The organism is uncultured Pseudokineococcus sp., assembly GCF_947495735.1.
GTDB lineage: Bacteria > Actinomycetota > Actinomycetes > Actinomycetales > Quadrisphaeraceae > Pseudokineococcus.
In genome coordinates, this window is sequence record NZ_CANMAA010000003.1 from 228,652 (window position 1) to 343,994 (window position 115,343).

The window sequence follows — 115,343 nt, forward strand, 5'->3', positions numbered from 1 at the left end:
CGAGACCCGCCTGCGGGCCGCCGGCGAGCATCCAGGTCAGCCAGTCGTGCGGCAGCGCCACGGCCGCCGTCCGCGCGGCGTTCTCGGGCTCGGAGTCGGCCAGCCAGCGCAGCTTGGTGACGGTGAAGCTCGCGACGGGCACGATGCCGACCTGCTCGGCCCAGGCCCGGCGCCCGGCCTCCTCGTCGCCGTCGCCGAGCTCGAGGATGAGGTCCTGCGCCGCCTGCGCGGAGCGGGTGTCGTTCCACAGCAGCGCCGGGCGCACGACCTCGCCGGCGGCGTCCAGGCAGACCATGCCGTGCTGCTGGGCCCCCACCGCGACGGCCTCGACGTCGGCGAGCCCGCCGGCGTCCTCGACGGCCTCCTGCAGGGCCGCCCACCAGGCGGCGGGGTCGACCTCGGTGCCGTCGGGGTGCGACGCCCGGCCGGAGCGCACGAGGGCGCCGGTCTCGGCGTCGCGGACGACGACCTTGCAGGACTGGGTGGACGAGTCGATCCCGGCGACGAGCATGGCGGTGGAGCCTCCTGGACGGGTGTCCGCGCGCGACGCGCGCAGCGGGGGCGCCGGCCGCAGCGCCGCGCGCCAGCCTGCCACGCCCCGCCCCCTCCCCCGGCGGGCGGACCCGGAGGAGGTGGCGGGCACGCGTCAGCGGACGACGAGCGGGTCGGCCACGAGCGCCGTCGCCCGGCCCTGCGGCGACACCCGGAGGCTGACAGGCAGCGCGTGTCGTCGTCGACGGGTCGACGCGGGCGACGGCGACGTCGTGCCCCGGCCCGGAGCACGGGCGGCGCTCGCCGGGCCGAGGCGGCTCAGAGCAGCTCGACCCGGTCCGCCTGCGGCCCGCGGTCGCTCTGCCGCACGCCGTAGCGCACGCGGTCGCCCTCGCCGGGGACGTCCGTGCCGCGGACCACCGAGACGTGGACGAAGAGGTCGTCCCCGCCGGCGTCCGGCCTGATGAAGCCGAAGCCCCGGTCGGCGTCGAAGCGCACGACGACGCCCTCGCCACCACGTGCCGGCGCGGCGCCCCGCGGGGAGGCACCACCCCGCGGGGCGGAGGTGCCGCCGCGGGGACCACCGCGGGCGTCGGCGGCGCCCCGCGGCTCCCGGTCACGGCCCGCCTCGCTGCGGTGCGGCGCACCGCCGACCACGCGCACGTCCTGCGCCTGGGGGCCGCGGTCGCCCTGGACGACGTCGTACGCGACGCGGTCGCCCTCGGCGAGGGACGTCAGCCCCTCGGCGAGCGCGCGGGCGTGGACGAACACGTCCCCACGGCCGCTGTCGGGCGCGACGAAGCCGAAGCCCTTGTCCTCGTCGAAGAACTGCACCGTCCCGTCGGCCCCGTCCGCGGCCGCCGCGACCGGCTCCGCGGTGTCCTCGAGCGGCAGGACGTGCTCCGCCTGCGGGCCCTTCTCGCCCTCCCCGAGGAGGAAGGCGACCCGCTGCCCCTCGCCGAGGACCGCTCCGCCCACCACCGCGGACCCGTGCACGAAGACCTGCGGACCGCCGCCGTCGCGGATGAGGAAGCCGTAGCCCTTGGTCGGCTCGAACCAGGCGACGCTGCCGAGCACGCCGAGGGCGACGTCGGGCGCGGTGTCGCCGGTCACGCGGACCCGCAGGGCCTGCGGGCCGCGCGGCCCCTCCCCCTCCTCGAAGTCGACGACCTGGCCCTCGCGCAGCGCCCGCACGCCGTCGCCGCCGAGCACCTCGGAGGCGTGCACGAAGACGTCGTCGGAGCCGTCCTCGGGCGCGAGGAAGCCGAAGCCCCGCTCGGTGTCGAACCAGCGGACGGTGGCAGCAGGCACGGGGGAGCTCCTCGGGAGGACGGGCGGTCGGCCCTCCAGTGTCACGGACGTCGCGCGGTCGGCGAACCGCGGGCGGGGCGCCGTCCGACCGGTCGGACGGCCACCCCGCCGCGACCCAGCGCGCGCTCGCGCGAGGGTGGAGGTGCGGAGGGCGTGGGATTCGAACCCACGGGACGGTCGCCCGCCCAGCGGTTTTCAAGACCGCCGCCTTCGGCCGCTCGGCCAGCCCTCCTCGCCCCGCCGAGGGGCGCCCGCTCAGTCTGCCGGACGGCGTGCGGCGGCGGCTCGCCCGACCGGCGCGAGGGCCCTCGGACGCGACGACGGCCGCCACCCGGGTGGGTGGCGGCCGTCGTGGGGTGGCGCAGCGGTCAGGCGGCGCGCGCCGACGACGCGGGGGCGGCGAGCACCTTGGGCTGGACCACGAGCATGAGGATCACCAGGGCGACCAGCGCCGCGCCGACCATGACCGAGGCCATGCCGAGGGAGCCGCCGCCGACGAGGCCGACCATGGGCGCCGCGAGGGCGCCCACGCCGAACTGGGCGCACCCGAGCAGGGCGGCCGCCGTGCCGGCGGAGCGGCCGTGCCGCGTCAGCGCCAGCGCCGGCCCGTTCGGGAGGATGAAGCCGACGGCGCCGAGGGTGAACCAGACGGGCACGAGCAGGCCGAGGACGCCGCCGGTGCCGGTGCCCACGAGGACGAGCAGGGCCGTCGTGAACGCGACCGCCGCGACGAGCGCGCCCTGCATGACCCGGACGGGGTGGAAGCGCTCGACGAGCACCGGGTTGAGCTGCGTGGCCCCGATGAGGGAGATCGCCCCGGCGCCGAAGGCGAAGGCGTACTGCTGCTGGCTCAGGCCGAACTCCTCCTGCAGGACGAAGGACGACCCGGAGACGTAGGAGAAGAGGATCGAGAACGCGAAGCCGGCCACGAGCACGAGACCGACGTACCGGCGGTCGCGGAGCAGGCCGCGGTAGGTGCGCAGCACCTCGCCGGCACCGCCCGTGCGACGGCGCTCGACGGGCAGCGTCTCGGGGAGCAGCTTCGCCGCGACGACGACGAGGACGACGGCGAGCCCGGCGAGCGTGACGAACACGCCGCGCCAGCTGGTGTGCGAGAGGAGGAATCCGCCGAGGGCCGGCGCGATGATCGGCGCGGCGCCCATGACGAGCGTGAGCCGCGAGAGCGTGCGGGCGGCGGCGACGCCGCTGAAGAGGTCGCGGACGACGGCGAGCGCGACGACGGCGCTGGCTGCGGCGGCGACGCCCTGCAGCACGCGGGCGGCCGTGAGCAGCTCCACCGTGGGGGCCAGCGCGCAGAGCACCGACGCGAGCCCGTGGACCGCGACGCCCGTGATGAGCACCGGACGCCGTCCGAGCCGGTCGCTGAGGGGGCCGAGGACGAGCTGGCCGAGCGCGAGGCCCGCGAGCAGCCCGGTCAGCGTCAGCTGCACCTGGGCCTCGGTGGCGAGCAGCTGCTCCGAGATGGCCGGGAGCGCGGGCAGGTAGAGGTCGATCGTCAGCGGGCCGAGCGCGACGAGGACGCCCAGCACGAGGATGAGCCGGACCCGCTGGCCCGTGGACCACGAGGCGCCGACGTCGGGCCCCTGGTCGTCGTCGTGCCGGGGCGGCGGGAGGTCCTCCACCGGCCGGCCCTGCGGCGGGGCCTCGCGGGTGTGCGGGACGGCGGCGTGGTGCACCGGGGCGGATCGGGGTGTGGCAGTCACAGGGTCTGTCTGCTTCCTGGACGGGGCGCAGTACGCCGGCGGTCGGTCGGACGGCGGCTGCACTGCGCACCTGTGAGACCAGAAGCCCGTGCCTGCGGCATCTGTTCCCGCTCCCAGGATGTCACTGCCCGGCTCGTCCGTCACGTGGCTTCTGCGCCGCGACCGCCGACGACGTGCCCGCGCCCCCGGGGACGCGGGGCGAGGACGCCCCGCCGGCGGGTCGGTCAGACGCGGGTGCGGTGGAAGCTCGCCGCGGAGCGGCTGGCCGTGGGGCCGCGCTGGCCCTGGTACCGGGAGCCGTGCCGCTCGCTGCCGTAGGGGTGCTCGGCGGCCGAGGAGAGCCGGAAGAAGCAGAGCTGGCCGATCTTCATGCCCGGCCACAGCATGATCGGCAGCGTCGCCACGTTCGAGAGCTCGAGCGTCACGTGACCCGAGAAGCCGGGGTCGATGAACCCGGCGGTCGAGTGCGTGAGCAGCCCCAGACGGCCCAGCGAGGACTTGCCCTCCAGGCGCGCCGCGACGTCGTCGGGGAGCGTGACGACCTCGAAGGTGGAGGCGAGCACGAACTCGCCGGGGTGCAGCACGAAGGGCTCGTCGGGGCCGACCTCGACCAGGCGCGTGAGGTCGGGCTGCTCCTGCGCCGGGTCGATGACCGCGTACTTGTGGTTGTCGAACAGCCGGAAGAAGCGGTCCAGGCGGACGTCGACGCTGGAGGGCTGCACCATCGCCTCGTCCAGCGGGTCCAGGACGACGCGGCCGGAGGACAGCTCGGCGCGGATGTCCCGGTCGGAGAGCAGCACGCCCGCACCGTAGCGGCCAGCGCCTCGGCCACGGGCGCTCGCCCGCCGACCGGACCCGCCGCGACGCCGCCGCCCGGTGGCCCGTGGCACGGCCGGGGTCCGGGTAGGGTGGCACCCGCTCGTCCACGGCGAGGGCGCGCGGGTGTAGTTCAGTGGCAGAACTTCAGCTTCCCAAGCTGATAGCGCGGGTTCGATTCCCGTCACCCGCTCCAGCGCGAAGGGCCCCGACCGCACGGTCGGGGCCCTTCGTCGTCCGCGGCGCGGGACGACTACGCCGGCACCAGCGCCTGGCCGCCCACGAGCCGCTCGCGGTAGTCCGCGGCGGCCTCGCGGAAGGCCTTGAGCGCGTAGCCCGGCACGGCCATCCCCTTGTCGTGCGCCCAGAGCAGCTGCGACTCGAGCCGCGAGATGTCGCGGACGCTGCGCTCGAGGTCCTCGTCGAGGCCCAGCTCGACGATGACGCCGCCGAAGTCGGTGCGCTGCTCCTCCGACTTGGCGCCCACGAGGCTGTAGGCGCGCGAGCGCAGCAGCCGGGCCAGGTGCATCTGCCAGGGGGCGAGGGCGCCGGTCTCCACCATCTCCTGCGCGCTGAGGCGGTAGAAGGCGAAGTGGCCGGGCTCCTGCACCTTGATCGCGTCGACGACGGTGCGCTGGATCGCCGTCTCCCCCATCTCGGCGAGGCCCTCGCTCATGGAGGCGTAGGCCATCATCGCGGCCTTCTCCGTCGCCGCACCCGTCAGGTAGTACAGGAGCCGGATGACCTCGTGGACGGGCGTCAGGTGCGAGAGCAGGCCGAGCATGCGGACGCTGCGGGGCACGTCCTCGGTGTTCGCCGCCACCGGCGGCATGCCCAGGTAGTGGGCCAGGGTGTCGAGCAGGACGCCGTGCCGCTCCTCCTGCGGGCTCCACACGTCGGCGTAGAAGCGGCGGTCGCTCTCGCTGACCTCGGGCAGCAGGACGGCGAGCTCGAGGACGTTGCGCTCGACCTCCATCTCCACGCGCGCCATGTAGTCGAGCGCGAGGCCGAAGCGCTCGCGGACCGCCCGGGGGTCGCGGACGGCGTAGTCGGCGGTCGCCAGGTCGATGGGGGGATGGCGCTCGGCGAGTCGGTCGACGTGCTCGGCGATGCGCGCGGCGTCGGCGCGGGGTGCGGACATGGTGGCGTGGTGCTCCCTGTGGGCGGGCTGGCGGTGGTGCTCCTACGCCCCTCCTTCGGCAGAGCCGGCGCGGAGGTTCACTCGCGCGGCCGGAACCGCTCTCTCGGGGGAGGGCGACCCTCACCGGCCGGCGCCGGCGCCCGCGGTGTCGGCGGCCTCTCCTAGCCTTCGCACCGTCGCCGGTCCTCGGCGCACGGCCCGGCCGGGCCGCCGGACGCCGCAGGAGGCCCCGTGCTCGTCGTGCACCGCAGCGAGAGCGCCGACGCGCTCGTGCGCGGGCTCGCCGACGTGCTCGCCGTGCCTCCCGAGGACCCGTTCGCGCGCGACGTCGTCGCCGTGCCCGCGCAGGGGGTCGAGCGCTGGATCGCCCAGCGGCTCTCCCACGCCCTGGGCGCCTCGCCCGGGGGCGCGCCCGACGGCGTCTGCGCGCGGGTCGACATGCCGCGCCCGGGGCGCGTGCTGGACGAGGCCGTGGCCGCCGTCTCCGTGCAGCACGCCGCGGCCGTGGAGGCCTGGTCGGCCGGGCGGTCCGCGTGGCCGCTGCTCGCGGTGCTCGAGGAGGGCGGCACGCCGCTGGACCGCGCGCTCGCCGAGGACGGCCGGCGCATGGCCGCCGTGCAGCAGCTCGCCCAGCGCCTCGCCGCCTACGGGCGCGCGCGGCCGGCGATGCTCGTCGACTGGGCCGCCGGAGGCTGCTCCGACGGCGCCGACGGCGAGGTCCCCGAGGACCTGCGCTGGCAGGTCGACGTCTGGCGGGCGCTGCGCGAGCGCCTGGGCCCATCCCCCGCCGAGCTGCTCGAGGGCGCCTGCGCCCGGCTTCTCGCCGAGCCCGACCGGGTCGACCTCCCCGACCGCCTCTCGGTCTACGGCCCGACGCGGCTGTCCCCCGCCCGCCTCGCCGTCCTCGGGGCCCTGGCCGGCCACCGCGAGGTGCACCTGTGGCTGCACCACGCGAGCCCCGCGCTGTGGGACGCCGTCGCCGGCGCCCCGGCGCCCCGGCGGCGGCGCGACGACGTCGTCCGCCGAGCGCTGCGCGAGCCCCTGCTCGGCTCGCTGGGCCGGGACCTGCTCGAGCTCCAGCAGCTGCTGCGCCTGCACGGGCTGGCCGGGCCGGCCCCGGACGGCGCGGCCTCCGTCGCGCCGGCGCCGGTCGAGCACCGCGACGAGCACCTGCCGTCCGACCGGGCCCGGGGCGGTGGCGACGACGGCGAGGGCGACCCGTCGGCCGAGCGCACGCTGCTGCAGCGCCTGCAGCGCGCCCTCGCCCGCGACGAGGTGTCGGTGGACCCGCCGTCGGTGCTCCCTGGCGACCGGAGCGTCCGCCTGCACTCCTGCCACGGGCGGGTGCGGCAGGTCGAGGTGCTGCGCGAGGCGGTGCTCGGGCTGCTGGCCGACGACCCGACCCTCGAGCCGCGCGACGTGCTCGTGCTGTGCCCCGACGTCGAGGCCTTCGCGCCGCTCGTGGCCGCAGCTTTCGGCGCCGGGTCGGTCGAGGAGGGCGAGGAGGGCGCGCCCGGGCCCGTGGTCGCCGCCGCGGGGCACCCCGTCCGGTACCTGCGGGTGCGCGTGGCCGACCGCGCCCCGCGCCGGGAGAACCCGCTGCTGCAGGTGCTCGCGCAGGTGCTCGACCTCGTGGGCTCGCGCGTGTCCGCCACCGCGGTGCTGGACCTGGCGGGCCACCCGGCCGTGCGCCGTCGCTTCCGCCTTGACGACGACGCGCTCGAGCGCCTGCGCGGGTGGGTCGTCGCCGCCGGCGTCCGCTGGGGCCTCGACGCCGACCACCGCGCCGGGTGGGGGCTCAGCGGGCTGCGGCAGGGCACGTGGCGCGCCGGCATCGACCGGCTGCTGCTCGGGGTGGCCGTCGAGGGCCTGCCAGCGGCCGCCGACCCGGCCGCCACCGCGGACGTCGGCGGCAGCGGCGGTGCCGACCTCGTGCTGGGCGGCGCCGTCCCTCTCGACGACGTCGACAGCTCCGACGTGGCGCTCGCGGGGTCGCTGGCCGAGCTCGTCGACCGGCTCGACGCCGTCGTGCACCTGCTCGCGGGACGGTGCGACGCCTCCTCCTGGGCCGCCGCGCTGGAGGACGCGGTGCTCGGCCTCGCGGCGCCCGACCCGGACAGCCCGTGGCAGACCGCCCAGCTGCACCGCGAGCTGGCCGGCGCGGCCGAGGGCTCCTCCGAGGCGCCGCTGGGGGCCGCCGACGTCCGCGTCCTCCTGGCCGACCTGCTCGTCGGGCGCCCCACGCGCGCCGGCTTCCGCACGGGGGCGATGACGGTCTGCACGCTCGTGCCGATGCGCTCGGTCCCCAGCCGGGTGGTCTGCCTCCTGGGGCTCGACGACGGAGCCTTCCCGCGGCGCAGCGCCGTCGACGGGGACGACCTGCTCGTGCGCGACCCGTGGACGGGCGAGCACGACCCGCGCAGCGAGGACCGCCAGCTGCTCCTCGACGCCGTCGCCGCGGCCGGCGACCACCTCCTCGTCCTCGTCACGGGCGCCGACGAGCGCACCGGCGCGCACGTCCCCCCGGCCGTGCCGGTCGACGAGCTGCTCGACGCGCTCGACCGCACCGCCACCGTCCCGGGCGGCCGCGTGCGCGACGTCGTCACGACGACCCACCCCCTGCAGCCCTTCGACGCCCGGGCCTTCCGGACCCCGGCCGCGGACGTCTCCGCCGGGGACGACCCGGCCGGGGCCCCGACACCGCGTCCCTTCAGCTTCGACACCGGCGCGCTGGCGGCGGCCCGCGCCGCGGCCGGGCTGCGCCGGCCGCCGCGTCCCGTGCTGGCCGCGCCGTTGCCCGCGCGCCCGCCCGCCGCCGAGGTGTCGCTGGCCGACCTGCGCTCCTTCCTGCTGCACCCCGTGCGGGCGTTCTGGCGCCAGCGGCTCGAGGTCTCCGTCGTCCGCCCCGGCGAGGAGCCCGACGACGCCCTGCCGCTGGACCCCGACGGCCTCGAGCGGTGGGCGCTCGCGCAGCGGCTGCTCGACCGGCGGGTCGCGGGTGAGGACGTCGCCGACCTCCTCGCCGTGGAGCTGCACCGCGGCGACCTCCCCCCGGGCCCGCTCGGCGAGCGGTACCTGCGCGGCGTGGGCAGCGAGGTCGAGGCGGTCGTCCGGGCGTCCGAGGCGGAGCGCTCGATCCCCCCGGGCGCGGTCGACGTCGACGCCGACCTCGGCCCGCTCCCGGGCGGTGGCCCGCCGGTGCGCGTGGTCGGCACGGTGGGCGGGGTGCGGGGCGACGTGGCGATGCACCTCACCGCCTCGCGGCTCGGGCCCAAGCACCGGCTCCTCGCGTGGCTCGACCTCCTCGCGCTCACCGCGGGGGGGCCCGCCGGCGGGGCCGGGGACGGCGGCGCGTCACCGTGGCGGGCCGTCGCCGTCGGGCGCGCGGGCGGTGACGGCGGGGCCGCCCGCAGCGTCCTCGGCCCCCTGGGCGTGGAGGACGCGCGGACGGCCCTCGCCGAGCTCGTCGCCCTGCACCGCGCGGGCCTCGACGAGCCGCTGCCGCTGCCGCTCAAGACCGCCGAGGCCTATGCGACGCGCCGCCGCGGTGGCGGCAGCGTGCTCGCCGCCCAGGACGCCGCGGCCCGGCGGTGGGACTCCGACCGCTTCCCGGGGGAGGCGGCCGAGCCCGAGCACCTGCTCCTCCACGGTCGCGAGCTGCCGTCGGCCGACCTGTGGGGCCCGCCCACGGACGCCGAGCGCGGCCCGGGCTGGGCGCCCGACGAGCCGACGCGCCTCGGCGCGCTGGCGCGCCGCGTGTGGGACCGGCTGCTCGACGCCGAGGCCGGCGGTCGGGGGGCCGCGGCGTGAGCGCCGTGACGGGGGCGGACGAGCCCTCCGTCGACGAGCCCTCCGTCGACGAGCCGCAGGCCTTCCGGCTCGCGGACCCCCTGCCGCGGGGCACCACGCTGCTGGAGGCGAGCGCGGGCACGGGGAAGACGTGGACCATCGCGGCGCTCGTCGCCCGCTACGTCGCCGAGGCGGGCCTGCCGGTCGACCAGCTCCTCGTCATGACCTTCAGCCGCGAGTCCACCCGCGAGCTGCGCGAGCGAGTGCGCGCCCGCCTCGTCGAAGCGCGCGACGCGCTCTCCCGCGACGTCCCGCCGGAGGAGGAGCCCGACGAGCTGCTCGCACTGCTGCGCGGCGGCGGCGCCGCCGACGTGGCGCTCCGGCGCCGCCGGCTGGCCGACGCCCTGGCCTCCTTCGACGCGGCCACGGTGACGACGACGCACGGCTTCTGCCAGCGCGTCCTCCTCACGCTCGGCGCGGGCGCCGACCACGATGCGCGCACCGAGCTCGTGGAGGACGTGCGTGACGTCGTCGACGAGGTGGCTCACGACCTCTACCTGCGCCGGTGGGCCGTGGCGGGCGCCGAGGAGCCGACCCTCTCCCCGGCGGACTTCCGCGAACTCGCCCGCGTGGCCGCGCTCGACCCGGCCACCGACCTGCTGCCGCGGGACGGCGAGCCCGACGTCCCGGTGCTGCCCGCGCTGCGCGCCCGCGTGGGCCGCGCCGTCCGCGCGGAGGTGCAGCGTCGGCTCCGGGCGGCCGGTCAGATGGGCTACGACGACCTGCTGCTGCGCCTCGTGCACGTCCTCGGGGACCCGGGCAGCGGCCCGCGCGCCCGCGAGCGCCTGCGGGCGCTGCACCGCGTCGTCCTCGTCGACGAGTTCCAGGACACCGACCCCGTGCAGTGGCGGGTGCTCCGGTCGGCCTTCCACGATCCCGCACCCGCCTCCGGGCCGGTCACGGCGCCCGCGGCCGAGGCCGGCGTCGCCCGGGCCCTCGTCCTCGTCGGGGACCCGAAGCAGGCGGTCTACGGCTTCCGCGGGGCGGACGTGCGCGCCTACCTCGAGGCGCGCGACACGGCCTCGGACCTGCGGACCCTCACCACCAACCAGCGCAGCGACGAGCCGGTGCTGCGGGGCCTCGACGCCGTCCTCGCCGGTGCCGCCCTCGGTGACGCCCGCATCCAGGTGCGCCCGCTCGCGGCGCGCTTCACCGGTCGCCGCGTCGAGGGAGTGCCGCCGGTGCGGCTGCGCGTCGTCCCGCGGGACGCGCTGCCGCTGACGCGCGACGGGCTCGCGCGCGTGCCAGGCATGCGGCAGCGGGTGGTCGACGACGTCGCCGCGCAGGTCGTCGCGCTCGTCGGCGGCGCCGTGACGACCACCACGCCCGAGCGGCGCCGCCGGGCGGACCACGCTTCGGCCGCTCCCGACGGGCCCGCTCCCGCGGGCGACGTCGGCGAGGAGCGGCCGTTCGCGCCGGGCGACGTCGCGGTGCTCGTGCGGACCAACGCGCAGGCCCAGATGGTCCGGGAGGCGCTGGAGCGGGTCCGCGTGCCCGTCGTCGTCGGCGGGCGCACGAGCGTCTTCACGACGCCGGCCGCCCACGACTGGACCGTGCTCCTGGAGGCGCTCGAGCAGCCGCAGCGCGGCGCCAGGGTGCGGCTGCTCGCGCTCGGCGCCTTCGGCGGCCACGACGCCCTGTCCCTCGACGAGGGGGGCGACGCGCTCGTCGACGACCTCGGGCTGCGCGTGCGCGCGTGGGCCCGGCTCCTCGACGCCCGCGGGGTCGGCGCGCTGCTCGAGGCCGTGCAGCGGCCGCGGCCCGACGCCGCCGGCCTCGCCGAGCGGCTGCTCGGGACCGTGGGCGGCGAGCGCCGGCTCACCGACCTGCGGCACGTCGGGCAGGTGCTGCACGAGGCCGCCGTGCGCGACGGGCTCGGCGTCTCGGCCCTACTGGCGTGGTTGCGCGAGCAGGTGGAGGAGGCCGGGCGCGACGGGGTCGTCGAGCGCAGCCGCCGGCTGGAGTCCGACGCCGCCGCGGTGCAGGTCCTCACCGTGCACACGAGCAAGGGCCTCGAGTTCCCCGCCGTGCTCGTGCCCTTCGCGTGGGACATGTGGCAGAACACCAAGCCGTCGACCGCCCTCGTCCACGACGCCGACGGCCGCCGGTGCCGCGACGTCGGGGGCCCCGGCGCACCGGGCTGGGCCGACCACGTCCGCGAGCACCACCGCTCGGAGTCCGACGAGGAGCTGCGCCTCGCGTACGTAGCCCTGACCAGGGCCGCGAGCCACCTCACCGCCTGGTGGGCGGGGACGACCAACACCGGCCGCGGCGCGCTGCACCGGCTGCTGCTGCACCGGCCTCTCGCCGCTCCGAGCGCCGCAGGTGCGCTCGACGACGGTGTCCCCCCGGCCGTCGTGCCGGTCCCCTCCGACGACGACGCCGTCGCCGCCCTGGCGGCCCGGGCCGCCACGAGCGGTGGCTGCCTCGTCGTCGAGCGCGTCGCCGGCCCGCCCGACGGCCGGCCGTGGCGCGCGCCCGACCGGGTGGTCGACGGCCTCGCAGCGGCGCGCTGGCACCGCGCGCTCGACGCGTCGTGGCGCCGGACCTCCTACAGCGCCCTCACCGCCGCCGCGCACGACGCCGGCCCAGCGCCCGCGGGCGGGGCCCTCGTCGAGCCGGAGGCGGCGGTCGAGGACGACGAGCGCCTGCCCGCGGACGGCGCTCCCGCCCGCGCCGGGGAGTCCGGCGGGGCCGGCCCGGTGCCCGCGGCGGTGCCCTCGGCGTGGGACGCCCTCGCCGGCAGCGCGCGCTTCGGCGTGCTCGTCCACGCGGTCCTCGAGGAGCTCGACCCCTCGGCCCTCGCCGCTCCCGACGGCGCCCCCGACCGGGTGCTGCGGGACCTCGTCGCCGAGCACGCCGCGGCGCAGGGGCTCGCCCTCGACGTCGACGTGCTCACCGGAGCCCTCGACCTCGCCCTGAGGACACCCCTCGGACCGCTCGCGGGCGGGCGCCGCCTCGTCGACGTCCCCGCGCGCGACCGCCTGCCGGAGTTGGACTTCGAGCTGCCCCTCGCCGGGGGCGACGACGCCGGGGCCGCCGCGCTGCAGCCCTCCCTGGCCGGGCTCGTGCCGCTGTGGCGGCGGCACTGCCCCGACGGACCGCTGGCCTCCTACGCCGACGCGCTCGAGCACCTCACCGCGGACGGCGGGCACGACGACGGGGCGGGGCAGGACGGCGGGCTGCGCGGCTACCTCACCGGCAGCGTCGACGCGGTGCTGCGGCTGCCCTCTCCCGACGGGGGCGACGCGCGCTACGTCGTCGTGGACTACAAGACGAACCGCCTCGGCGTCCCCGAGCGGCCGCTGACGTCCTGGGACTACCGCCCGGCGGCGATGGAGGAGGCCATGGTGGCCGCGCACTACCCGCTGCAGGCGCTGCTGTACCAGGTGGCCCTGCACCGCTTCCTGCGCTGGCGGCTGCCCGCGTACGCGCCGGAGCGCCATCTCGGCGGAGCGCTGTACCTCTTCGTGCGCGGGATGGTCGGGCCGTCGGTGGCGCCCGCGGAGGACGGCGCGGTGCCCGGCGTCATGGCGTGGGCGACGCCGCCCGCGCTCGTGGTCGCGGCGTCCGACCACCTCGCCGGCCGCGGGACGGCGCCGTGAGCGGCGACCCCCGCGCCGGGGACCTGGCGCTGCGCGCCACCGGGCTGCTGCGCGACTTCAACCGGGCCGGCCTGCTGCACGCCGCGGACGTCCACGTCGCCCGCCGCCTGGGCGCGCTCGCCGGGGAGGAGGACGAGGCCGTCCTGCTCGCCGCGGCGCTCGTGGTCCGCTCCACCCGGCAGGGCTCGGTCGTCGTCGACCTCGCGACGGCCCGGGACACGACCGCCGCGGACGACGTCGACGACGAGGCGGACGACGGCACCCGGTCCACGGCGGAGGGGACGGCTGACGAGGGAGCGGCAGCAGGCGGCACGGTCGACACCGTGGTGTGGCCGGGCGAGGACTGGGCCGCCCGCGTGGCGGCCAGCCCCCTCGCCGGCGGCCCCCTGCGCGTCGAGGGCGGTCGCGTCTGGCTCGGCCGCTACCGCGACCAGGAGGAGCTCGTCGCGCGCGAGCTCGCGACCCGCGCCGCCGACGTGCCCGACGACCTCGACGCGGGCGTCCTGCGGCGCGCCCTCGACCGTCTCTTCGACCCGACGGACGCAGACCAGCGGGAGGCCGCCGCGGGGTGTGCGCTCGCCCGCGTCTCCGTCCTCGCCGGGGGCCCCGGCACGGGCAAGACGACCACGGTGTCGAAGGTCGTCGCTCTGCTGCGCGAGCAGCACCCGACGTGGCGGGTGGCGCTGGCCGCCCCCACCGGCCGGGCGGCCGCGCGGCTCGCCGAGGCCGTCCGCGACTCCTCGGCGCACCTGCCGGAGGAGGACCGCGAGCGGCTCGGCGACCTGCCGGCGACGACGCTGCACCGCCTCCTCGGCTGGCGGCCGGACGCGCGGCACCGCTTCCGCCACGACCGCTCCGACCGGCTGGCCCTCGAGGTCCTCGTCGTCGACGAGAGCTCGATGGTCTCGCTCACCCTCATGGCGCGGCTGCTCGAGGCGCTGCGCCCGCACACGCGGCTCGTGCTCGTCGGGGACCCCGACCAGCTGGCCTCGGTCGAGGCGGGCACGGTGCTGGGCGACCTCGTCGACGCACGAGCCGGCGGTGGGCGCCACCCCCGCCTCGCCGACGCCCTCGCGGAGGTGGGCGCCCTCCCCGCCGACGAGCCCGGTCGTCGCGAGCCGTCGGACGCCGACGCCCGGGCGTCGAGGCCGGTCACTGTGCGCGACGGGGTCAGCCTGCTGCGCACCACCCGCCGCTACGCCGGCGGCGGGGTGGTGGACCGCCTCGCGGCCGCCGTCCGCGACGGGCGCGGCGAGGACGCCCTCGCCGTCCTGCTCGCCGGCGACCCGGGCGCCGTCCTGCTGCCGACCACGGCCGACGCGGTGCCGGAGGCCGACCTCGACGACGTCCGCGACGACGTCGTCGACGCCGCGACGGCGCTGGGGGCGGCGGCGCGGGCCGGGGACGCCGCGGGCGCCCTCGCCGCGCTCGACCGGCACCGCCTGCTCACGGCGCACCGCGCGGGCCCCCGCGGGCTGCGCCGCTGGGGCGAGCTGGCCGAGCGCTGGACGCGGGCGGCCGAGGCGGCCGCGGGCGTCCCCCGCGTGCGCCGCGCGGACGGCCACCACGTCGGCGAGCCCTTGCTCGTCACCGTCAACGACCCGGCCACCGGGCTGTCCAACGGGGACGTCGCCGTCCTCGTCGACGACGGCGCGGGCGGCCTCTCCGCCGCCGTGGGTGACCGTCGAGACCCGCGGCTCCTGCCACTGGGGCGACTGCCGAGCACGCGGGCGCTGCACGCGATGACCGTGCACCGCAGCCAGGGCAGCCAGTTCGACGCCGTGACGCTCGTGCTGCCGCCCGCCGGCTCCCCGCTGCTGACGCGGGAGACGCTCTACACGGCACTCACCCGCGCACGCGAGCGCGTGCGGGTCGTCGGCGACGCCGAGGCGCTGCTGGCCGCCGTCGCGCGCCCGGCCGCCCGCGCGTCGGGGCTGCGTGAGCGGCTGCGGCCTCCCGTGCGGTCGACTGACGACGGCGTCCACGGCGCTTGAGACGGGAGGACGTACCGCCGACCGTGGTGGGGATCGGCCCGAGCGCGTCGTGACAGCTGTGAGGCGGGTCAGTCGCGCCCCTGCCGGGGCGCCTCGCGCACTGGCCGGCCGTCACTGACCACCCAGCGCCCGCGCGCAGACCCACGCCCTTCCTTTCGGTCCTTGATCCGCTCCTGAGAGCGGTCGAGGACCTTCTGCACGCGCTTGCGCAGCTCAGGATCCGTCACACCGTTCCAACCGACCTGTGTGCTGCCGCTGCCGGCGCCGTCACTCATGGCCCCTCCTGGGTCGCCTCGTCGGTCGGCGTGAGCCGCTCGCTCAGGACAACCAAGAAGCTGTCCTGCTCATCAGTGTGCGCCCGGCGGTCCAGGGCTTCCAAGGCGAGGGTCACCCCGTTCTGGCCGAGTCCGGCAGCGTCCTCGTAGACCATCCGGTACATCGTCCACCAGCGGTCGTCCTCTCGGTCCTCGAGGGCGTTGAGGCGATCAGCGGCCGCCTGCGCCCGGTCGTGGTCACGACTCAGGAGGGCCTGGCGCTCCGTCTGGCGCCGGCCCTCGGCAGCCGCCCGGTACGCCACCCCGGCTGCCACGACAGCAGCGAGACCACCGAAGCCAGGTGAGACGACGAAGGTCCCGAGCACGCCGAAGAGGTGAGAGGCAGACGCCCCGGCCAGGGCCTCGTCCGGTGTCGCGAGGTCGACGATCACGACGGAGGCGACGAAGCCGATCACCAGGCCTCCGACCGCCCAGGGCCATCGGCGGATGGGCCGCTCGATCCCGTCCGCCTCGCCGTCAGTGGTCGTCTCGCGCTGCACGGCGATCGCTCGTCGGGCGGCTCAGGGGCGGGGCGGCGGGTAGTCGCGCGGGCGGCGCTCGTCGACGTACTCGACGCGGTCCGTCCGGTGCTGGCGCTGCGTGCTCTGCACGATGCCGAGCAGCAGCGCCAGGGCGCCGGCCGCGAGGCAGACGAAGCCGACGACGTTGAGGTTGACGCCGCTCACGGCGTCCGCGTCGACGGCGAAGCCGAGGATGCCGCCGACGACGAGCAGGAAGATGCCCAGTCCGATGCCCATGCCCAGCTCCGTCCGGCCGCCGGGGCGGCGCTGTCGGGAGCCCGCCGGTCAGCGGGCTCGCTGGTGGCCGATGATCGTCGCGGCGTCCGGGGCGCGCCACCCGGCCGTCGCCCGTCCGGGCGGCGCGGGAGCCCGACGGGCCCGCGCGCCACCCGGACGGGTGGCCGGAGCGGCGTCAGGGGCCGTCGTCCCCCGCGACGCGCACCCACGCGGACGTGCCGGGCGGCAGCGCACCGCCGGCGACGACGGCTGCGTCGCTCGCGAGCAGCAGCTCGCCCGCCGGCAGGGCCACGTCGACCTCGGAGAGGTTGGTGACCGACCGCCAGCCGCCCGGCCGCTCGAGGTGGAGCACGCCGGGCGCGTCGTCCGCCCACGTCAGGGCGTCGTCGTCCGTCGTCAGCTCTCGCCGCCGGCGCAGGGCCGCGCGGTAGAGCTCGAGCGTCGAGCCCGGCACGCCGTCCTGGGCGGCCACGGAGACGGCGCCGAACCAGTCCGGCTGGCGCATGCCGGGCAGCGCCCCGCCCTCGGGACCGAAGCCGAGCGTCGTGCCGTGGGGCGTCCACGGCAGGGCGACGCGGCAGCCGTCCCGTCCCTTCTCGGCGCCGCCGGAGCGGACGGCGATGGGGTCCTCGAGGGCGTCCCAGGGGATGTCGGCGACCTCGTGGAGGCCGAGCTCCTCGCCCTGGTAGAGGTAGACGGCACCGGGCAGCGCGAGCTCGAGCAGCAGGGCCGCGCGGGCGCGCCGCAGGCCCAGGTCGAGGTCGACGGGGTCGCGGCCGTCCGTCGTCACCCACGCCTTGGCGGCCTCCTGGGAGCCGGCGCCCCCGCGGGTCGGCACCCCGAAGCGGGTGGTGTGGCGCACGGAGTCGTGGTTGGACAGGGTCCACGTGGCCGAGGAGCCCGCCGCCATCTGCGCCAGGCCGCCGTCGATCGCCGTCCGCATCTCGTCGGCGTCCCAGCCGCAGGCGAAGAGGTCGAAGTTGAAGGCCTGGCCGAGCCCCAGCGGGTCGGCGTAGCGCGCCCTCCGCCCCGGGTGGACCGAGGCCTCCGCGACGGCGGAGCGCGGCGGGTCGTAGGCGTCGAGGACGTCGCGGCGCCAGGAGGCGTAGACCTCCTGCACCTCGTCGCGGTCCCACAGCGGGTGGTTGCCGCCCTCGCGGCCCGTCTCGAGGATCTCGACGTGGACGTCGAGGTGGCCGTCGACGTCCTTGACGAGCCCGTGCGCGACGTCGACCCGGAAGCCGTCGACGCCGCGGTCGGCCCAGAAGCGCAGCGTCTCGAGCATGTCCTCGCGCACCTCCTCCTCGGACCAGTCCAGGTCCGGCTGCTCGGGCGCGAAGATGTGGAGGAACCACTGGCCGGGGGTGCCGTCGGCCTCGGTGACGCGCTCCCAGGCCGGGCCGCCGAAGATCGACTGCCAGCTGCTGGGCGGCTCGTCGCCGCCGGGGCCCCGCCCGTCGCGGAAGACGTAGCGCGAGCGGGCCCTCGAGCCGGGCGGGGACGCGAGCGCCTCGCGGAACCAGGCGTGCCGGTCGGAGGTGTGGTTCGGCACGACGTCGACGACGACGCGGATGCCGGCGGCGTGCAGCGCGCGCACCATCGCGTCGAAGTCCTCGAGGGTGCCCAGGCGGGGGTCGACGGCGCGGTGGTCGTCGACGTCGTAGCCGCCGTCGGCGAGCGCCGAGGGGTAGAAGGGGCTGAGCCACACCGCGTCCACGCCGAGCGAGGCCAGGTGCCCCACGCGCGAGGTGACGCCGCGCAGGTCGCCGAGGCCGTCGCCGTCCGCGTCGGCGAAGCTGCGCGGGTAGACCTGGTAGACGACGGCGCGGCGCCACCAGTCGCGGGCGTCGGGCGAGGCGGGCGTGGGGGACGCCAGCGGCGCGCTCGCGGGGGTGCGGCGGGCCGGGGCGGTGGTGCTCGTCACGGGAGGGCTCCAGGCGGTCGGGGCGTGCGGGTCGTCGGTGGTGCGGTCGTCGTGGTGCGGTCGTCGGGCCGTGCGGTCGTCGGGCCGTGCGGGTGCCGGGGCGCTGCCTCCCCCCGGGGCGGCGCCGCGCGGGGGTCAGCCCTCGAGGGCCCAGGCGGACGCCGAGGGCCCGTGCGAGGGCAGCTCGACGACGCCGTCGCGCTCCACGGGGAGCGCCTCGCCGACCAGGGGCACGAGCTGGGCGGCCGAGCGCAGGCCGAGCGCGGCCAGCGGGAGGCGCACCGCGGCGTGGTCCGCGCGGGCGGTGTGCACGAGCACCCGCTGGTCGGCGTGCTCGCGCAGGTGCACGAGGACGTCGTCGCGGGCGGCGACCCACCGCAGGCCGCCGCGGCGCAGCGCGACGCAGTCCCGGCGCAGCCGCCCCCAGGTGCGGACGGCGTCGAGGGTCGGCGCGTCCCACGCCCCGGGGCGGTCCCAGGGCATGGGCGTCCGGGAGTGCTCGCCGTCGAGGCCCGTGAACCCCGCCTCGTCGCCGGCGAAGAGCGTCGGCACCCCGGGCAGGGTCATCTGCAGCGCGACCCCGACGACGGCGCGGTCGCGCCCGCGGCCCGCGAGGTCGGCCAGCCCGGTGCGCCCCCCACCGGTCACCGTGCGGAAGCGGGGCGTGTCGTGGGTGTCGAGGTGCGAGGTCGACGCCGCCCACGACCGCCAGGGCATCGCCGCGTGGACCGCGCGCATCGTCGCCACCACGTCGCCGCCGGGCTGCACCGGCACGGGGACCGGCCAGCCGAGGAAGGACAGCCCGTGCTCCTCCCCCGGCCCGCCGGGGTAGCCGCCGTTGAGCCAGGCCCACACCGGCCGGGTGAAGCCGGCGTAGTCCATCGCGCCGTGCCAGCCGTCGCCCACGAGGTCGGCCGAGGCGTCGTGGCAGTGCTCGGCGAGCATCCAGGCGCCGGGGCTCACCGCGTGCGCCGTGGCGCGGGCGAGGCGCGCCACCTCGACGGCGAGGTCGTCCGCGCCGAGGCGGCCCGTCATGTTGGCGACGTCGATGCGCCACCCGTCGAGGCCGCGGCGCAGGTGCTCGGCGACCACGGAGCCCGGCCCGTCCACCAGGCGCGCCCGCAGGGCCGCCGACGTGTGGTCGAGCTTGGGCAGCGTGTCGACGCCCAGCCAGGTCTCGTAGCCGATGGGGTCGTCGTCGAGGAAGCGGTAGTAGCCCGCCTCCTCCGACGACCGGTCGGCCGCCGCGGCGCGGAACCAGGGGTGCTCGACACCCGTGTGGTTGGTCGTGAGGTCGCCCATGACGCGCATCCCGCGGGCGTGCGCGGCGGCGACGAGCCGGCCCATCGCCTCGTCGCCGCCGAGCACCGGGTCCACGCGGTCGAAGGTCACCGCGTCGTAGCGGTGGTTGGAGCGGGCCTCGAAGAACGGGGTCAGGTACAGCAGCGAGGCGCCCAGCGACTGCACGTGGTCCAGGTGCGCGGCGACCCCGTCGAGGTCGCCTCCGAACCACTGGCGCGGCGTGCCCGGGCCCCGGTGCACCACGGCGTCGTCCCACGCGGCGGCGTCCGCCCAGGACGGCGTCGCCCGCGGCGTCCCGGAGCGGGCGAAGCGGTCGGGGAAGACCTGGTAGGCCACCTGGTCCGCGACCCACTCGGCCGGACCGGGCGAGGCGAGGAGGCGGAAGTCGGCGGCGTCGGTGACGTCGCGCGCGCTGGTGCCCTCCCCCGTGAGCCAGCGGTGCGCGGGGCGCCCGGCGGCGTCGCGCCCGGAGAGGAGGAAGCGGTAGCTCGTGACGGGGTTGCGCGCCTCGACCTCGACGCGGAACCACGTGCCCCCGGGCCCGCGGCCGTCGGGCTCCGCCGCCCGCAGCGCCGGCTCGCCGTCGCGCAGCTGGCGCACGTGCACCTGCCCGCCCCACGCCGAGCCGTCGGCCGCGTCGGGCACGAGCACCCGCACGGGCACGCGCTCTCCGAGCTCGGGCGCCGACGTGCCCGTCATCAGCGCCGAGCCGTCGTGGTGCGGCTCGCCGAGCAGGTGCCCCGAGGTGCCGCTCACCCCTTGACCCCCCCGGCCGTGATGCCGCCGACGATGAAGCGCTGCAGGTACTGGAAGAGCAGGACGACGGGGACCGCGGTCAGCAGCGCACCGGCCGCGAACAGGCCGAGGTTGTTGGAGCGGTCGTTCTCGATGACCGACCACAGGCCGACGGCGACCGTCCGCACGCCCGCCTCGCGCAGGAAGATCGAGGCGATGAGGAACTCGCTGATGACGCCGACGAAGGCCAGCAGGCCGGTGACGGCGAGGATCGGCTGCAGCAGCGGCAGCAGGATGCGGAAGAAGATCGTCGCGTGCCCGGCGCCGTCGACCGTGGCGGCCTCGTCGAGGGACTGCGGGATCGAGTCGAAGAAGCCCTTGATGAGCCACACCTGCGCGAAGGCGTTGCCGCACATGACGAGGACGTACCCGAGCAGCGTGTTGAGGCCGATGGCCGGGATGACGGTGCCGAGCTCGGTGAAGAGCAGGAACAGCGCGATCGTCGCGAGGATCTGCGGGAACATCTGGATGAGCAGCAGCGCCAGCAGGCCGCCGCGGCGCCCGCGGAAGCGGAACCGGCTGAAGGCGTAGGCGGCGAGGGCGCTGCACGTCACCTGGATGACGGTGACCGAGGTGCACACCGCGAGGGTGTTGAGCATCCACCGGCCGAAGGGCCGTGACGGTTCGCTGAACAGCGCCTGGAAGTTGACGAGGCTCAGCTCGCGGGGGACCAGGCTCGTCGAGACGACGCTGCCCAGCGGGTTGAAGGCCGCCGAGACGATGTAGAGCACGGGGAAGACGGCGAAGGCGACCGCCGCCAGGCCGACGGCGTGGCGCCAGCCCACCTCGCGCCACCAGCGGCCACGGCTCATCCGGTTCGCCGCCGGGGGCGTCGAGGGCGCGGAGGGGCCCGCGCCGCCCGGCGCCGCGAGGTGGCCGGGGCCGACGGGCGCACCCGTGCGGAGCTCCTGGCTGGTCATGTCAGATCACGTCCTCGAGGCGTCGGGTCAGGCGGAACTGCAGGGCGGCGACGACGCCCGTGATGACGAAGAGGAGCACCGCGATGGCGGAGGCGAAGCCGAACTGGGCGCCGCTGGCGCCGAAGGCGAGGCGGATCGTGTAGCTGATGAGCAGGTCGGTGCCGCCCGCGGTCGGGTTGTCCGGCGTGAAGGGCCCGCCGCCGGTCAGCAGGAAGATGGTGTTGAAGTTGTTGAAGTTGAAGGCGAAGGACGCCACGAGCAGCGGGGCGGTCGGGATGAGCAGCAGCGGGAAGATGATCGTCCGGAACCCGGTGAACCCGCTGGCCCCGTCGATGCCGGCGGCCTCCTTCAGGTCCTCCGGGATGGCCTGCAGCGCGCCGGTGACGACGAGGAACATGTAGGGGAAGCCCAGCCACAGGTTGGTGATGAGCACCGCGGCCTTCGCCGTGGTCTCGCCGCCGAACCAGTTGACGCCCAGACCCGTCAGGTCGTTGACGAGGCCGAAGTCGGTGTTCCAGAAGCCCGACCACAGCAGCAGCGAGATGAAGCTGGGGATGGCGTAGGGCAGCAGCAGGACCGAGCGGTAGACCTTCTGGCCGCGCACGCGCCGGTCGTTGAGCACGACGGCGAGGACGGTGCCCAGCGCGAACGTCGAGGCCACCGAGAGGGTGGCGAAGACGAGCGTCCACCCGAAGATGCCGACGAAGTCGGACAGGATGCGGGCGTCGGTGAAGGCGCGGACGTAGTTGTCGAAGCCGACGTCCGCGGCCCAGGACTGGTCGGACAGCCGCTGCCCGTCGGGGTCGACGTAGAACTCGCGGTCGCCCTGCAGCTCCGGGGCGTAGGTGACGCCCGTCTGCGTGTTCGTGATGGTCTCCGCGTCCTCGTCGTAGACGAGCGGCGTCGAGCCCTCGAAGGCCTGCCGGATGCCGAGCTGGCGGATGGCTCCGCCCTCGGTGGGGACCGTGAGCTCGGCCAGCGCCGCGCTGGCGTCGTTGACCTCCACCGGCGTGAGCAGCTCGTACCCGTCGGCGGCCGTGACGAAGCCGTCGGTGACGGTCGCGCCGGGCAGGGGCTCGAGCCCGTCCTCCGTGCCGACGGAGGCCTCCCCCGAGGCCGGGTCGACGAGGAGGAAGGCGAAGGGGCCCGCCGTCGGCGAGCCGGCCGTCCCGACCGTGAGGTTGTACCGGGGGGCGTCGGGCGTCTGCACCACGGAGGACCCGATGATCTGCGCGGTCGCCTCCTCCCGCGTGGCCCGGGTGCCGTCCCCGAGGTTCGTCAGCGAGACCTGGAACGTCGAGATGACCGGGTAGACGACGAAGCTGAGCAGGAGCACCGCACCGGGGAGCAGGTACTTGAGCGGGATGGCGCGCCGGGTCGCGTACACGGCGACGACGAGGACGACGAGCACCCAGAAGAAGACGAGGAAGCCCCAGCGCTCAGCGGCGACGAGCGCGGGCGTCAGCGAGACGACGGTGCTGAGGAGGACCGCGAGGACCGCGACCTTCAGCAGGAGGACGGGGACCGAGCGCGAGCCGACGGGCGGCGGGTGCGCCGCCGGGCTCTCCTGGGGAGCGGTGCTGAGCTGCTGCTGGACCACGTCGCCTCCTGGGCGGGGTCGGGCGGGACGGCGGAGGGCGCGACCGTGCTCCGCGCCGCCCGGGAAGGGGGCGCGGGGACGGGCGGCGGGGCACGGGGGGGGCGCCGGGGCGGCGGCGTCACCGCCCCGGCGCCGTCGGCTCAGCTGATGGCGGTGCGGATCGTCTCGCCGGTCGCGACCATCGTCTCGGCGCCGTCGGCGCCGCCGATGATCGCCGAGTACGCCTGGCCCAGGGGCTCGAAGACCGAGCCCATCTGCGGGATCGACGGCATGGGCTGACCGGCGCTGGCCGCGTCGAGGTAGGCCTGCAGCTGCGGGTCCGCCGCGACCTCCGACTCCTGCAGGGAGACGAGGCTCGGGGGGATGTCGGCCCCGTCGTACATCGTCTTCATGGCCTCCTCGGTGTTCACCGCGCCGCCGACGAACTCCTGGGCGAAGGCCTTGTTGGCGCCGTTCGAGGCCACGTAGAAGGCCTGGACGCCGGTGAAGGGCTGCGCCGGCTCGGCGCCCTCGAAGCCGGGGACCGCCTGGACGTCCCAGCCGAAGCCCGCGGCCTCGACGTCGGCGCGCGCCCACGGGCCGGAGAGCAGGTAGGGGGCCTGCCCGTCGGCGAAGAGGGCGATGGAGTTGTCGCCGCTGACCGAGCGGGTGAGCACGCCGGAGCCGCCCTCGCCGAGCTCCTCGATGCGCTCGCCCGCGGCCTGCGAGGCCTCGTCGCCCACCCCGAGGTCGGTCGGGTCGTAGCCGCCGGCGGGGTCCTGCCCGAAGACGTAGCCCCCGAGCGAGGTGTACAGGGGCTGCATGTGGTAGGCGTCACCCAGCTCGCCGACGGGCAGGTTGAAGGCCGACTCGACGGTCCCGGCCTCCTTGAGCTCGAGGCCGGTGGCGAAGGCCTCGTCCAGCGTGGCCGGGGCCTCCGGCACCAGGTCGGTGTTGCGGTACAGCACGAGCGCCTCGACGCCGTAGGGCAGGCCGTAGAGCTGCTCGTCGTAGGTGACGGCGTCCACGGCCACCTCCGAGTACTGGCCCAGCTGGTCGGCCGTGATCTGCAGGGGGTCGATCGCCCCGTTCTGAACCATGTTGCCGATCCAGTCGTGGGCGCCGACGACGACGTCGGGCCCGTTCGTCGCCGCGTTAGCGGTGACGAAGTTCGCCTGCAGGTCGGTGACCGCCTGGACGGCGACGGAGATGCCGTTGTCCTCGCCGAACTGCTCGGCGATCTCGGTGACGGCGCCGATCTTCAGCTCGTCGGTCCAGACGACGAGGTCGGCGTCGTCGCGAGCGGGGGCTCCGGTGGTCGCCGCCGCGTCCGGCTCGGCGGGGGCGGCGTCGGTCTCGGCGGGGGCGCTGCTGCCCCCGCCGCAGCCGGCGGTCAGGGCGGCGATGCCGACGGCCGCGACGGCCGCCCTCAGGGAGATGCGCATGGTGCTCCTCGGGATGTCCGGGTCGGCGCAGCGCGCTCCGATGGCTCCGTCGCCAGGGGGTCGGGGACCGTCACCGGTCAGCCGACGAGCGCCGCGCTGCGTGCAAGGACCATAGCAAGGAAGTTGCAGCCCACGTAAGAGGCTTGCGTGACGACGTCATCCCGCTTGCGGGAGGCCCTAGGGTCGAGGCCGTGAGGGTGAGGCTCGCGGACGTCGCCGTCCGCGCAGGGGTGAGCGAGGCGACGGTCAGCCGCGTCCTCAACGACAAGCCCGGGGTCTCCCAGGCGACGCGCGACAAGATCCGGTCGGTCCTCGACGTCCTCGGCTACGACGACCGCTTCCTGCCGGCGCCGGCGGCCGGCCTGGTGGGCATCGTCGTGCCGGAGCTGACGAACCCCGTCTTCCCCGCGCTCTCCCTCGTCGTCCAGACGCACCTGGCGCGGGCGGGCTACACGCCCGTCGTCTGCTCGCTCGTCCCGGGCGGCGTCCACGAGGCCGACTTCGTCCGGGTCCTGCTGCAGCAGAAGGCGTCCGGCGTCGTCTTCCTCTCCGGCGTGCACGCCAACACCGACGCCGACGCGCGGCCGTACGAGGACCTGCTCCGGCGCGGGATGCCGGCCGTGTTCGTCAACGGGTGGATGGACGGGGTGGACGCGCCCTTCGTCTCCACCGACGACGCCGCCGCCGTCGAGCAGGCGGTGGCCCACCTCGTCGGCCTCGGGCACGAGCGCGTCGGCCTCGCCATGGGCCCGCCCCGCTACGTGCCGTCCATCCGCAAGACGGCCGCCTTCCACGACGCCGTGCGACGCCACCTGGCCGGCGTGGTGCGACCCGGCGAGGTGGACTCCCTGGTCGTCCACACGCAGTTCCGCCTCGAGGGCGGCGAGGCCGCGGCCCGCGCCCTCCTGGACCGGGGGGCCACCGGCATCGTCTGCGGCTCCGACCTCATGGCCCTCGGCGCCGTGCGCGCCGTCCGGGCCCGGGGCCTCTCGGTGCCCCGCGACGTCTCCGTCGTGGGCTGCGACGACGGCCCGCTGCTCGACTTCACGGACCCGCCGCTGACGACCGTCCACCAGGACGTCGAGGCCGTCGGCACCGCGGCCGCCCGGGCGCTGCTCCAGGAGGTGCGGGGGGAGGGTGCCGTCCGCGGCGAGCTGCTCGTGCGCCCGCGCCTGGTCGTCCGCGGCTCGACCGCGGCACCGGCCGGCGCACCGGCCGCGGCACCGGCCGGGACGCCGGCGCAGGTGGCGCGGCCGCGACGGGCGCGCCGGCCCGGCTGACCGCGCAACCGGTCGGGCGGCGGGACGGACCGACGTCGGGGACGGGACGGGGACGGGGACGGGGACGGGGCCGATCGTTGCTCGGAGGGCCACCGCCGGACGCGCCGCGCTGCTAGACCTGCCCCATGGGAGAGCGCAACGTACTCGTGGCCGGGGTCGACGTCGGGGGCACCAACATCCAGGTCGGGCTCGTCAGCGGCGACCACGAGGTGCACGCCCGGGCGAAGGCCCTGACGCCGACGGCAGGGCCGGACGCCGTCTTCGACACCATCGCCGAGCTCGTCGCCTCGCTGGGCGGGGACCCCGTGGCGGTGGGCGTCGGCATCCCGGGCGTCGTCCACGCGGGCCAGGTGCTCACCGTGCCGAACCTGGTGGGCTGGGGCGGCGACGTCGACCTCGTCGGCGGCCTCACCTCACGGCTGCCCGCACCCGTCACCCTCGGCAACGACGCGAACGTCGGCCTCCTCGGCGAGTGGGTCGCGGGAGCGGCGCGGGGCGCGCGCGACGTCCTGGGCCTCTGGATGGGCACGGGCATCGGCGGCGGCCTCGTGCTCGACGGACGGCCGTACGAGGGCGCCCGCGGGTCGGCCGGCGAGATCGGGCACGTCCTCGTCCAGCCGGACGGGGCCCTGTGCGGCTGTGGGCGGCGGGGCTGCGTCGAGGCGTACGCGGGCCGACGGTCCATGGGCAGCAGCGTCGCGGCGATGGTCGAGGCCGGCTGGAAGACCGACCTCTTCGACATCCAGGACGAGGAGGAGAAGACCGGGCTCACCTCGAAGGTGTGGGCCCGGGCGCTCGCCGAGGACGACGAGCTCGCCCAGCGGATGCTGGCGTCGGCGGTCCAGCACCTCGGCGTCGCCGTCGGCTCGGTGGTCAACCTCCTCGACGTCGAGCTCGTGGTCGTCGGCGGCGGCATGCCGGAGAAGCTCGGGCAGGACCTCGCCGACCGGATCGAGGCCGCGGCCCGCCCGTGGATGCTGCGCCCCAGCCCCGACCTGCGCTTCGTCGTCTCCTCGCTGGAGGACGACGCGGGCGTGGTGGGCGCTGCGGCCCTGGCCCGCTCCGCCGTCATCGCGGGCTGAGGCGCGCGCCCTCACGCCTCCCCGGCGCCTCCTGCCCGCGGCAGCCGGCCCTGCCGCCACGCGGGCAGGTACAGCGGCGCGGCGAGCGCGAGGACGACGGCGCCGACCACCATGGCCGCGCTGAGGGACGTCCGGTCGGCGAGGGCGCCCAGGACCAGGGCGCCGACCGCGAAGCTGGGCTGGCTGACCATCGAGTTCAGGGACAGGACGACGGCGCGGTTGCTGCGGTCGGCCTGCCGGTGGAGCAGGCCGTTGTGCACGGGGTTGGAAGCGCCGTGGGCGGCGTAGCACGCGACGTAGGCGGCGACGAGCCCGACGGGGCCGGCGAGCAGCCCCATGCCGACCACGGTGCCGCCCTGGACGAGCCGCAGGCCGGCCGCGACGGGCGCCGGGCCGAGGCGTCGGGACAGCAGGGGCACGAGGGCGGCGCCCACGGCCGCGGCGGCCCACCCGGCGGAGGTGAGCGGTCCCATCCAGGTCCCGGCCCGCTCGACGCCGCCCAGGACCTCCGCCGCCCGGGGCGGCACGAGCGTCTCGAACGCCACCATCCCGAAGCCCCAGAACAGCTCGACGGCGACGAGCGCGAGCAGCACGCGCGAGGTGGTCAGCAGCCGCAGGCCCCGACCGACGCCGGCGGGGACCTCGCCCAGCGCCGCCCTCCACCGGTGGCGCCGGGCCCCGCCCGACGGGCGGTCCTCGCGGACGAGGAGGGCCACGGCGAGGCTGCTCACGACGGTCATGGCGAGGGCCGCGACGACGGGCAGCACGAGCGGCGCCCCGCCCAGCGCCCGGCCCGCCGCGACGAGGCCCCCCGACGCCAGTGCGCCGGCTCCCATCGCGAGGTTGAGCGCGGTCGCCCCGGCGCCGAGCCCGGCGGTGATGTCGGCCCGGGGGTCGTCGGCCTGCGCGGTGTCGACGTACCAGGCCTCGAGCGGCCCCGAGTCCAGCGCCCGCCACAGGCCCTGGACGGCCAGGGCGACGGCGAAGCCGGTCGCCGTCTCGGCGAGGGCGAGGAGCGCGAGCGAGGCGACGGCGACGCCACCGGCGAGCAGGAGCACGGGGCGCCGTCCGGCGGCGTCCGCCAGCCCGCCGAGGGGCAGCTCGGCGCCGAGGACGACGAAGCCCTGGACGGCGACGACCGCGCCGACCTGGCTGAGGCTGAGCCCTCGCTCCTGCGCCAGGAGGACCGTCACCGGGGCCACCAGCCCGGTGGGCAGCCACCGCAGCGCGACGAGGAGCACGTACCGCCGTCGGGCAGCGGCGGCGGTCACCGCCGGAACGCGTGGTAGACGAACATCACGCCTTCGGCGTCCGGGTCCTCGCGGTCGCTGAGCCGCGCGTACCTGCTCGCCAACGCGTGCAGGTCCTCGCGCAGCTGGGCGAGCTGGTCGGCCCGCAGGTGCAGGAGCTCGTCGCCGCTCGCCGCGGCCGCGACCCACTCCCGGGGCAGATGCGCCTCCCGCGCGAGGTAGTCCTCGAGCACCTGCGCGTAGCGGCGGTGGACGGTGGCGCGCAGGACGTCGAGCGCCGCCCTCGCCTCGGGGTCGTCGACGACGTCGAGGACGTCCCAGCGGCTCCTCTCGTGCGTAGCCCGGTACCACCGCTCGCGGCGGCTGCGGGCGAGCTCGGGCGCCTCGGCGACGAAGCCGTGCTCGGCCAGGACGCCGAGGTGGTAGCTGACCGACCCGGGCGCCTCGTCGACGACGCCGGCCAGGCCCCCCACGCTCCTCGGCCCCTCGGCGCGCAGCTCGCCGAGCAGGCGCAGCCTCGTGGGGTGCGCCAGGGCTCGCATCGACCCCGCGTCGCGGACGTGCTGGGACCCGCCGGGCTCCGCCATGCGCGCACGCTAACGAACAAGAGGCCTCGTACAACGTCTCTTGCGATCGATCGACGTCCCGCTCGACCGCCTCGTCGTCGTGGCGGACGGGCTCCGGGACGGGGTCGGCGCCCTAGGTTCGAGGGCGACCCCCGCCCGCCCCCCAGGACCGGAGCCCCGCATGGTCGACGTCGTCCTCTTCCACCACGTCCAGGGCCTCACGTCGGGGGTGCGCGCCCTCGCCGCCGAGCTGGCCGGGTCCGAGCACACCGTCACGACGCCCGACCTGTACGCCGGACGCACGTTCGACAGCATCGAGGAGGGCTTCGCCCACCTGGGGACCCTCGACCCCGCGGCCGTCGAGCGCCAGGTCGACGACGTCGTGGCGGCCCGCCCGGGGCCGGTGGTCCTCGCGGGGATCTCCTGGGGCGTCACCCACGCCCAGCGCCTCGCGCAGACCCACCCGCAGGCGCGCGCCGCCCTCCTCCTCGAGGCGTGCTTCCCCGTGGGCGAGGACGGCTTCGGCCCGTGGCCGGAGGGGCTGCCCGTCCAGGTCCACGGCATGGACCGGGACCCCTTCTTCGCCGCCGAGGGCGACCTCGACGCCGCGCGCGAGCTCGTCGCCCTGGCGGGCCCGCAGCACGGGGAGGTCTTCACCTACCCCGGCGACCGGCACCTCTTCGTCGACAGCTCCCTCCCGTCGTACGACCCGGCGGCGGCCGCCCTGGCCGTCGGACGGGCCCGGGGCCTGCTCGCCCGCCTCTGACGGCCGGGGTCGGCGGCGCCGCTCGGCCCCCCGCGGCCCCCCGCGGCCCCCCGCGGCCCTACCGTTCCGGGCGTGGAGGACGTGCTCGTGGCAGCCAGGGCCGGCTACGACGCCGTCGCCGCCGACTACGCGCGGCTGGTGACCGGCCTCGGCGGGGAGTCCGAGCTCGAGCGGGCGATGCTCGCCGTCTTCGCCGACCTCCTGCAGCGCGAGGACGCACCCGCCGGCCCCGTCGCCGACCTCGGCTGCGGCACAGGACGGCTGACCGCCCACCTGCACGACCTCGGCCTCGACGCCCTCGGCGTCGACCCCTCCCCCGGCATGCTCGCCCAGGCCCGCGCAGCGCACCCGCACCTGCCCTTCAGCACCGGCACGCTGACCGCGCTCGACCTGCCCGACGCCTCCTGCGCCGGCGCGCTGTCCTGGTACTCCCTGCTCCACCTGCCCCCCGAGCACCTGCCGACGGCCTTCGCCGAGCTGGCCCGCGTGCTGCGGCCGGGCGGGCTCCTGCTCCTCGGCTTCCACGTCGGCAGCGGGCACCGCGTGATCTCCGGGGCCTACGGGCCGCCGGTCGACCTCGACGCCTGGGACATCACGCTCGAGACGGCCGTCGAGCTCGCCGTCGGCGCCGGCCTGCAGGTCCACACCCGGCTCCAGCGCCGACCGCTCGGTCGCGAGAAGCGCGACCAGGCGAGCCTCCTGTGCCACAAGCCGCGCCGGGGCTGAGACGCGACCCGCGCCCGGGAGCGCCGGCCCGCTGACAGACGAGGGCCCCGCAGCGGCTGCTGCGGGGCCCTCGACGCGGGGGTGCGGGAGGTCAGCCGACCGTGATCTCCACGACGGCCTCCTGGCCCGAGACGGCGCCGGTGGCGACCATCTCGTAGGTGCCGGCGGCGGCGCGGCGCGGGATGCGCACCACGGTGCTGCCGGCGCCGTCGGCGCCCGTGCGGACGCGGGCGACGCGGTCGCCGTCCAGCGTCACGGTGACGGCCTCACGGGCCTCGAAGCCCGTCACCTCGACGGCGACGCGGTCGCCCGCGGCCACCTCGGTGCCGGCGAGCACCAGCTGCGGGCCCTCCACCGGCGCCTCGCCGACCGTGGCGCGGCCGGTGTAGTCCTCCGGCGACAGCGGGCTGCGCTCCCGCAGGTAGGCGGAGAAGGCCTCGAAGTCGATCAGCCCGGTCAGCTCGGTCTCCCCCTCGGCGAAGGCGGTGAAGTTGTCGCCGCCCGAGGCGAGGAAGCTGTTCGTCGCCACGCGGTACGTGGCGCCGAGGTCGATCGGCTCACCCGAGACGCGGATGCTGCTGACGATGATCCGGCTGCCCTCGGGGGCCTCCGGGTCGTAGGACCAGGTGAGCTCCTCGGACGCGCCGAGCGCGAGGAACGGCCGCGACGACCCGGCGGGCTGCCACTGCTGCTCCAGCACCCGCACGAGCTGGGCGCCCGTCAGCGGCACGACGACGAGGTCGTTGGCGAAGGGCGTCACCGCGTTGGCCTCGGCCAGGGTGACCACGCCGTCCGCGCCGTAGAGCAGGTCGGCGCGCAGGCCGCCCGGGTTCACGAGCCCCAGGTCGGCGTCCTCGACGGGGTTGAGCGTCGTGCCGTAGACGTAGGAGTCGGCCACGAGCCCGCCGAGGGCGGAGTAGCTGCCGCGGTCCTCGGCACCGGCCGCGGTCCGGGCGCGCGTGATGTCGGCCGTGACCGAGCCGAGCACCTCGCTGCCGACCTCGTCGGCGTAGGCCTGCGCGGCGGCGACGGTCTCGGCGACCTCGGCGACGCGCGGGTAGGTGGCGACGAGCTGGTCGGCGGGCGTCTCGGTCAGGGGCAGGTTCTCCCCCGTCGACGCCGTGACGTCGCCGGTGGCGCGGTCGACCTCGAGGACGACGCGGCCGAGGTTCTCGGCGTAGGAGCCGGTCTGGACGACCGGACGGGTGCCCTCGCCCCCGGGGAGCGGCGCGTCCCACACGTACTGCTGGTGGGTGTGGCCCGTGAAGATCACGTCGACGTCCGCGCTGACCCCGGTGACGATGCGCGCGAAGGCGGTGTCCTGGGCCAGCTGCTCCTCGGGGGTGCTGGTGCCGGCGCCCTCGGGCGCGCCCTCGTGGGCCGACAGGACGAGGACGTCCGCCTCGTCGCCGGCGCCGTCGGTGAGCGTCTCGACCACGCGGTTCGTCGCCGCGACCGGGTCGCCGAAGGTGATGCCCTCGATGCCCGAGGGGGACACCAGCGAGCGGGTCTGCTCGGTGACGACGCCGATGACGCCGATCGTCACGCCGTCGACCTCGTGCAGGGAGTACTCGGGCAGGGCGGGCTCGCCGTCCGCGCCGTAGACGTTGGCGCCGAGGATCGGGAAGTCTGCCAGGCCGGACTCCCCGTCCACGCCGACCCGCTCGAGCAGGTCGTCGAGGCCGCGGTCGAACTCGTGGTTGCCGACGGCGCTGGTGTCCAGCCCCATCTCGTCGAGCACCTCGATCGTCGGCTCGTCCTGCTGGACGGAGGAGACGAAGGGCGAGGCGCCGATGTTGTCGCCGGCCGACAGGAACAAGGAGCCGTCGACGTCCTCGCGCGCCCGCTGCTCCTCGACCGTGCCCGCGAGGGCGACGGCGTCGCCGAGACGGCCGTGGAAGTCGTTGATGCCGAGCAGCTGCAGCGTGCTCGTGCCCTCCGCACCGCCGCCGTCGCCGCCACCGGTGTCGAGGCCGACGACCGTCGGGTCGTGGTCGGAGGAGCGGTAGGCGTCCGGGGCGTACCAGGGCAGGTAGCCGTCGTACTGGTAGGCGTAGGACTCGTCGGCGTTGATGTCCCAGACGTCGGCGCCGGTGACGCGCCCGGCCAGCGCCGGGGAGGCGAAGACGTGGTCGAGGCTGCCGGTGCGGCCGCTGAAGACGTAAGTGTCGCCGGCGTCGTAGGCGCTGCCGAGGTCGACGTACCCGGCCTCGCGCAGGACCTGCAGCGGGTCCTCCTGCGTGTAGGAGTTGAAGTCGCCCAGCAGGACGACCTCCTCCGGGGAGCCCTCGAGCCCGTCGACGAACTCGACGAGGCGCTGCGCCTCGGCGACGCGGGTGGCGTTGCCGTTGCCCTGGCCGTCGCCGGTGTCCTGGTCGCCCTCGCGGGGCGGCTGCGGCACGGAGCCCTTGGACTTGAAGTGGTTGACGACGGCGGTGAACTGGACGTCGCCGGCGCGGAAGGCCTGCGCGAGGGGCTGGCGGGCGCGGCCCACCCACTCCTCGTCGTCGTCCACGACCGACTCGCCGACCGGGGTCACCGCGGCGGGCTGGTAGATGAAGGCGTTGCGGATGACGTCCTGGTCCTCCACGGGCGGCAGCTCCGCCGGGGAGGGCACGTACGCCCAGGTGCCGGCGCCGGCCGCCTCGTTGAGGGCTTCCACCAGCGTGGCGAGCGCCTCGTCGCGGTCCTCGCCGAGGGCCGCGCCGTTCTCGATCTCCTGGAGGGCGACGACCTCCGCGCCGAGCGCGCCGATCGCGGAGACGATCTTCGCCTCCTGGCGCTCGAGGCCCTCGGGCGTGTCAGCCCCGCGGGCCTGACCGCCGAAGGTGGTGAAGTAGTTGAGGACGTTGAAGGCCGCGACCCGGACGTCGCCGCCGACCTCTGCGGGGGCCGCGGTGCGCGGGTTGGCGTCGTCGAAGGAGGCCTTCCCCGTCGTGGCCGCGGTGACCGGCGTCGTCGGCTGCAGCCGCCAGAAGTCGTAGCGGTAGTCGAGGACGTAGGAGGCCTCGCCGAAGCCGCTGACGCGGTCGCCGACCCGGATCGGGTCGTCGGCGCCGCCGTAGCTGGGCTCCTCGCCGGCGTTCGCCAGGTTCGTGCTCCGGCCGTCGTCGAGCAGGACCTGCTGCGCGGCGTTCTCGGCCTCGTAGGCGCGCGCCGCCTCGCCGGGCTCGACCACGTCGGTGGCCTGGCGCAGGACCTCCTCGCCCGCGGCGAGGGCGACCTCGCCGAAGCGGTTGAGGTTGTATACCTCGGTGACCGTCCAGTCACCGGTGGCCTCCACGAGCATGCCCTCGTAGCGCTCGCGGTCGAGGTCGGCCAGCTCGGCGCTGTCGAGGACGACCGGGTCGGGCAGGTCGACGTCCAGGGCGCAGACGGCCACCTCGTCGGCCACGACCTGGGTGAGGCCGGAGAACTCGGCGACCTGGCCGCCGATCTGCACGCGCTCGCCGATCGACAGGCCGCGCACGGGCGAGCCCTGGGGCCCGAAGACGTTGACGGCCGTGGACGCCTCGCCCGGCGCGGCGGCCGGGTCCTGGACGAAGAGGCTGCCGAAGCCGTCGGGCGAGGACGTCACGACGCCCTCGACGACGACGTCCTGGCCGACGAGCGGGCTCTCGTCTCCGGTCCCCTGGACCTCGGTGATGGGGGTGAGGCCGTCGGTGACGCACTCGACCGGCTCGGGCTCCGGCTCTGGCTCGACCTCGGCGTCGTTGCGCACGCCGAAGGTGCTCGTGTCCGTGGCGACCCACGTGCCGCGCAGCCTCTGGAGCGAGGCCCCGACCGGCGTGGTGCCCGTCTGCTCGACGCCGACGTCGGTCGACGTGACGGTCGCGCCGGCGAGGGCGGCGCTGAACACGCCCTCGTAGGAGAGGAACTCGACGAGGGCGCCGCTCGCGTCGAGCAGCGCGATGCCGTCGGGCGAGCCGTTCTGCAGACCGGGGAAGTCGACGACCACGACCCCGGACTCGCCGACCACGCCCGGCAGGGGCACGGACCCGTAGACCTGGCCGTTGGCGCCGTTGACGCCCACCACGGTCCAGCCGGTGAGGTCGGTGCCGGGCTCGGCCTGCACCTCCACGCGCTCGCCGACGTCGGCGCCCGCGTTGTCGTAGTGGAACTCGCTGATGAAGGGGCTGCCCGGCGGGGCGGGGACGGCGACCGCGGGTGCGGCCAGCAGGGCGCCACCCACCAGTGCGGCGGTGGCGGCGGCAGCAGCGCGGGCTGCCGGTCGTGGTGCTCGTGGCACGGAGGTCCTCCGGTGTCGACGGCGTGGGGCTGCCCGCCGGTCGGCGGGCGTCGGGTCCGCCGCGCCCGGGCGGCACGAGCCGTCCGAGGTGTGGCGGGAGCACGGGGCGCGGTGGAGACTGCCCCGTCCGGGTGAACAGCATGTGACCGCGGCGCCGGATCCGGAAGGCTTCGCCCCGACTCCGATGGAGCGGTCGGCGTCCGAGGAGTCCCGGCGGCGACAGGTCGTGACGGCGAGCACTCACCGTGCTCGGCCGCCGAGAGGAGCGTCCATGGCCGGCAAGGCCCCCGCCGAGGAGCTCGACGTCGACGGCGTCACCGTGCGGCTCACGAGCCCCGACCGCGTGCTCTTCCCGGCGCTGGGCGAGGACGGCGGGACGAAGCGCTCCCTCGTCGACTACTACCTCGCCGTCGCGTCGTCCTCGGCCGACGGCGCCGTCGATGGCCTCGGCCCGCTCGTCCGCGCTCTGCGCGACCGGCCCACCTACCTCCAGCGATTCCCCGACGGCGTCGAGGGCGAGGAGGTGTACCAGAAGCGGGTGCCGGAGCGGGCGCCCGACTACCTGCGGCGGGTGCGCGTGACCTTCCCCTCCGGGCGGCACGCAGACGCGCTGCGCGTCGACGCCGCCGCCCCCCTGCTCTGGGCCGCGCAGATGTCCACCGTGACGTTCCACCCGTGGCCCACGCGCGCCGACCACGTCGAGATGCCCGACGAGCTGCGGGTGGACCTGGACCCCCAGCCCGGCACCGGCTTCGAGGAGGCCCGCCGGGTCGCCCTCGACGTCCTGCACCCGCTGCTCGACGAGCTCGGCCTGGTCGGCTACCCCAAGACCTCCGGCGGGCGCGGCGTCCACGTCTACGTCCGGATCGAGCCCCGCTGGGAGATCCGCGAGGTCCGCCGCGCCGCCATCGCCCTGGCCCGCGAGGTCGAGCGCCGCGCCCCCGACCTGGTCACGACCGCCTGGTGGAAGGAGCAACGCACCTCCGCGATCTTCGTCGACTACAACCAGAACGCCCGCGACCACACCATCGCCAGCGCCTACTCCGCCCGCCGCACCCCCCGGGCCACCGTCTCCACCCCCGTGACGTGGGCCGAGCTCGCCGACGTGCAGCCCGACGACTGCACCATCGCCACGGTCCCCGGCCTGCTCGCCGAGCGCGGGGACCCCATGGCCGCCCTCGACGACGTCGCCCACTCCCTCGAGGGCCTGCTCGAGATGGCCGACCGCGACGAGACCGCCGGCGCCGGCGACATGCCCTACCCGCCCAACCACCCCAAGATGCCCGGCGAGCCCAAGCGCGTGCAGCCCAGCCGCGACCGCGACCGGCCCGGGGCCGGCTGAGGGGCCGAGGGGCGCCCGCCGCACCACCGCTGCACGATCGGTCCATGGCAGCGAAGACCACGACCCACGACTTCACCGGCAGCGTCGTCCTCGTCACCGGGGGCGGCTCCGGCATCGGCGCGGCGATCACCCGCGCCTTCCTGGACGCCGGGGCCACCGTCGCGGTCACCGGACGGCGCCGCGAGAAGCTCGAGGAGGTGCTCGCCGGGCACCCCGCGGAGCGCACGGCGGCGATGCCCGCCGACGTCTCCGACGGCGCGCAGGTGCGCGACCTCGTGGCCGGCGTCGTCGAACGGTTCGGGCACCTCGACGTCGTCGTGAGCAACGCCGCCGGGTACGCCGGCGGGGAGATCACCGACGTCGCCGACGAGGACTGGGAGTCGATGCGCGCCACCAACGTCGACGGCTTCTTCCACCTCGCCAAGGCCGCGCTGCCCCACCTCGCCGACTCCCGGGGCACGCTCGTGGCGGTGTCCTCGGTCTCGGGCGACCGCGGCGACTGGGGCCAGGCCGCCTACAACGCCACCAAGGCCGCCATCACCAACTTCGTCCGCTCCCTCGCGCTCGACTGGGGCTCCCGGGGCGTGCGGCTCAACGCCGTCGCGCCGGCCTTCACGCTCACCGAGCTGACCGAGGGCATGGGCCGCGACGAGGAGTCGCTGGCGCCCTTCGTCGACCGCATCGCGCTCGGCCGACCCGGCGAGCCCGAGGACGTCGCCCCGGCCGTCCTCTGGCTCGCCAGCGACGCCGCCCGCTACGTCACGGGCGCCGTCCTGGCCGTCGACGGCGGCACCAGCGCCTCCACGGGCCAGCCGCACGGCTGAGACCGGCGTCGACGCCAGGCCCGGGTCCGAGCGCCGGCCGGGCAGCACCGGGGTCCACCAGCCAGGTCGGCGGGTGCGGCCGACCAAGCCGTCTCGCGGGCGCACCAGCCAGGGCTGAGGATCACCGGGTGGACCGGCTGCCCTCCTCCTCCCCTCCGAAGAGGCTCCACGAGGTGGCGGCGCGACTGGGGGTCCCTCTGGCCGCGGAGGCACCGGACGCGCTGGTCGACGGGCTGCACCACGACTCGCGCCGCGTCGGCCCCGGGCAGCTGTGGCTGGCGCTGCCCGGTGGGCGCCATCACGGTGCGGAGTTCAGCGCGGGCGCTGCGGCCCGCGGTGCTGTCGCGGCGATCAGCGACCGGCCGTGCCCGGGCCTCACGACGCTCCTGGTGCCCGACCCGCGGCGCTGCGCCGGCCCCCTGGCGGACTGGCTCCACGGCAGTCCCTCGGCGCACCTGGAGGTGCTCGGGGTGACCGGGACCAACGGGAAGACGAGCACGACGCACCTGCTGGAGGCGGGCATGGCCGGCGCCGGGGCGTGCACTGGCCTGATCAGCGGAGTGGTGGTGCGAGGGCCCGGGGAGCAGCGCGTCCCGGCGCTGACCACCTCGGAGGCGGCGGACCTGCAGCGCGACCTCGCCCTCCTGCGAGCGACGGGCGTCGAGCGGGTGGCGCTGGAGGTCTCCAGCCACGCGCTCGCCCTGCACCGGGTCGACGGCACCCGCTTCCGCGCGGCCGTCTTCACCAACCTCGCGGCCGACCACCTCGACCTCCACCACGACATGGAGGGCTACCTGGCGGCGAAGGCGCGCCTGTTCGAGCCCGAGCGCTGCGCTCTGGCCGTGGTCGGCGTCGACGACGTGTGGGGCCGGCGCCTGGCCCGCGACCTGGGCGCCGTCGCCGCCGTCCCGGTGGTCACCACCTCCGCGCACGGCCAGCGGGCGGACTGGACGGCGACCGACGTCCACGCCGACGCCTCGGGCACCCGCTTCCGCCTGCGCGGGCCGGGCACCGACCGAACGGTGCGGCTGCGGCTGCTCGGCGCCCACCAGGCGGACAACGCCCTGTCGGCGCTGGCAGCCCTGCTGTCGACGGGGACGGACCCTGACGCCGCCGTCCGTGGCGTGGGAGCGCTCGGGCTCGTGCCCGGACGGATGGAGGTCGTCGACGTCGGGCAGCCCTTCCGGGCGCTCGTCGACTTCGCCCACAACGCCCACGGGGTCGAGCGGGCTCTGGAGCACCTGCGATCCACGACCCGCGGCCGCCTGCACGTCGTCCTGGGCCAGCGGGGCGGTCGCGACCCGAGCAAGGCCTTCCCCCTCGGTGAGGCCGCCGGCCGTCTGGCCGACGTCGTCGTGGTCACCGACGAAGGAGCCCACGACGAGGACCCCGCGCACCTGCGCGCCCTGGTGGTGGCCGGTGCCCGCAGCGCCGGACGCGCCCGCGTCTCGGAGGTGCCCGACCGGGACGCGGCGATGGCCGCCGCCGCCGCCGCCGCAGGCCCGGACGACGTGCTGGTCGTCCTGGGTCGCGGCACCGACCAGCGCATGACGGCAGCAGGGGTGAGCACCCCCTTCGACGACCGACTCGCGCTGGGGCTCGCGATCGCGGCCACCAGCGGCGCACCGCTCCCGGTCTGCCGCCAGGGCTGACGACGACCCTCGCCGGGCCCAGAGCACCGCGGTGCTCTGGGCCTCGCGCGCTCGCGGGCGCCGACGTCAGCTGGCGGGGACGGCCTCGGCGAAGAGGGGCACGGCGTTCTCGACGGCGTAGTCGATGCCGAGCGCGCTGCCGCTGGAGAAGGCGTTGAGCAGCGTCTGGTCCTCCAGGACGACCGAGCGGCCCTCCTGCACCGACGGGAGCGCCTGGAACAGCGGGTCGTCGGTGATGGTCGAGGCCTCGACGAAGATCGGGAAGACGACCGTCAGGTCGGCGTCGAGGATCTCGAGCTGCTCGCTGGAGACCGGCACGTAGAAGGTGTCCGTCGCCAGCTCCTCCACCTGCGAGGACTGCTCGAGGCCCAGCGCCTGCATGAGCTGCACGCGGCTGTCGCCGCTGGTGTAGGCGCCCCACTCCTCGGCCGTGCGGGCGCCGACGGCGACCGTGGTGCCCTCGAGCTGCGGGTTGGCCTCCGCGGCGTCGGCGAGCGCCTGCTGGACGTCGGCCACGATCTGGTCGGCCTCCTCGCCGCGGCCCAGCGCCTCGCCGACCAGGTCGAGCTGCTCCTGCCACGTCGTCGCGTACGACTCCCCGCCCTCGGGGATGCCGACCGTGGGGGCGATCTGGCTCAGCGCCTCGTACCGCTCCTGCGTGCCGTCCGAGCGGGTGTCGAGGATGAGGTCGGGCTCGAGCGCCGCGATGGCCTCCAGCTCCGGCTCGAGCGTGCTGATGATCTCCGGGGACTGCGCGTACAGGTCCTCGGCCCACGGGCCGACCCCGTCGCCGCCGAAGCCGAGCCAGTCGCTCGCGCCCACGGGCTCCACGCCGAGGGCGAGCGCCGTCTCCGCGTCGGACCAGCCGAGGGCGACCACGCGCTGCGGCTCCTCCTCGACCTCGACCGGGCCGAAGGCGGTGTCGACCGTGACGGGGAAGGCGCCTTCGCTGCTCGCGGCGCCGCCCCCGCTGGTGCCCTCGGCGCCGCCGGCCGGCTCCTCGGGGGTGTCGGAGCCGCACGCCGCGGCCAGCAGCGCGACGGACAGGACGGCGGTGACCCGCACGGGGCGGGAGGCGAGACGCAGGGACGTGCGCACGGGAGACCTCGTGTTCGCTGGGGTACAGGTGAGGGCAGCCTAACCTCGACCGGGCGGCGCACCGTCGGCCGCCCGCGTCCGCAGCGCCGAGGGGGCGCCGGGGCCCCGCCGTCGGGCCCTCGCGCCGCGCTCCCGGGCCGAGGGGTGCGCGGCGTCGTAGCGTCGGCGCATGAGTGCTGACGCGGGGACCGTGGTGCCGGACGTGCCGAGCCCGCTCGGGTGGTGCTCGCCGTGCCTGGCCGGGCGCACGAGGACGCCCGCGGCCGTGCTGCTGGAGGGCACCGGGGTGTGCGAGCAGCACCATGAGCGCCTCGTCGCCGGCCGCGCCGAGCAGGGCGACCAGATGGCCGCCATGGCCGCGCAGGCCCAGGAGCAGCTGCGCGGGCTCATGGGCGGCATGGGGGGTCTGGGCGGCCCGGGCTCGGGCGACCCCCGGCGCGCCGGCTTCTGAGCGCCGGGAGCGACGCGCAGGTCGTCCGAGGCCGGTGACCCGCGGCGCGTCGTCGTCGGCGGCCCCCGGGGCTCAGACGCCGCGCAGGTCGAGCACGAGCTCGGTGGGGGCGTCGCCGTCCAGCACGACGGGGATGCCCCAGTCCTGCTGGTAGAGGTGGCAGGCGGCGTGCTCGGGCACCTCGCCGCCCTCCCCCGCGTCGCACGCGGCCGCCTGCGCCGAGACGTGCAGCACCCCGCGGGTCCCCGGCTCGCCGCGGAGCACGAGACGGCGCTCGAGCTGCTGGTCGGCGCCCTCCCCCTCGGCGAGCAGCTCCGCCGGCGTCGCCGAGACGACGACGCGCACCGGCGAGCCGTAGCGGTCGTCCAGGTGCTGCCCGCTCGGCGGGGCGAAGCGCACATGCAGGTCCACCGCCCCGGGCGCGAGCGGCGTCGGCGGGCGCTCGACGCGGCCCGCGGCGCTGCCCACCGCTCGCCCGGCGCTCAGCGGCAGCCGGAGCACGCGGTGCGCCCGGGACTCGACGACCAGGAGCTGGGCGTCCTCGCCCTCGCCGACGACCGCGACGCCGGTCGGCTCGGCGAGGTCGGCCGCCAGCGTCGTGACGGCGCCGTCGGCGGCCGCGGGGTCGTACCGGCGCAGCGCGCCGTTGTAGGTGTCGGCGACGGCGACCGAGCCGTCGGGCAGCACCGCCGCCCCGAGGGGGTGCTGCAGCAGGGCCCCGCCGGCGTCGCCGTCGCGGTCGCCGAAGTCGAAGAGCCCTGAGCCGACGACCGTCTCGACCCGGTAGCCCGGGGCGGCGACGGGCGCGGCGTTGGCCAGGCGGGCGTCGGTGACCACGGGCACGGACTGGTCGCCGGCGGCCTCCGACGCCCGCACGAGACGCCGCAGCGCGGACGTCTCGGAATCCACGACCCACAGGACCTCGCCGTCCGCGGAGGGCGCGAGGCGGGACGTCTGCGCGAACCACGCCAGCTCGGCGTCGCCGTCGCGCAGGCCCTCGGCGCTCGTGCCGGCGACGACCCGCACGACGCCCTCGCGCGGGTCGGCCGCCGGCGCCAGCGCCCACAGCTGGTGCAGGCCCGCCATGGCGACGACGAGCTGGTCGTCCCACCACGCGACGTCCCACGGCGTCGAGAGGTCTTGCGCCAGCGCCGGTCCCCCGCCTTCGCGGCGGCGCAGCTGCCGGCCGGTGCCGGCGAGCGTGACCACCTCGGCGTCGTCGCCGGTCAGCCGGACGCCGCGGACGGCGTGGTTCGCGCTGTCGGCGACCACGACGTCGACCCCGAGGCGGGCGGCGACGTCCTCGGGCAGCAGGCACAGGCCCTGCGGCTCGGCGAAGCGGGCCGAGCCGGCGTCGCCGTCGGCCAGACCGCGCACGCCCTCGCCGACGGTGCGCACGACGCGCAGGTCCTCGTCGAGGACGGCGAGGCGGTGGTGGCCGGTGTCGGTGACGAGCACCCCGCCGCCCAGGCGCTCCGGCAGCACGAGCGCGCTGCTGGGGAACCGGAGGCCGTCCGTGCTCGCCTCCTCGGCCAGCGGGGCGAAGAGCCGCTCGCCGCGCACCAGCGTGCCGCGCTCGTCGTGGTCGGGGACGAGCTCGCCGAGCAGGCGGTCCAGGCCGTCGGCGTGCCCCTCCCCCGACAGCGACGCGACGACGTACCCGGTGGGGTCGACCAGCACCAGCGTCGGCCACGCGCGCGCGGCGAAGGCCCGCCACGTCGTCATGTCGGCGTCGTCGAGCACGGGGTGGTGCACCCCGTAGCGGCGCACGGCGTCGTCGAGGACGTCGGGCTCGGCCTCGTGCGGGAACTTCGGCGAGTGGACGCCGACGACGACGAGCTCGGCCGCCCATCGCTCCTCGAGCTCGCGCAGCTCGTCCAGGACGTGCAGGCAGTTGACGCAGCAGCTCGTCCAGAAGTCGAGCAGGACGAAGCGGCCCCTCAGGTCGGCCAGGCGCAGCGCGCGCCCGTCCGTGCCGACCCAGCGGCGGCCGACGAGCTCGGGGGCGCGGGTGCGGGGGGTGCGCGGAGAGGTGCTGGCAGGGCGCGTGCTCACGCGGACGATCGTCGCACCGCCGCCGAGCGGGCTCTGACGGCCCGGTCTACGGGCGGGACGGCGACGGTCAGCGGAGGTAGCCGGCCCGGCGGAGCACCGGGATCGCGCGGTCCCGGACCCGCCGGGAGCGCTCGAGCGTCTCGTCGATGCGCTCCTGCTCGAGGCGGGCGCTCTCGATGGCTCTGCGGCCGCTGGCGACCTGCTGGCGGATCCGCTCGCGCTGCTCGTCGTTCATCGTCGTCACCGCCGCACCTCCTCGTCCGGGGTCCTGCTCCTCGTCGGAGTATCAGCCATCTCGTCGAGGAGGTCCATCGCGGCGGTCAGCTCGCCCGTCAACCTGGTCACCTCCGCCTTCGCCCTGTCGAGCTCGGTCCTCAGACGGTCGGAGTCCGAGGCGACCTCGACGACCTCCGTGCTCGCGTCCACGGGGCCCACCCGGCGGACCCAGGAGCCGCTCGCCGCCCGGGCGACGGCTGACGCGACGAGGAAGAGCGCGAGCACGACGACCACCGTGCGGAGGGCTCCGACGACGACGGGGTGGCCGACGACGAGGCTGACGGCCGACCCGTCGGTCGCCACCTCCGCCGGGGAGAGGAGCGCGGCGCCGAGGGCGAGGACGCCGGTCGCCGCCAGGACGACGACGAGCGGACGGCCGCTCGCTCCCGTGCGCGCTCGTGCTGCCGCGGTCTCGCCCTCCATCACGACGACACCGTGGCACGCCGCCGGAGCAGCGCGGGCGCCCCGTCCCCAGCGCCCTCACCCCACGTGGTCGGGCTGGACCCACGCCCTCCCGAGCACGTGCTGGTCGAGGAAGCCGAGGACGGTCTGGTACCAGACCACCGCGCCGCCCGGGGAGAGCACCCAGTGGTTCTCGTCGGGGAAGTACAGGAACCGGTGCGGGGTCGAGCCGTCCTCGGCGGTGCTGCGGGAGACGAGGTCCCACCACAGCCGCAGCCCCTCGCCGACCGGCACGCGGTAGTCCTTGTCGCCGTGGACGACCAGGGTCGGCGTCGTGATGGCGTCGGCCGAGTGGTGGGGGCTGTTCTCCCGCGCCATCTCCGGCGTCATCTCGCGGTTCCAGAAGTAGGCGGCGTCGGTCGTCGGGCCGAACTGGTCGAGCGCCCACAGGCTCGCGTGCGTGACCACGGCGTCGAAGCGGTCGGTGTGCCCGGCGACCCAGTTGGCCATGTAGCCGCCGAAGGAGCCGCCCATCACCGCGGTGCGGGTCGCATCCACGTCGTCGCGGGCCTCGGCGGCGTCGGTCGCCGCCATCAGGTCGGTGAACGGCGCCGCGCCCCAGCTGCCCCACCCGCGCTGGACGAAGTCCTGGCCGTAGCCGGTGGACAGCGCGGGGTCGGGCAGCAGGACGGCGTAGCCGCGGGAGACCGCCAGCCACGGGTTCCACCGCCAGGACCAGGCGTTCCAGGAGCTGAGCGGCCCGCCGTGGACCCACAGCAGCAGCGGGGCGGCCTGCTCGGCGCTCGCCCCCTCGGGCAGGCACAGCCAGCTGCGCACGGGCGTGCCGTCCTCCGCCGTGGCGTGCACCTCCTCGAGCCGGCCGGGCAGCGCGAGCGGCGCGACGGGCGAGGCCAGGTGCTCGACGTCACCCGCCGCGCCCGTCGGTCCGCCCTCCAGGCGCACCCGGACGGGCGCGGGCGCGGCGTCGTAGGCGGAGCGCAGCGCGTACGCCCAGCCGTCCGGCGACACCTGCACGCCGGTGTAGGCCCCGTGGTCTCCCGTCAGCCGGCGCACGTCCCCGGAGGCGGCGTCGACGAGGAACAGCGGCCCGGCGCCGGCCTCGTCGGCCTCCACGACGAGCGAGCGGCCGTCCCGGCCCCACGCGACGGCGTGCGGCCAGCGGTCCCAGCCCTCGGTGAGGTCGCGGCGACCGCCGGCTCCGACGACCGCGCCCGCGGCGTCCCACTCCAGGTCGACGAGGGCCAGCCAGGAGCGCGGAGCCCGGTCGGGGGTGCTGACCCGGGTGGCCACGAACGCCGCCGTCCGGCCGTCCGGGGACAGGACGGCGCCCTCGTGCTCGACCTCCGGGTCGTCCAGCAGCACCGCGCGCCGCCCCGTGGCGACGTCGACGGCGACGAGCTGGAGCGACTGCTCGCCGCGGGCGCGCGGCACCGTCCACGTGCCGACGGCGGTGCGGCCGTCCTCGGCGAGGTCCCAGGCGGCCTCCTGCAGCGCGGGGCCGACGTGGCCGGTGAGGTCGCGCAGGGCGTAGCGGGGGTCCGGCGCGCCCGCCTCGCCGGCGGGGGCCGCCAGCGGGTCCGCGGCGAGCAGGCGGTCGCGGTCGGGCCCCAGGTCGTGGTCCCAGAAGCGCACCGGGTACCCGGTGTGCAGGACGGCCGTGACACCGGCCTCGGTGCGGGCGGTGCGGGCCGCTGCGTCGTCGCCGTCCTGCGGGGCGGTCGGCAGGGTCGGGGACGTCACGAGCAGCGCGCCGCTGGTGCGCGCCACCGCGGCCACCGAGAGGCCCCCGGGCCGGGAGGCGACCGGCCGGGGCTCGCCCGTGCCGCCCGGCAGGCACCACAGGGCCGCCGGGGCGTCGTCACCGGTGCGGCCGCCGCCGCCCGGCTGCCCGGGCTCGCCGGAGGGCCCGGGCTGGGCGTCCGGCTGGAGCTTCGCGCCCGCCGGTCGCCCGGGCGGGGACGGCTCGGGGCGCTTCGCCGTGAAGAGGAGGTCGCCCTGCGGCGTCCACACCGGGGCGGCCTCGCCCGCGGCGCCCCGGGTCAGCCGGCGGCACGTCCCGCCCTCGAGCGGCGACTCCCACAGGCTCGTGACGTAGCCGGTCCCGTCGCCGTCCAGCCCCGCGACGGCGAGCGCGAGCCGGCGCCCGTCCGGGCTCAGCGCCAGGCCGGTCACGCGCGGCTGGGCGACGTAGGCGTGCAGGTCGGCCAGCGAGTCCGCGGCGGTGCGGGGGCTGGCGGGGGTGCTCGGGTCGGTCACGGCCCGTTGCTACCACGCGACCGGGCTCGACGGGCCCCGGAGAGCACGCCCGGACGGCAGGGCGGCGTCGGCGCACTCCCACCGCGGGACGGCAACAAGACGTCGAAGTGCCGTGAGACGGCGCCCTCACGAGGCAAGAAGACGACGAAGTGCCGGGGAGAGGGCGCCCACGAGGCAAGGAGTCGACAGAGTGCGGCGAGACGCGGCCCCCGGGCGCCGAGGTGCGCGGCGAGGGCGCGCGTCAGCGGCGCTGCTGCGTCCCGCGCTCGGCGAGCATCGCGTTGTACGCGGAGAGCTCGGCCTCGCCGGTGCGGTCGGCGGTGCGGTCGCCGCGGCGCTGGTCGCGCTCGTCGCTGCGGGCCCACTGGATCGCCACGGCGACGACGAGCAGCAGCGTCGGGAACTCCCCGATGCCCCAGGCGATGCCGCCGCCGGTGCGCTGGTCGTCGAGCGCGTCGATGCCCCAGCCCGTCGAGGAGAACCAGCTGCCGGCGAGGAGGGTCTCGCTCGAGATGATCGCGATGCCGAAGAAGGCGTGGAAGGCCATCGTCGCGAACAGCAGCACGATGCGGAGCGGGTAGCTGGGCCGGTTCGGCCCCGGGTCGATGCCGACGAGGGCGTTGGCGAACAGGTACCCGACCCCGAGGAAGTGCACCATCATCAGCTCGTGGCCCACGTGGGTCGACAGCGCGAGCTCGAACAGCGGCGTGTAGTAGAAGACGATCAGGCTGCCCGCGAAGAGCACGGCCGCCACCACCGGGTGGGACACCAGACGCAGGTAGCGCGACTCGGTGAGGACGACGAGCCACTCCCGGACGCCGCGCGAGCCGTCACGACGACGGGCGATCGCCCGCAGCGCGAGCGTCATCGGCGCCCCGAGGACCAGGAGCACGGGGATCAGCATGCTCAGCACCATGTGCTGGACCATGTGGGCGCTGAAGACCGTCCGGCCGTACGCGGACGGCGCCCCGCTCGTCATGTAGGCGAGCACGAGCAGGCCCAGGGCGAAGGCGACGACCCGGCCCACCGGCCACCGGTCGCCGCGGCGGCGCAGGCGCGCCACGCCCGCCCCGTACGCGAGGGCCAGCCCGAGGGTGATGAGGAGCCACAGCAGGTCGGGCTGCCACTGCGTCAGCAGGCTCGAGGGCCGGAACGGCTCGGGCAGCGCCTCGCCGGTGAGGATCTCGGCCGGGGTGGGGGCCGGCGGCAGCTCCTGCGGCACCGGGGGCGGGGTCAGCGACAGCGCCGCGGCGACGCCGGAGACCGCGCCCAGCAGCACCACCTCGCCGCCCACGAGCCGCCAGAACGGCCCCCGGGCGCTCGCACCGGCCGCGGTGCGCGACTCGATGCCCGCGAGCAGCCGGCGCCGGTGCACCCAGCCCGCCAGGCCGAGCAGGACGCTCGCCGCGGCCTTGGCGAGGACCAGCAGGCCGTACCCCGAGCCGAAGAGGTCCCCGAGGCCGGCGACGCGCAGCGAGGCGTTCGCGACGCCCGAGACCACGACGAGCGCGAAGCCGACGAGCGCCAGGGAGGAGTACCGCGAGGCCACCACGGGGAGCTCCGGGCCGGTCCGGCGCGCGATGGCCACGAGCGCGAGGAGCCCGCCGAACCACAGGGCCACGCCCAGCACGTGCAGCCCCCAGGAGCTGACGGCCGTCTCGTGGCCGCTCGTGCCGGTCGAGTGGGCGTTCAGCGCGAGCGGGACGATGGCGAGGCAGGACAGCAGCGCCGTCCAGCCGGCCCCGGCGGGGGTGCGCACGCCCACGGCGGCCGTGGCGACCAGCGCGGCGACGACCGTCGAGACGAGCAGCGCCTGGCCCTGGGTGATCTGGGTCGCGACGATCGCCAGCTGGGACCCGAAGGCGGGGTCGGCCAGCGGCGTCCCGGAGAGGTTGGACGCCGTCAGCACGAGCACGGCGAGGCTGGCGACGGTCCAGACCCCCGAGCCCACGGCCGCGACGCGCGCGGCCGCCGCCCAGGACGGCGCCCGCGCCGGCACGACGCCGGCGGCGAGCACGAGCGCTCCCAGGGTCAGGGCCAGGCCCAGGTCGCGCAGGACCACGGCCACCGGGAGCCCGTACCGGACGAGCGCGCCCGGGTCGCGGACCAGGTCGGGGGCGGCGGCCCCGCCCGTGGCGAGCGCCCACCCGAGCCCGAGCGCGGTGGCGACCGGGGTCAGGAGGACGACCGCGAGCCACCACCGGGGGGCCGGGGAGGAGGGCCGACCGGGTGCGTCCGCCGGCCGCGGCGCGCGTGCGCCGTCGCCGTCCCGCTGCGCCGTCGGCGCCGTCCGTGCGCTCACCCCCTGAGGGTAGGCGCCCCCGGCGCGGCACCCGTCGGCGCTCCCCCCGCCGTCCGCACCACCCGCCGTCCGCGCCACCCGAGTGCGCCCCGCCACAGGGCGAGCAGGCGACAAGACGCCCCCGTGCGACCCAGCACAGGGCGAAGAGGCGACAAGACGCCCCCGTGCGACCCACCACAGGGCGAACAGGCGACAAGACGCCCCCGTGCGACCTGCGTCAGAGGCGGCGGTCGGCCAGGACCGGGAAGTCCTCGCGCGCCCGCCGGACGACGCCCGGGTCGACGTCGACGACGAGGACTTCCTCGTCCTCCCCGGCCTCCGCGAGGACGCCGCCGTCGGGGCCCACGACGGCGCTGGCACCGGCCATGAGCGTGCGCGCGTGCGCACCGGCGGTGCCGCAGGCGGCCACGAGCAGCTGGTCCTCCAGCGCCCGGGCGCGCACGAGCAGGCGCCAGTGCTCGCGCCGGGCCGCGGGCCACGCCGCCGGCAGGAGCACGAGCCGCGCCCCGCCGTCGAGCAGCGCGCGGAACATCTCGGGGAAGCGCAGGTCGTAGCAGGTGGCCAGGCCCACCGGCAGGCTCGAGCCGTCGCGCAGCGGCACCGGCGCGACGACGACCTCGTCGCCGGGCGTCATCAGCTCGGACTCCCCGCGGCCGTGGCCGAAGCGGTGCACCTTGCGGTAGCGCGCCAGCAGGGCGCCGTCCGGGCCGAGCAGCAGGGAGGTGTTGAAGAGGCGGTCGCCGTCGCGCTCGACGACCGACCCGGCGTGCACCACGGCGCCGCACGCCCGGGCCGCGTCGGCCATCGCCCGCGCCGTGGGCCCGTCCAGCGGCTCGGCCCGCTCGGACCACCGGGCGCTCGCGAAGCCGCCGTGCGCCCACAGCTCCGGCAGGACGACGACGTCGGCGCCCTCCTGGGCGGCCACGAGCGCGGCCACGCGGTCGCGCCGGGCGGCGACGGGCTCGTCGTCGCCGTAGCCCACCTGCAGCAGGTGCAGCCTCACGACCAGACGACCGCCTGGCTGGGCCGCTCGAGCACCGCGGCCACGTCGGCGAGGAACCGGCCGGCCTGGGCGCCGTCCACGACCCGGTGGTCGACGGTCAGGCCGAGCGTCGTCGTCCAGCGCGGCCGGACCCTCCCCCGGTGGACCCACGGCCGCTGCGCGAACGAGCCGAGCGCGAGGATCCCCGTCTCCCCCGGGTTGAGCAGGGGCGCCCCGGACTCGATGCCCAGCGAGCCGATGTTCGTGATCGTGAAGCTGCCGCCCGTCATGGCCGACGGCGGCGTCCGGCCCTCCCGCGCGGTCGCGGTGAGGTCGCCCAGGGCGCGGGCGAGCTCCAGGAGGTCGAGCACGTGCGCGTCGCGCACCACGGGCACGACCAGCCCGCGCGGCGTCGCGGCGGCGACGCCGAGGTTCACGCCCGCCGGCACGACGAGCTCCTGCGCGGCGCCGTCCCAGCGCGCGCCCATCTCGGGGGTGCGCCGCAGCGCGACGACGACGGCGCGCGCGGCCAGCAGCAGCGGCGAGACCCGCACGTCGGCGAAGCGCTGGTCGGCCTTGATGCGGGCGACGAGCTTCATCGTGCGCGTGACGTCGAGGGTGTGGAACAGCGTCGCCTGCGGCGCCTCGGTGCTGCTGCGCACCATCGCCTCGGCCATCGCCCGCCGGACCCCGCGCACCGGGACGCGCGTCTCGCCCCCCGGCGCCGCGTCGGCGGAAGGGGCCGGGGCCGCCTCGGCGCCGTCGTCGGCGTGGGCGAGCACGTCGCGGCGCGTGACGTTGCCGCGCGGGCCCGTGGGAGCGACGTCGGCGAGGTCGACGCCGCGCTCGCGCGCGAGCTTGCGCACCGGGGGCGCGGCGAGGGGGCGGGCCGGCTGCTGCGCGTCGTCGGGGGCGGCGCCGGCGACGCGGTCGTCCGCGACGTCGGCCTGGTCGGGCTCGGGCTCGGGCTCGGGCTCGGGCTCGGGCTCGGGCTGGGGCGGGGGCTCCACGGCTCCCGGCGGCGCGGCGCCGGGCCGGCGACGGCGGGAAGCCCGCCGTCCGGGCCCGTAGCCGACGAGGACGTCGCGGCGCTCGTCGCCGTCGCCGTCCTCGCCGTCCGCTCCCGCCACCTCCACCGCGACGAGGGGGGTGCCCACCTCGACGGTGCGGCCCTCCTCGACGAGCAGCTCGCGCACGACGCCCGCGAAGGGCGAGGGGAGCTCGACGAGGGACTTGGCCGTCTCGATCTCCACGAGGACGGCGTTCGTCGCGACCTCCTCGCCCACGGCGACGCGCCACGACACGACCTCGGCCTCGGTCAGCCCCTCGCCGACGTCGGGGAGCCTGAACTGCTGCACCGCCACGCGGGGGCCTCCTGCCTGCGGCGGGTCGCCCGCCGGTCGGGGTGGTCGCGGTCGCCGGACGCCGGCCACCGCGGTGGATCTGCTCAGCTCGTGCGCCCGGTGGCCGCGGGGGCCGCCGAGCGGTGCGCCAGTGTGGCGCGGAGGCGGACCTCGCCGCCTCAGGTGTCGAGCACGCGGTCGACCGCCTCGAGGAGCCGGTCGGCGTCGGGCAGGTACTCGTCCTCGAGCCGGGCGGCCGGGTAGGGCACCGAGAAGCCGCCGACGCGCAGCACCGGGGCCTCGAGGGAGTAGAAGCACGACTCCGTGACGCGCGCGGCCACCTCGGCGCCGAGGCCGAGGAAGACGGGCGCCTCGTGCGCCACGACGAGCCGGCCGGTGCGGCGCACCGACTCCTCCACCGGCGCCAGGTCCAGCGGGGAGAGGGTGCGCAGGTCGACGACCTCGAGGCTGCGGCCCTCCTCGGCCGCCGCGTCGGCCGCGCGCAGCGCCAGGGGCACGGTGGGCCCGTAGGCCACGACGGTGACGTCGGTGCCGGGCCGCACGACCCGCGAGCGGTGCAGCGGGTACGGCTCCGCGGCCGGGTCGAGCTCCGCCTTGTCCCAGTAGTGCCGCTTCGGCTCGAAGAAGATGACCGGGTCCGGCGAGTCGATGGCCTGCTGGATCATCCAGTAGGCGTCCACGGCGTTCGACGGGGTCACGCACCGCAGGCCGGTCGTGTGCGCGAAGAGCACCTCGGGCGACTCGCTGTGGTGCTCCACCGCGCCGATGCCGCCGCCGAAGGGGATCCGGATGACCACCGGCATCGGCATCGCGCCCCGGCTGCGGTGGGTCATCTTCGCGAGCTGGGTGACGATCTGGTCGTAGGCGGGGAACACGAAGCCGTCGAACTGGATCTCGCAGACGGGCCGGTACCCGCGCATCGCCAGCCCGATCGCCGTGCCGATGATGCCCGCCTCGGCGAGCGGGGTGTCGACGACCCGCTCCTCGCCGAAGTCCTTCGCCAGGCCCTCCGTGACGCGGAAGACGCCGCCGAGGGCCCCGATGTCCTCGCCCATGACGAGGACCTTGGGCTCGCGCTCCATCGCGGCGCGCAGCCCCAGGTTCAGGGCCCTGGCGATGCTGACGCGCTCCACGACGGGCTCGCCGTCCGGACCGATCGCGCTCACGCGGCGCCTCCCTGCGTCCCGGCGCCGCCCTCGGCGACGTCCTCGCCCTCGAGGCCGGCCACGTACCGGGCGTACCAGGCCCTCTCGGCCTCCACCTGCGGGTGCTCCGCGGCGTAGGCGTGGTCGAACATCGTGCTCGGCTCGGGGTCCGGCATCTCCAGGACGTCGCGGCGGAGCTTCGCCGCCAGGGCGTCGCCGTCGCGCGCCACCTCGGCGAAGAAGTCGTCCCCCGTGCCGTGGTCGCGGCGCAGGTGAGCCTCGAGCCGGGTCAGCGGGTCGCGCGCGCGCCACTGCTCGACCTCGACGGAGGGCCGGTAGCGACCGGGGTCGTCGGACGTCGTGTGGGCGCCCATCCGGTAGGTGAAGGCCTCGACCAGGGTCGGCCCCTGCCCCGCCCGCGCCCGCTCGGCGGCGGCGCGCACGACCGCGTAGCAGGCGATGACGTCGTTGCCGTCGACGCGCACCCCCGGGAACCCGAAGCCGCTGGCGCGCTGGGCGATCGGCACGCGGGTCTGCCGCTCGGCCGGGACGGAGATGGCCCACTGGTTGTTCTGGCAGACGAAGACCACGGGCGCCTGGAAGGCGGTGGCGAAGACGAAGGCCTCGCTGACGTCGCCCTGGCTGCTGGCGCCGTCGCCGAAGTACGCCAGCACGCACGCGTCGCGCCCGGCGTCACCGGTGCCGACCGCGCCGTCGCGCTGCACGCCCATGGCGTAGCCGGTGGCGTGCAGCGTCTGCGTGCCGATGACGAGCGCGTAGGGGCTGACGCCGGTGGCCGCGACGTCCCAGCCGCCCCGGTCCACACCGCGGAAGAGCGACAGGATGTCCGCCGGGTCGACGCCGCGCACCATGGCGACGGCGTGCTCGCGGTAGGTGGGGAAGACCCGGTCCTGCGGCTCGGTGGCGCGCGCGGAGCCCACCTGCGCGGCCTCCTGGCCCAGCAGGCTCGCCCACAGGCCGAGCTCGCCCTGGCGCTGCAGGGCGGTGGCCTCGGTGTCCGCGCGGCGGGCCAGCGCCATGTCGCGGTACATGCCCCGCAGGTCCTCGGGCGTGAGCGCCGCGGCGTGCGCCACGACCTCCGGGTCCTCGCCGGCGTCCGCGCGCCGGCCGTCCGGCGTCAGCAGCTGGACGACGTGCAGGGCACCGCCCGTGCCCGGTCCCGTGCCCTGCTCCGGCCCCGTGGGGGTGGGTCCTGCTCCCGCGCTGGTGCGGCCCGTCGTCGACGACGTCACGTGCCCTCCTCGGGCGGCCCCCGGCGGAGACCGCTCCCTCGCTGCGCGCCCTGGTGCCCGGGCGACTCAGGCGGGAACGGTACTCCGCCGCCCCACCGGGGGGCGGTCGCCGCCCAGGTGCTGGGCGCGGGCCCGGCAGCGGGTCAGCCGCGGGGGAAGGCGGCGGCCACCTCGAGGAACCGGTCGTCGGCCTCGGGCTCCCCGATGCTGACCCGCACGCCGTCCCCGGCGAACGCGCGCACCGACAGCCCGACGGCGCCGCAGGCCTCCGCCAGCTCGCCCGCGCGCTCGCCGACGGGCATCCACACGAAGTTGGCCTCGGTCGCCGGGACCTCCCAGCCCTGCGCGGCGAGCGCCGCGACGACCCGCTCGCGCTCGGTCACGATCGCCCCCACCCGCTCGAGGAGCTCCTCCTCGGCGTCCAGGGAGGCGACGGCGGCCGCCTGCGCGAGGGTGCTCACGCCGAAGGGGATCGCCGTCTTGCGCAGCGCGTCGGCCACCGCGGGGTGCGCGAGGCCGTACCCGACGCGCAGCCCGGCGAGCCCGTAGGCCTTGGAGAACGTGCGCAGGACGACGAGGTTGGGGTGCGCCAGGTGCAGCGCCACCGCGTCGGGCGCGTCGGCCGCCGGGCGCACGAACTCCCGGTACGCCTCGTCCAGGACCACGAGCACGTCGGCGGGCACGGCGGTGAGGAAGTCGTCCATCTCAGCAGCGGTGACGGTCGGGCCGGTGGGGTTGTTCGGGCTGCACACGAGGACGAGCCGGGTGCGCTCGGTGACGGCCGCGGCCATCGCGGGCAGGTCGTGGCGGCCGTCGGGCAGGAGCGGCACGGGCACCGACCGGGCGCCCGAGAGCCGCACGACGATGGGGTAGGCCTCGAAGGAGCGCCAGGCGTGGACGACCTCGTCGCCGTCGCCGGCTGCCGCTGTGAGCACCTGGCCGAGGACCCCGACGCTGCCCGGCCCGGCGACGACGTGCTCCTGCGGGACGCCGTCGTGGCGCGCGATCGCCGCCGTCAGCTCGCTGCTCAGCATGTCCGGGTAGCGGTTGGCGCTCGCCGCCGCCCGGCCGATCACCTCGAGCACCGAGGGCAGCGGCGGGTAGGGGTTCTCGTTGCTCGCGAGCTTGTACGGCGTGACGCCCTCGAGCACCTGCGGCGGGCGGCCGGGCACGTAGGACGGCACGTCGTCGAGGACCGCCCGCAGGCGGGGGTGCAGCGAGGTCATGCCGGGCAGGGTAGGGGCGCGCCGGGAGCCGGCCGGGGGCCGGCGCGCCCCGCCCTCACCCGGCGGCGCGCTGCTGCGCCGCCCAGGCCCCGGCCACCATGTCGTCGAGGTCGTGCCGCATGGCCCAGTCGAGGTCGCGGGCGGCGAGGTCGCCCCGCGCGACGATGCGGGCGGGGTCGCCCGGGCGGCGCTCGGCCTCCTCGGGGGTGAAGTCGACGCCCGTGACCCGCGCGACGGCGCTCATGATCTCGCGCACGGAGACGCCGTCGCCGCTGCCGAGGTTGTAGACCGGCTCGACCGGGTCGCCGGCCTCCAGGCGACGGGCGGCGGCGACGTGGCTGCGCGCCAGGTCGGCCACGTGGACGTAGTCGCGCACGCAGGTGCCGTCGGGCGTCGGGTAGTCGGTGCCGTTGATGCGGGGCGTCCGGCCCTCGGCGAGGGCTGCCAGGACGAGCGGGAAGAGGTTGTGCGGGCTGGAGTCGTAGAGCTCGGGGCGCCCGGAGCCCACGACGTTGAAGTACCGCAGCGAGGTGCCGCGCAGGCCGGTGGCGCGGGCCGCGTCGCGCAGCAGCCACTCCCCCACCAGCTTGCTCTCCCCGTACGGCGACTCCGGGGCCGTCGGCGTCTCCTCGGTGACGACGTCGCCCGGCGGCGTGCCGTACACGGCGGCGCTGGAGGAGAAGACGAACCGGTCGACGCCGACCTCGTCCATCGCCCGCAGCAGCCCCACCATGGCCGTGACGTTCTGCGTGTAGGTGTGCAGCGGCCGCTGCACCGACACGCCGGCGTACTTGAAGCCGGCGAGGTGGACGACGCCGGTGACCTCGTGCTCGCGGAGCGCCGCCTCGACGGCGGGGACGTCGAGCAGGTCGGCCCGCACGAAGGGGACGTCCTCCGGCACGAACGCCTCGACGCCCGACGACAGGTCGTCGAGCACGACGCAGCCCAGCCCCGCCTCGCGGAACGCGTCCACGACGTGCGCACCGATGTACCCCGCGCCGCCCGTCACCAGCCAGCTCATGTGCTCTCCTCGGTCCTCGTCGTCGCCCTCGTCGTCGCCCGGGCGCTGCCCCGAGCCCGTCTGCCCCGAGCCCGCCCGCCCCGCGCCCGCTGCCCAGCGCCCTCGCCCGGTGGCGTCGCCCGGGCCGGCGGGCCGCATCCTGCCAGCCGGGCGCGCCCGGGGGGCCGGGCCGCGAGGACCTCTGCACCGCAGCGCCTCACCCGACCGGCCGGCGCTCGGCGAGGAAGAGCTGGGCGCTCGCGGTGGTGCCCTCGGCCGCCAGGTACGGGGCCGCGCGCTCGCGCCACGCGACGAGCGAGGCGTCGTCCGAGGCGTCCACGAGGTCGGCCGTCTCCCCGTAGTGGTCCAGCCCGTGGCCGGCCATGCCGTCCGGCGCCTCCCCCGGAGCGGGTGCGGTCGCCCCGGGCGGCAGGTCCCGCACGACGGTGGACCAGGCGGGGGTCGCCGGGTTCGCCCCGCCGTCCAGGCTCGCGATCCAGTCCTCCTCGTGCTCGAGGGAGAGCACCGCGACGTCGGGCGGGAGGTCGAACCCGCCGACCGGGGCTCCGGCGGTGAGCACCGCGTCGACGGTCACGCGCTCGCGCAGCGCCGGGTCGGCGGCCAGCTGGACCGCCGTCAGGCCGCCCTGGCTGTAGCCGACGAGCAGGACCGGCTCACCGGGGCGGACCCCAGCCCGCTGCATGGCCGTGACCGCGGCGCGCGTCGCCGCCGTGGGCACCTGGCCCACCGCGCGGACGTCGGTGCCGAGGTCGGCGGGGTTCGTCGTCGCCCGCGCCCACGGCGCCGCGGTCGTCTGCGTGGGCGGGAGCACCACGACCCACCGGCGCGCGCCGGCGGCGTCGACGACGCGCTCGACGTGGACGGGCGCCCGGCTGGTGGCCCGCCCGCCCGGGCTGAGCGCCCCGCCGCCGGCCATGGGCCGAGCTCGCGCCAGCAGGTCGGCCGTGCCGCGCGCCGGGGCCACGGGCACCGCGGGGCCGGCGGCGCGCACGTCCACCCGCGTGGGGCGCAGCGCGCCGTCCTGGGTCCCGACGACGGCCACGGCCGCCGCGAGGTCGGCGACGTCGCGCGGCGGCCACGCCCATCGGTCCCCGCCCGGGAGCGCCACGGCGCCGCGGCCCCCGGTCGAGGCGCCCCCTCCGCGGCGCCCGCCCGACGAGACCGCTCCGCGGTCCCCACCCGTCCAGACCGCTCCGCGGTCCCCACCCGCCCAGACCGCTCCGCGGTCGGTGCCCCCCGCCCGCAGCGGCAGGGCGGCGCCCGCGAGCGCGGGCGCCGCGGCCACCACGTGCTGCAGCAGCTGGGGGTGCTGCGCCGCGAGGAGGGAGGCCTCGGCGGCGAGCGCCCTCGCCGCTCCCCCGGCGTCCGCCCGGGCGAGGACCTCCAGCTCCCCGGGCAGGTCGGTCGTCCCCGCGACGAGCGCCGTCCGCTCCGCCGCGTCGACCCGGCCGTCGGCGAGGGCACCCACCGCTCGGTCGCCCAGGTCACCGAGGAGGCCACCGCCCCGCACCACCACCCACGTGAGCGAGGCCCCGGAGACGGCCACGAGCACGACCGCCCCTGCGGGGAGGACGACCTCCGGGCGCCGCACCAGGGCGCCCAGCGCCCCGCCGGCGGCCCGGGCCACGCCGTCCCGGACCCCCGCGACAACGCGCTGCGCCACCCGCTCGGCCTCCTCGTAGGCCGCGCCGGCCAGCGCCAGGCGCGCAGCCAGCTCGCCGCACGCCGCGGCGGTGCCCGCGGCTCCCCCCGCCCCGACCGCGGCGGCCAGCGCACGGGCGACCGCGGCGGCGCCGGCGGGGTCGAGCGCGGGCGCGCCGGTGAGGCCCGTGCGGGCGACGACGAGGCCCACCTCGGCGGCGCGCTCCCCGAGGGAGAGCCCCACGCGCCGCAGCGCGTCAGCCGCCGCCCCCATCTCGCGCCCGTCGGCGACGAGACCCCCGGCGCCGCCGCGGACCGCCAGCCCGCCGCCCGCGGAGCGCCCCGGGCCGAGGACCTCCGTCAGCAGGTCACCCCCGGGCCCCGTCGCACCGCCGGCTCCGGGGCCCACCCCCCGGCCCGCCCCGGAGCTCACCACCGAGCCGCCGTCCAGGAGGGGGCGCTGCGCGAGGCGTCTGCGAGCACCGCCTCGGCGCGCGCCAGCAGCCGCGGCGCCAGGTCGTCGCCCTCCTCGACCGCCCGGACGACGAGCTCGGCCGCGCCGGCGGCGGCGGCGCGAAGGGCCTCCGCGCGCCCCTCCACGCCCGCCGCGTGCCCCCGCAGGGCCGCCGCGAGGTCGTCGAGGGCGCCCGCGTCGCGAGAGGCGCGCGCCACGAGGTCACCCAGCCGCGCGCGGTAGGCCAGCGCGGCGCGCGAGCGCCAGCCCCCCGCGTCGGCGGCGCGCAGGCGACCCACCTCGGCGCGGACGGCCGCCGCCTCGCCGTCGACCCTGGACGCCGCCGCGCGCAGCGCCGCTGCTGCCGCGGTCGCCGCCGCGAGCGCCGGGGCCACCGCCCGCACCAGCCCCTCGACACCCGCGCCCGTCCCGACCGTCATGTGCGACCTCCCGCTCTCGATCCCCGGCGGGACGCTAGGAGCGGGGCGGGCCCGGTCGACCCCTCCGACGGGCGGCTGTGCGCACGCGCCGGGGGCGCCGTCGCTGTGCGCAGACCGAGGACAGGCCCCGCGGCGGCGGGAGACGGCGCGGGGTGGAGCAGCGCAGGACGGGACCGGGCGCCGCGCGGGACGCCGAGCGGGTACCGGCGCGCGGATCAGGCGGGGCCGAGGTCCTCCACGTCCTCGACGGCCAGCGGAGGACCCTGCTGCGCCGTCGTGAGCACCCCGCGCCGCTCGGCGCCGCGCACGCGCACGCGGTGGCCGACGAGGTGGCGGTGCGCGGGGCCGACGAGCCACGTCCCCCCCGCCTCCACGCGGAGCACGACCGCCCCGAGCTCGACGCCCTCCTCGACCACGCCCTCGAGCTCCATCGCCGGCCCCAGGCCCGATGGCTCCTCCTGCGGCCCTCGTCGACCGGGTCGACCGCGGCCGGCCGGCCCCCGGGCCAGGCGCTCCCGGGCCCGGTCCGCAGACGAGGGGGAGCTGCCGTCGGAGGAGGCGGGCACCGCAGCGTCGGGGTCCATCCCCCGTGCCTACCGCACGCCCCCTCCGCCGGCGCGCCCGGGCACGGCACCGGGCCCACCGGCCTTCGCCGCTCGGACTCCGTCGCCCGGCCTGCGCCGCTCCGATCCCGTCGCCCGGCCTCCGTCGCCTCCGGTGCGCGGGAGCGGTCGTCCCCGACGGACCGGCGACCACCCGCGAGCGAGGATGGCCCCGTGCCCCCCTCCACCCCCTCGCCGGTGCTCCCCCCGCCGCCCGACGACGACGAGCGCGGTCCCGACCGGGCGACGGACGCCGCGCTGGAGGACCTCCCGGTGCGCACCCCGGTCGAGGTGCTCTGGCTGCTCGCCTCGCCGGAGCACCACTACTTCGGCCGCCCCCGCGACGGCGCCCCCCACCCGGTCTCCACCGCGCGGGAGCGCGTCGACGTCGTCGCGGGCAAGGGCGTGGTCGGCGACCGCTTCTTCGGCCGCGCCGCGCACATGGACGCCGCGGTGACGCTGATGGCCGTCGAGTCCCTGGAGCGCGTGGCCGCCGACCTCGGCCTGGCCACGGACGCCGACCCCCTCGGCGGCTTCGACCCGCGCCGCCCCCGGCGCAACGTCGTCCTGCGCGGCGCCCCGGTGGACGCGCTGGTCGGGCGGGACCTGGCCCTGGACTGCCGCGCCGGCGGGGGCGGGGTCGTCCGCTTCGCGGGTCGCCGTCCCGCGGCGCCGTGCGCCTGGATGGACGAGGTGCTCGCACCCGGCGCGCACCCCGCGCTGCGCGGGCGCGGCGGGCTCCGCTGCGTGCCCACCACCTCCGGCGCGCTCGTGGTCGGCTCGGCGGAGCTCCGCACCGCCGAGCCCGTGGACCCGGCGAGCGCCGGGGTCCCCGTCCTGCGCCGCGGCCGCCTGCCCTAGCCGACCTCCGGACCGACCGGGCGGCGGATCAGCGCGGCCGGCGGCCGGGCCGCGCACGCGGCGGACCGAGCGGGGGGTGCGCCACCGTCGGCGCGTCCCGGTCGCGGGCCCGCCGCCGAGGCGGACGCGCGTCCTCCCCCGGCTCCTGCTCCGGCTCCGGCTCCTGCTCCGGCTCCGGCTCCGGCTCCGGCTCGTCGCGCTCGGTCACGGGCAGACCTCCGGGGCAGGCGCGCTGAGCACGCAGCGCGATGTCGACGTCGCGCTGAGCGCGGTGGTCGCACCAGGTGAGCACCCGCTGTCGTTGAATGCGATCGGAGGTCGCCCCGCTCACCCCCCTGAGCCACGGAAAGTCACCGATCGGGTCAGCGCCGCGGCGACCGCACCGACCGGCGCGACGGCGCTGCGGAACACCACGCCCCCCACCGGGGTTGCCCGCCACGCACCGCCACGAGCGGGCCCGCTGGCCTGCCCACCCCGTGGCGCGACCGACCCACCCGAGGAGCGCACCTGTGCTGACCGTCAACGCCCGTTCCACCTCCGCCCCCGGCGAGCCGTTCCAGGCGACGACCATCGAGCGTCGCGACGTCGGCGCCGCCGAGGTCCTCATCGACATCAAGTTCGCCGGCATCTGCCACTCCGACATCCACACCGCGCGCGGCGAGTGGGGCGAGACGCTCTTCCCGCTGGTGCCCGGCCACGAGATCGCCGGCGTCGTCTCCGAGGTCGGCAGCGACGTCACGAAGTTCTCCGTCGGCGACCGCGTCGGCGTGGGCTGCTTCGTCGACTCCTGCCGGGAGTGCGAGAACTGCCGCGCCGGCGAGGAGCAGTACTGCCTCAAGGGCGAGACCGGCACCTACAACGCCGTCGGCAAGGACGGGCGCCCCACCGACGGCGGCTACAGCGAGAAGATCGTCGTCGACGAGAACTACGTCATGGGCATCCCCGAGGGGATCGACCTCGACGTCGCCGCGCCGCTGCTGTGCGCCGGCATCACCCTCTACAGCCCGCTCAAGCACTGGGGCGCCGGCCCCGGCACGAAGGTCGCGATCGTCGGCCTCGGGGGCCTCGGCCACATGGGCGTCAAGATCGCCAAGGCGCTCGGCGCCGAGGTGACCGTGCTGTCGCAGTCGCTGAAGAAGCAGGAGGACGGCCTGCGCCTCGGGGCCGACCACTACTACGCGACCGGCGACGAGGGCACCTTCGAGTCCCTCGCCGGCACGTTCGACCTCATCGTCAGCACCATCTCGGCCAACGTGGACTTCAACGCCTACCTCGGGCTGCTGAAGCTCGACGGCGCCCTCGTCCAGGTCGGCGCGCCCGAGAAGCCGCTCGACATCGCGGCCTTCTCCCTCATCGGGGGCCGCAAGACGCTCGCCGGGTCCAAGATCGGCGGCATCCGCCAGACGCAGGAGATGCTCGACTTCTGCGCCGAGCACGGCATCGGCGCCGAGGTCGAGGTCGTCCGCGGCGACCAGATCGACGAGGCCTACGAGCGGGTCGTCGCCAGCGACGTCCGCTACCGCTTCGTCATCGACACCGCGACGCTCGCCGGCTGACCTCTCCGCCGAGCCGCACGACGACGCCCCCGCCGGTTCCCGGTGGGGGCGTCGTCGCGTCCGGGCGGGCGGGCAGCCGCGGGCGGGCCGGCTGGAGGCCCGGGGTCAGCGGTCGGTGGCGCCGTCGTCCGCAGCGGCGCCCGAGGGAGCGGTGTCGGTGCCGGCCTGAGCGCCCGCGGACCCGGGAGCGCCCCGCAGGCCCGAGGTCAGGGCGGCGATGGCGTCGTCGCTCACGGCGGCCGCGGAGCGGTTCGCCTCCACGACGGCGCGGTACACCTCCTCGCGGTGCACCTGCACGCTGCGAGGGGCGTCGACGCCGAGCCGCACCACCTCGCCGCGCACCTCGACGACCGTCACGACGACGTCGTCGCCGATGACGATGCTCTCTCCCGCGCGACGGGTCAGGACCAGCACCCGCCGAGCATAGGCGCGGACGGGGGGATGCCGGACATCTCCCCGCCCACAACCCCCCGGATGCCGCGCTCGGAGCACCTCGCGGCGGGGAGGCGACCCCTCAGCGCAGGGCGTCGTCCCCGGCGCGCAGGCGGGCGGCCAGCTCCTCGGGGAGCGCCTGGGGGACCACGACCTCCGGGGCGCGGCGCGGGCGCGGGCCCCGGCCCGCGCCGTCCGTCGTCGCGGGAGCCGAGGAGAGCGCGCGGCGCAGCAGGGCCTCGACGACCATCGCGACCACCAGGGCCGCGAGCAGCCGCACCGAGGCCTCGAAGGGGGTCGTGGCCCCCACGAGCATCCCGTGCACCGCCGGGGCGGACAGCAGCACGGTCAGCGCGGTGACGACGCCGACGCTCACCGCCCGGCCCGGCGCCGGCGACGAGGCGGCAGCGGCTCGTCGGCCGCCGCCTCGGGGAGCGCGCGGGTCAGCAGGGAGGTCCAGGCGCTGGCGCCGCCGTCACCGCCGTCGACGCTGGCGACCGGCACCTCGAAGCCGAGCACGGTGCCCGGGTCGCCGCTGCCGGCGGCCTGCACCACGTGCGCCGCGTCCGGGTCCTCGGCGAACACGCCGTCGAGCCAGCGCTCGGTGTCCAGGCTCTTGCGGGTCGCGTCGACGACGGCGTGCACCTGGTCGGCCTGCAGGGCGCTGACGACGCCGCGGGCCCAGCGCACGCTCTCCGGGTCGCACTCGACCTGCACCACCACGACACCGGGGGCGTCGCCCAGGCGGACCGTCGCCGCGGCGCGGCGCGCCGCGACGGCGTCGCGGACCACCTCGCGGCGCGGGGAGCTCGGCCCGGTCGGGCAGGCCGCGACGAGGACGCCCTCGGGGCCGAGGCCGAGCCGCGTCGCCAGCGCCTTCGCGACCACGAGCGCCTCACGGGGAGCGCCGACCACGGCCACGAGGTCGCCCTCGCTCGCGGGCAGCGAGGGCGCCACGGGCAGCTCCTCGAGCAGCTCGTGCAGGTCGCCCGCCGTCGCGTCGACCGCGAGCCGCTCGAGCAGGGGGGCCGGCAGGCCCGCCGCCGCGGCGCGGGCGCGGGGCGTGTCGGTCTCGCCCCCGACCGGGGCGCGGGTCGGGACGACCGGCGCCACGGCGGGCTCGCGCCGGACCGGCTGGGGGGCCTGCTGCTGCGCGGCCCGCTGCTGGGAGCCGGGCTGCTGCGGGGCCTGCTCGTGGACCTGCTCCTGCGCGACCGAGGAGTCGGCGGGCGCCGTCCCCTCGGCGACGTGGCGGGCCGCGAGGAGGGCCATGAGCTCGGCCACGGCGGCGCCGGCGGCCACGGGCTCGGGGCCCTGCGCGGCGGGGACCTCCGGCTCGGCGACGGCGGAGGGCGCCGGCACGGCCTCGGGGTCGGGCTCGGCCGCACCGCGCACCGCGTCGAGGACCGCGGCGAAGGCGGCGCTCTCGGTCGAGACGGGGCGGCCGCGCTCGAGCGGCTCCGCGGGGGCGGCGTGCCGGCCCCGCGGTCGGCTCCCGGCCCGGCCGTTCACGCCGGCGCCGTCCACGGCGGACCCGTTCAGGCCGGCGCCGTTCAGGCCAGCACCGTTCAGGCCGGTCCCGTTCACGCTCGTCCCGTTCATCCCGTTGATCCCCACGGCGGCATCGTCCCCCGCATCGGCCGCGTCGACCAGGCGGTCGAGCGCACCGCCGCGGGCAGCGGTGCGGCCGGCGACGAGGGCGCTGCCGCCCGCGTCGAGGACGCCGCCGCGCACGAGGGCCCGGGCGATCGGTGAGTCGAAGATGTCGCCCAGCACCTCCTCGCAGCGGCCCGAGTCGGCGGTGGCCCGCGGGACGGGCACCTCCGCGGCGGTGGCCGCGGGGCCCCTGGAGTGTCCGAGCACGTGCGTCTCCTCGTGGTCGCGGCCCTGGGGGCCGTGCTGGTGCTGGCCGGCGATGTCGCCGGCCGTGTCCTGGGTGGTGCTCCCGGCCCGGTCGCCCGGTCCGCGGGGAGCGGGGGCGAGGACGTGCCCGGCGCGCTCCCCCGTGTCCTCGGCGGCAGCGCGGGGGACCTTGACCCCCGAGTGCGGGCCGTCCGCGGCCCGGGACCCAGCGGTCCTGGACGCAGCGGCCTGGGCGGCGTCCACGGCGGGGTCGTCCCCGTCCTCGTCGTCGACCTCGACGACGACCTCGTAGCGCTGGCGGGCGAAGAAGCCGCCCACGCCGCCGACGCGCACGCGCTCGGCGCGCACCACGCGGGCGCCCTCGCCGTGCTCGGCCGCGACGCGCGCCAGCAGCTCCTCCATGCCGTCCCCCTCGAGGACCACGGTGGTCATCGCCTCACGCCCCCAGCGCCTGCGCGGCCGGGACCGCCGCGGCCCCCGTCACCGTCCCGACGGTCTCGATGCGGGGGCCGGACGCACCGCCCCCACCCGCCTCGGAGTAGGACATCACGGGCAGGCGTGGCACGGCCAGGCCCACGAGCCGGCGCAGGGGCGCCCGCAGCACGGGCGCGCAGACGAGGACGGGCGACCAGCCGAGGTCCTCGGCGCCCCGCAGCGCGGCGTCCACCTGCTCGACGACGAGCTCGGCGCGGCGCGGGTCGAGGGACAGGGTCGCCCCCTCCTCGCCCGGGCGCACGGACTCGGCCATCTGGTGCTCCAGCAGCGGGTCCAGGGTGATCACCCGCAGGACGCCGTCACGGGCGGCGGCCGCGGCGATGGCCGGCCCGAGGGCCGCGCGGGCCGCGTCCACGAGGGCGTCGAGGTCGGCGCCGCCGCCGCGCCCGCGCAGCGAGAGGGCCTCGAAGATGCGCGCGAGGTCGCGGATGGCGACGCCCTCGTCCAGCAGGGCGCGCAGCACGCGCTGCACCTCCCCCAGCGTCATGACGCCGGGCACGAGCTCCTCGACCACCGCCGGGTCGTCGGCCTTCACCGCGTCGACGAGGGCGCGCACGTCCTCGCGGGAGAGCAGGCGCGCCGCGTGGGTGCGCACCACCTCCGCCAGGTGCGTCACGAGCACGGACGCGCGGTCGACGACCGTCGCCCCGGTCATCTCGGCCTGGTGCTGCAGCTCGGCGGGCACCCAGCGGCCGGCGAGGCCGAAGACCGGCTCGCTCGTCGGCGTCCCGGGCAGGTGGTCGAGGTCGTCGCCGAGGGCCAGGACGCGCCCGGGGGGCGCCTGGCCGCGGCCGACCTCCACCCCCGAGATGCGGATGGCGTAGGAGGACATCGGCAAGTCGATGCTGTCGCGGGTGCGGACCGGCGGGACGACGAGGCCCAGCTCGAGCGCCGTCTTGCGGCGCAGGCCACGCACGCGGTCGAGCAGGTCCCCGCCGGCGCCCGTGTCGACGAGGTCGACGAGGTCGGGGGCGAGCACGACCTCCAGCGGGTCGACGCGCATCTGCTGGAGGAGGCCCTGCGGGCTGTCCGCGCCGGGCGCGGAGGGCAGCGCCGGGCCGACCGCGGCCGCGGCCGCCTCGGCCGCCTGCACCTTCCCCGCGCGCTGGGCCGCGAGCAGGACCGCGGCGCCGAGCAGCATGAACGGCAGCTTGGGCATGCCGGGGATGATCGCGATGACGATGACGCCCGCGCCCGCGATCATCAGCGCCGGCTTCTGCTTGAGCAGCTGCGTCGCCGCGTCCGTGCCCAGGTCCCCCTGGGTGGTGGCGCGGGTCACGATGAGGCCGGTGGCGACCGAGAGCAGCAGCGCGGGGATCTGGGAGACGAGGCCGTCGCCGACCGTCAGGAGGCTGTAGGTCTGCAGGGACTCCCCCGCCGGCATGTCCTTCTGGACCATGCCGATGATGAAGCCGCCGACCAGGTTGATGACCGTGATGATGATGCCGGCGATGGCGTCGCCCTTGACGAACTTCGAGCCGCCGTCCATGGCGCCGTAGAAGTCCGCCTCGGCGGTCACGTCCGCGCGTCGCTGGCGGGCGGTGTCCTCGTCGATGAGGCCGGCGTTGAGGTCGGCGTCGATGGCCATCTGCTTGCCGGGCATCGCGTCGAGGGTGAAGCGGGCCCCGACCTCGGCGACGCGGCCGGCGCCGTTCGTGATGACGACGAACTGGATGATCACCAGGATCAGGAAGATCACGAGGCCGATCACGAGCGAGCCGGAGATGACGAACTGGCCGAAGGCCTCGATGACCTTGCCGGCGTGGGCGTCCCCGAGGACGAGCCGTGTCGAGGCGACGTTCAGGCCCAGGCGGAAGAGCGTCAGCACCAGCAGCAGCGCCGGGAAGATCGAGAAGTCGAGCGGGCGGCGCACGTACATCGCCGTCAGCAGCACGACCAGCGCGGCGGTGATGTTCGTGGCGATGAGCAGGTCCAGGAGGGGCGCCGGGACGGGCACCACGAGGAGCAGGACGATCCCGACGACGCCCACGGGGACGGCCAGGCGGCTGATGGAGGAGCCCACGACGTCCTTCCCCCGGGATCGCTCCCGGTCTGCTGGAGGGCCCCTCGGCCCTCTCCCTCGCGGATCCGTCCGCCCTTGCGCGCCGTCCTGGCACAGGTGTCCTCGGCAGCGGGGCTGCCGACCTTGAGCCGGACGGGTGGGAGCGGCGTGTCGGGTGGACCCGGGCGCGTCGTCCTCCTCAGCACCGGCGGGCCGGGACGGGCGCACCGCCGGCGGTCGTGGAGGGAGGTCGCTAGCGGGCAGCGGCGGGGCCGCGCCCGCGGAAGACCAGGTGGTGCATGAGCAGGTAGCTGACCGTGGAGGCGGTGACCATGCTCAGGAGCTTGGCGAGCGCGTCCGCCGCGTCGGGGGGCAGCGGCGTCGTCCCGTCGAGCACGCGCGAGGCGGCCCAGACCACGAGGGCGCCGACGGCCACGTTGGCCCCTCCCTGGAGGGCGAAGCGCAGCCGCTGGGCGCGGCGGTCGCTCCGCGACGGGCCGGCGGCCCGGTCCCCGAACGTCCAGCGGCTGTTCCAGGCGTAGCTGTGCACGAGCGCGGCGACGACGCCGGCGGCGCTGAGCACGGCCAGCTCCTGCGGGCTGGGGTCGGGGCGCAGGAGCAGCACCAGCCCGGTGGTCACGCCGACGTCCACGGCCGCGTTCATCGCCGCGACGACGCCGAAGCGCCCGACCCGGCGCCGGGTCGCCAGCTGCGGGGCGTCCCCGCGGGGGCGGGCCGGGGCGGCGGTGGCCGTGCTCCCCCGGGACGGCCTCACCGCGCTCCGGCCGGGCGGCGCCGGGACGTCGCGATCCGGCGCCCGGCCAGCTCGACCGCCCGCTCGTAGACGTCCGCGACGAGGTGCTCGGTCGTCACGACCCAGTCGTCGGCGGGACGGGCGACCGCCGCGCGGGCGGCGACCCGGCCCTCGGCCCCCCCGCCGTGGGCCTCGCCCGCGCGGGCTGCGGCCTCCGCCGCGGCGCGCACGGCGAGGTTCCACCCGTCCTCCCCCGCTCCGGCCGGGACGAGGTGCGCGGCCTCGTAGCCCTCCAGCGTCTGGCGGGCGGTGCTCGTGTCGAGCGCGACGACGGGCAGGCCGCTCGCCATCGCCTCGAGCAGCACCAGGCCGAGCGTGTCCGTCTCCGAGGCGAAGACCAGCACGTCGGCGGCCGCGTAGGCGTCGGCGAGGTCGTCCCCGCGCAGCACCCCCGTGAAGGTGGCGCGCCGCCCGGCGAGCACGCGCGCGAGGCGGTCGCGGTCCGGGCCCTCGCCGACGAGCGCCAGCTGCACGGGCGGGTCGGTCGAGGCCAGCGGGACCAGCCGGTCGCACCCCTTCTCGCTGGCGATGCGCCCGACGTGCAGCGCCACGGGCAGGTCGGGGTCCGGGCCCAGCCGCGGGCGCAGGCGGGAGCCGTCCCGGCCGGGGCGGAAGGCGGCGGTGTCCACGCCGCGGCCCCACAGGTCGACGTCGTCGATCCCGATCTCGGCGAGGTGGCCCCGCCCGACGGCGGACGTGGCGAGCCGGACGTCCGCGCGCCGGTACGTCGCCCGCATGGAGGCGTGCACGAAGCCCTCGCCGGCGCCGAGGTGGTAGTGGCCGGCGTAGGTGGCGACGTCGGTGTGGTAGCTCACGACCAGCGGGTGGCGGGGCGCCAGCCGCAGGGCGGCGGCGACCCCCATGAGGACGGGGTTGACGACGTGGACGACGTCCGGCGCGAAGTCGCGCACCGCCCGGGCGACCCTGGCGTCGGGCACCCCCCAGCGCCGCCCGCCGTAGAGGAAGGGGATGCGGACGCCCCGGGTGCGGCGCTCCACCACCCCGGGGACGTCGGTCCCGGTCGTGGGTGCCACGACGAGGACGTCGTGGCCGGCGCGGCGCAGCTCGGCGACCGTGCTCTCCAGACGGGTGACGAGCCCGTCGACCTCTGGGGTCCAGACCTCGGACACGAGCGCGACCCGCACGGGGCCATCATGGCCGCTCGGACCCCGGGCTGCCGCGCGGGCGCGGGCGGCCCGGGGACGCACCGGCACGACCCGGTCAGACGGTGAACCGGCCCACGAGGGTCTGCAGCCGGCCCGAGAGCTCGCTGAGCTCGGAGGCCGCGCTCAGCGACTCGCCGACGCCGGTGGTGGTCTCCCCGGCCGCCGAGGCCACCCCGGCGATCGTCGCGGCGATCTCCCCGGCGCTGGCGGCCGCCTGCGCGACGTTGCGGCTCATCTCCGAGGTCGTCGACGTCTGCTCCTCGACCGCCGACGCGATGGTGCCCTGGAAGCCGTTCACCTGGTCGACCACGCCGCTGATCTCGGCGATGGCGGCCACGGCCGCCTCGGTGTCGGACTGGATGGCGGCCACGCGCGCGGTGATGTCCCCCGTCGCCCGGGCCGTCTCCTGCGCGAGGTCCTTGACCTCGTTGGCCACGACGGCGAACCCGCGCCCGGCCTCGCCGGCCCGCGCCGCCTCGATCGTGGCGTTGAGGGCCAGCAGGTTGGTCTGCTCGGCGATCGTCGTGATCACCTTCACGACCTTGCCGATCTCCTCCGAGGACGCGCCGAGCCGGCTCACGAGCTCGGAGGTCTGCGCCGCCACCTCCACCGCGCGGCTGGTGACCTCGGCCGCGCTGTAGGCGTTGCTGGAGATCTCGCGGATGGAGGCGCCCATCTGCTCCGAGCCCGCCGCGACCGTCTGCACCGTGCGCGAGACCTCCTCGGCCGCCGAGGCGACCTCCGAGGAGCGCTCCGAGGTGTCCGCCGCCGACCCGGCGATCGTCCGGGAGGTCGCCGACAGCTGCTCCGCCGCCGCCGCCAGCGTCCCGGCGCCGGCGCTGACGTCGCGCACGACGCCGGCCACACCGGCCTGGGCGGTCTCCAGGGACCGCGCCATGCGACCGAGCTCGTCGTCGCGGTCGACCTGCGGGCGCTGGGTGAGGTCGCCCCGGGCCATGGCCGTCAGCACCCGCCCGACCTCGCCGAGCGTGATCTTCATGCCGCGGACGACGGCCGCCGCGACGCCCGCCGCCAGCAGGAGGGCCAGCAGCGCCACCGCGAGGATCAGCGCGCCGGTCGCGCGGCTCGTCGCCTCCGCGGCCGCGACGCGCGCCTCGGCGCTCGCCCCCTCCGCCTCGATGGCCCCGGCGAAGCCCTCCTCGACGGCCGCGACGGTCTCCGACGTCCCGTCCACGGCGGCGGCGAGGGCCCGGGGGTCGCCGGTGAGCGCCGCGGGGACGACGTCCTCGCGCACCAGGACCGCGTACTCCTCCAGCGCGGCCACCAGCCCGGCGGCGACCTCCTGGTCCGCCGCGCGGGGCTGGTACGTCACCAGGTCGTCGGTGATCGTCGCGAAGGCCTCCTCGATCTCGGCCACCTGGGCCTGCGCCTGGTCCGGCCGCAGCAGGACGTCGCGGGCGCTGACGCGCTGCGCCTGGTACAGGGCGCGCGCGTCGTTCACCGCCTCGAGCGCCTCCAAGTTCTCCGAGCGCACCTCCGCCGCGGCGGTGCGCACCTCGCGGAGGCCGTCGATCGCGACGGCGCTCACGACGGCGCTCGCCAGGCACGGGATGGCGACGGTGACGCCGATCTTGCGGACCAGGCTCAGGTCCCGGAGTCGACGACGGGAGGAGGCGGGGGCGGGCTGTGCGGTGCTCATGGGGACTCCGTGCGGGACGAGGGCTGGGACGACGGCCGAGCAGGTGCGCGTGGCGCGCTGGCTCCGGCCCCCGGACGGCGCGGAGCGCCCGGTCGCGAGCTCCCGCGGGGACGGGAGGCAGCGCGAGGGCAGGGCGCGCGTCGACGGGGCGACCGGCGCTCCTGCTCCTCCTGTCGGCAGCGGGGCCCTGCGTCTGAGGCGACGGGCCGGACGCTCAGGCCGTCGCCGCAGCGGGCATCCGGTGCCGCCCGGCGGCCGCCCCGCGGCTGCGCAGCCGCATCACGAAGGCGAGCACGCGCGCGACGGAGGTGAAGAGCTCGGCGGGGACCTCCTGGCCCAGGGCGCAGGCGCCGTGCAGGGCGCGGGCGAGCGGGACGTCCTCGACCATCGGCACGCGGTGCTCGGCGGCGCGCTCACGGATCTTCGCGGCGACGGCGCCCGCGCCCTTGGCGACCACGCGCGGCGCGCCGCGGCCGGGCTCGTAGCGCAGCGCCACGGCCACGTGGGTGGGGTTGAGCAGCACGACGTCGGCGGTGGCGATCTCGGCCATCATCCGGTTGCGGCTCATCGCGAGCTGCTTGGAGCGGATGGCGCCCTTGAGCATCGGGTCGCCCTCGCTCTGCTTGTGCTCGTCCTTGACCTCCTTGAGGGTCATGCGGATGCCCTTCATGGTCCGGCGGCGCACGACCAGGTAGTCGGCGATCGCGAGGACGAGGCCCGCGACGACGGCGCTGCGGAGCAGGGTCGCCGTCCCGCCGCGCACCGCGTCGATCGTGGCGCCGAGCGGGAGGGCGCCGGTGCCGATGAGCACGGGGAGCAGGCCCTTGACGGCGAGGAAGAGGACGGTGCCCAGCACCGCCGACTTGAGCAGGATCTTGCACGCCTCCCACCAGGCCTGCGGCCCGGCGATGCGCGTGATCCCCTGCTTGGGGCTGAGCTTGGAGAACTGCGGCTTGAAGTTCTTCGTCGCCGGGTGGAGGCCCCCCTGGGCCGCCGCCGCGGCGATGGCCACGACCACGGTGACGGCGGCGAGGGGCGCGACCACGAGCGCCACGGCCTGGAGCCCCTCGGCCAGCGCGACGACGGCGAGCTCCGGGTCGGGCGTCGCCGCGACGTCGCGGACGTGCTGCAGGGACGTCTGGGCCGCCTCCCACCCCCGCGTGACCGTCAGGGGCAGGCAGGCCCCGGCCGCGGCCATGCCGAGCCACGCGCCGACGTCCGCCGACCGCGCGACCCGGCCCTCCTTGCGCGACTCCTTGAGCCGCTTCTCGGTGGGCTGCTCGGTCTTCTCCCCGGAGTCACCGGACACGACGCCGCTCCTCCCCGCTCGTGCGCGCCGCCGCCGGCGCGGCCGTCCGCGCGCTCACGCGTCCCCGCTCGCGCGGGCGGTGCCCATCACCGTCTCGGCCATCTGCTCGGCGAGGGTGCGGACGACGTCGGGCAGCAGGCTCGCGGTGAGGCCGACGAGCACGAGCGTCACCAGGATCTTCAGCGGGAACCCCAGCGCGAACGCGTTGAGCTGGGGCGCCACGCGGGTCAGCAGGCCGAGGCCCACGTCGGTGAGGAAGAGCACCGCGATGAGGGGACCGGCGATCTGCAGGGCGGCGAGCATGAGCCCCGCGACGCCCTCGGTCGCCACCCGGGCCACCGTGGAGAGGTCGATCGCCTGCCCGACGGGGAGCACCTCGAAGGTCCGCAGCAGCCCGGCGAGCACGACGAGGTGGGCGCCGCTGGCGAACAGCAGCGCGAGCGCCACCAGCTGGTAGATGCGGCCCAGCACCGACGAGCCGCTCTGCATGAGCGGGTCGTAGCCCTGCGCGAGCTGGAAGCCGCCGAAGACGTCGAGCAGGTCGCCGGCGCTCTGCACCGCGGCGAAGACCAGGTAGCAGAGCCACCCCAGCGCGGTGCCGATGAGCAGCTCCTGCGCGGCGACGACGAGGAGGGCCAGCGTGGTGAGGCCCGTGGCCACCAGGGCGGAGACGTCCGGCTGCACGACCAGCGCCAGCGCGAGCGCCAGCAGCGCCTTCACCTGGGCGGGGAAGCCCTTGTAGGAGAACGGCGGGGCCAGCAGCAACCAGCCGAGCACGCGCAGGCTGGCGAGCGCCAGAGCCACGACCTGCTCCAGCGGCAGCGAGATGTCCACGGGTTCAGCCGGTCCCGGAGACGAGCCCGGGGATCTGGCCGTAGAGCTCGGTGGTGAAGCTCGTCATCTCCAGGATCATCCAGCGGCCGCAGACCATGAGCGCGATGCCGACGGCGATGGCCTTCGGCACGAAGCTCAGCGTCACCTCCTGGATCTGGGTGACGGACTGGAAGAGCGAGATGACGAAGCCCACGCAGAGCGCGGTGAGCAGCATCGGGGCCGAGATCTTGGCGGCGACCGTCATCGCCTGGACGGCCACCTGCAGGACGGCGACGTCGTCCATCAGCCGGCCCCCGTCCCGTAGCTGCCGATGACCGCGGTGATGACCAGGCCCCAGCCGTCCACGAGGACGAACAGCAGGAGCTTGAAGGGCAGGGAGACCGTGACCGGCGGGAGCATCATCATGCCCATCGACATCAGCGCCGCCGAGACGACGAGGTCGATCACGAGGAACGGCACGTAGATGACGAAGCCGATGATGAAGGCCGCCCGGAGCTCGGAGAGCACGAAGGCCGGGATGAGCGTGAGCAGCGGTGTGGCGGCGCGCGTCTCGGGGTTGGGGCGGTCGGCGGCACGGGTGACCAGCGCCAGGTCGTCGCTGCGGACGTGCGCGAGCATGAACTCCTTCAGCGGGCCGACGCCCGTCTCCAGCGCCCTGGTCTGGTCGAGCTCGCCGCGCAGGAAGGGCTGGACCCCGAGCTCGTTGACCTCGGCCAGCACGGGCGCCATGACGAAGAGGCTGAGGAAGAGGGCGAGGCCGGCGAGCACCTGGTTCGGCGGTGCTGCGGTCAGCCCCAGGGCGTTCCGCGTGATGGAGAGCACCACGAAGATCTTGGTGAACGCCGTCATCATGAGCAGGACCGCGGGCGCCACCGACAGCACGGTGATGCCGAGGAGGATCACGAGCGCGCTGCTCGGCTTCCCGTCGACGCCCTGGACGTCGACCGAGACGCCCGGCTGGCCCTCGGTGAGGCCCTCCAGGCCGGCCGCTGCCGCACCGGGCGCCGTGGCCAGGGCGAGCACGGCGACCGCGAGCAGCAGCGCCGCCAGCGCGGCGGCGCGGGCCGGCACCCGGGCGCGGTCGGCGCCGACGAGGGCGCTCACCGGCGCCCGGTCCGCTCGCGCAGCGCGTCGACGGCCTGGACCCACGTGGCCGGGGACAGGGCGGAGCCGCTCAGGGCACCGGGCCGGGTGGCGGGGCCGGTGCGGGCGTGGCGCGCGTGACGGGCGGCCGGGGCGGCGTCCCGCTCGGTGACCTCGAGGCCCTCGGTGACGTCGGAGGGCCGGGCGTCCAGCTCGAGGCCCAGGGAGGCCTCGAAGCCGGTCGCGGGCGGCGCCGGGGCACCGACCTCCGCGGCGTCGGCGGCCCCGGCGGCCGGGGCCTCGCGGCGCTCCTGCCGCGGCAGCGCGTCCAGCGCACGACGACGCAGCTCCTCGTACAGCGGCTCCAGGCCCGGGGCGGTGTCCGGGCCGGCGACGGCGCCCGGGGCGGCGACGGGGGCGGGCGCGGGGACGGGGTCGAGGACCACTCCCGGCAGCGCGTCAGCGGCGGGAGCGGCCGTCGGCACCGCGACCGGGGCCGCGGGCGCCGCGTCGGGCGAGACGACCTCCGTCGCCGCGGGGGCGGCGGGCAGCAGCACCGCGGGCAGGGCCACGGCCTCGCGGCGGGCGGTGGGGAGCAGGCGGCGGCCGGCGGGCCGGGCGGCGAGGGGGCGGGGGGCGGGCACCGGCTCGGCCGGCTGCAGGAGCAGCTCGTCCACCGGCCGGCTGGCCAGCACCTGCACCGAGGAGTCGGTGACGCCGAGCACGAGGCCCGTGCCGCCGACCTGGACCAGCGCCACGCTGGCGCGGCCGGTGAGCTGCTGGCGCGCGAGCACCGTGATGCTGCCGACGGCGAGGCGGGCGCGCCCGCCGCCGCCGCGCAGCAGGCCGCGGCGCACCATCCACACGAGGCCGAGGACGGCCGCGAGGGAGCAGGTGACGCGCAGCAGGAGGCCGAGGGTGTCCACCGCGCTCAGGCCTGCTCGCTGCCGAGGATCTCGGTGACCCGCAGGCCGAAGTCCTCGTCCACGACGACGACCTCGCCGCGGGCGACGACCCGCCCGTTCACGAGCAGGTCGGCGGGCGCACCGGCCGCGCGGTCGAGCTCGACGACCCGCCCGGGGGCGAGCGTCAGCAGCTCGGCCACCGTCATCCGGGCCCGGCCGATCTCCACCGAGAGGGTCATCTCGACGTCGCGCAGCAGGTGCAGCCCCGCGGTGCCGCCGAGCGGCGCGCCGGTCGGGACGGACGCCACCAGGTCGCCGCTGGCGACCAGGGAGACCCAGGCGCGGGCGGTGCCGTCGGCCAGCAGCGGGACCACCGGCGCGGAGGCGAGGTCGAGGTCCGCCGCCGTCGCGGTGCGCAGGGGGCCGAGAGCGACCGGGCCGAGGCTGCCCGCGGCGGCCTCGAGCGCCGGGCGCAGCGCGTCGGCCAGCCCCTCGCTGCCCGGGCCGGCGGGATCCGCGGCGAGCGCGGCGCTCGTCGCGGCGTCCAGGACCAGGACCACGAGACCGCTGCGGGCACCCGAGAAGGGGGCTGCGACCGCCGGGGCGCTCGGGTCGGGCCACACGTCGGGGGCGCCGTCCGCGGCGGGGTCGACGACGAGGGCGCCCGGGGCGGGCACCAGGCCCGAGGCGGCGCGGGCCGCCTCGGCGACCTCGGCGACCTCGAAGGTGGCGGTGGTGGTGGTGGGGGCGCTCATCGCGGGCTCTCCTCGGTGGACACGACCATGCAGGCCAGGCGGGTGGAGGAGGCCGTCGGGACGGCGCGGGCCACCACGAGCCCGGCGACGACGACCTCGAGGGGGCGGGACGTGGGGTGGCCGAGGGGCACGACGTCGCCGACGGCGAGGTCGAGCACGCGGTCGGAGGTGACGCGGGTCGGCGTCAGGCGCAGCGCCACGTCCACGGGGACCTTGGGCATCGCGCCGACGACGGCGGCCTGGGCGCGGGCCTCGGCCTCCAGCTCCTCGGCCGAGCGCTCGCTGGGCGCCGCGGACGAGCCGAGGCGGGCCTGCAGCGGCGCGAGCACCAGGGCCAGGGTGGCCTCGCCGGTCGTCGCACCGACCGTCATGCCGAAGCGGGCGACGACGACCTGATCGGTGGCCTGCGCGGCCTGGGCCAGCTGCGGGATCTGCTCGGTGGCGGTGCGCCGCGTGCCCAGGGGCGTGATGGTCGCGAAGGCGTAGTCGAGGGCCGCGATCACCTTGTCCCCGAGGTCGCGCAGGACGCCGACCTCGAGCTCGGTGAGCTCGCGGGCCTCCTGCTGGCGGCCGGGGCCGCCCAGCCCGTGGTCGACGACGGACAGCACGACCTCGGACGGCACGTGCAGGAGGCCGGCGGCACCGATGTCCGTGCCGAGGACGACCAGCGGGGACGGCACGGCGAGGGTGCTCGCGTGCTCGTCGTAGGTGCACTGGTCGACGGTGCGCAGCTCGACGGAGACGTCGGCGCGCAGGCGCGTGACCATCTGCGTCGTCCACTGGCGGGCGAGGGTCTCGAAGGCGAGCTCGAGGACCCGGAGGTGCTCGCGCGCCATGCGGCCGGACGCGCGGAAGTCCCAGGGGACGACCACACCGCGGCGGCGCTGGCGGGCGCTGCCGGGTCGGGACCCGGTGCCGGTGCTCGGCTGCGCTGTTCGGGTGGTGGGCACGACACTCCATCGGCCGCACCGCGCGGGGGCTTGAGCCCCGACGCGCCGAGGACTTCCGCGGCCCGGCCCCCGCCCCGGAGGAAGGGGCGGTGCCGGGCCGCGGAGGGCTCAGGCGCGCGGAGAGCGCGTCACTGCGTGACGAACTCGGTGAAGTAGAGGTCCATCACCTCCTGGTGGTAGGCCTCCTCCACCTCCACGAGCAGCTCCTGCTTGAGCTCGTCGCGCACCGCGAGGTCGTTGAGCTCCTCGGTGGTGCGCCCGGAGAAGGTCTTGATGGCGAGGTCGAGCGCCTCGCTGCCCTCGGCGGCGTGCGTGGCGTCGGCGGTCTGCTGCAGGGCGAGGCCGAGGCGGAGGTAGGAGCCGTTCGCGAGGTTGATCGAGACGGGCTCGAGGGCGACGACCTCGCCCTTCTCCGGCGCGGGCTCCTCCGCCGCCTCGGCGCTGGAGCCGCCCAGCACGAAGAACCAGAGGCCGGCGGCGACGGCCACGAGCAGGACGACGGCGCCGATGAGCAGGGGGAGCTTCTTCTTCTTCGGAGCCTCCGCCTCGTCGGCGGCGGCGGGGGCTGCGGTCTTGCCGGGCACGGACTTCTCCTTGGACGTCGTGGGGGTGGCGGTGGTGCGCTGCACGGCCATGTCAGTGGCCTCCGTCGTCGGCGTGGTCGGCTGCCGAGGCCTCGACGACGGGCGCGACGGCGACCGGGTCGGGAGCGACGGCGGGGGCGGGCGGGGCTGCGCTGGCCTCGGCCTCGGCGGCTGCCTCGGGCAGCAGCGCCTTGACCTCGGCCGGCTGGTCGGAGATGACGACGAGGTCGACGCGCCGGTTGCCGGACAGCGCCTTCTCGTCGTCACCGGGGTACAGGGGCCGCGTCTGCCCGTGGCCCACGGCCGTCATGCGCTCCGAGGCGATGCCGTCCTTCTCGAGGTGGCGGACGACGGCGGCGGCGCGCGCCGCCGACAGCTCCCAGTTGCTGGGGTACACGCCGCCGCGCACCGGGAGCGAGTTGGTGTGGCCCTGCAGCTCGAGCGGGTGCTGGTCGGCGTCGAGCACCGGCGCCATCACGTCGAGCACCTCCCGGCCGGTGTCGCGCAGCGCGGCGCTGCTCGACTCGAAGAAGACGTCGTCGGCGACGATCGCCCCCACCAGACCGCGGTCGGTGATGCGGAAGTCGACCCGGTCGCCGAGGCCGCCGCTCTGCAGGGCGGCCTCGAGCTGGCGCTCCAGGCCGTCGAGGCGCTCGACCTCCTGGCGGGCGGCCTCCATGGCGGAGGCGGCGCGGGCCGGCGAGGCGGCGCCCGCACCAGCCGCCGTGGCGGCGGGGTCCTCGAGCTGGACGGCGGTCTGCGGCTGCGCGGGAGCCGCCAGCGACCCGTTGCTCACGAGGATGCCCGAGCCCCCGTCGATCGGGATGCTGCTGTTCGCGCCCACGCCCTCGGCCAGGCCCTGCTTGAGCTGCTGGAACTTCTGGGCGTCCACCTGGCTGATGGCGAAGAGCACGATGAACAGGGCCATCAGCACGGTGATCATGTCGGCGTAGCTCACGAGCCAGCGCTCGTCGGGGCCGTCGTGGCCGCCCTCGTCGTGCCCACCACCCCGTCGGGCGCGGCCGTGGGCCCCGCCGGCGCTCACGCCGCCTCGTCCTTGAGCTCCCCGGCGGGCACGAGGCTCGCGAGGCGCTGCTTGACCAGTCGGGGGTTGGAGCCGGACTGGATGGCGAGGACGCCCTCGACGACCAGGTTCATCTGCGCGGCCTCGACCTCGGCCAGGCGCTTGAGCCGGTTGGCGATCGGCATCCAGAAGATGTTGGCCGACAGGACGCCCCAGAGCGTGGCGACGAAGGCGGCGGCGATCATGTGGCCGAGGCCGCCGGGGTCGGAGAGGTTCTCGAGCACGTGCACCAGCGAGATGACCGTCCCGATGATGCCGACGGTGGGCGCGTAGCCGCCCATGTCGCTGAAGAACTTCGAGGCGCGCTTGTCGGCCGCGGACTTCTGGTCGCTGCGGTCGAGCAGCATCGTCCGGAGGTCCTCGGGGTCGGTCCCGTCGACGGCGGCCTGGAGGCCGTCGCGCAGGAACTCGTCGTCCACCTCCTTGACGGCGTCCTCGAGGGCCAGGAGGCCCTCACGGCGAGCCCGCTCGGCGAGCTGCACGATCGTGGCGACCGTGGTGTCCATCTTCTTCGGCGGCGTGAGGAAGGCCTTCTTGAGGGTGCCGCCGATGGCCTTGGCGTCCTTGAGGAGGCCGCCGGCGACGGCGACGCCGAAGGTCCCGCCGAAGACGAGGATCATCGGGGCCGGCAGGAAGATCGCGAGGGGGTTGCCGCCCTCGAGGATCATCATCGTGAGGATGGCGCCGAGGGCGAAGAGGATGCCGACGAGGGCTGCGGGATCCATCAGGACCTCCTGCGACGGCGCAGCGGCACGGCCGGCGCGAGGTGGGGGGTGACGTCGGACGGCCAGTCGGCCGGGCTCGCGGGGTCGTGCTCGGCCGCGAGCTCGGCCGCGGCGGCGTCCGCCTCGGCGAGCCGGCGGGCGGTGGCGATGACGGTGGCGCGGTAGTCGGCGACGCGGCGCACGACGTCCTCGAGCGACTCCGAGACGACGTACTTCGTGCCGTCGAGGAGCGTGAGGACCGTGTCGGGGGTGGCCTCGACGCGTTCCAGCAGGTCGGGGTTCACCGCGAAGCGGGACCCCGCCAGGCGGGTCAAGATGATCATGGGAGCCGTCCTTGGGCGAGCGGTGGAGCGGTGGGAGCACCGCCCGGCGGGAGGCCCGTCCGTGGGCCTCGTGGATCTCATCGGCCGTACCTGGTGGCCGCTGAGGGCGGAAGGGTCTGGGCGCCAGCGCCCGCCGGCGATCTCACCCGGGCGGGCGAGGGCCGAGCGGACGGGGCGCGCTGCAAGGACGCAGCGGCTCGGGCGCGGCGGCTCGAGCGCGGCGGGGTGCACCGGGCGGGAGACCAGCCCCCTCTCCCGCCGGGCGACCTGCAGAAGTCCGGTCGAAGGCGCAGCTCGCGACCCTGAACTGCGCAGACGCTGCGTGACCGGTACCTCTGCAGGTCGCCCGGTCGTGGGTGCGCCCGGTCGTGGGTGCGCGAACGCCCGGTGCCGCGTCGAGCGGCACCGGGCGGTCGGGTGCGAGGGGGTGGGCGAGGGGCGGAGCCCCTCGGGGGTCAGCGCTTGAGGTTGACGAGCTCCTGGAGCAGCTCGTCGGAGGTGGTGATGACGCGGGAGTTCGCCTGGAAGCCGCGCTGGGAGATGATCAGGTTGGTGAACTCCTGGGCGAGGTCGACGTTCGACATCTCCAGCCCACCGGTGGCGAGCCGACCGTTGGCGCCCTGGCCCGGCGCGTTGATGGTGACGTCGCCGGAGTTGACGCTCTCGCGGTAGTTCGACGAGCCGGCCTTCTCCAGGCCCTCGTTGTTGGTGAAGGTCGCGACGGCGATCCGAGCGACGCTCTGCTGGATCACGTTGCCGTCGGTGTTGTTGCGGAAGACGCCGGTGATCACGCCGTCGGCGCCGATCTTGTAGCCCGTCAGCGTGTGGCCCGCCGGGGTCGAGCCGTTGCGCGAGATGTTCGTCATGGTCGCCTCGGTGGTGGCGCCGATGGTGCCGTCGTTCTGCGCCTGCCAGCCCTGGACCGGGTTGCCCTCCGGGGTCACGAGCGTCCCGTTCTCGTCGAAGTTGAAGGACCCCGCCCGCGTGTACATCTGCTCGCCGCCGACGTTGACGACGAAGAAGCCCTCGCCGTCGATGCGCATGTCGGTGTCGCGACCGGTCACCTGGGTGGCGCCCTGGCCGAAGTTCGTGCTCATCCCCGCGACGCGGACGCCGAGGCCGACCTGCGAGGGGTTGGTGCCGCCCTGGTTGGCGTCCTGGGGGGCCGAAGCGCCCTCGAGCAGCTGGCTGAACGTGTCCTGGAACGTCACCTGCGAGTTCTTGAAGCCCGTCGTGTTGACGTTGGCGATGTTGTTGCCGGTGACGTCCATCATCATCTGGTGGGCCCGCAGGCCGCTGATGCCGGTGAACAGGGAACGGAGCACGGGGCGCCTCCTAGGCGGGGTGGTGCGGGGTCGGGCGGCCCTCGGGCGGGCCAGGTCGGTCGGGCGATGACGAGGGTGCGGAGGGGCGGGGAGGGTCAGGCGGGCGCCGACGCGGCGACGCCCGAGACGGCGGCGAGCGGCACGTCGGCGTCGCCGACGCGCAGGACCGGCCCGTCCGCCGCGAAGCGGACGGCGGTGACGGTGCCCAGGCCCGAGGCGCCGGTGGCCGCGTCGGCCCACGACACGGCTCGGCCCACGAGCGCGGACGACGACAGGTGCTGCTGCGAGGCGAACGCCGCCTGGCTGGACTGCACGAGCGTGGTGAGCTGCTCGACGGTCGTCATCTGCGTGGTCTGGGCCATCATCTGCGAGGTGTCCATGGGGCTGCTGGGATCCTGGTAGCGCATCTGCGTGACCAGGAGGTTCAGGAACGCGTCCTTGTCCAGCTCCTTCTTCGGCGCGCGGACGGCCTCGCTGGAGCCCGCGGGGTCGACCGGTGTCGTCATGACCGGCGAGAAGCCGGCCGGCACGCTCGGGATGTTGGTCACGGTGGTCCTCCTGGGACTTCGGGGTCCGCCGCGAGGGCGGCCCGACGGGGCTGGGACGGTGGAGTCAGACGACGAGGTCGAGGCGCCCGGGGGGCGCGGTGGGGCGGGGCGGGGGCGCCTCGGTCAGCGGCGCCTGGACGGGCGCCGGCGCGCGGCCGGACGAGCCGCCGCGGCCCTCGCGCCCGCCGGGGCCCTCGCGCCCGCCGGAGCCCTCGCCCCAGGCGGAGCCGGAGCCCCAGGTGCCGCCCTCGTCGCCCCCGAGGCCGACGCTCGCGCCGCCCCCGGTGGTCGCCATGTCGCGGCGCAGCTCGGGCAGCGCCTGGCGCAGCGCGTCCTGCCCCGCCTCGCTCGCCGCGTGGAGCTGGACGGACAGGGCACCGCTGCTGGAGACCTCGGCGACCACGCGCACCGCCCCGAGCCCCTCGGGCTGCAGGCGGACGACGACGCGGTGGACGCCCTCGCCGAGCAGGCGCAGCGCCGCCGCCCGCGGGACCAGCTGCTCCGAGAGGCCGCCCCGGGCACCGCCCGACGCGGCGGCGCTGACCCAGGCCGCCGTCCCGGTGGCGGTGGGGGCCTCGACGGCCCCCACGGCCGGTGCGGAGGACGGCTGGGCAGGGCTCGCCGGCACCGCCGCCGAGGGGGCGAACGGGCCGGCGGGCGCGGTGGTCGAGGGGCTCGCGGACGTCGGGGAGCCCGCCGCGGGCGCCGGACCTGCTGCGGGCGCAGCGCCCGGGCCGGTCGAGACGTCCGCCGCGGCCTGGCCGCTCGCGCCCTGCTGGCCGGACCCGGAGCCCTGGCCGCCCGGTGGACCCTGGCCACCGGAGGAGCCCGGCTCGCCGGAGGACGCCTGGCCGCCCGCAGGAGGCTGGCCCTCGGCGGGTCCGGGTGCACCGGGCGTCGCCGGAGCCGTCTGCCCGGGGGTCGTCTGCGCGGTGGTCGCCTGCGCGACCGCGCTCGGTCCCGAGCTCGCGGACGGGGAGCCGGTCTCCGTCGTCGGGACCTCCGGCTCGGAGGCCGGGGTCGCAGCCGTCGCGGTGCCGACGGCTCCCGGGGCGTCCGGAGCCGGGACCGTCGCCACCGGAGGGGACGCGGCCGGGACCGGGACCGACGGCGCGGGGGTCGTCGGGGCCGGGGTCGTCGGGGCCGGGGTCGTCGGGGCCGGGGTCGTGGGGGCGGAGGTCGTCGGGGCGGGTGTCGTCGGGGCGGGTGTCGTCGGGGCGGGGGTCGTCGGGGCGGGTGTCGTCGGGGCGCCCGCCGCAGGCCCCGCGCCCGGGGCGGCGCTCTCCGCCGTCTCCGACGTCGAGGGCGCACCGGGCGGCGCGGCCGCCGGATGCTCGCCGGTGCTCGGCGCGCTCGGGCCCGCGGCCGGCGCCGGCGCCGGCGCCGGCGCCGGCGTCGAGGCCGCCACCGGGGCGGCTGTCGCGTCGGCGACCGGCGGGACGTCGGTGGAGGCCGCGGTCGACGGCGTGGGCGAACCACCGGGCACCGCCGCAGGAGCCGCTGCCCCGGCGTCCGGGGTGCCTCCCGCAGCCACCGGGACGCTCGACGCCGACACGCCCTGCGCCGCAGCGGCCTCGGACGTCACCGCGGTGGCCCCCGCCGCGGCACCGACTGCGGTCGGCCCCCGCGGCGCGAGCTGCTGCAGGACGGTCCCGCCGGCGAGCGCCTGGCCTGCGGACGCCTGGTCCACGACCGCCGAGCCCACGAGCGCGGGGTCCACGACCGCCGGAGCGGATGTCAGCTCCGGGGCACTGCGTCCCGAGATCATCTGCGGCGCGGACGTGCTCGTCGGCAGGGCCGTCGCGGCCGCACCGGCGGCCGGCGCGCTCGCCGGCGCGGCAGCGGCCGGCTGCGCCGCCGGCGACGAGGTCGCGGGGGCGCCGTCCACGGCGTCGCGCGGCACGGGCTCACGCGACCAGGAGCGGTCGCGGCCCAGGACGGGGCGCGTCCCGGGGCGGTCCTCCCCCGCGTCGGCCTCGCGACGCCGCAGGGCCGCCCGGCTGCCGAGGTCGCGGGCCCTGCGGTCCCGGGCGCCGTCCTCCACGGGGACGAGCTCGCGCGGGCGGTCGTCGGGAGCAGCACCGGCGCGGGCGGGGCCGGAGCCGTGCGCGCCCGAGCGGGACGACTCGCCGGCGAGCACGTCGGCGAAGCTGCTCCCGCCGGCGCCGCCGCCGCGGCGCGGCAGCTCGCCCGAGGGGCCGGGGACGACGGAGGAGGGAGCGCGACCCGTCATCGCTGCGCCGACGCTCACGCCGCGATCCCGAGGGCTGCGGTGATCTTCTTCACGTACTGCTGGGTCTCCTTGAAGGGCGGGACGCCGTCGTAGCGGTCCACGGCACCCGGGCCGGCGTTGTAGGCGGCGAGCGCGAGCGGGATCGAGCCGTCGTAGCGGCGCAGGTGCTGCGCGAAGAGCTTCCCGGCGCCGTCGACGGCGGAGGCCGGGTCCATCGGGTCGACGCCGAGACCGCGCGCCGTCGCCGGCATGAACTGCATGAGGCCGCGCGCCCCCGCCGGGGACACCGCCGAGGGGTTGCCGCCCGACTCCTGCTGCGCGACGGCGGCCAGCAGGCCGGCGGGCAGGCCGTGCTTCTGCGTCGCGGCGGCGAACAGCGGCTCGTAGCGCGCCACGGCCGAGGACACGTCGCTGCGGATGGCGCTCGGGCGCGCCGCGCCGGCGTCCAGGGCGGGGGCGGCGGGGGCGCCCGAGGTGCCCTGGGTGGAGCCGCCCTCCCCCAGCACGCGGCGGATCGCGGTCGGCGTCTCCCAGACGCTCGAGATCTTGACGACGTCGCCCTTGTGCGGGGCGTGGACCATCTTCCCGTCGCCCACGTAGATGCCGATGTGGCCGCCGCCGTCCAGGACGACGAGGTCGCCCGGGCGGGCGGCGGCGAGGCCCGGGACGGCCCGCCCGATCTTCATCTGGTCCTTCGCGACCCGGGGCACGTCGATGCCCAGCTCCTTGAAGGCGTGCTGGACCAGCCCGGAGCAGTCGAAGCCCGTCTTCGGGTCCGTGCCGCCCCAGCGGTAGGGCACCCCGAGGTGCTCGCGCGCCTGGGCGACGAGGTCGGCGCCGGTCACCGAGCTCCCCCGCGAGGCGCCGGAGGTCTTCGCGGTCGCGGCCACCGCGGCGGGAGCCGCGGTGCGGGCCGCGGCGCCGCCCTCGACCAGACCGGCCAGCAGCTCGGAGAAGCCGCCCGCCGAGGTCGAGGCGGTGGTCGTGGTGGTGGCTGCCCCGGCGGACGGCGCGCTCGCCGTCGCGGGGCTCGCCGTCGCGGCGCTCCCCGTGGCGGCGACCGCCCCGGTGCGGGCGGGCGCACTCGGGGCGCCGGCGGCCCGGCCCGCGGGCCCCGCCAGGTCGCCGATCATCGCCTGGATCCCCGCGATGCGGGCCTGGACCGCGGCGATGCCGCTCACGGGCGCTCCTCGTCGGTCGTCTCGTCTGGTGCCCAGGGGCCGGCTGGCCCCCTGCCCAGGTCATCGATCCGTCGCTGCTCCGCCTTGAGCGCCTGGCGCGCCTCGTCTTCGGCGCGGCGGGCCGCCAGCTGCTCGAGCGCGCGCGTGCGCGCCCGCGCCGCGGCCCAGGCCCTCTCGGCCTCGCCGGCGCGCTCTGCGGCGAGCTCGGCCTCGCCCTGGGCCTCGAGGAGGCTGCCGCGCAGCGCGGAGCGGGCCGCCACCGACGCGGCCCAGCCGGCCGCTCCCCCGCCGCCGAGCTCGTGGGCCCCCAGGACGGCGCGGGCCTCCTCGTGCAGGCGCCGCGCGGCGCGGGCCTCGGCCGAGCTCAGCGCGCTCGTGCCCGCCGCCACCTTCTCCTGCGTGCGCCGCACCCTCAGCAGCCCCGCGAGGCGGAAGGCGCTCACGCGGCGGCGCCGACGGGAGCCGCGTCGGGGTCGAGCAGCCGGGCGAGCCCCGACAGGGCCGCCCACGACGTCCCCGGGTCCGCCAGCTGGTCCACCGACTGGGTGAGGAAGGCGCGCGTGGACGGCGCCGCAGCCAGCGCCGCGTCGACGAGCGGGTCGGCGCCCGGCACGTAGGCGCCGACGTCGACGAGGTCCTGGGCGTCGCGCCGGGCGGCCATGGCGCGCCGCACGGTCGTGGCGTCGGCGCGCTGCTCGGGCGTGGTGACCCGCGAGGCGACGCGCGAGACCGAGCCGAGCACGTCGACCGCCGGGAAGTGCCCTGCGGTGGCGAGCTTCCGGTCGAGCACGACGTGCCCGTCGAGGATCGAGCGCGCGGCGTCGGCCACCGGCTCGTCGTGGTCGTCGCCGTCGACGAGGACCGTGTAGATGCCCGTGATGGAGCCGACGACGCCGGGCCCGGCGCGCTCGAGCAGCCGCGGCATCATCGCGAAGACGGACGGCGGGAAGCCGCGGGTGGCCGGCGGCTCGCCGACGGACAGGCCGATCTCGCGCTGGGCGGTGGCCACGCGCGTCAGGGAGTCCATCATCAGGACGACGTCGAGGCCCTGGTCGCGGAAGTGCTCGGCGATGGCGGTCGCCGTCGCGGCGGCGCGCAGGCGGACCAGCGGCGGCTCGTCCGAGGTCGCCACGACGACGACGCTGCGGGCGAGGCCCTCGGGGCCGAGGTCGTCCTCGAGGAACTCGCGGACCTCGCGGCCGCGCTCCCCCACGAGGGCGAGGACGACGACGTCGGCGCGGGCGCCGCGGGCGACCATCGACATCAGGCTGGACTTGCCGACGCCGGAGCCGGCGAACAGGCCGAAGCGCTGGCCGCGGCCCGCGGGCACCAGGGTGTCGAGGACCCGCACGCCCAGCGGCAGCGGCTCGCAGACGCGCTGGCGGTCCAGGGCGGGCGGCGGCGGCGCGTCGAGCGGCACCTCGGCGAGGCCGGGGGGCAGGGGACGGCCGTCCAGGGGCTCCCCCAGGCCGGACAGGACGCGGCCGAGGAGGGCGTCCCCGACGCGGACCGACAGGCGCGGCGCGGCGCGGCGGACGGGGACGCCCGCGGCGACGCCCTCGGAGGTGCCGAGCGGCATGCAGGCGAGGACGCCGGCGCGCACGCCCACGACCTCGGCGCGCAGGGGCGCCGCGCCCTCCTCGCCGATCTCGAGCACCTCGCCGACGCCCGCGGTCAGCCCGACGACCTCCACCGCGAGCCCCGTGACGGAGCGCACGACGCCGAGGGCCAGCGGTCCGCCGGCGAGGCGCGCGGCGGCCAGGCGCGCGGTGAGCTCCTCCAGGCCGGCGGGCATGGCGGGCACGACGGCGTCGTTCGCGGTGTCCGGCAGCGGCACGGCCGCGGGGCGGGTCGGCGGGTCCTGCGGTCGGCGCTGCGCCGGGGGGTGGGCCAGCGGTGCGGTCCAGCGGTGCCCGACGAGCGCGGTGGGGCGCTCGAGGTCCGCGAGGCCCAGCCCGCCCGGACCGGTCGCGACCGGGGCCTGCACGGGCACGCTCACGCGCCGCCGCCCAGCAGGGCGTCGGCGGCCCGCTCGAGCGCCTGCTCGAGCCGGGCGTCGACGCTGCCGCCGGGGTGCTCGGCGAGCGCGTCGCCGCGCCCCAGGGACGGGTCGGCGACGAGCTCGACCCCGGCGGGGACCTCCCCCGCGCGCCGCACCTCGACGAGGTCGGCCGGGTGCAGGTGCACGCTCACGCGGCCGGTGGGCGGGCAGGGCGCGAGGGCCCGCAGGAGAGCGGCCCGCGCGCCGGCACCGGTGCGCACCTCCGCGCCGACGACGGCCGTCGCCAGCTCGAGCCCCGTGCGGGCCAGCGCGTCGGTGAGCTGGGCGAGCGCGGGGGCGTCCCGGGCCTCCAGGTCCGCCGCCGCGCGGAGCACCGCGGTCAGCGCGAGCTGGGCGCTCGCCCGCTGGCGGGCCTCCTCCTCGGCCCTGCGCGCCGTCTCGGCGTCGAGCACCGCCTGCGCGCGCTCGGCCGCCGCCGCGGCGCCCTGCGCCCACCCGGCGGCGTAGCCCGCCGCGTACCCGGCGGGCCGGCCGCCCTCGGGCGACGACGGGCCGGGGGCCAGCCAGGGCGCCGGACGGGCGTCGTCCCGGCGCAGCTCCGCCGGGCGGGTCAGGACCTCAGGAGACGTACTCATCGTCACCTTCTCGGCGCAGGACGATCTCGCCTGAAGCCTCGAGGCCGCGGATGACGGAGACGACCGAGCCGCGGGCCTCCTCGACGTCGGCCATGCGGACGGCGCCGAGCAGGTCGATCTCCTCGAGGAGGTTCTCGCGCGCCCGCTCGGAGATGTTGGACAGGATCTTGTCGCGCGTGGCGTCCGCCGTGCCCTTGAGGGCGAGGGCGAGGACGGCGGTCTCGACCTGGCGGGCCAGCAGCTGGACCGCCTTGTCCTCCAGGCCGGTGATGTCGTCGAAGACGAACATGCGCTGGCGGACCTGCTCGGCGAGCTCGGCGTCGACGAGGTCGAGGCCCTCGAGGACGGTCTTCTCCGTGGCCGGGTCGGCCCGGGCGAGCAGGTCGACGAGCGGCTGCAGGCCGCCCACCGGGGCGGTGGAGGCCGCGGCCGGGATGATCGTCGAGCTGCGTCGGGAGAGGTCCTCGGCGACCAGCTGCACGAGCGTGGGGTCGGGCCGGTCCATGACGGCGATGCGGTGCGCCACCTCCGTCTGCACCTCGGACGGCAGCCCCGCGAGCACCGTCGAGGCCTGCACCGGCGCCAGGTGCGCCAGCACGAGGGCCGTGGTCTGCGGGTGCTCGCCGGTGAGGAAGCTGAGGATCTGGCGCGGGTCCATCTCGAGGAGGAACTCGAAGACCTTGCCGGGGGTCGCGATGGCGACCCGCTCCATGACGTCGTCCGCCTTGGTGCTGCCGAGCGTGGCCTCGAGGAAGGACCGGGCGACGGCGACGCCACCGCGCGCGATCTGCAGGCCACCGGACTCGGCGAGCTGGCGGAACTCGGTGATGACGTCGTCGGCGACCTGGGGGTCGAGCGCGCCCAGCTGGGCGATCTCGGCGGCGAGCTCCTCGACCTCGACCGGGCCCATCCGCGACAGGACGCGGGAGGCGTGCTCCCGGCCCAGCTGGACGAGGACGACCGCGGCCTTCTGGCTGCTCGTGAGGGCGCCGGGCTCTCCCCGGACGGCGAGCGCGCTCATCGCTTGTCCGCCGTGAGCCAGCCGCGGAGGAGCTCGGCCACGTCGTCGGGCGAGCTCTCCGCGAGCTCGACGACCTGCTCGCGGGCGACCGCGGCCGGCTCCTTGGGAGCCTGCTCGATGGCGGCCCGGGGTGCCGGGACGGCGACGATCGCCTCCGTCGGCGGGGGCGCGGGCGCCGGCAGGGGCTCGAGGTCCCCGAGGTCCAGCGGCTCCTCGTCCTCCTGCTTCCTGCGCCGGCGCAGGGCCGCGATGACGGCCACCACCAGGAGGAGGAGCACCACGCCGAGCACGGCGGCCGTCTGGATCAGCGCGGTGCGCGCCGCGGCGGCCTCCGCGGCCTCGGCCGCGGCGGCGGCCTCGGCGGCGGCCTCGGCGCCGGAGGTGTCGAAGGGCATCTGGGAGACGCTCAGCACGTCGCCGCGCGCCGCGTCGATGCCGGCGGCCGCGCTGACGGCCGCCTGGAGGGCCGCCATGTCGACGGCCCGGGACGCCGCGGTGTCGACGACGACCGAGACCGACTGGCGCGCCACGCCACCGGGCGCCTGCTGCGTCTGCGTCGTCAGCTTGTCCACGCCGTACTGGGCGTCGGTGCTGCTGTTCGTGTAGCCGCCGGCCGCGCCGTCGGCGCCCGCGGCCTCGCCGACCGGCACCGCGATGTTGTCGGGACCGAGGATGCCGGTGCCGCCGAGCTGGCCGCCGACGAGGGCGCCGCCGGCCCCGGTGTACTCCTCCTCGCTGCCGCTCTGGGCGAGCGCGAGGGGCCCGCCCTCGGGGTTGGTGAAGGTCTCCTGCGTGCTCGTGACGTCGTCGAAGTCGAGGTCGGCCGTCACGGTGGCGACCGCCTTGCCCGGGCCGACGACCTGGTCGAGCACCTGCTGGAGGTCGCCGGTGATGCGGCTCTCGTAGTCGGTGGTCTGCTGGTCGCGCATGCCGCCCGCGGCGCCGCCGCCCGCGCCCGCGGCCGACAGGAGGTTCCCCGCCGCGTCGACGACGGTGACGTCCTCGGGCTTCATGCCCTCCACGCTCGAGGACACGAGGTTGAGGATCGACTGGACCTGGTTGCCCGCGAGCACCTGCCCCGGGCGGGTCGTCACGAGCACCGAGGCCGTCGGCGTGCCGGCGGTGTCGGCGAAGACGTCGTCCTCGGGGATGGCGAGCTGCACCCGGGCGCTCTCCACGCTGGAGATGGCGCCGATGGTCGTGGACAGCTCGCCCTCGAGGGCCCGCTGCCAGGTGGTGCGCTGCTGGAACTGCGAGGCCGTGACGCCCTGCTCGTCGAGGAGCGCGTAGCCCGTGCCGGCGTCGCCGGGGAGCCCCGCGGCCGACATGTCCAGGCGGAGGCCGTAGACCTCCTCACGGGGCACGAGGATCGTCGCGCCGCCGTCGACCAGCTCGTAGGGCGTGCCCGCGCCGTCGAGCTGCTCCGTGATGGCGCTGGCGTCGGCCATGGCCAGGTTGGAGAACAGCGGCGTCATCGTCGGTGCGCTCGCCCAGCGCCAGAACGCGACACCGCCGGCCACCAGGGCGACGACCGCGACGACGGCGATGATCTTCTGCGCGGCGGTGGACGAGGCGAAGCTCGCACCCAGCTTCTTGAGGGCAGCCTGGGCCCCAGCAGCGGCACCCATCAGGCCTGCAACCTCATGATCTCGGAGAAGGCCTCGACGGCCTTGTTGCGGACGGCGACCGTGAGCTCGGTGGCGAGCTTCGCCTGGTTGGCCGCGATGACGTAGTCGTGGACGTCGGACAGGTCACCGGTGGCGGCCTGGACGGCCTTGACGTCGGCCGTGGCCTCCATGGCCTGCACCGACTCCAGGCCGCGGGTCATCGCGGCGCCGAACGCCTGCGTGACGTCGGCGCTGCTGGCCGGCTGCTCCACGAGCCCCGCCGGCGCGACCGACCCGGTCGGCAGCGAGGGCAGGCTCGGCGCGACGCCGCGGGCGCCGGTGGCGCCGCCGATCGCCTCGATCCCCATGACGCTCACGCCCCGCCCCCGATCCGCAGGGCCGCCATGTAGGTCTCCCGGGCGCGGTCGACGACCGCCAGGTTCGCCTGGTAGCCGCGCTGGGCCATGATCATCTGCGACATCTGGCTGCCGAGGTCGACGTCGGGGTAGCGCACGTACCCCTCCTCGTCGGCGTACGGGTGGTCCGGCTCGAAGACCAGGCGGCCCTCGGCGGAGGAGGCCGCGGTCACCCCGGCGACCTTCACGCCGCCGGTGCCGGCGCCGTAGTCGACGGCCTCCACCTCGACGCGCTTCTCCTGGTAGGCGGCCTCGTTCGTCGGCCGCGCCGTGTTGACGTTGGCGATGTTGTCGCTGATCGCGTCGAGCCACTTGCGGTGCACGGTGGCGCCGGTGCCCGCGATGCCGATGGCCTGGAAGATGGTCACTGGGTCCTCATCGAGGTGCGCAGGAGGGACATCCGGTCGGTGACGGCCTGGGTCAGGAGCTGGTAGCGCAGGACCGTGTCGGTGTTCGAGATCGTCTCGGTGTCGAGGTTGACGTTGTTGCCGTCCTCGCGCGTCGGCTCGAGCGAGCGAGCCGTGGTGGGGCCGGCCGCGCCGATGCGGCGGACGTCCCCGGAGCGGACGGCGTCGCGCAGCGAGTCCTCGAACTGCACCCGCCCGGCGAGGAAGCTGGGGGTGTCGATGTTGGCCACGTTGTCCGCGGTCGCGCGCTGCCGGGCGGAGAGACCGCCCAGGGCCACGCGGAGCGCCACGCTCGTCACGTCTGAGAACACCGGCGTGTCCTGCCTCTGCTCGTGCCCCCGCGGCGTGCGCCGGGGCGAGGTGCTGGTGGCCGATCCGTGGCCGTGGGGTGAGCCGTCCGGTGGCTCACAGGAGGCTTCGGCCGCCTGGGTGGTCCCCTTGAGCGGAGGGCCGACCGGGTGATCACGGGCTGCGCCGAGGGGGTGAGGCCCGCGCGTCCCCGGCGCGCCTCCTGCTCCGCGGCCCCGACTCGTGCTGGTGCGCAGCAGGTCCCGGGTGGCGCCACGGAGAGGGTCGGACGCGGCGCAGGCGGGCCGGACGCGGCGCAGGGCCCGTCCCGGCGTCGGTGCTCGACGCCCGGGACGGGCCCTGCGGGTGGTGCGGCTGGTCGTGCGGTCGGTGGTGAGGTGAGAGCGCGGTGGACGGTCGCTACAGGGCGACGTCGAGGTAGAGCGCCTGGGCGTCCCGCCGGTCCTGGCGGGCGTCGGTGAGGGCGTCCACGGCCCGCGCCTGGCGGCGGTTGAGCACGATGGCGCGGCCCAGCGCCTCGGCCGTGCGCGTCTGGCGCTCGGCGAGGGCCCGGGCGCGGTCGGCCAGCGGCGCCGGCAGGGGGCCGAGCCCGGTCGGCGGGGCCCACGGGCGCCGCGGGGCTGCGGGGGGCGTCTCCGCGTCGTGGTGGAGACGCGCCAGGAGGTCCTCCGCGGCCTCCACCTCGAGCTCGAGGTCGGCCAGCGCGGCCTCCCAGCGCTCGTGGAAGGCCTGACCCGTGTCGTGCGCGGCCGGCTCCGCGACGCGCGGGGCGCCGCGGTCCGGGAGCGCCCGCCCCTCCCGCTCCGGCCGGTCGCCCGCGCGCTCGGAGGCGCCGCCGTCCCGGGGCGCCGGGACGGCGGCGCGCCGCTCGTCGCGACGGCCGCGCGCGACGGGTCCGAACCAGCCGCGCCGGGGCTCGGCGTCCACCGCTGCCATCGCGGGCCTCAGGCGCTGACGCTGAGCAGGGTCGGGGCGCCGGTGCGCTGGGCCGGGACCGCCGGAGCCGCGGCCTGGCCGAGCGCCGGAGCGGCCTGCTGGGCGGAGAGCTGGGCCGCCTCGTGCCAGGCGTCGCGCAGCGGCTCCACGAGCACCCGGCACGACGCGGTGCGAGCGGCGTCACCGCTGATGTTCGCCTCGACGAGCTCGGAGGCCAGGAAGGTGTAGAGGCCCGCGAGGCCGGCCGCGCCGGCCCAGCCCGAGGCGCCGGAGGTGTCGAGCGAGCTGTGCAGCTCGGTGACGACGTCCTGCGCGTGCTGCAGCTGGACGTTGGCGGTGCTGCGGTCGCCCGCGACCTGCGCGCGCTCGGCGCGCGAGAGGTCCAGGACGAGCCGGTCGTAGAGCATCGTCAGCAGCTTGGCCGGCGACGCCGTGGCGACGGCGTCGGCGAGGAAGCGGGCGCGCGCGGCGGCGGCGTTCTGCACGGAGATCCCTCTCGTCGGTCCCGTCCCCGGCCGGGTGGCGGAGGACGGAGGTGGTCTGCGGCGGCGCGCGCGCTGTCGCAGGGCGGAGCGGTCAGGAGCGGGTGGCGCTGTCGGGCCGGTGGCCCGCCGGGGCGCCTCGCGCCCCGGCGGTGTCCGGTCGGGCTACTTCCAGCTGGGCAGGCCGGCGATCTGGCTGGCGAGGTAGCCGCCCTGGGACTGCAGTCCGGAGAGGGCGGTCTCCAGCGCAGCGAACTGCCGGTCGAGGGTCGCCTGGCGCAGCGCGAGCCGGGTGTCCCAGCTCTCGATCTGCGTGGTGAGGTCGGTAGCGGTGCTGCGGCGCCCGGTGATGGCGGTGGTCACCGAGCCGGTCACCGGGTCGCTGGCCGACGTGGCGACGGCGGACAGCCGCTCGGCGAGCCCCGTGACGATCGCCTGGGCCTTCTGGGGGTCCGAGGCGGCCAGCGCGTCGAACTTGGCCTGGTCGAAGGACAGCGTCCCGTCCCGGCTGAGCTCGATCCCGGCCTCGAACGGCGACGTCCCGCTCGACGTGACGGCGGACAGGAGGTTCTGGATGGTCGAGCGCACCACGCCGTCCCCGGCGAGCGGGCCGCTGCTGCCCGCGGTCCCGCTGGAGCCCGGCGTCGCCGCGCTCTGGCTCCGCATCTCCTGCAGGGCCACGTTCACCGAGTCGACCAGGCTCTTGGTCGCCGTCGCCGCCGAGGAGCGGTCGCGCTCCACGGACACGGTGACGAGCTCCCCGGTCGCCTTCGTCGGCGTGATGGTGGCGCCGGGCAGCAGGCCGTCGAAGGTGCCGGTGGCCGAGGAGAGGACGAACCCGCCGCCGAGGTCGATCTGCGCGTCGATCCCCTCCCGCAGGACGACCTCCTCGCCGAGGGCGGCCTCGAGGCCCTTCAGCTCGAAGCGGCCCGCCTCCCCCGTGGCGGTGCTGGAGACCTGCAGCCGGTACTGGCCGGGCGACACCTGGAGGACGGTGGCGCGCATCCCGAGGGTCGAGTCGCCGTTGATGGCCGCCGCGACGTCGCTGACCGTCCCCGTCCCGCCGACCATGAGCCGCACCGCGTCGGTGCCCTTGGCGGGGAACTCGACCGACACCTCGTAGGGCGGGCCGGCCACGACGGTCGCGTCCGCGGCGACGTCCCTCCCCGAGACGACGGAGTGCGCGGCGGCGAGCTGGGTGACGGAGAAGCTCACCGAGCCGGGGCGGCTGTCCGCGGAGGCCACGCCGGTCGCGGTCACGTCCGGGGACGAGGACTTGGCCGCCGTCGCCGTCCAGGCCGCGCCCGCCGTCGTCACGCCGGCGGTCGTGGTCGGCAGCGCCTTCGCGGCCATGGTCGCGATGGACGACAGCCGCGTGTTGATGGACTGGAACGCCGCGACCTGCTTCTCCGCGATGCCCAGCTGCGCCTTGAGCTTCGTCTGCGACGCCGACTCGACCGCCATGAGCGCACTGACGATGCTCTTGGTGTCGAGGCCGCTCGACAGGCCTCCGATCGAGAGCCCTCCGGCCATGTCCGTCTCCTCGGTCTGCGGTGGTGCGGGGCCCCGTGCGCCTGGTGGCACGGGCTGCTGTGGTCTCTGCATCGGCGCTCGGGTGCGCGACCTGAGCCCGCGGCGCCGGGTGCGGCGCCGTCCGGGTGAGCGGGTCCCCCGGACGCCGCAGCGGCGGCCCCGGGCCTGAGCTCGGGACCGCCGCTGGGTGTGGTGCTGTGCTGCCTGGTGCTGGTGCCGGCGGGCGGAGCGCCCGCGGGCGTCAGCGGAGCAGGGACAGGACGCCCTGGCCCATCTGGTTGGCCTGGGCCAGCATCGCGGTGCCGGCCTGGGAGAGGATCTGGGACTTGGTGAAGGAGACCATCTCGGCCGCCATGTCGGTGTCGCGGATCCGGCTCTCGGAGGCGGAGAGGTTCTCCACCGAGACGTTGAGGTTCTTGATCGTCATCTCGAGGCGGTTCTGCTTGGCACCCAGGTCCGCACGCGTCGTCGACACGGTGCTGATGGCCGCGTCGATCCGGTCGATGGCGCCCTGCGCGCCCGCGCCGAAGGCCGTGACGACGCCGTTGGCGTCGCGCGTGCTGGCCGTGGAGGCGGCCGTCACGTCGATCACGCTCGTGCCCAGGCCGACCGCGTCCATGTCGGTCCCGATGGCGACGGAGATCTGCTCGCCGCCGTTGGCGCCGACCTGGAACGCGCCGTTGTAGGAGCTGTCCAGCAGCTTCTTGCCGTTGAACTGGGTGGTGTCGGAGATGCGCGTCAGCTCCTCGTTCAGCTGCGTGACCTCCTTCTGGATGTTCGTCTTCGCCGCGGCGTTGAGGCCACCGTCGTTCGCGGCCTGGACGGACAGGTCGCGCATGCGCTGCAGGATCGCGGTGCTGGTCCCGAGGGCGCCCTCCGCGGTCTGCACGACGCTGATGCCGTCCTGGGCGTTGCGGACGGCGACCTTGAGGCCACCGACCTGGCTGCGCAGGCCCTCGGAGATGGCCAGGCCGGCCGCGTCGTCGGCAGCGCGGTTGATCCGCAGGCCGCTGGAGAGCTTCTCGAGCGAGCTGCTCACCGAGTTCTGCGTGGTCGACAGGTTCCGGTAGGCGTTGAACGCGGCGACGTTGTTGTTGATCTGGAAACCCATGGCTGTGGTCCTCTTCCGTGAGTGGTGCTCGTGGTGTGCGTCCCCGTCCGTGGGGGCGTGCCCTTCTCATCGACCTCGTGGGCCGGGCCCTGAGCCGCGTCCGGCGGCGTTCGCCCGGACGGCCCACCGCCGAACGCCGCAGCGGCGGCCCGGGCCGGAGCCCGGGACCGCCGCTGCAGGTGGAGCTGGTCGTGCGAGGTGGAGCGTGGGCCGGCGGGCTGCCGCCCGCGCGGATCAGCGGAGCAGGGACAGGACGCCCTGGCCCATCTGGTTGGCCTGGGCCAGCATCGCGGTGCCGGCCTGGGACAGGATCTGGGACTTGGTGAAGGACACCATCTCCTGAGCCATGTCAGTGTCGCGGATCCGGCTCTCCGACGCGGAGAGGTTCTCCACCGAGACGTTGAGGTTCTTGATCGTCATCTCGAGGCGGTTCTGCTTGGCACCCAGGTCCGCACGCGTCGTGGAGACGGTGCTGATGGCCGTGTCGATGGCCTCGATGGCGAGCTGGGCACCGGACTTGGTCGTCACCACACCGCCCGCGTCGCGGACCTCAGCCGTAGTGACGTCGATGGTGGCCGTGCCGAGGCCAGCAGCGTCCATGTCAGTCGCGATCTGGACGGAGATCTGCTCGCCGCCGTTGGCGCCCACCTGGAACGCGCCGTTGTAGGAGCTGTCCAGCAGCTTCTTGCCGTTGAACTGGGTGGTGTCGGAGATGCGCGTCAGCTCCTCGTTCAGCTGCGTGACCTCCTTCTGGATGTTCGTCTTCGCCGCGGCGTTGAGGCCACCGTCGTTCGCGGCCTGGACGGACAGGTCGCGCATGCGCTGCAGGATCGCGGTGCTGGTCCCGAGGGCGCCCTCCGCGGTCTGCACGACGCTGATGCCGTCCTGGGCGTTGCGGACGGCGACCTTGAGGCCACCGACCTGGCTGCGCAGGCCCTCGGAGATGGCCAGGCCGGCCGCGTCGTCGGCGGCGCGGTTGATCCGCAGGCCGCTGGAGAGCTTCTCGAGCGAGCTGCTCACCGAGTTCTGCGTGGACGAGAGGTTCCGGTAGGCGTTGAACGCGGCGACGTTGTTGTTGATCTGGAAACCCATGGCTGTGGTCCTCTTCCGTGAGTGGTGCTCGTGGTGTCCGCCCCCGTCCGTGGGGGCGTGCCCTCTCCATCGAGCGGGCTCCCCGGGACCTGAGCCCCGGCCCGCGGGCCCTCACCCGGACGGTCTCACGCGGACGCCGCAGCGGCGGCCCCGTGCCTGAGCTCGGGACCGCCGCTGGGTGTGGTGCTGTGCTGCCTGGTGCTGGTGCCGGCGGGCGGAGCGCCCGCGCGGGTCAGCGGAGCAGGGACAGGACGCCCTGGCCCATCTGGTTGGCCTGGGCCAGCATCGCGGTGCCGGCCTGGGACAGGATCTGGGACTTGGTGAAGGAGACCATCTCGGCCGCCATGTCGGTGTCGCGGATCCGGCTCTCGGAGGCGGAGAGGTTCTCCACCGAGACGTTGAGGTTCTTGATCGTCATCTCGAGGCGGTTCTGCTTGGCACCCAGGTCCGCACGCGTCGTCGACACGGTGCTGATGGCCGCGTCGATCGTGGTCAGCGCGGTGGCGCCCTTGACGTCGAGGCCCTGGGTCGCCGTGGCGCCCTGCACGCCGAGGCCCGCAGCGCCCAGCCCGGCGGGGGTGGCCGCGCCGTTGTTGACGGCGACGGAGATCTGCTCGCCGCCGTTGGCGCCGACCTGGAACGCGCCGTTGTAGGTGCCGTCCAGCAGCTTCTTGCCGTTGAACTGCGTGGTGTCGGCGATGCGGGTCAGCTCCTGCGCGAGCTGGTCGACCTCCTTCTGGATGTTGGCGGTCGCGGCGTCGTTGAGGCCACCGGTGTTGGAGGCCTGGACCGTCAGGTCGCGCATGCGCTGCAGGATGGACGTGCTGGTGCCCAGGGCGCCCTCCGCGGTCTGCACGACCGAGATGCCGTCCTGGGCGTTGCGGACGGCGACCTTGAGGCCACCGACCTGGCTGCGCAGGCCCTCGGAGATGGCCAGGCCGGCCGCGTCGTCAGCCGCGCGGTTGATGCGCAGGCCGCTGGAGAGCTTCTCGAGCGAGCTGGAGACCGAGTTCTGCGTGGTCGACAGGTTCCGGTAGGCGTTGAACGCGGCGACGTTGTTGTTGATCTGAAAACCCATGGCTGTGTCTCTCTTCCCTGAGGCCGTGCATCGGACGGCCCCCGTCCGTGGGGGCTCGCGGTGTCCATCGGCGCCTCCTCACCCCTCCTGAGGGGAGGGCGAAGAGGTGGACGCGAACGGGTGACGCCGCAGCGGCGGGCCGGTCCCTCGGTAGGGGCCCGACCCGCCGCTGCGGGAGGTGCTGGTCGTGCTGGCGTGCGGTGGCGGGCTCGCGCCCGCGCGGGTCAGCGGAGCAGGGACAGGACGCCCTGGCCCATCTGGTTGGCCTGGGCCAGCATCGCGGTGCCGGCCTGGGAGAGGATCTGGGACTTGGTGAAGGAGACCATCTCGGCCGCCATGTCGGTGTCGCGGATCCGGCTCTCGGAGGCGGAGAGGTTCTCCACCGAGACGTTGAGGTTCTTGATCGTCATCTCGAGGCGGTTCTGCTTGGCACCCAGGTCCGCACGCACCGTGGAGACGGTGCCGATGGCCGTGTCGATGGCCGTGAGCGCCGCGGTCGAGCCCGCGTCGGTCTTGACGTCGAGCGCGCCCACACCCAGGCCGGCCGCGCCGAGCGCCGTGCTCGTGGCGGGGTCGGCGGCCGCGGTGATCCGGACGGCGATCTGCTCGCCGCCGTTGGCGCCGACCTGGAAGGCGCCGTTGTAGGTGCCGTCCAGCAGAGCCTTGCCGTTGAACTTGGTCGTCGTCGAGATGCGCGTGAGCTCCTCGGCGAGCTGGTCGACCTCCTTCTGGATGTTGCCCTTGGCGGCGTCGTTGAGGCCACCGGTGTTGGCGGACTGGACCGTCAGGTCGCGCATGCGCTGCAGGATGGACGTGCTGGTGCCCAGGGCGCCCTCCGCGGTCTGCACGACCGAGATGCCGTCCTGGGCGTTGCGGACGGCGACCTTGAGGCCACCGACCTGGCTGCGCAGGCCCTCGGAGATGGCCAGGCCGGCCGCGTCGTCAGCCGCGCGGTTGATGCGCAGGCCGCTGGAGAGCTTCTCGAGCGAGCTGCTCACCGAGTTCTGCGTGGTCGACAGGTTCCGGTAGGCGTTGAACGCGGCGACGTTGTTGTTGATCTGGAAACCCATGGCTGTGGTCCTCTTCCGTGAGTGGTGCTCGTGATGTCCACCCCCGTCCGTGGGAGCGTGCTTCCTCTATCGGCCCGGGGAACCAGGGCCTTGAGGGGTCTGCGGTCGGCGCTGGGCCGAACGGGTCGGGCGCCCGCGCGACGGCGCGGGCCCCGGGCGCGGTCAGGCCGGCTGGGCCTGGCGCACGGGCGCCCACGGCGCGGGCCGGACGGCCGAGCGCTGCGCGGGGACGGCGGCAGCGGCAGCGGTCGCGGCAGCAGCCGTCGCGACGGCAGCAGTCGCGGCGGCGCGAGCGCTGACGGCCGGGGCCGTCGCCGCACGGGAGGCGAGCTCCTCGCGCGCCTCGGCGCGCCGGCCCGCGCTGCCGACGCCGGCGGCGGCGGCGTGCAGGGCCACGTCGGCGTAGAAGGCCTCCCGGCGGCGGGCGGCGACGCCCGCGGGCCGCTCGGCCACCGGCTGGGGCTCGAGCACGCTCTCCATGGCCGAGCGCAGCAGGCCGAGGGCCTCGGTGCGCAGCTGGCTCACGCGGGACTCGGTGACCCCGAGCTCCTCGGCGACCTCCGACAGGGGTCGCTGCTCGAGGAAGGTCCCGACGACGACCCGGCGCAGCCGCTCGGGCAGCGCTGCGACGCTGGCGCCCATCACGCGCATCCGCTCGGCGCGCAGCAGCAGCTCCTCGGGACCGGGCCGGTCGTCGGCCAGCCCCTCGGCCCAGGTGCGCGTCAGCGCGTCGCCGCCGTCGCCCGCTCCCCCGAGGGGGGCGTCCAGGCTCGAGACGGTGATGCCGGACTCCGCGCGGCGGCGGTCGACCTCGGCGACGCCGACGCCCAGCGCCCCCGCGAGCTCGTCACGGCTGGGGCGGCGCCCGAGGGTCGCGGTGAGGGAGTCCTCGATGCCGTGCATCTCACGACCGCGGGAGCGGGCGCCGCGGCTCACGAGGTCCATGACCCGCAGCTCGTCCAGCACGGCGCCGCGGATGCGGGTGCTCGCGTAGCGGGCGAAGGGGACGCCGGTCTCCTCGTCGTAGCCGCGGGCCGCCTGGAGCAGGCCGCCGGCGCCGGCGCCGGCGAGGTCGCCGGTGTCCACGTGCGCGGGCAGGCGCATCGCCACCTCGCGGACGACATGTCCGACGAGGGGCAGGTGGGCCGTGACGAGGGCCTCCACCGCGGCGGCGTCACGGCGGGGGGAGGCGCTGCTGCGGGGGAGAGCGCTGCGGGCCGTCTCGGCCGTGCGCTGCGTCGGGATGATCACGCAGCAGTCCTCGTCGCCGGCCCCGACGGGCTTGAGCCCGGACGGGTGCCGGGCTGCCCGGGCACCACCCTCTCGGCCGCACTCCCCCGGGCGTCGAGGGCCTGCAACGCCTCAGCAGTCCTCGCCGTCCGCCGATGGGCAGCGCGTCACCACCTGCTCGGCCGACCGGCCGCCGCAGGCACGAGGAGGACCGAGGGAGAGGACCGGCATGGGCCTGGCGGAGCTGTCGAACGTGCTGTGGCGGGAACGGGAGGTGCTCGAGCTGCTGCTGTTCAAGCTGGAGGAGGAGCAGCTCGTGCTCTCGAGCGGACGCACGCGCTGGCTCGCGCACGCCACCCGGGAGGTCGAGGTCGTCCTCGACCAGGTGCGCGCCGCCGAGCTCGAGCGCGCCGTGCACGTCGAGGCCGTCGCCGCCGAGGTCGGCGTGGACGGCGGCGCGGGCCTGCGCCAGCTCGCCGAGGCCGTCCCCTCCCCCTGGGACGAGGTGCTCGGCGCCCACCGCGACGCCTTCCTCGTCCTCACCACCGAGATCAGCGCGACCGCGGCCGCCAACCGCGACGTCCTCGCCTCGGGCCGCCGCGCCCTGGACGAGGCGATGGCCTCCCTCGGCGATGTCGGCCCCGGCCAGCCCGTCGTGCCCGTCCAGACCTACGGCCCCCGGGGCGGACGCCGCTCCGGCGCCACCGACCCCGCCGGCCAGCGCCCGCGCCTGGTCGACGAGGCCCTGTGACGCGAGGCCCGCAAGACGGGGCCCCGGGCACCTCAACCCCACCCCCCTCCTGCCGATGGAGCAGGTGACCGGCACCGGCCGCACCGCGGCCCGCGCCCCCAGCAGCACCGAGCACCGCACCGTGACCAGCACCGCCCCCGAGACGTCTGCGAGGACCCGATGAGCACGTTCCAGGGCCTGTCCGTCGCCCTGAGCTCGCTGCAGACCCAGCGACGCGCGATGGAGGTCGCCGGCCACAACGTGGCCAACGCGGCGACGCCCGGCTACACGCGCCAGCGCACGGACATGGTCTCCGTGCCCGGCGCAGCCACCCCCCTGTCCACCGGCTCCCGCGGCTGGACCACCGGGCAGGGGGTGGCGGTGGCGCAGGTCGCCCGCCTCACCGACCGCCTGGCCTCCAGCCGCCTCGAGCTCGCCACGGGCGACGCGGCGCAGGCCAGCACCCGCGCCGGCGTCCTGCAGACCGTGCAGGCGGGCTTCGCGGAGCCGGGCGACAACGGGCTGCAGAAGAAGCTCGGCAACATGTGGAGCGCGTGGGACACGCTGGCCCAGCAGCCGACCGGCGACGCCGGCGCCGCCGCGCGCGTGACCGTCGTCGGTCGCAGCGAGGAGGTCGCCGCGACGCTGCGCGCGGGCGCCGACCGGACCTCCTCCACGTGGACGGACGTCCGCACCGAGCTGGGCACCCTCGAGACCCAGGTCAACAGCGTCTCCGCGTCCATCGGCGAGCTGAACCGGATGGTCGTCGAGGTCACGGCCTCCGGCGCCCCCGCGCACGACCTCGCCGACAAGCGCGACGTGCTCGTGCGCCAGCTCTCCCAGCTCGTCGGCGCGACGAGCGTCGAGCGGAAGGACGGCTCTGTCGACGTCATGGTCGGGGGCGAGCCCCTGGTCACCGGCCGGGTCGCCCGCCAGCTGACCGTCACCGGTCCCCCGGCCATGACGGGCGCGACCACCGCGGCCACGTCCGTCACCTTCGCGGACACGGGAGCGCCGGCGGCCGTCGGCGGCACGGCCGGCGCGCTGACCGAGGCGCTGTCGACGACGCTGCCCGACGTCATGGCCGGCTACGACCGCGTCGCGGCGTCGGTCGCCACGAAGATCAACGACCTGCACGGCACGCCGCCCGTCTTCACCGCCGCAGGCGGCGGTGCGATCACCGCCGCCGGCATCACCGCGTCGATCGCGCCCGGCGACGTCCGCGCCGGCACCGCCGGCACCGACAACGACGTGGCCGAGGCGGTCACGCGCCTCGCGAGCACCGCGGACGGGCCGGACGGGCAGTGGCGCACCTTCGCCGTCGGCTACGCCGGCCAGGCCTCCGCGGCCGAGATCCGGGCGAACGCCGCCCAGTCCGCCGCGAGCTCCGCCCAGGGCGTGCTCACCTCCTCCACGGCCGTCGACGTCGACAGCGAGATGGTCGACCTGCTCACCTTCCAGCGCGCCTACGAAGGAGCTGCCCGCGTGCTCACCGCCGTCGACCAGATGCTCGACACCCTCATCAACCGCACCGGGGTGGTCGGGCGATGAGCGGCATCTCCGCGAGCCTGACCGGCGCCGGCCTCAGCGGGCGCTCCACGCTGCAGGGCAGCGGCGGGGCCGCCCACGCGGGCATCTCCGCGGCCGCTGCCCGCTACTCCCGCACGATGGACCAGGTCTCGAGCGGGCGCGCCATCGGCCAGCCCTCCGACGACGTCATCGGCACCGACAAGGCCCTCGGCATCCGCCAGGCCCTCGCCGCCGAGGAGCGCTTCGCCCGCGCGTCGACCGACGCGACGAGCTGGCTCAGCACCACCGACACCGCGCTCGGCAACGGCGCCACGACGCTCAACCGCGTGCGCGACCTCACCGTCCGCGCCGGCGCCGAGTCGATGTCGGCCCAGGAGCGGGAGGCCATCGCCACCGAGATCCGCGGGCTGCGCTCGGAGATGCTCGCCACGACCAACGCCACCTACCTCGGCCGCCCCGTCTTCGGCGGGACCACCGGCACCGGGAAGGCCTTCACCGAGGTGGACGGCGTCGTCGCGCCGACCGCCGACCCGGGCACCGGCGTCGTCCGCCGCGCGCTCGCCCCGGGGGTCGAGGTGCGCGTCGACACCTCGCGCGCCCAGGCCTTCGGCGAGGGCGAGACCTCGGTCTTCGCCGTCCTCGACCGCGTCGAGAAGGCCGTCACGGCCGGCTCCGCGGAGTCCTCCGCGGCGCTCACCGACGTCGACGGGGCGCTCGGGCGCCTGCGGACCGCGTGGACCGACGTCGGCACTCGCTACGCTCAGGTCGACCGGCTGCGGTCCACCGGCACGGACAGGTCCCTGTCCCTGACGGCGGCCAAGGCAGACGTGGAAGAGGTCGACCTGGCCAAGTCGCTGATGGAGCTGTCCATGCACGAGAAGGCGTACCAGGCCGCGCTCGGCGCGGCGGCGAAGGTCGTGACCCCGACCATCATGGACTTCCTGCGGTGAGCGCCTCGGCGCTCGAGGCCCCGCCCGCCGTGCCCGAGGTGCGCTTCGTCGCCCCGCTGCCGGGGCTCGAGCAGCTCACCCGCTTCGCGCTGGTGCGGCTGGACGAGACGGGGACGCTGTACTCGCTGCAGTCGCTGGAGGCCGAGGGCGTGCGCCTCGTCGTCCTCGCCCCGGGCGCGTGGTTCCCCGACTACGCACCCGAGGTGGAGGAGGACGACGTCGACGGCCTCGGCCTGGAGACCGCCGACGACGCGCTGCTCCTCGTCGTCCTCACCCCCGGCGAGTCCCTGGCCGCCACCACGGCCAACCTGCTGGCGCCGATCGTCGTCCACGCCGGGACGGGCCTGGCCGCGCAGGTGCTCCTCCCCCGCGGCCAGCACCCCCTGCGCGCCCCGCTCGTCGCCGCCTGACGGACGGGCTGGTCGCTCCCGACGGCGGCCGTGGTCATCGCGCGGGGACGTCGACCGGCCTGCGTACGCTCGCGTCCGTGATGCCGGACCCCGCTGCCAGGCCGAGGCCTGCCTCGCCCCTGCTGCCCGCGGGACGCCCGTCGTGACCGCCGCGCCCTTCTCCCGACCCGCCGTCGGACGGGCGGTCGGCGCCACCTACGTCGCCTTCATCGGGTCCGGCCTGGGGTTCGGCTCATGGGCCGCCCGCATCCCCCAGGTGGTCGACCAGCTCGACCTCTCCCCGCGGGACCTCGGCCTCGTCCTGCTCGCCATCGCCGCCGGGTCGGTCCTCGCACTGCCGCTGGCGGGGTGGGTGATCGCCCGCATCGGCACCCGGCGGCTGGTGACGGCGATGGCCGTCCTGCTGGCGGTCGCGCTCGCCGGGGCGGGAGTCAGCTCCGTCATCGGCGTCCTGCCGCTCGTCGTCTCCCTCTTCCTGCTGGGGACGGCGAACGGCGCGTGGGACGTCGGCATGAACGTCCAGGGCGCGGTCGTCGAGCAGCACCTCGGCCGGACGATCATGTCCCGCTTCCACGCCGGCTTCAGCGTCGGCACCGTGGCCGGGGCGCTCATCACCTCGCTCATGGTCTGGCTCGGCGTGGGCGTGGCCGCCCACCTCGTCGGCATCGCCCTGCTCGTCGGCGTCGCGGTGCCCCTCGGGGTTCGCGCCTTCCTCCCCGAGGGGGACGTCGGGCCCTCCTCCGAGGACGGCGACGCGGGGAGGCCGGCACCCAGCGTCTTCGACGCCTGGCGCGAGCCGCGCACCCTGCTCATCGGGCTCTTCGTGCTCGCCTTCGCCTTCGCCGAGGGCTCGGCCAACGACTGGATCGCCGTCGCCGTCCTCGAGGGCTACGGGGCCCCGGACGTGGTCGGCCCGCTCACCTTCGCCGTGTTCCTCACGGCGATGACGGTCGGGCGCTGGTTCGGCCCCGGGCTGCTGGACCGCTTCGGGCGCGTCCCGGTCATCCGCACCATGGCGTCCGTGGCGCTCGTCGGGCTGGGCCTGTTCATCCTGGCGCCCTCCGTCGAGCTGGCCGTGGTCGGCGCCTTCCTGTGGGGCGGCGGCATCTCGCTGGGCTTCCCGCTGGGCATGAGCGCGGCCGCCGACGACCCGGAGCGGGCACCGGCGCGGGTCAGCGTCGTCGCCTCGATCGGCTACGTCGCCTTCCTGGGCGGCCCCCCGCTGCTGGGCCTCCTGGGCGAGGACGCCGGCGTCCTGCGCGCGCTGTCCGTCGTGGCCGTGCTGCTCGCGCTCGCGCTGCTCGTCTCGGGCGCCGTCCGGCCGCTGCAGCCCGCTCAGGAGCGCCGGGCGACGACGGCGTAGAGCGGGTCGCCGCGGTAGCGACCGCCGCGCGCGCGCCCCGGCGGGGTCCGCAGCGACACCTCGGGCTCGGTGAAGCCCCCCGCCCTGCGCAGGTAGTCCGCGACGAGCGCGCAGCGCCCGTCGTCGTCGGTGGCCAGCCAGCCGCGGACGGCCTTGGTGGGGAAGCAGCGGTCGGAGAAGGTGAGCACCACGGGCGCGCCGGGCCGCAGCACCCGCGCCGCCTCGGCGAGCACCTCGACGGGGCGCACGAGGTAGTCCACCGACACGCAGCAGAGGACGGCGTCGAAGGTCCCGTCGTCGAAGGGCAGCCGCGGGTCGGCGTTGAGGTCGTGCACCACCCGCCCGGTGGCCATCGGGTTCGCCGCCAGCTCGGCCTCGTTCATGCCGAGGACCACCAGCTCGTCGGGTGCGCTGCGCAGGTGCGAGACCCAGGACGACATGAGGTCGAGCACGGCGCGCGGCCGCCCGTCCTCGCGGGGCGTCGAGCCGTCGACGCCCAGCTCGGCGTACAGGTCGCCGACCGCCGCGACCGCACCGTCGTCGATGTGCGTGACCAGGCGCTCCGGCGCGTAGAAGCGGCTGTCGGGCGAGGGGTCGGCGCGGTCGAAGAAGCCGGCGGGGAACGGGTCGGGCGCTGCCGTCGGGGTCACCACCTCAGCCTCCCCCGCGGGCGGCGGACGGGCGCGACCGGGGAACGAGGCGGGGCACGAGGCGGGGGACCGAGGTGGAGGTGGTCGACGGAGGTGACCGTGCACGGTCACCTGCGTGGAGCAGGTCCGTCGTCGGGGGCCCCTGGGCGGGACGGACGAGTGGTGGAAGGGGGTCCTGCTACACATCACGGGTGTCGCTGCCCAGTCCCGGACCAGCCGAGGAGCCCGCCGTCGAGGCGGCCCGGTCATCACGGCAGCTGCCGCCGACGGCGTCGCCGCTCCCCTGGCGGCGAGCGGCGCTGCTGGTCGCCGCGGTGCTCGGCGTCTCGGTGGTCGTCTTCGGGCTGCTCGTGGCCGCCGTCCTCCTGGTGCCCGACGCGCGCGAGCACGTCCTGGTCCTGCTGGCGCTCGCCCTGCCCGTGCACGGCCTGGCGGTGCTCGCCGTGCTGCACGCCGGGCTCCGTCTGGCGGGCACCGGGTGGGGGGAGCTCGGCTTCCGGCGGCCGACGGCTCAGCTCTGGCACCTGCTGTGGCAGCTGCCGGTGCTGCTCGTCGCGGCGCTCGCCGTCCAGGCGCTCGTCCTCCTGCCCCTGGGCGCCGAGCCGCCGGTGGAGGACGAGCTCACGGAGCTCGCCGCAGGCGTGGGACCGGGCCTGGTCGTGGCCCTCCTGCTGACCGTCGTGGTGCTCGCGCCCCTCTGGGAGGAGGCCCTCTTCCGGGGCGTCCTGCAGGGCGGCCTCCGCCGGCGGTGGCCCCTCGGGGTGGCGGTCGTGGTCAGCGCAGCCGCCTTCGCCGCGGCGCACGGCGTCCTGGTGCTCCTGCCCTACCTGTTCACCGTCGGCGTCGGCCTGGCGGTCCTGCGGGAGGTGCACCGCACCCTGTGGGCGTCGGTGCTGGCCCACGCCGGCAACAACGCCCTGGCGAGCGCCTCGGTCCTCGCCGTCCTGCTGGGCTGAGACGGCGCAGCTGGGACGGCCCGGCGCTCAGCGCACCGGCACGAGGTCCACCCGCAGGTCCGGGCCGACGCGGACCACGTCGTCGACCTCGAGCCGGGCGACGGCGTCCATCGAGGCCCCGGTGACCGCGGTGACGACGGCGGCCGTCCCCTGCCCGAGCAGCGCCGGCGCGAGGTAGCCGCGCACGCGGTCGACGAGGCCCGCGTCGAGGAAGGCGCCGGCGAGGCGAGGGCCGCCCTCGAGCATCACCGAGCGGACGCCGCGGGCGTGCAGCGCCGCCAGCGCCCCGTGGAGGTCGACGCCGCCGCGCGGTCCGCGGCCGACGTCACCAGCCGTCAGGACGAGGCACTCCCCCGCCCCCGGACCGCTCCCCCGGCGCACGGCGGCTCCGGGCGGCGTCCGGCCGTCGGCGTCCAGCACCACGCGCAGGGGCGCGCGCGTCGCCAGCTCGGCGTCGGCGACGTCGTCACCGGTGGGCGGCAGGTCGCGCACGGTCAGGGACGGGTCGTCGGCGAGGACCGTCCCCACCCCCACGACGACGGCGTCGCTGCGGGCGCGCAGCAGGTGCGCGTCGGCGCGCGAGGCCGACGAGGTGATCCACCGGCTCGTCCCGTCGGCGGCGGCGCTTCGACCGTCCAGCGTCGCGGCGTACTTCCACGTGACGTGCGGGCGGCCGAGCCGCTGCGCGAGCAGCCACGACTCGTTGACGCGCAGCGCACCTCGGGCGTCCTCGGGGCCGGCGCGGACGACGTCGACGCCCGCGGCGGCGAGCGTCCCGGCTCCCCCGGCGGCCTGCGGGGTCGGGTCGGGCACGCCGACCACGACGCGGGCGACGCCCGCCGCCAGGAGCGCGCGCGAGCAGGGCCCCGTGCGCCCGGTGTGGTCGCACGGCTCGAGGGTCACGACGGCGGTGCCGCCGCGCGCGCGCTCGCCGGCCTCGCGCAGCGCCACGACCTCGGCGTGCGGCCCCCCGGCGCGGGCGTGCCAGCCCTCCCCGACGACGTCGCCGGCCGCGTCGAGGACGACGCAGCCGACGGCGGGGTTCGGGCTCGTGCCGCCGAGCCCCCGCGCCGCGAGCGCGACCGCCCGGTCGAGGGCGGCGCGCTCGCGGTCGCGGAGCCCGACCGTCACCCGTTCAGCGCGGCGTCCACGACACCGCGCGCCTCCTCGAGGACCCGGTCGAGGTGCTCCTCGCCGCGGAAGGACTCGGCGTAGATCTTGTAGACGTCCTCGGTGCCCGACGGGCGCGCGGCGAACCAGGCGCTCTCGGTCGTGACCTTGAGGCCGCCGATGGCCGCGCCGTTGCCGGGCGCCTCGGTGAGCGTCGCGGTGATCGCCTCGCCTCCGACCTCGGAGGCGGTGACGTCCTCCGGCGCCAGCTTCCCCAGGCGCGCCTTCTGCTCGCGGCCGGCCGGGGCGTCCACGCGCTTGTAGGCCGAGGCGCCGTAGCGCTCGACCAGCTCGGCGTGCAGCTCGCTGGGGGACCTCCCCGTCACGGCGCGGATCTCCGAGGCGAGCAGCGCCAGCAGGAGGCCGTCCTTGTCGGTCGTCCAGACCGTGCCGTCCTTGCGCAGGAACGAGGCGCCCGCGCTCTCCTCGCCGCCGAAGACGACCGAGCCGTCCAGCAGCCCGTCGACGAAGAACTTGAAGCCGACCGGCACCTCGAGGAGCTTCCGCCCCGCGCCCTCGACGACTCGGTCGATGAGCGAGGAGGACACGAGCGTCTTGCCGACGGCCGACTCGCCGCCCCAGTCGCGGTGCTCCAGCAGGTAGGAGATGGCCACGGCCAGGTAGTGGTTGGGGTTCATCAGCCCGGCGTCGGGCGTGACGATCCCGTGGCGGTCGCTGTCGGCGTCGTTGCCCGTGGCGATGTCGTAGCGGTCCTTCTGCTCGATCATCGAGGCCATCGCGTTCGGCGACGAGCAGTCCATCCGGATCTTGCCGTCGCCGTCGAGGGTCATGAAGCCCCACTGCGGGTCGACCGTGTCGTCGACGACCGTGAGGTCGAGCCCGTAGGTGCTCGCGATCTCGCCCCAGTAGGCGACCGCCGCGCCGCCGAGGGGGTGGGCGCCGATGCGGACGCCGGCCTCGCGGACCGCGTCGAGGTCGAGCACCGAGGACAGGTCGTCGACGTAGTGGCGCAGGAAGTCGTACTCCCCCACCGCCGCGCGGGCCTGCTCGAACGGCACGCGCTGCACGCCGTCCAGGCCCGCCTCGATCAGGGCGTTGGCGCGGTCGGCGATCCAGCCGGTGGCGTCGGAGCCGGCCGGTCCGCCGTGGGGCGGGTTGTACTTGAAGCCGCCGTCGCGGGGCGGGTTGTGCGAGGGCGTCACGACGATGCCGTCGGCGTCCCCCGCGGGGATCTCGGAGGCCTCCGCCGTCCCCTTCCCGTTGAGGCGCAGGACGGCGTGCGAGAGAGCCGGGGTCGGCGTGTACCCGTCGCGGCTGTCGACCAGGACGTCGACGCCGTTGGCCACGAGGACCTCGAGCGCCGAGCGCCACGCCGGCAGGGACAGCGCGTGCGTGTCCCGCGCGACGAGCAGGGGCCCGGTGGTGCCCTGCTGGGCGCGGTACTCGCAGATGGCCTGCGTGATGGCCAGGATGTGCTGCTCGTTGAAGGCGCCGTCGAGCGCCGAGCCGCGGTGGCCGGACGTGCCGAAGACGACGCGCTGGGCCGGGTCGGAGGGGTCCGGCGCGCGGTCGGCGTAGGCGGACAGGAGCGCGTCGACGTCGACGAGGTCCTCGGGCTGGGCGGGCTTGCCTGCGCGCGGGTGCATGGGCCTCATGCAAGTGCATGCCCCGGCCCCCGCGCCACCGCTGGGCCGCCCGGTGGGCGGCCTCGGTGGTCGGACCCGGACGTCCGGCCCAGCAGGCCGGCCCAGCAGGCCGGCCCCGCGGTCTGGCCGGTCGTGGCCCGGCCGTCGCCTCGCGTCCTGGTCGCCGGGCGTGCTCAGGCACCGAGGGCGGGCGAGCCGCCGGGGACGGCGGCCGCGCGGGGCGCACGCCCGCGCCCGCGCACCGGCTCCCACAGGCCCACGCCGTGCGCCCGCGAGACCCAGATGGTGAGCGCCGCGGTCGTGCCGAGCGTCAGCGGGAGCGAGAGCAGCAGCGCCCACGGGTCGACGGCGCCCTGCTGCAGCGAGCTGGGGCTCAGGGGCGAGGCGAGGAAGAGCGGCAGGTTGTTCGCGGTGTGGACGACGACGGCCAGCTCCAGGCCACCGCTCTTCCACACGAGGAAGCCCATGGACAGGGCGAAGACGGCGATGTCGATCTGGCCGACCCAGTCGTAGCCGTGGCCGACCACGAAGAGCGGCACCGGCAGCACGACTCCCGCCACGGGCCGGCGCAGCCACGTGCCGACCACCTGCAGCGGCAGGCCGCGGAAGACGTACTCCTCGGCGGCGCACTGCAGCGGGGTGAGCAGCAGGACGACGACCACGACGACGACCAGCGAGGCGTCGAGGGGCGGCACCGAGAGGTCCTCCGGCGGGGCGAGCGCCATCCACGCCCAGAGGACGACCGCGTAGACGGGGAGCACGACGGCCGCGGCGCGCAGCGCCATCGCCCAGCGGAAGCGGCCGGTGACGGAGTGCACCGTCCCGCGCTGCCCGCCGCCCCAGCGCAGGGCGAGCACGGCCACGGGCAGGAGCAGGGCGAGGAGCCCCAGGCCGAGGAGGTGGTCCGCCGGGTTCCGCGGGTCGTCGAGGTCGACGGAGGGCCCGAGCGCGGCCAGGCCGGGCGCGACCTCGGTGGCGACGACGGCGCCGACGACCGCCACCAGGCCCAGGACCGCCAGGGCGAGGAGGAGCCCTGCACCCACGCCCAGGGTCGCCAGCGGCCGCCACCACCGCGCCGTGCGCGGGTCGAGGTGGGCGAGGCGGTGGTAGGCCAGGGGCTCCGGCTCTGCGCCGGCCCCGACCGGGGTGGGGGCATGGGCGATCGGGGCCAGAGCGGTGGCGTCGGCGAGAGCGCCCGTCGTGGCGCCGGCGGACGTCCCGCGGGGGGTGGGGCCGGCGGGCGCCTCGTGCAGCGCCCCAGGGTGGCGGGTCTCGGTCATGGCCCCACTGTCACCACCCTCGCCCGACGGCGGATCCGTCGTCCGGTCCGTTCCCCCGCCCGGGCGCCGACCGGTCGCAGGGGGCCCGTCCGGAGGAGGGAGCTCCTCCCCGAGGACGATCCCACGGCCCTCCCGCCCTTCCTAGGGTGGCGCCGTGACCGCACCCGCCCAGCCCGTGGGCGCCCCCGCGCCCGCGGCGGTGCGGGCCTCCGCCCTCCCGGCACCCCTGGCGGAGCGGCGCCCGCGCCTGCGGGCGACCGCCGTCTCCCTCACCTGCTCCGCCCTCGGCCCCCTGGTCTTCCTCGTCGGCGTCGGCTGGACGCTGGAGTCCGGTCCCGAGCCGCAGCGTCCCGGGCTGTGGGCGCTGCTGCTGGTGCTGGACGCCGCCGTCGGCATCGCGGCGGGGGCTCTCGCCGGCTTCTTCCGCGGGTCGCGGACGGCGTGCGTGGCGCTCGTGGTCGCCGCCACGGTGAGCACCTGGGCGCTGCCGGCCGGCGTCGTGGGAGCCGTGCGGGTCGGTGCCCGTCGGTCGGTCGTGCTCGAGAGCCTCGTCGTCGCGGTCGCCGTGGTGGGAGGGCTGGGCTACGCGCGGCTGCTCGAGCACGCGACCAGCCCCGAGGTCGACCCCCTGCCCCTGGTCGTGGAGGTGCTCGCGCTCGCCGCGGCTGCCGCGCTGCTGCTGCTCTGGGGGCGCGTGCGCGCGACGCGCGCGGCGCTGCTCGCGTCGCTCCGGGAGCAGGCGTCCGCCGCGGAGCGGGAGCGGGCGGCGCTCACCTCCGGCCGGGAGGCCGACGTCGCCCGCACCCGCGCCGAGGAGCGCAGCGCCATCGCGCGCGACATGCACGACACGCTCTCCCACCAGCTCTCGCTCATCGCGATGCACGCCGGCGCGCTGGCCTCGCGCGACGACCTCCCGCCGGAGCGGGCTCGCGAGGCCGCGCGGACGGTCCGCGACGCGGCGGCGGACGCGAACGCCGTCCTCCGCGAGGTGCTCACGGCCCTGCGCAGCACCGACCCGGCGCAGCGGCTCGGGCACCACGGCGGCGCGGAGCCCCTGCCGACGTCGGCCTCCGTCGACGCGCTGGCGGCGCGGGCGAGGGCGCGCGGGCAGCGGGTCGACGTCGTCTGGCGCGGGCTGTCGGCCCCTGACCTGGACGAGCGGTCGCCGGCCACCGCCGTCTCGCTGGCCCAGGTCACCGCCGAGCTGCTCGTCAACGCCGACAAGCACGCCCCGGGCGCGCCCGTCGCCCTCGTCCTCGCCCACGAGGGCGAGGACCTGGTGCTGCGGGCGTCGAACCCCCTCGTCCCCGTGCCGCCGACGGCGCTGGGCACCGGGCTCGGGCTCGTCGGCGTCGGGGAGCGGGCGCGCCTGCTCGGCGGGAGATCGCACTCCGGGACCACGCCCGACGGGCGCTTCGTCGTCGAGGTGGTGGTCCCGTGGCGGGCCTGAGCACCGGGCCGGACGACGACGGGAGCGCCGCCGGCCCGCCGGAGGTGCGCGTGCTCGTCGTCGACGACGAGCGGCTCATGCGCGCCGGGCTGCGGCTCATGGTCGACGGCGCCGCCGGCATCCGCGTCGTCGGCGAGGCGGCCGACGGGGCGCAGGCGGTCGCGGCCGTCGCGGAGCTGGACCCGGACGTGGTGCTCATGGACGTCCGGATGCCGGGCACCAGCGGCCTCGAGGCGACGCGGCAGCTGACCGGGGCCGGGGCGCGGGCGCGCGTCGTCGTGCTCACCGCCTTCGAGACCGACGACCACCTGCTCGAGGCGCTACGGGCCGGGGCCGTCTCCTTCCTGCTCAAGGACGCCCCGCCCGAGGCCGTCGTGGCGGCCGTCCACGACGCGGCGCAGGGGCACGGCACCTTCTCGCCGAGCGTCCTCGCGCGGCTGGTGGCCCTCGCCGCGGCGCCGCCCGGTCCGCCGACGACCGCGCCCCCCGCTCCAGCCGGGAGGGCCCCCGGCTCGACCGGCCCGCCGGGCGGCACCACCCCGCGGGAGTGGGAGGTGGGCCGCTTCGTCGCGCAGGGCCTCACCAACGCCGAGATCGCCGCCGCGCTCTTCCTGAGCACCACGACGGTCAAGACCCACCTGACCCACCTGTTCGAGAAGCTGCACGTGACCAACCGCGTGCAGCTCGCCATCCGCGTCCTGGAGCACGACGCCGGCTGACGGGCGGCCCCGCGCCCACGGCAGACTCCGCCGAGCGCCGGCGGGACCGACCGACCGGCCGAGGAGCCGAGGAGGAGCCGTGCGCGCTGCGTACCTGCCGGGAGGCAGCCGGGTCGACCTGCGGGAGGTGCCCGACCCCGAGCCGGGCCCCGGCCAGGTGCTCGTGGCGATGCGCGCCTCGACCGTCTGCGGCAGCGACCTGCGCGCCATCTACCGCGAGCACCTCGGCGAGGGCGCCGAGGCCTACCAGGGCGTCGTGGGCGGCCACGAGCCCGCGGGCCGCGTCGTCGCCGTCGGCGCCGGGGTGGAGCGCGTGGCCGTCGGCGACCGGGTCGTCGTCTACCACATCAGCGGCTGCGGCCAGTGCGAGGAGTGCCGCCGCGGCTACCAGATCAGCTGCACCTCAGACCGTCGCGCCGCCTACGGCTGGCAGCGCGACGGCGGGCACGCCGACCTCCTGCTCGCCGAGGAGCGCGACCTGCTCGCGCTGCCGGACGAGCTGTCGTTCCTCGACGGCGCCGTGGTGGCCTGCGGGTTCGGCACCGCCTACGAGGCGCTGTGCCGCACCGACGTCTCGGGCCGCGACCGCGTGCTCGTGACCGGCCTGGGGCCCGTGGGCCTGGCCGTCGGGATGCTGGCGCGCGCGATGGGCGCCCCGCTCGTCGTCGGCACCGACCCGAGCCCGCAGCGGCGCGAGCTGGCGCTGCGGCTCGGCGCCGTCCACGAGGCCGTCGCCGGCTCCGACGAGGAGCTGGCCGGGCTGCTCGGCGACGGCGCTGAGGTCGCCGTGGACTGCTCCGGCAGCGGAGCGGGCCAGCTGACGGCGCTCCGGCACACGCGCCGGTGGGGCCGCGCCGCCCTGGTCGGGGAGGGCGGGACGCTCACGGTGGACGTCAGCGAGGTGCTCATCCACCGCCAGCTGACCGTGCACGGCTCGTGGGTCACCTCCACCGTGCGGATGGCCGAGCTGCTCGAGCGGCTGGTCCGGTGGGACCTGCACCCCGAGCGGCTCGTCACGGCGACCTTCCCGCTGGAGGAGGCCGCCGAGGCCTACCGCACGGCCGACGCCGCCACCGGCGGCAAGGTCGGCGTCGTCTGGCCCGACGCGGTCGGCTGACCGGGGTCGGCCGACCGGGACCGGCTGGACGAGAACGGCTGCACCACAACCGCAGAGACGATGACGCACCACTGGCCGCCCCGCGGCGCGGGGCGGCCAGTGGTGCGTCTCGGCGGGGCCGGGCCGGCGCTCAGCGGTGCACGAGCGCCAGGGTGAAGACCGCGTCCGCGTCGCCCAGCGGCGCGTCCGGCCACGTCATGGGGACCCCCACGAGGAGCACGTCCTCGGGAGGGGGGCCCGCGTCCGACTCGTCCACGCCGACGTCCGGCAGGCCGAGCCGGCCACCGGCCGCGCAGTGGGCCTTGACGGCGCCGCCGATGACGTTGGCGACCTCGGCGAGGACGTCGAGGGCGTCGGTCTCGGTCACCGGCTCCTCGTCGGGGATCGCGAGCATCGCTCGAGCCCAGCGCTCCGCCGCGCCGGGGGCGCTCGTGACGACGAGGTCGCCGTCCCAGGAGCCCTCGATCCCGATGGAGCTGCGCAGCACGCGCGCGCCCCGCGGGTGCCAGTCGGCGGGCACCGGCGCGTCCTCGGCGTCGGGGTCCGGGGAGACCGACCGCCAGAGGTCGCCGACCACGCCGACGAGGTCCTCGGCGGTCACCACGGGGGCGTCGCTCACGACCATGACGCACCCCCGGCGGCCGCCGGCTCCGGGAGGAGGCCGAGGAGCTCGAGCTTGGCGAGCAGGGCGTCGGGGGTGAAGGGCTTGAAGAGGTACTCGTGCGCCCCTGCGGCGAGCGCCTTCACCATCTGGGACTGCTCGGACTCGCTCGTCACCATCATCAGGGCCATGCTCCGCAGCTCGCGGCGGCGTCGGAGCGTCCCCACGAGCTCGAGGCCGTCCATGACCGGCATGTTCCAGTCGATGCAGGCGACGTCGGGGACGTCACCGCCGTCGGCGAGGTGCTGGTCGAGGACGTCGAGCGCCTCCTGGCCGTCACCGGCCTCGAGCACCTCCATCCCGGTCCGGCGCAGGACCCCGCTGACGATGCGCCGCATCGCTCGCGAGTCATCCACCACGAGGGCGATCATCGGCTTCCTCCGCTGTCAGGTCGTGAGCTGCCGGGCGTTCGTCCGGCGGGGGGCGTCTCGGGTCGGGGGACGGGGGGTGGTGCGGTCCCGCGAGCCCGGGGCCAGGCGGCCCCGGGGGCGGGGGGTCGGGTGCCGTCGCCCGCGGGCGGGACGACGGGCGGTCGGGCGGTCCTCGGCGGCGGCCAGGCGGTCGCCGGCGGCGGAGCGGCCCGGTGCGGCGGCGTGACCGCCGGCCGCGACGAGGCGGTGCCGCGCGGGGGGTCCCCGCGGAGCGCGTCTCGAGGCGGGACCGCGGGGGGAGCCGCCCGGGGCGGCGGGGCGCCGCCCGTGCGCGGGGGGATCCCGGCGCCCGCGCTCCGCGGGAACGGGTCCCGGCGGATCGGGCTCCCCGGCGCCGAGGCTCCGGGGAGCGCTCCCCCCGGGGTCGAGCCGCCCGCGGGCCAGCCGCCCGAGGTCGAGCTCCCGGGGGTCGAGCTCCCGGGGGTCCGTCCGCTCAGGGGCGCGCCCAGGGGCGGGCGGGCGCCCGGGCGCGAGGTCTGCGGGGGGACGGGCGGCGACGCGGCCGGGAGGACCCGGCCCGCGGGTGGCGCGCCCCACGGGCGCCCGGCCGCCGCGGTCGCCCCCGCGGGCGCCCGGAAGGGGGCCTGGGCGGGTGCCGCCGGGGCGGCGGGCGCGGACGCGCTGCCGCTGAGCGGCCGGTAGAGCGCCGCACGGCTGCCCTCGACGCGGGCCCAGGAGCTGGAGATGCCCAGCGTCGTCTCCGCGGCGCCGAGCACCAGCACGCCGTCGGGCGCGAGCACGGCGTGCATGCGCTCCAGCACCTGCTGCTTCGTCGCCGCGTCGAAGTAGATGAGCACGTTGCGGCAGAAGATGACGTCGAAGCGACCGCGCTCCGGGAAGGGGCGGGCCAGGTTCAGCTCCGAGAAGCGGACCGCCGAGCGCACCTCCTCGCGCACCCGCCACTGCATGCCCGCGCGCTCGAGGTGGCGCGCCACCATGTCGGCGGGCAGGCCGCGGCCGACCTCCATCTGGGAGTAGGTGGCCGAGCGCGCGCGCTCCAGGGCCGTGCGGTCGACGTCGGTGGCGACGATCTCCGTGCGGAAGCCGCGCAGCTCCGGCGCGTCGGCCGCGAGCATGGCGATCGTGTACGGCTCCTGCCCGGTCGAGCAGGCCGCCGACCACACCCGCAGCGACCGGCTCGAGCGGCGCGCGTCCGCCAGGGCCGGCAGGAGGGACGTGCGCAGGTAGGTGAACGGCTCGACGTCGCGGAACCACGACGTCTCGTTCGTGGTCATGGCCTCGACGAGCTCCCAGCGCTCCGCCGGGCTGGCCGAGCGCATGCGCGTGACGTACGCGGCGACGTCGGGGAAGCCCCCGCGCCGCGCCAGCGGCAGCAGGCGCGAGGCGACGAGGTACTCCTTGGAGGCGTCCAGGACGACCGCGGTCTCGGCGCGGACGAGGTCGCACACCCAGGCGAGGTCGGCGGGCGCGAGGGCCGGCGCGGCGCTCATCGGGCGCTCCCCGCGACGGCGGGGGCCCCGCGACGGCAGGCGGCCGTGATGGCGCCGGCCACCGCGTCCAGGGGCAGGACGGCGTCCGCGAGACCGGCGCCGGCCACGGCGCCGGGCATGCCCCAGACGACGGAGGTCTCCGCGTCCTGGACGAGCACCGCGCCACCGGCGCGGCGCACGTCGGCGCAGCCGTCGCGCCCGTCGCTGCCCATCCCCGTGAGGACGACGGCGAGGACGCCGGCGCCGTACACGTCGACGCAGGAGCGGAGCATGACGTCCACCGCGGGGCGGCAGAAGTTGACGGGCGCGGCGTCCGAGAGGTGCGCGACGACCTCGCCACCGGAGCGGCGCAGCTGCAGGTGCCGGTCCCCGGGCGCCACCAGCACCCGGCCGACGCGGACGTCGTCGCCGTGCTCCGCCTCGCGCACCGCGAGGGCGCCGATCCGGTCCAGGCGCACCGCCAGCTGGCGGGTGAAGACGGGCGGCATGTGCTGGGTGATGACGACCGGCACGGGCAGGTCCGCGGGCAGGGCCGCGATGAGGCGCGCGAGCGCCTCGGGCCCACCGGTCGAGCTGCCGAGGGCCAGCACGTGCGGCGTCGCCGCACGGCCCCGGGCGGCCGGGCCGGCGGTCGCCTCCGCCGGGCTCGCCTGCGCCGGCGGCGCGACCGGGCTCGTGCGAGCGGCGGGGCGCGCCGGGGACGGCGCCGGGCGCGCGGAGCCGCCGCGGGCGGCGGGGTCCGCGGGTCGAGCCGCGCGAGCCGCCGGACCGGGGACCGACCGCGGGACCGGGACGGCCCGACGGGGGGCGACCGGCGCGGCGGGGACGTCCGCGTGCTGGACGTCGGCGCGGTCCGCGGGGGCGGGCGGGGCCGGGACGGGCGCCGCGGGGACGGGGAGGGGCTGGGCCAGCACCGGGCGGCCGGCGTGCACGCTGCCCGGGGCCGCGTGGTCGGGGCCGGACGGCCGCGGAGCCGAGCGCGGGACGAGCGCCCGCACGACGGGCACGAGGCCGTCGCGGACCCGGGCCACCGCCTCGGCGGGCGAGGACGCCCGGGACGGCTTGGGGAAGAAGTCGGTGGCGCCGGCGGCGAGGGCGCGCAGGGTGGCCTCCGCGCCGTCGTCGGTCGCCGCGCTGACCATGATGACCGGCGTGGTGCGCCCGCGCCGGCGCAGCTCGTGCACGGCGCCGATGCCGTCGAGCTCCGGCATCTCGAGGTCCATGACGACGAGGTCGGGGGCCAGGCGCTCGACCTGGTCGAGGGCGGCCCAGCCGTCCCCCGCCGTCCCGACCACGTCGATCCCGTCAGCGGAGGTCAGAGCCATGGTGACGAGGCGCCGCAGGACGGCTGCGTCATCCACCACGAGGACCCGGATCGGTTGCATGGCCGTCCATCGGCGCGTCGGCGCTCCACCCTGAGCGGTCGCGGTCGAGTCACCGGCGCCGCTCACGCCCACGGCTCCCCCTGGTCCGGCCCGCCGGCGCCGGGCTCGCCCGCACCCGCCTCGCCCGCACCCGTGCCCGGGTCGAGCGAGCCCCGCGGGCGGGGCACGGGACGGGATCCGGTCGCGGGGGGCGCGGGGACGCCGAGAGCTCGCTCCCACGGCGCGAGCAGCGAGCGCGCGGACGCACCGGTGCTCCCGGCGACCAGCGCGTGGAGAGCCCCGCTGGCGACCTGCCAGGCGCCGGCTGCGGCCGAGGGGGCGTCGAGGCCGGCCAGGCGCGCGGCGCCGACGGCCTCGAGCTGGACGCAGGCCGCCGCCTCGGTGCGCCCCGCGGACTCCAGGTCGACCGAGACGTCGTGGACGGCGCGCGCCCAGGACCCCGGGCCGGGGGCGCCGCTCGCAGGAGGCGCCGCGGCACGGCGCAGGCCCTCGACCTGCGCGGGCGTGGCGGACGCGAGGCGACCCAGCGCGTCGCGCACGCGGGCGGCGGCCTCGCCGAGGGGTGCGGGCCGCGCGGGCGCGACCGCCATGGCCGCGCGGAACGGGTCCTCGCCGGCCGGCGGGGACGCACCGGTCCACGCGCGCACGAGCGCGGCCTCGACGGCCTCGGCCGCGGCGGCGCGCTCGTCGTCGTCGAGGAGGTCCGCGCCCTCACCGGGCGGGTGCAGGAGCGTCGGGCGCGCCCAGCACTGGGAGACCACGCGCTCGCGCACGAGGGCGAGGAGGTCGGGGAGGCCGCCGAGGGAGCCGACCTCGAGGAGCGAGCGGGCCGCGCCGGCGTCGCCGGCCTGCAGCACGACGCGGGCGAGGGCGGTGGCGTCCTGCCCCGGGGAGCGCTCGGCGTGGTCGCGCGCCGCGGCGGCGGCAGCACCCGCTCGGCCGCCGGCCGCGGTGGCCGCGAGGGCGCGCACGTGCTCCGCCCCGGCTCCCACGGCGTAGCGCAGGACGAGCGCGGCCTGCGGGCCGCTCGGATGGCGCACCAGGTCGAAGCCGATGACGGGTGAGCTCACGAGGCCGTACGGCACGGGTACTCCAGCCGGTGGACGGGGACGGCGCACGGGGGGAGCGCACGGGGAGGACGGGACGGTGCGGGAGAGGAGCCGGAGGGGCG

At 76.8% G+C, this 115,343-nt stretch carries 100 protein-coding genes and 2 tRNA genes (1 of these 102 running past the window's edge); 23 read left to right on the forward strand and 79 right to left on the reverse strand.

The features are described 5' to 3' along the window. From xylB to dcd, 5 genes are all read right to left on the reverse strand, one after another. Positions 1–511, reverse strand: partial view of a xylulokinase gene (xylB, locus tag Q0848_RS06365; protein WP_366146457.1) — the 5' end (the start) only. It extends 956 nt beyond the left edge of the window; only the first 511 of its 1,467 coding nucleotides appear in the window; the start codon lies at positions 509–511; the stop codon falls past the left edge of the window. Positions 512–810: 299 nt separating this feature from the next. After that, positions 811–1,803: a cold shock domain-containing protein gene (locus Q0848_RS19020; protein ID WP_366146443.1), complete on the reverse strand. Its 993-nt coding sequence runs from the start codon at positions 1,801–1,803 to the stop codon at positions 811–813. Between the two features lie 145 nt (positions 1,804–1,948). Beyond that, positions 1,949–2,035, reverse strand: a tRNA-Ser gene (locus tag Q0848_RS06390). A gap of 136 nt (positions 2,036–2,171) precedes the next feature. Beyond that, the gene (locus tag Q0848_RS06395) at positions 2,172–3,527 is read right to left on the reverse strand and encodes a multidrug effflux MFS transporter (RefSeq protein WP_299036157.1); all 1,356 of its coding nucleotides are present in this window, start codon (positions 3,525–3,527) and stop codon (positions 2,172–2,174) included. Positions 3,528–3,751: 224 nt separating this feature from the next. Then, positions 3,752–4,327: a dCTP deaminase gene (dcd, locus tag Q0848_RS06400; RefSeq protein WP_299036159.1), complete on the reverse strand. Its 576-nt coding sequence runs from the start codon at positions 4,325–4,327 to the stop codon at positions 3,752–3,754. 138 nt (positions 4,328–4,465) lie between these two features. Between dcd and Q0848_RS06405 the strand changes: the two genes are divergently transcribed. Then, positions 4,466–4,539: transfer RNA gene (locus Q0848_RS06405), tRNA-Gly, on the forward strand. Between the two features lie 57 nt (positions 4,540–4,596). Here the strand turns inward: Q0848_RS06405 and Q0848_RS06410 are convergent. Next, the gene (locus Q0848_RS06410; RefSeq protein WP_299036161.1) at positions 4,597–5,484 is read right to left on the reverse strand and encodes a GTP-binding protein LepA; all 888 of its coding nucleotides are present in this window, start codon (positions 5,482–5,484) and stop codon (positions 4,597–4,599) included. Positions 5,485–5,715: 231 nt separating this feature from the next. On the opposite strand from Q0848_RS06410, the gene recC reads away from it, so the two are divergent. The 3 genes from recC to recD are packed head-to-tail and all read left to right on the forward strand — an operon-like array spanning position 5,716 to position 14,932. Beyond that, a complete protein-coding gene (gene recC, locus Q0848_RS06415) occupies positions 5,716–9,294 on the forward strand; it encodes an exodeoxyribonuclease V subunit gamma (protein WP_299036163.1) in 3,579 nt (1,192 codons plus the stop codon). Further along, positions 9,291–12,938, forward strand: coding sequence for a UvrD-helicase domain-containing protein (locus tag Q0848_RS06420; RefSeq protein WP_299036165.1), 3,648 nt, complete (start codon positions 9,291–9,293; stop codon positions 12,936–12,938). The genes recC and Q0848_RS06420 overlap by 4 nt, the downstream gene beginning before the upstream one ends. After that, positions 12,935–14,932: an exodeoxyribonuclease V subunit alpha gene (recD, locus tag Q0848_RS06425; protein WP_299036167.1), complete on the forward strand. Its 1,998-nt coding sequence runs from the start codon at positions 12,935–12,937 to the stop codon at positions 14,930–14,932. Before Q0848_RS06420 ends, recD begins: the two co-directional genes overlap by 4 nt. Positions 14,933–15,000: 68 nt before the next feature. Here the strand turns inward: recD and Q0848_RS06430 are convergent, their stop codons facing one another. The 8 genes from Q0848_RS06430 to Q0848_RS06465 form a co-directional block, all read right to left on the reverse strand. Beyond that, entirely contained in the window at positions 15,001–15,207 is a 207-nt protein-coding gene (locus Q0848_RS06430; protein WP_299036169.1) for a hypothetical protein, read from the reverse strand. Beyond that, a complete protein-coding gene (locus Q0848_RS06435) occupies positions 15,204–15,746 on the reverse strand; it encodes a hypothetical protein (protein ID WP_299036171.1) in 543 nt (180 codons plus the stop codon). Before Q0848_RS06435 ends, Q0848_RS06430 begins: the two co-directional genes overlap by 4 nt. Positions 15,747–15,767: 21 nt before the next feature. Continuing rightward, positions 15,768–16,004 carry a DUF6458 family protein gene (locus Q0848_RS06440; RefSeq protein WP_299036172.1) on the reverse strand — a complete coding sequence of 79 codons (237 nt, stop codon included), beginning with the start codon at positions 16,002–16,004 and terminating at the stop codon, positions 15,768–15,770. 175 nt (positions 16,005–16,179) lie between these two features. Next, positions 16,180–17,880 carry a glycoside hydrolase family 13 protein gene (locus Q0848_RS06445; RefSeq protein ID WP_366146458.1) on the reverse strand — a complete coding sequence of 567 codons (1,701 nt, stop codon included), beginning with the start codon at positions 17,878–17,880 and terminating at the stop codon, positions 16,180–16,182. Between the two features lie 183 nt (positions 17,881–18,063). After that, positions 18,064–19,986, reverse strand: a complete 1,923-nt coding sequence (locus tag Q0848_RS06450) for a glycoside hydrolase family 13 protein (protein ID WP_299036176.1) — start codon at positions 19,984–19,986, stop codon at positions 18,064–18,066. Beyond that, complete coding sequence (locus Q0848_RS06455; RefSeq protein WP_366146459.1) at positions 19,983–20,837, reverse strand: ABC transporter permease subunit; 855 nt, start codon at positions 20,835–20,837, stop codon at positions 19,983–19,985. Before Q0848_RS06455 ends, Q0848_RS06450 begins: the two co-directional genes overlap by 4 nt. A gap of 109 nt (positions 20,838–20,946) precedes the next feature. Then, positions 20,947–22,545: an ABC transporter permease subunit gene (locus Q0848_RS06460; protein WP_299036181.1), complete on the reverse strand. Its 1,599-nt coding sequence runs from the start codon at positions 22,543–22,545 to the stop codon at positions 20,947–20,949. Positions 22,546–22,685: 140 nt separating this feature from the next. Further along, the gene (locus Q0848_RS06465; protein WP_299036183.1) at positions 22,686–23,969 is read right to left on the reverse strand and encodes an extracellular solute-binding protein; all 1,284 of its coding nucleotides are present in this window, start codon (positions 23,967–23,969) and stop codon (positions 22,686–22,688) included. Positions 23,970–24,160: 191 nt separating this feature from the next. Here Q0848_RS06465 and Q0848_RS06470 point away from each other — a divergent pair, with 191 nt between their 5' ends. Beyond that, a complete protein-coding gene (locus tag Q0848_RS06470) occupies positions 24,161–25,249 on the forward strand; it encodes a LacI family DNA-binding transcriptional regulator (protein ID WP_299036185.1) in 1,089 nt (362 codons plus the stop codon). 125 nt (positions 25,250–25,374) lie between these two features. Next, positions 25,375–26,331, forward strand: a complete 957-nt coding sequence (locus Q0848_RS06475) for an ROK family protein (RefSeq protein WP_299036187.1) — start codon at positions 25,375–25,377, stop codon at positions 26,329–26,331. A gap of 11 nt (positions 26,332–26,342) precedes the next feature. Here the strand turns inward: Q0848_RS06475 and Q0848_RS06480 are convergent, their stop codons facing one another. Both Q0848_RS06480 and Q0848_RS06485 read right to left on the reverse strand, forming a co-directional pair. Then, positions 26,343–27,602 carry an MFS transporter gene (locus tag Q0848_RS06480; protein ID WP_299036188.1) on the reverse strand — a complete coding sequence of 420 codons (1,260 nt, stop codon included), beginning with the start codon at positions 27,600–27,602 and terminating at the stop codon, positions 26,343–26,345. Then, positions 27,599–28,168, reverse strand: a complete 570-nt coding sequence (locus Q0848_RS06485; RefSeq protein WP_299036190.1) for a helix-turn-helix transcriptional regulator — start codon at positions 28,166–28,168, stop codon at positions 27,599–27,601. The genes Q0848_RS06480 and Q0848_RS06485 overlap by 4 nt, the downstream gene beginning before the upstream one ends. A gap of 79 nt (positions 28,169–28,247) precedes the next feature. On the opposite strand from Q0848_RS06485, the gene Q0848_RS06490 reads away from it, so the two are divergent. Together Q0848_RS06490 and Q0848_RS06495 are read left to right on the forward strand one after the other, a co-directional pair. After that, positions 28,248–28,913 carry a dienelactone hydrolase family protein gene (locus Q0848_RS06490; RefSeq protein ID WP_299036445.1) on the forward strand — a complete coding sequence of 222 codons (666 nt, stop codon included), beginning with the start codon at positions 28,248–28,250 and terminating at the stop codon, positions 28,911–28,913. Positions 28,914–28,985: 72 nt separating this feature from the next. Next, positions 28,986–29,639 carry a class I SAM-dependent methyltransferase gene (locus Q0848_RS06495; RefSeq protein WP_299036192.1) on the forward strand — a complete coding sequence of 218 codons (654 nt, stop codon included), beginning with the start codon at positions 28,986–28,988 and terminating at the stop codon, positions 29,637–29,639. 91 nt (positions 29,640–29,730) lie between these two features. On the opposite strand, the gene Q0848_RS06500 is transcribed toward Q0848_RS06495, so the two are convergent. After that, the gene (locus Q0848_RS06500; protein ID WP_299036194.1) at positions 29,731–33,888 is read right to left on the reverse strand and encodes an ExeM/NucH family extracellular endonuclease; all 4,158 of its coding nucleotides are present in this window, start codon (positions 33,886–33,888) and stop codon (positions 29,731–29,733) included. A gap of 271 nt (positions 33,889–34,159) precedes the next feature. Between Q0848_RS06500 and Q0848_RS06505 the strand changes: the two genes are divergently transcribed. The 3 genes from Q0848_RS06505 (at position 34,160) to Q0848_RS06515 (ending at position 37,706) form a co-directional block, all read left to right on the forward strand. Continuing rightward, positions 34,160–35,230 carry a DNA polymerase domain-containing protein gene (locus Q0848_RS06505; RefSeq protein WP_299036196.1) on the forward strand — a complete coding sequence of 357 codons (1,071 nt, stop codon included), beginning with the start codon at positions 34,160–34,162 and terminating at the stop codon, positions 35,228–35,230. A 44-nt stretch (positions 35,231–35,274) separates the two neighbouring features. Next, positions 35,275–36,054 (forward strand): SDR family NAD(P)-dependent oxidoreductase, encoded by a 780-nt coding sequence (locus Q0848_RS06510; RefSeq protein ID WP_299036198.1) that lies wholly within the window; start codon positions 35,275–35,277, stop codon positions 36,052–36,054. A gap of 128 nt (positions 36,055–36,182) precedes the next feature. Continuing rightward, positions 36,183–37,706, forward strand: a complete 1,524-nt coding sequence (locus Q0848_RS06515; RefSeq protein ID WP_299036200.1) for a Mur ligase family protein — start codon at positions 36,183–36,185, stop codon at positions 37,704–37,706. A 66-nt stretch (positions 37,707–37,772) separates the two neighbouring features. On the opposite strand, the gene Q0848_RS06520 is transcribed toward Q0848_RS06515, so the two are convergent. Beyond that, positions 37,773–38,804 carry an iron-siderophore ABC transporter substrate-binding protein gene (locus tag Q0848_RS06520; RefSeq protein WP_299036201.1) on the reverse strand — a complete coding sequence of 344 codons (1,032 nt, stop codon included), beginning with the start codon at positions 38,802–38,804 and terminating at the stop codon, positions 37,773–37,775. 169 nt (positions 38,805–38,973) lie between these two features. Here Q0848_RS06520 and Q0848_RS06525 point away from each other — a divergent pair, with 169 nt between their 5' ends. After that, positions 38,974–39,255: a hypothetical protein gene (locus tag Q0848_RS06525; RefSeq protein WP_299036203.1), complete on the forward strand. Its 282-nt coding sequence runs from the start codon at positions 38,974–38,976 to the stop codon at positions 39,253–39,255. Positions 39,256–39,327: 72 nt separating this feature from the next. On the opposite strand, the gene Q0848_RS06530 is transcribed toward Q0848_RS06525, so the two are convergent. From Q0848_RS06530 to Q0848_RS06595, 14 genes are all read right to left on the reverse strand, one after another. Then, positions 39,328–41,310: an NHL domain-containing thioredoxin family protein gene (locus tag Q0848_RS06530; RefSeq protein WP_299036205.1), complete on the reverse strand. Its 1,983-nt coding sequence runs from the start codon at positions 41,308–41,310 to the stop codon at positions 39,328–39,330. Between the two features lie 67 nt (positions 41,311–41,377). Then, a complete protein-coding gene (locus Q0848_RS06535) occupies positions 41,378–41,554 on the reverse strand; it encodes a hypothetical protein (protein ID WP_299036207.1) in 177 nt (58 codons plus the stop codon). Further along, positions 41,551–42,012 (reverse strand): hypothetical protein, encoded by a 462-nt coding sequence (locus Q0848_RS06540; RefSeq protein ID WP_299036209.1) that lies wholly within the window; start codon positions 42,010–42,012, stop codon positions 41,551–41,553. Before Q0848_RS06540 ends, Q0848_RS06535 begins: the two co-directional genes overlap by 4 nt. Before the next feature lie 54 nt (positions 42,013–42,066). After that, positions 42,067–44,265: an alpha/beta fold hydrolase gene (locus Q0848_RS06545; protein ID WP_299036211.1), complete on the reverse strand. Its 2,199-nt coding sequence runs from the start codon at positions 44,263–44,265 to the stop codon at positions 42,067–42,069. A gap of 241 nt (positions 44,266–44,506) precedes the next feature. After that, positions 44,507–46,567, reverse strand: a complete 2,061-nt coding sequence (locus Q0848_RS06550; protein WP_299036213.1) for a cytochrome c oxidase assembly protein — start codon at positions 46,565–46,567, stop codon at positions 44,507–44,509. Positions 46,568–46,784: 217 nt separating this feature from the next. Further along, the gene (locus Q0848_RS06555) at positions 46,785–47,570 is read right to left on the reverse strand and encodes a nitrilase-related carbon-nitrogen hydrolase (protein ID WP_299036214.1); all 786 of its coding nucleotides are present in this window, start codon (positions 47,568–47,570) and stop codon (positions 46,785–46,787) included. Then, positions 47,567–48,913 (reverse strand): dihydrolipoamide acetyltransferase family protein, encoded by a 1,347-nt coding sequence (locus Q0848_RS06560; protein ID WP_299036216.1) that lies wholly within the window; start codon positions 48,911–48,913, stop codon positions 47,567–47,569. Before Q0848_RS06560 ends, Q0848_RS06555 begins: the two co-directional genes overlap by 4 nt. A 158-nt stretch (positions 48,914–49,071) precedes the next feature. Further along, positions 49,072–50,070, reverse strand: coding sequence for an alpha-ketoacid dehydrogenase subunit beta (locus Q0848_RS06565; protein ID WP_366146460.1), 999 nt, complete (start codon positions 50,068–50,070; stop codon positions 49,072–49,074). A 5-nt stretch (positions 50,071–50,075) separates the two neighbouring features. Then, positions 50,076–51,218 (reverse strand): pyruvate dehydrogenase (acetyl-transferring) E1 component subunit alpha, encoded by a 1,143-nt coding sequence (pdhA, locus tag Q0848_RS06570; protein WP_366146461.1) that lies wholly within the window; start codon positions 51,216–51,218, stop codon positions 50,076–50,078. Between the two features lie 236 nt (positions 51,219–51,454). Beyond that, positions 51,455–52,537 carry a pyridoxal phosphate-dependent aminotransferase gene (locus Q0848_RS06575; protein ID WP_299036222.1) on the reverse strand — a complete coding sequence of 361 codons (1,083 nt, stop codon included), beginning with the start codon at positions 52,535–52,537 and terminating at the stop codon, positions 51,455–51,457. Between the two features lie 55 nt (positions 52,538–52,592). Beyond that, the gene (gene galE / locus Q0848_RS06580; RefSeq protein WP_299036224.1) at positions 52,593–53,558 is read right to left on the reverse strand and encodes a UDP-glucose 4-epimerase GalE; all 966 of its coding nucleotides are present in this window, start codon (positions 53,556–53,558) and stop codon (positions 52,593–52,595) included. A gap of 196 nt (positions 53,559–53,754) precedes the next feature. After that, entirely contained in the window at positions 53,755–55,635 is a 1,881-nt protein-coding gene (locus Q0848_RS06585; protein WP_299036226.1) for a hypothetical protein, read from the reverse strand. Then, on the reverse strand, positions 55,629–56,093 hold the full coding sequence (locus Q0848_RS06590; RefSeq protein ID WP_299036228.1) for a hypothetical protein: 465 nt from the start codon (positions 56,091–56,093) through the stop codon (positions 55,629–55,631). Before Q0848_RS06590 ends, Q0848_RS06585 begins: the two co-directional genes overlap by 7 nt. Positions 56,094–56,308: 215 nt before the next feature. Continuing rightward, the gene (locus Q0848_RS06595) at positions 56,309–56,524 is read right to left on the reverse strand and encodes a hypothetical protein (RefSeq protein ID WP_299036230.1); all 216 of its coding nucleotides are present in this window, start codon (positions 56,522–56,524) and stop codon (positions 56,309–56,311) included. Between the two features lie 444 nt (positions 56,525–56,968). Here Q0848_RS06595 and Q0848_RS06600 point away from each other — a divergent pair, with 444 nt between their 5' ends. Both Q0848_RS06600 and Q0848_RS06605 read left to right on the forward strand, forming a co-directional pair. Next, positions 56,969–57,556: a molybdenum cofactor biosysynthesis protein gene (locus Q0848_RS06600; protein ID WP_366146462.1), complete on the forward strand. Its 588-nt coding sequence runs from the start codon at positions 56,969–56,971 to the stop codon at positions 57,554–57,556. Positions 57,557–58,065: 509 nt separating this feature from the next. After that, positions 58,066–59,112 (forward strand): NAD(P)-dependent alcohol dehydrogenase, encoded by a 1,047-nt coding sequence (locus Q0848_RS06605; RefSeq protein WP_299036234.1) that lies wholly within the window; start codon positions 58,066–58,068, stop codon positions 59,110–59,112. Positions 59,113–59,217: 105 nt separating this feature from the next. On the opposite strand, the gene csrA is transcribed toward Q0848_RS06605, so the two are convergent. From csrA to Q0848_RS06795, 38 genes are all read right to left on the reverse strand, one after another. Continuing rightward, positions 59,218–59,526, reverse strand: coding sequence for a carbon storage regulator CsrA (csrA, locus tag Q0848_RS06610; protein ID WP_299036236.1), 309 nt, complete (start codon positions 59,524–59,526; stop codon positions 59,218–59,220). Between the two features lie 100 nt (positions 59,527–59,626). Further along, the gene (locus tag Q0848_RS06615) at positions 59,627–59,920 is read right to left on the reverse strand and encodes a hypothetical protein (protein WP_299036237.1); all 294 of its coding nucleotides are present in this window, start codon (positions 59,918–59,920) and stop codon (positions 59,627–59,629) included. After that, the gene (locus Q0848_RS06620; protein ID WP_299036239.1) at positions 59,917–61,839 is read right to left on the reverse strand and encodes a hypothetical protein; all 1,923 of its coding nucleotides are present in this window, start codon (positions 61,837–61,839) and stop codon (positions 59,917–59,919) included. The genes Q0848_RS06615 and Q0848_RS06620 overlap by 4 nt, the downstream gene beginning before the upstream one ends. Before the next feature lie 4 nt (positions 61,840–61,843). Next, complete coding sequence (gene flhA / locus Q0848_RS06625; RefSeq protein ID WP_299036241.1) at positions 61,844–63,925, reverse strand: flagellar biosynthesis protein FlhA; 2,082 nt, start codon at positions 63,923–63,925, stop codon at positions 61,844–61,846. A gap of 232 nt (positions 63,926–64,157) precedes the next feature. Next, positions 64,158–64,679, reverse strand: coding sequence for a GtrA family protein (locus Q0848_RS06630; protein WP_299036243.1), 522 nt, complete (start codon positions 64,677–64,679; stop codon positions 64,158–64,160). Further along, the gene (locus Q0848_RS06635) at positions 64,676–65,863 is read right to left on the reverse strand and encodes a glycosyltransferase (protein ID WP_299036245.1); all 1,188 of its coding nucleotides are present in this window, start codon (positions 65,861–65,863) and stop codon (positions 64,676–64,678) included. Before Q0848_RS06635 ends, Q0848_RS06630 begins: the two co-directional genes overlap by 4 nt. 76 nt (positions 65,864–65,939) lie before the next feature. Further along, a complete protein-coding gene (locus Q0848_RS06640) occupies positions 65,940–67,544 on the reverse strand; it encodes a methyl-accepting chemotaxis protein (RefSeq protein WP_299036247.1) in 1,605 nt (534 codons plus the stop codon). A 214-nt stretch (positions 67,545–67,758) separates the two neighbouring features. Then, positions 67,759–68,853: a flagellar biosynthesis protein FlhB gene (locus Q0848_RS06645; RefSeq protein WP_299036249.1), complete on the reverse strand. Its 1,095-nt coding sequence runs from the start codon at positions 68,851–68,853 to the stop codon at positions 67,759–67,761. Positions 68,854–68,907: 54 nt separating this feature from the next. Next, a complete protein-coding gene (locus Q0848_RS06650; RefSeq protein WP_299036251.1) occupies positions 68,908–69,687 on the reverse strand; it encodes a flagellar biosynthetic protein FliR in 780 nt (259 codons plus the stop codon). A gap of 4 nt (positions 69,688–69,691) precedes the next feature. Continuing rightward, on the reverse strand, positions 69,692–69,970 hold the full coding sequence (gene fliQ, locus Q0848_RS06655; RefSeq protein WP_299036253.1) for a flagellar biosynthesis protein FliQ: 279 nt from the start codon (positions 69,968–69,970) through the stop codon (positions 69,692–69,694). Then, a complete protein-coding gene (gene fliP, locus Q0848_RS06660; protein ID WP_299036255.1) occupies positions 69,970–70,791 on the reverse strand; it encodes a flagellar type III secretion system pore protein FliP in 822 nt (273 codons plus the stop codon). The genes fliQ and fliP overlap by 1 nt, the downstream gene beginning before the upstream one ends. Then, positions 70,788–71,696 carry a flagellar biosynthetic protein FliO gene (locus Q0848_RS06665; RefSeq protein ID WP_299036257.1) on the reverse strand — a complete coding sequence of 303 codons (909 nt, stop codon included), beginning with the start codon at positions 71,694–71,696 and terminating at the stop codon, positions 70,788–70,790. Before Q0848_RS06665 ends, fliP begins: the two co-directional genes overlap by 4 nt. Before the next feature lie 5 nt (positions 71,697–71,701). Next, the gene (gene fliN, locus Q0848_RS06670; RefSeq protein ID WP_299036259.1) at positions 71,702–72,430 is read right to left on the reverse strand and encodes a flagellar motor switch protein FliN; all 729 of its coding nucleotides are present in this window, start codon (positions 72,428–72,430) and stop codon (positions 71,702–71,704) included. Next, positions 72,427–73,380 carry a flagellar motor switch protein FliM gene (locus Q0848_RS06675; RefSeq protein WP_299036261.1) on the reverse strand — a complete coding sequence of 318 codons (954 nt, stop codon included), beginning with the start codon at positions 73,378–73,380 and terminating at the stop codon, positions 72,427–72,429. The genes fliN and Q0848_RS06675 overlap by 4 nt, the downstream gene beginning before the upstream one ends. Positions 73,381–73,508: 128 nt before the next feature. Further along, complete coding sequence (locus tag Q0848_RS06680) at positions 73,509–74,015, reverse strand: flagellar basal body-associated protein FliL (RefSeq protein ID WP_299036263.1); 507 nt, start codon at positions 74,013–74,015, stop codon at positions 73,509–73,511. Between the two features lies 1 nt (position 74,016). Further along, positions 74,017–75,009 carry a flagellar motor protein MotB gene (locus Q0848_RS06685; RefSeq protein WP_299036266.1) on the reverse strand — a complete coding sequence of 331 codons (993 nt, stop codon included), beginning with the start codon at positions 75,007–75,009 and terminating at the stop codon, positions 74,017–74,019. Further along, complete coding sequence (locus tag Q0848_RS06690) at positions 75,006–75,773, reverse strand: motility protein A (RefSeq protein WP_299036268.1); 768 nt, start codon at positions 75,771–75,773, stop codon at positions 75,006–75,008. The genes Q0848_RS06685 and Q0848_RS06690 overlap by 4 nt, the downstream gene beginning before the upstream one ends. Continuing rightward, entirely contained in the window at positions 75,773–76,096 is a 324-nt protein-coding gene (locus Q0848_RS06695) for a flagellar FlbD family protein (protein ID WP_299036270.1), read from the reverse strand. Before Q0848_RS06695 ends, Q0848_RS06690 begins: the two co-directional genes overlap by 1 nt. Before the next feature lie 455 nt (positions 76,097–76,551). Further along, positions 76,552–77,421 (reverse strand): flagellar hook-basal body complex protein, encoded by an 870-nt coding sequence (locus Q0848_RS06700; protein ID WP_299036272.1) that lies wholly within the window; start codon positions 77,419–77,421, stop codon positions 76,552–76,554. A gap of 95 nt (positions 77,422–77,516) precedes the next feature. Next, the gene (locus Q0848_RS06705) at positions 77,517–77,969 is read right to left on the reverse strand and encodes a flagellar hook assembly protein FlgD (RefSeq protein ID WP_299036274.1); all 453 of its coding nucleotides are present in this window, start codon (positions 77,967–77,969) and stop codon (positions 77,517–77,519) included. Between the two features lie 64 nt (positions 77,970–78,033). After that, positions 78,034–80,220, reverse strand: a complete 2,187-nt coding sequence (locus tag Q0848_RS06710; RefSeq protein ID WP_299036275.1) for a flagellar hook-length control protein FliK — start codon at positions 80,218–80,220, stop codon at positions 78,034–78,036. Beyond that, on the reverse strand, positions 80,217–81,383 hold the full coding sequence (locus tag Q0848_RS06715) for a transglycosylase SLT domain-containing protein (protein ID WP_299036277.1): 1,167 nt from the start codon (positions 81,381–81,383) through the stop codon (positions 80,217–80,219). The genes Q0848_RS06710 and Q0848_RS06715 overlap by 4 nt, the downstream gene beginning before the upstream one ends. Continuing rightward, positions 81,380–81,826 carry a flagellar FliJ family protein gene (locus Q0848_RS06720; protein ID WP_299036279.1) on the reverse strand — a complete coding sequence of 149 codons (447 nt, stop codon included), beginning with the start codon at positions 81,824–81,826 and terminating at the stop codon, positions 81,380–81,382. Before Q0848_RS06720 ends, Q0848_RS06715 begins: the two co-directional genes overlap by 4 nt. Beyond that, positions 81,823–83,178 (reverse strand): FliI/YscN family ATPase, encoded by a 1,356-nt coding sequence (locus Q0848_RS06725; RefSeq protein WP_366146463.1) that lies wholly within the window; start codon positions 83,176–83,178, stop codon positions 81,823–81,825. Before Q0848_RS06725 ends, Q0848_RS06720 begins: the two co-directional genes overlap by 4 nt. A 200-nt stretch (positions 83,179–83,378) precedes the next feature. Further along, entirely contained in the window at positions 83,379–84,020 is a 642-nt protein-coding gene (locus Q0848_RS06730; RefSeq protein WP_299036284.1) for a FliH/SctL family protein, read from the reverse strand. Beyond that, complete coding sequence (fliG, locus tag Q0848_RS06735; RefSeq protein ID WP_299036286.1) at positions 84,004–85,041, reverse strand: flagellar motor switch protein FliG; 1,038 nt, start codon at positions 85,039–85,041, stop codon at positions 84,004–84,006. Before fliG ends, Q0848_RS06730 begins: the two co-directional genes overlap by 17 nt. After that, positions 85,038–86,669: a flagellar basal-body MS-ring/collar protein FliF gene (fliF, locus tag Q0848_RS06740; RefSeq protein ID WP_299036287.1), complete on the reverse strand. Its 1,632-nt coding sequence runs from the start codon at positions 86,667–86,669 to the stop codon at positions 85,038–85,040. Before fliF ends, fliG begins: the two co-directional genes overlap by 4 nt. After that, the gene (locus Q0848_RS06745; RefSeq protein WP_299036446.1) at positions 86,669–87,016 is read right to left on the reverse strand and encodes a flagellar hook-basal body complex protein FliE; all 348 of its coding nucleotides are present in this window, start codon (positions 87,014–87,016) and stop codon (positions 86,669–86,671) included. The genes fliF and Q0848_RS06745 overlap by 1 nt, the downstream gene beginning before the upstream one ends. A 5-nt stretch (positions 87,017–87,021) precedes the next feature. Then, positions 87,022–87,432, reverse strand: a complete 411-nt coding sequence (locus Q0848_RS06750) for a flagellar basal body rod protein FlgC (RefSeq protein WP_299036289.1) — start codon at positions 87,430–87,432, stop codon at positions 87,022–87,024. Next, a complete protein-coding gene (locus Q0848_RS06755) occupies positions 87,429–87,782 on the reverse strand; it encodes a flagellar basal body protein (protein ID WP_299036291.1) in 354 nt (117 codons plus the stop codon). Before Q0848_RS06755 ends, Q0848_RS06750 begins: the two co-directional genes overlap by 4 nt. A gap of 397 nt (positions 87,783–88,179) precedes the next feature. Then, positions 88,180–88,716: a hypothetical protein gene (locus Q0848_RS06760; protein WP_299036293.1), complete on the reverse strand. Its 537-nt coding sequence runs from the start codon at positions 88,714–88,716 to the stop codon at positions 88,180–88,182. Between the two features lie 8 nt (positions 88,717–88,724). Further along, entirely contained in the window at positions 88,725–89,201 is a 477-nt protein-coding gene (gene fliS, locus Q0848_RS06765) for a flagellar export chaperone FliS (RefSeq protein ID WP_299036295.1), read from the reverse strand. A 162-nt stretch (positions 89,202–89,363) separates the two neighbouring features. Further along, positions 89,364–90,731, reverse strand: coding sequence for a flagellar filament capping protein FliD (fliD, locus tag Q0848_RS06770; RefSeq protein ID WP_299036297.1), 1,368 nt, complete (start codon positions 90,729–90,731; stop codon positions 89,364–89,366). 241 nt (positions 90,732–90,972) lie between these two features. Further along, on the reverse strand, positions 90,973–91,842 hold the full coding sequence (locus Q0848_RS06775; RefSeq protein WP_299036299.1) for a flagellin: 870 nt from the start codon (positions 91,840–91,842) through the stop codon (positions 90,973–90,975). A gap of 234 nt (positions 91,843–92,076) precedes the next feature. Continuing rightward, positions 92,077–92,934, reverse strand: coding sequence for a flagellin (locus Q0848_RS06780; protein ID WP_299036301.1), 858 nt, complete (start codon positions 92,932–92,934; stop codon positions 92,077–92,079). 232 nt (positions 92,935–93,166) lie between these two features. Next, positions 93,167–94,012: a flagellin gene (locus Q0848_RS06785; protein ID WP_299036302.1), complete on the reverse strand. Its 846-nt coding sequence runs from the start codon at positions 94,010–94,012 to the stop codon at positions 93,167–93,169. A 224-nt stretch (positions 94,013–94,236) separates the two neighbouring features. After that, a complete protein-coding gene (locus tag Q0848_RS06790; protein WP_299036303.1) occupies positions 94,237–95,082 on the reverse strand; it encodes a flagellin in 846 nt (281 codons plus the stop codon). A gap of 162 nt (positions 95,083–95,244) precedes the next feature. Further along, positions 95,245–96,333, reverse strand: coding sequence for a sigma-70 family RNA polymerase sigma factor (locus tag Q0848_RS06795; RefSeq protein ID WP_299036305.1), 1,089 nt, complete (start codon positions 96,331–96,333; stop codon positions 95,245–95,247). A 208-nt stretch (positions 96,334–96,541) separates the two neighbouring features. Here Q0848_RS06795 and flgN point away from each other — a divergent pair, with 208 nt between their 5' ends. The 5 genes from flgN to Q0848_RS06820 all read left to right on the forward strand — a co-directional run bounded on the left by flgN (position 96,542) and on the right by Q0848_RS06820 (position 101,295). Further along, complete coding sequence (gene flgN / locus Q0848_RS06800) at positions 96,542–97,063, forward strand: flagellar protein FlgN (RefSeq protein WP_299036306.1); 522 nt, start codon at positions 96,542–96,544, stop codon at positions 97,061–97,063. A gap of 159 nt (positions 97,064–97,222) precedes the next feature. After that, on the forward strand, positions 97,223–98,593 hold the full coding sequence (gene flgK, locus Q0848_RS06805; RefSeq protein WP_299036308.1) for a flagellar hook-associated protein FlgK: 1,371 nt from the start codon (positions 97,223–97,225) through the stop codon (positions 98,591–98,593). Next, the gene (locus Q0848_RS06810; RefSeq protein WP_299036310.1) at positions 98,590–99,522 is read left to right on the forward strand and encodes a hypothetical protein; all 933 of its coding nucleotides are present in this window, start codon (positions 98,590–98,592) and stop codon (positions 99,520–99,522) included. Before flgK ends, Q0848_RS06810 begins: the two co-directional genes overlap by 4 nt. Further along, positions 99,519–99,932, forward strand: coding sequence for a flagellar assembly protein FliW (locus Q0848_RS06815; protein ID WP_299036312.1), 414 nt, complete (start codon positions 99,519–99,521; stop codon positions 99,930–99,932). Before Q0848_RS06810 ends, Q0848_RS06815 begins: the two co-directional genes overlap by 4 nt. A 142-nt stretch (positions 99,933–100,074) precedes the next feature. Continuing rightward, a complete protein-coding gene (locus Q0848_RS06820) occupies positions 100,075–101,295 on the forward strand; it encodes an MFS transporter (RefSeq protein WP_299036314.1) in 1,221 nt (406 codons plus the stop codon). Here Q0848_RS06820 and Q0848_RS06825 read toward each other — a convergent pair. Continuing rightward, positions 101,268–101,945 (reverse strand): methyltransferase domain-containing protein, encoded by a 678-nt coding sequence (locus tag Q0848_RS06825; protein WP_299036317.1) that lies wholly within the window; start codon positions 101,943–101,945, stop codon positions 101,268–101,270. The genes Q0848_RS06820 and Q0848_RS06825 overlap by 28 nt on opposite strands. A 191-nt stretch (positions 101,946–102,136) precedes the next feature. Here Q0848_RS06825 and Q0848_RS06830 point away from each other — a divergent pair, with 191 nt between their 5' ends. Continuing rightward, positions 102,137–102,901 carry a CPBP family intramembrane glutamic endopeptidase gene (locus Q0848_RS06830; RefSeq protein ID WP_299036319.1) on the forward strand — a complete coding sequence of 255 codons (765 nt, stop codon included), beginning with the start codon at positions 102,137–102,139 and terminating at the stop codon, positions 102,899–102,901. Positions 102,902–102,928: 27 nt separating this feature from the next. Here Q0848_RS06830 and ribD read toward each other — a convergent pair whose 3' ends face one another. The 3 genes from ribD to Q0848_RS06845 form a co-directional block, all read right to left on the reverse strand. Then, a complete protein-coding gene (gene ribD / locus Q0848_RS06835; RefSeq protein ID WP_299036321.1) occupies positions 102,929–104,032 on the reverse strand; it encodes a bifunctional diaminohydroxyphosphoribosylaminopyrimidine deaminase/5-amino-6-(5-phosphoribosylamino)uracil reductase RibD in 1,104 nt (367 codons plus the stop codon). Beyond that, entirely contained in the window at positions 104,029–105,678 is a 1,650-nt protein-coding gene (pgm, locus tag Q0848_RS06840; protein ID WP_299036323.1) for a phosphoglucomutase (alpha-D-glucose-1,6-bisphosphate-dependent), read from the reverse strand. Before pgm ends, ribD begins: the two co-directional genes overlap by 4 nt. Positions 105,679–105,851: 173 nt before the next feature. After that, positions 105,852–106,958 carry a CPBP family intramembrane glutamic endopeptidase gene (locus Q0848_RS06845; protein WP_299036325.1) on the reverse strand — a complete coding sequence of 369 codons (1,107 nt, stop codon included), beginning with the start codon at positions 106,956–106,958 and terminating at the stop codon, positions 105,852–105,854. Between the two features lie 154 nt (positions 106,959–107,112). Here Q0848_RS06845 and Q0848_RS06850 point away from each other — a divergent pair, with 154 nt between their 5' ends. From Q0848_RS06850 to Q0848_RS06860, 3 genes are all read left to right on the forward strand, one after another. Further along, on the forward strand, positions 107,113–108,408 hold the full coding sequence (locus Q0848_RS06850) for a sensor histidine kinase (protein WP_299036327.1): 1,296 nt from the start codon (positions 107,113–107,115) through the stop codon (positions 108,406–108,408). Continuing rightward, a complete protein-coding gene (locus tag Q0848_RS06855; protein ID WP_299036329.1) occupies positions 108,396–109,127 on the forward strand; it encodes a response regulator transcription factor in 732 nt (243 codons plus the stop codon). Before Q0848_RS06850 ends, Q0848_RS06855 begins: the two co-directional genes overlap by 13 nt. 79 nt (positions 109,128–109,206) lie before the next feature. Further along, positions 109,207–110,244 (forward strand): zinc-binding dehydrogenase, encoded by a 1,038-nt coding sequence (locus Q0848_RS06860; protein WP_299036331.1) that lies wholly within the window; start codon positions 109,207–109,209, stop codon positions 110,242–110,244. Positions 110,245–110,374: 130 nt separating this feature from the next. Here the strand turns inward: Q0848_RS06860 and Q0848_RS06865 are convergent, their stop codons facing one another. The 5 genes from Q0848_RS06865 to Q0848_RS06885 all read right to left on the reverse strand — a co-directional run bounded on the left by Q0848_RS06865 (position 110,375) and on the right by Q0848_RS06885 (position 115,242). Then, complete coding sequence (locus Q0848_RS06865) at positions 110,375–110,863, reverse strand: chemotaxis protein CheX (RefSeq protein WP_299036333.1); 489 nt, start codon at positions 110,861–110,863, stop codon at positions 110,375–110,377. Then, positions 110,860–111,276 carry a response regulator gene (locus Q0848_RS06870; protein ID WP_366146444.1) on the reverse strand — a complete coding sequence of 139 codons (417 nt, stop codon included), beginning with the start codon at positions 111,274–111,276 and terminating at the stop codon, positions 110,860–110,862. The genes Q0848_RS06865 and Q0848_RS06870 overlap by 4 nt, the downstream gene beginning before the upstream one ends. Continuing rightward, positions 111,273–112,787, reverse strand: coding sequence for a CheR family methyltransferase (locus tag Q0848_RS06875; RefSeq protein WP_299036337.1), 1,515 nt, complete (start codon positions 112,785–112,787; stop codon positions 111,273–111,275). The genes Q0848_RS06870 and Q0848_RS06875 overlap by 4 nt, the downstream gene beginning before the upstream one ends. After that, complete coding sequence (cheB, locus tag Q0848_RS06880; RefSeq protein ID WP_299036339.1) at positions 112,784–114,172, reverse strand: chemotaxis-specific protein-glutamate methyltransferase CheB; 1,389 nt, start codon at positions 114,170–114,172, stop codon at positions 112,784–112,786. The genes Q0848_RS06875 and cheB overlap by 4 nt, the downstream gene beginning before the upstream one ends. Before the next feature lie 62 nt (positions 114,173–114,234). Continuing rightward, entirely contained in the window at positions 114,235–115,242 is a 1,008-nt protein-coding gene (locus tag Q0848_RS06885; protein WP_299036341.1) for a hypothetical protein, read from the reverse strand. Positions 115,243–115,343: the final 101 nt, after the last annotated feature.

Excerpts from the sequence above, each read along its gene's own strand:
- Q0848_RS06410 (WP_299036161.1), bottom strand. The coding sequence starts at position 5,484 with ATGTCCGCACCCCGCGCCGACGCCGCGCGCATCGCCGAGCACGTCGAC.
- Q0848_RS06430 (WP_299036169.1), bottom strand. The coding sequence starts at position 15,207 with ATGAGTGACGGCGCCGGCAGCGGCAGCACACAGGTCGGTTGGAACGGT.
- Q0848_RS06440 (WP_299036172.1), bottom strand. The coding sequence starts at position 16,004 with ATGGGCATCGGACTGGGCATCTTCCTGCTCGTCGTCGGCGGCATCCTC.
- Q0848_RS06455 (WP_366146459.1), bottom strand. The coding sequence starts at position 20,837 with ATGAGCCGTGGCCGCTGGTGGCGCGAGGTGGGCTGGCGCCACGCCGTC.
- Q0848_RS06465 (WP_299036183.1), bottom strand. The coding sequence starts at position 23,969 with ATGCGCATCTCCCTGAGGGCGGCCGTCGCGGCCGTCGGCATCGCCGCC.
- Q0848_RS06475 (WP_299036187.1), top strand. The coding sequence starts at position 25,375 with ATGGGAGAGCGCAACGTACTCGTGGCCGGGGTCGACGTCGGGGGCACC.
- Q0848_RS06485 (WP_299036190.1), bottom strand. The coding sequence starts at position 28,168 with ATGGCGGAGCCCGGCGGGTCCCAGCACGTCCGCGACGCGGGGTCGATG.
- Q0848_RS06505 (WP_299036196.1), top strand. The coding sequence starts at position 34,160 with ATGGCCGGCAAGGCCCCCGCCGAGGAGCTCGACGTCGACGGCGTCACC.
- Q0848_RS06510 (WP_299036198.1), top strand. The coding sequence starts at position 35,275 with ATGGCAGCGAAGACCACGACCCACGACTTCACCGGCAGCGTCGTCCTC.
- Q0848_RS06525 (WP_299036203.1), top strand. The coding sequence starts at position 38,974 with ATGAGTGCTGACGCGGGGACCGTGGTGCCGGACGTGCCGAGCCCGCTC.
- Q0848_RS06575 (WP_299036222.1), bottom strand. The coding sequence starts at position 52,537 with ATGACCTCGCTGCACCCCCGCCTGCGGGCGGTCCTCGACGACGTGCCG.
- galE (WP_299036224.1), bottom strand. The coding sequence starts at position 53,558 with ATGAGCTGGCTGGTGACGGGCGGCGCGGGGTACATCGGTGCGCACGTC.
- Q0848_RS06590 (WP_299036228.1), bottom strand. The coding sequence starts at position 56,093 with ATGACGGTCGGGACGGGCGCGGGTGTCGAGGGGCTGGTGCGGGCGGTG.
- Q0848_RS06595 (WP_299036230.1), bottom strand. The coding sequence starts at position 56,524 with ATGGAGCTCGAGGGCGTGGTCGAGGAGGGCGTCGAGCTCGGGGCGGTC.
- Q0848_RS06620 (WP_299036239.1), bottom strand. The coding sequence starts at position 61,839 with ATGACCACCGTGGTCCTCGAGGGGGACGGCATGGAGGAGCTGCTGGCG.
- Q0848_RS06640 (WP_299036247.1), bottom strand. The coding sequence starts at position 67,544 with ATGAGCACCGCACAGCCCGCCCCCGCCTCCTCCCGTCGTCGACTCCGG.
- fliQ (WP_299036253.1), bottom strand. The coding sequence starts at position 69,970 with ATGGACGACGTCGCCGTCCTGCAGGTGGCCGTCCAGGCGATGACGGTC.
- fliN (WP_299036259.1), bottom strand. The coding sequence starts at position 72,430 with ATGAGCGCCCCCACCACCACCACCGCCACCTTCGAGGTCGCCGAGGTC.
- Q0848_RS06680 (WP_299036263.1), bottom strand. The coding sequence starts at position 74,015 with ATGGCCGTGCAGCGCACCACCGCCACCCCCACGACGTCCAAGGAGAAG.
- Q0848_RS06690 (WP_299036268.1), bottom strand. The coding sequence starts at position 75,773 with ATGGATCCCGCAGCCCTCGTCGGCATCCTCTTCGCCCTCGGCGCCATC.
- Q0848_RS06695 (WP_299036270.1), bottom strand. The coding sequence starts at position 76,096 with ATGATCATCTTGACCCGCCTGGCGGGGTCCCGCTTCGCGGTGAACCCC.
- Q0848_RS06725 (WP_366146463.1), bottom strand. The coding sequence starts at position 83,178 with ATGCCCGCCGGCCTGGAGGAGCTCACCGCGCGCCTGGCCGCCGCGCGC.
- Q0848_RS06730 (WP_299036284.1), bottom strand. The coding sequence starts at position 84,020 with ATGAGTACGTCTCCTGAGGTCCTGACCCGCCCGGCGGAGCTGCGCCGG.
- fliG (WP_299036286.1), bottom strand. The coding sequence starts at position 85,041 with ATGAGCGCGCTCGCCGTCCGGGGAGAGCCCGGCGCCCTCACGAGCAGC.
- fliF (WP_299036287.1), bottom strand. The coding sequence starts at position 86,669 with ATGGGTGCCGCTGCTGGGGCCCAGGCTGCCCTCAAGAAGCTGGGTGCG.
- Q0848_RS06745 (WP_299036446.1), bottom strand. The coding sequence starts at position 87,016 with ATGGGGATCGAGGCGATCGGCGGCGCCACCGGCGCCCGCGGCGTCGCG.
- Q0848_RS06760 (WP_299036293.1), bottom strand. The coding sequence starts at position 88,716 with ATGGCAGCGGTGGACGCCGAGCCCCGGCGCGGCTGGTTCGGACCCGTC.
- fliD (WP_299036297.1), bottom strand. The coding sequence starts at position 90,731 with ATGGCCGGAGGGCTCTCGATCGGAGGCCTGTCGAGCGGCCTCGACACC.
- Q0848_RS06775 (WP_299036299.1), bottom strand. The coding sequence starts at position 91,842 with ATGGGTTTCCAGATCAACAACAACGTCGCCGCGTTCAACGCCTACCGG.
- Q0848_RS06780 (WP_299036301.1), bottom strand. The coding sequence starts at position 92,934 with ATGGGTTTCCAGATCAACAACAACGTCGCCGCGTTCAACGCCTACCGG.
- Q0848_RS06785 (WP_299036302.1), bottom strand. The coding sequence starts at position 94,012 with ATGGGTTTTCAGATCAACAACAACGTCGCCGCGTTCAACGCCTACCGG.
- Q0848_RS06790 (WP_299036303.1), bottom strand. The coding sequence starts at position 95,082 with ATGGGTTTCCAGATCAACAACAACGTCGCCGCGTTCAACGCCTACCGG.
- flgN (WP_299036306.1), top strand. The coding sequence starts at position 96,542 with ATGGGCCTGGCGGAGCTGTCGAACGTGCTGTGGCGGGAACGGGAGGTG.
- flgK (WP_299036308.1), top strand. The coding sequence starts at position 97,223 with ATGAGCACGTTCCAGGGCCTGTCCGTCGCCCTGAGCTCGCTGCAGACC.
- Q0848_RS06810 (WP_299036310.1), top strand. The coding sequence starts at position 98,590 with ATGAGCGGCATCTCCGCGAGCCTGACCGGCGCCGGCCTCAGCGGGCGC.
- pgm (WP_299036323.1), bottom strand. The coding sequence starts at position 105,678 with ATGCACCCGCGCGCAGGCAAGCCCGCCCAGCCCGAGGACCTCGTCGAC.
- Q0848_RS06845 (WP_299036325.1), bottom strand. The coding sequence starts at position 106,958 with ATGACCGAGACCCGCCACCCTGGGGCGCTGCACGAGGCGCCCGCCGGC.
- Q0848_RS06870 (WP_366146444.1), bottom strand. The coding sequence starts at position 111,276 with ATGATCGCCCTCGTGGTGGATGACTCGCGAGCGATGCGGCGCATCGTC.
- Q0848_RS06875 (WP_299036337.1), bottom strand. The coding sequence starts at position 112,787 with ATGAGCGCCGCGCCGGCCCTCGCGCCCGCCGACCTCGCCTGGGTGTGC.
- cheB (WP_299036339.1), bottom strand. The coding sequence starts at position 114,172 with ATGCAACCGATCCGGGTCCTCGTGGTGGATGACGCAGCCGTCCTGCGG.